A 115343-nucleotide genomic window follows, 5' to 3' on the forward strand; every position below is an offset into this window, starting at 1 on the left:
CACGATCGGCGACCTCGTGGCGGACGGCCTCGGGTCGGTCCTCGCGGGCGTCGTGCTCGTGCGCCGCGGGGCGGCGTCCTCGGCCTCCGCCACGAGCGAGCGGCCCAGCAGGTCGCCCGCGCGGTCGCCAGGCACGGCCCGGTCGAACAGGAACCCCTGACCGCTCGCGCAGCCCACCTCGCGCAGCGCCGCGAGCTGACCGAGGGTCTCGATGCCCTCCGCGATGACCTCGAGCCCGAGCGCGCTGCCCATCGCGATGATCGCCTTGACGAGCTCGCGGCTCTGGGTGCCCTCGAGGATCTCGCTCACGAAGGACCGGTCGATCTTGAGCGCGTCGACCGGGTACCGGTGCACCGTCTGCAGCGACGAGTGCCCGGCGCCGAAGTCGTCGATGTGCAGCCGCAGGCCGGCCTCGTGCATCTGCGCCATGAGCTGGTGGGCGAGCTCGGGGCGCCGCATGATCACGCCCTCGGTGACCTCGAGCGTCAGGCACGTCGCGTCGAGCCGGTGGCGGCGCAGGCACGCCAGGACGTGCTCGACGAGGCCCGCGTGCCAGAACTCGCGGTCGGAGATGTTCACGCTGACGTTGACGGGCCCGTCGTACTGCTCGCGCCACTGCGCGACCTGGCGGCACACGTCCTCGAGGATCCAGCGCCCGAGCCGGACGACGAGCCCGGTCTCCTCCATGAGCGGCAGGAACTCGCCCGGCCCGAGCAGCCCGCGGGTCGGGTGCGCCCACCGCACGAGCGCCTCGAAGCGGTGCACGTGGCCCGCCGCGAGGTCGACGATCGGCTGGTAGTGCACCGCGAACTGCTGCTCGTCGAGGGCCGCCTGGACCTCGGCCTGGAGCCGGACGTGGTGGACGGCCTCGTCGTGCATCGCGGCGTCGAAGTAGGAGAGCGTCCCCGGCTCGTGCGACTTGGCGTGGTACATCGCGGTGTCCGCGTCGCGCAGCACGTCCTCGGCCCGCTCGTAGCTCACCGCTGACGACGCGATGCCGAGGCTCGCGGTGACCCACAGCGCGTGCCCGTCGATCTCGACCGGCCGCGCGAGGCTGTTCTGGATCCGGCGCGCGACGCGGGGGACCTGCTCGGGGTCGATGGCGTCGAGCAGCACCGCGAACTCGTCGCCGCCGAACCGGGCCGCGGTGTCCTGCGGGCGCAGCACCGAGCGGATCCGGTCGCTGACCGCGCGCAGCAGCCGGTCGCCGACCTGGTGGCCGAGCGAGTCGTTGACGACCTTGAACCGGTCGAGGTCGAGGAAGACGACCGCGAACGGCACCTCGTTCCGGACCCACCGGTCCACGCTCGCCGTGAGCCGCTCGAGGAACATGCGCCGGTTCGGCAGGCCCGTCGCGGCGTCGTACAGCGCGTTGCGGCGCAGCTCCTCCTCGAGGCGCTTGCGGTCGTCGATGTCGGTGAGCGAGCCGAGGATCGTGCGGGCCCGCGCGTCCCCGTCGCCGCGCGTGACCGGCATCGCCCGCGCGAGCATCCAGCGGTGCTCGGTGTGGCTCGGGCCGCGGAAGCGGTACTCGATCTCGGCGTGCGGGAGCGTCCCGTCGACGACGAGGAGCAGCTCGGTGCGGAAGCGCTCGGCGTCCTCGGGGTGCACGCCCTGGAACCACAGCCGCTGCATCTCCGCGGAGTCGGGGTGCCCCTGCGCGCGGTCGAGCCCGAGCAGGTCGGCGCAGCGGTCCGAGAACGACATCGCGCCGTCGTGCGGGTCCCACTCCCACAGGCCCTCGTTCATGGCCCGCGCGAGCATCGCGTACCGCTCCTCGGAGGTGCGCAGCGTCTCGGTGAGCTGCTCCTGCTCGAACGCCGCGCACAGCAGCGCCGCCCAGTGGTTGTAGGTGTCGCGCCCCGCGGACGTGTCGATCGGGCCGACGACGGCGAGCGTGCCCCAGTCGGTGCCGTTGGCCCGGACCGGCATGAGGTAGGTGACCTCGCCGCGGCTCGCGTCCGCGGCCTCGACGAGCTCGACGGGCGGGAACTGCTCGGGGCGCACCGCGTCGCCGACCCGCGCCGAGCGCACGAGGCCGTCGGGGTCGTGGACGCCCTCGACGACGAGCCGCCCGTCGCGCCAGCGCGCGAGCACCCCGACGCGGACGTGCGAGCGCGCGAGCCAGCGCAGCCGGCCCGGATCGTCCGTCCCGTGCCCGAGCAGGCCCATCCCGATCTCGTACTGCTCCTGGTTCGCGTTGCGCAGCTCGTCGGCGCGGCCCACGTAGAGGCCGGCCTGGATGCGCCAGAGCACCGCGGACGCGCGGCTGCCGATGCCCTCGACCAGGCCGCGGACCGTGCCGGGCCCCTCGAGCGCCGCGAGCCGGTCCTGCACGTAGCGGGTGAGCGCGTCGTCGACCCGCTGGAGCACCTCGGGCCGGTGCACGTGCGCGGACAGCGGGCCGAGCACCGCGGTGACGCGGTCGTGGTCGGGGCGCTCCCCGGTCGCGACGACGCGGTCGACCGCCGCCGCGAGCGCGTCGAGCGTCGCCTGCACCGCGTGGCGTGCGTCGACGAGCGGCGACCCGGCGACGAGCACCGCGTTGAGCCGTGACTCGAGGGCCTCGAGCGCCTCGGCGGGGCTGACCCGCGCCGACGCGGGCCGCTCGTCGGACGCCGCGCACCCGCACGACGCCCGGGCGACGACCTGCGAGGGCGGTGCGTGGCCGGCGGGATCGGGGCTGCTGCCGCGGAGCTCGTCGAGCAGCAGGCGCCCGGCGAGCGCGCCGATGCTGTCGAAGCGCTGGTTGACGGTCGTGAGCGTCGGGCTCGTGAACGCGCCGGCCTCGACGTTGTCGAACCCGACGACGGCGAGGTCGTGCGGGACGGCCACGCCGGCCGCGGCGACGGCCGGGACGAAGCCGAGCGCGTTGCGGTCGGTCGCGAACATCACGCCGGTCGGCCGGTCGTCCGAGGCGAGGAACGCGGCGGCGGCCTGCGCCCCGCCGTGCTCGACGTTGTTCGCGACGGGGTAGAAGTGCGCGGGGTCGGCGACGAGGCCGAGCTCCTCGAGCGCGGCGACGTACGCGACGTGGCGCTCGACCATGTCGGGCTGGGCGAGGCAGCCGACGAACCCGATGCGCGTGTGCCCGTGCTCGGCGAGGTGGCGCACCGCGTCGCGCGTGCCCTGCGCGTTGTCGGGCATCGCGACGGGCGCGTCGAACCCGGGGATGCGGTTGCTCGTGAGCGTCACGGCCTTGCCCGCGGCGCGCACCGCCTCGAGGTACGCGCGCGGGACGGCGGCGGAGACGGAGACGACGGAGTCGACGTGGTCCCACGCGTACCGGCCCGTGAACGGCGGGGGCTCGACGGCGTCGTCGTTCATCAGCCCGGCGTCGAGGGTCTGCGCGACGACGACCCGCCGCCCGCTCCGGCCGAGCTCGCGCGTGACGCCGGCGAGCACCTCGCCGAAGTAGTCGCCCGTGGCCCACTGGCTGAGGACCAGGACGGCGTTCGGGGTGGTCACGGGTCTCCTGGGGGTGGTGGGCTCGGCCGCGTGGCGCCGCGGTGCACGCCTCCCCATCGGCCGGCGCGCACAGGTCCTGACGATTCGGACGCCGCGGACCTGCCCGGACCTGGACGCTCGTCCGGTTTTCACCCGGTCGCGGGGGCGCCGGGAGGGTCTCGTGGGCGTGCCAGACGGCCCCCGGAAGACCCGTGTGGCGCACGTGACGCGACAGACACGCACGTAAACGGCCCGCATGAGGCACACTGGGTGGTGCGATGCGCGCAACCAGCGCGTCCGACGTCGTGGAGCACCGGCGGGTCTCGAGCAGTCGAAACCCCGCAGAGCCGCCGCGAGCCCCGACCTCCTCCACCGCCGGAAAGGCGCCCCCTCATGACCTTCTCTGCTCTCGGCGTGCCCGAGTCCCTCGTCCAGACCCTCACCGCGCAGGGCATCACCGCCCCGTTCCCGATCCAGACCGCGACGCTCCCGGACACCCTCCAGGGCCGCGACGTCCTGGGCCGCGGCCGCACCGGCTCGGGCAAGACCCTCGCGTTCGCCCTGCCGATGGTCGCGCGCCTCGCGGCGTCGACCGGCGCACGCCGCGCCGCCCGACCCCGGGGCCTGATCCTGGCCCCGACGCGGGAGCTCGCGACGCAGATCACCGCGACGCTCGAGCCGCTGGCCCGCGCCGAGCGCCTCAGCATCACGACGATCTTCGGCGGCGTCTCGCAGGGCCGTCAGGTCAGCGCGCTCAACGGCGGCATCGACATCCTCGTCGCGTGCCCCGGCCGCCTCGAGGACCTGCTCAAGCAGCGCTGCCTCACGCTCGACGGCGTCGAGATCACCGTGCTCGACGAGGCCGACCACATGGCCGACCTCGGGTTCCTCCCGGGCGTCAAGCGGATCATGGACCAGACGCCCAAGCGCGGTCAGCGGATGCTCTTCTCCGCGACGCTGGACAACGGCGTCGACCAGCTCGTCAAGCGCTACCTGAGCAACCCGCTCACGCACTCGGTCGACTCCGCGGAGTCCCCGGTCGCGAAGATGACGCACCACGTGCTCGCGGTCCCGGACGCCGAGGCCAAGCGCCTCGTCGTGCAGGAGCTCGCCTCGGGCACCGGTCGCCGCGTGCTGTTCATGCGCACCAAGCACCAGGCCAAGAAGCTCGCCAAGCAGCTCACGAGCGCGGGCATCCCGGCGGTCGACCTGCACGGCAACCTCAGCCAGCCGGCCCGCGAGCGCAACCTCGAGGCGTTCTCCAACGGCTCGGTGCGCGTGCTCGTCGCGACCGACATCGCGGCGCGCGGCATCCACGTCGACGACGTCGAGCTCGTCGTGCACGTCGACCCGCCGGCCGAGCACAAGGCGTACCTGCACCGCTCGGGCCGCACCGCCCGCGCCGGGTCCGAGGGCGTCGTCGTCACCGTCATGCTCCCCGAGCAGGCCGGCGACGTCCGCACGCTGACCCGCCAGGCCAAGATCAACGTCCAGCCGCAGCAGACCCGCCCGGGTTCGCGTGCGGTCGCCGAGCTCGTCGGCGAGGTCGCCGCACTCGTCACGCCGACGGCGGCGTCGCTCGGGATCACCCCGCCGCAGGGCCAGCCGCGTCGCGGTGACAGCCGTCCCGCCGGTGGCGGCAGCGGTCGTCGTCGCGGAGCCGGTGGCGGCGGCGGCGCGGCCGGCGGTCGCGGCCGTGGCGCCGGTGCCTCGGCGGCCGGTCAGGGCGGCGCCCCGGCGTCGGCCGGCGGCCGCAGCCAGGGTGGCGGCTCGTCGCGCGGCGGTCAGCCGGCGCGTCCGGCCCGTGCCGGCGGCGGCGCGCGTCGCGGCGGCGGCAGTACCTCGGTGTACTCGACCTCGACCGGCGGCGCGACGAGCGGCGCGGTCGCGATGTCGATGGCCGGGAACCGCCGCTCGCGCTGAGCCCCTCGCGTCTCCCCGACGCCCCTGGCACCGTTGGTGCCGGGGGCGTCGGCGTGTCCGGGGCAGGCGGCCGCCCGCGCGCCGGGCGAGGCGCGTCCGGGGTCAGGCAGCCGGGCTCGCCCGCCGCGCGAGACGACGTCGCGTCGGCCGGCGGGCGCCGGTCAGCCCGCGCGTCTGCTCCGGACGAGGCGTTCGCGGGCGAGGCCGCGGACTCGGCGCGTCCGGCCGTGGGCCTCGAGGAGCACGAGGACCGCCGCGCTGTGCGACTCGGCGGCGAGCCGGCGCTGCAGCCAGTCCGACCACGCCGCGACCTCGGGCTCCGCCGCCCCCGCGTCGACGGGTGTCCGTCCGCGTAGGACGGCGAGGTCGCCGGCCCTGGCGCGGACCTTCTCCCGCTCGGGCTCGGGCACCGCCCGGACCCACGGCTCGGCCTCGACGGCGGGGAGCCGCTCGAGCATCGCGAACGCGACGCCGACGGCGAGCGCGGGCTCCGGCTCGGCGACCGTCGCGGCCAGGAGCGGCCCGGCGACGTCCGCGCGGGCCAGCGCCGCCTGGTAGACGGCCCAGCGGTCGTGCTCGTCGCGCGGGTCGATCTCGCCGTCCCGGCGGACCAGGCGCAGGAGCTCCGCGAGGGCCGGGCCGTCGGCGGTGCCCTGGTGCTCCTCCACGGGGCCACTGTGCCGCACGCGCAGCACGCCTGAGTCGCGGGCGCGGTGCCGAGCGCCGGATGGCGGCTGCGCGAGCCCGCAGCTACTTCCGGCTCTTCCGCGTGACGCCCAGGACGAGCAGCACCACCACGACGGCGGTGGCGCCCGCCCAGAGCCATCCCTCGAGTCCGAGCGAACCTGCCGACGTCATCCGAGGTCTTCTCCTTCCGTGGCCGCGGGGCTTGCGCTCGCATCTTCGCCGGGATGCCCCGGAGGTGGCGGGTCATCCGTCCACGCACCTTCCAGGACGACGCGGCAGACTGCCCCGATGGTGTCCCCGCCGCTCCCGGAGGAGTCGCCCCGTGCGGTCGCGCGTCTGTCCGCGCTGTGCGAGCGGCTGCTCACGGACCTCGGACCGGAGGTGTTCGAGCGGGACGACGACGGCGTCGGCTTCGTCCTGACCCCGCCGGAGGGTGCCTGCCCCGTCTATCTGCTGGCCTGGGGCGACGCCCTGATCCTCGGGTTCGGCGCGGGCGGGTGCCGGTGGGAGCTGGAGCGGAGCGACGCCGACCTGGACCTCGTCGAGGAGGTCGTCGGGGCCGCGGTCCAGGGCCGCGTGCGCGAGGTGTTCGGTCCCTCGCGCTCCGAGGTGACCCTGTGGTTCGCCGACGGGACGGAGCACCGCACGGCGCAGGCGGACGCGCTGAGCGGGTGCCTGCCGGTGCCGCGCTGGCGCTCGCGCCCGGACCGCCTCCGGGAGTACGCGCCCTACTGACGGCGGGCGCGGGTCCCGGGCCGACGCGGTGGTCGTTGAGGACGAGCGCGGTGGGGGCCGGGTCGAGCGCCGGCCCGCAGGCCGTCGGTGCGCGCGGCACCGCATCGACGACCCGCCCGCCTCGGGCGTCAGAACGCGATGCGTCCGTCCCGGTCGTGCAGCTCGCCCGTCGGGCCGTCGGGGCCCAGCAGCGCGAGCCGGACGGCGGCGTCGGTGCCCTCGGTGACCGTCTGGTGGCCGTTGTGGCCGTTGAGGTCGGTCGCGGTGTAGCCGGGGTCGCACGCGTTCACCCGCATCCCGGGCAGGTTCTTCGCGTACTGCACGGTCAGGGTGATGACGCCCGCCTTCGCGGCGGTGTAGGGGACGGCAAGCACGTGGGACTCGATGCGCGCCGGGTCCTGGAGGAACCGCGGGACGCCGAGGCCGGACGCGACGTTGACGACGACGGGGTTCGCGGAACGGCGCAGCAGGGGCAGCGCGGCCTGGGTGACGCGGACGACGCCGACGAGGTTCGTCTGCAGCACGCTCTCCATCGCCGCGACGTCGAGGTCGTCGACGCCCGACGAGGTCCCGGCGATCCCCGCGTTGTTGACGAGGACGTCGAGCCCGGGGAGCGCGGCGAGGGCGGCGGCGACGGACGCGTCGTCGGTCACGTCGAGCTCGACCGGGATCGCGCCGAGGCCCTTCGCGGCGTCGCCGCTGCCCAGGTCGCGCATCCCGGCGTAGACGGTGTGGCCGGCCTCGAGGAGGCGGCGGGCGGTCTCGAGGCCGAGGCCCTTGTTGGCCCCGGTGATCAGTGTGGTGGTCATGCCGCCACCCTGCGGCGTAGAGCGGGCCCGTTCCAGGCACGGTCCGACGGTAGGACTGCCGGTACCACCCGGCCGTGGCGCCCGCGGGGGACGATGGCTCGGTGACGGGTCCCGAGGTGCGGTCGGGTGCGACGGTGTCGCCGATGCGCGGTGCGGAGCGGCGGCACGGCGAGCCACGTGGGGGCGGTGTCGAGCCGGGCGGCGAGGCGCGGCGGTCCGGTGACTCGTCCGACGAGCTCGCGCGCGTGCTGCGGGCGTGGCGCGACCGGGTCCAGCCGGTCGAGGTCGGGCTGCCCGCGGCGGTCACCCGGCGCACGCCCGGGCTGCGGCGCGAGGAGCTCGCGATGCTCGCCGGGGTGAGCGTCGACTACGTCGTCCGCCTCGAGCAGGGCCGCGCACGCAACCCCTCGCCGCAGCTGCTCGGTGCGCTCGCACGGGCACTGCGGCTGCACGACGGCGAGCGCGACCACCTCTTCCGCGTCGCGGGCGTCGCCGTCCCGTCGCGCCGGACGGTCCCGCGGCACCTCACTCCCGGCGTCCAGCGGATGGTCGACCGGCTCGGCGACCTCCCGCTCAGCGTGTGCACCGCCGACTGGACGCTCGTGCGCTGGAACCCCCTGTGGGCGGCCCTGCACGGCGACCCGTCGGCGCTGGCGCCCCTGGACCGCAACGTGGCGTGGCGGACCTTCGCCACCGGGATCCCGGGGGTGCTGCACTCGCCGGAGGACGCCGAGGCGTTCCGCGCGGACCTCGTCGGCGACCTGCGGGCCGCGGTCGGGCGGTACCCGGACGACCGGGGGCTCGCGTCGCTCGTCGCGCGGCTGCAGCGGGAGTCGCCGGACTTCGCCGCGCGCTGGGCGACCGCGCACGTCGCGGAGCACCGGTCGAGCCGCAAGACCGTGAGCACGCCGGTGGGCCCGATCGCGGTCGACTGCGACGTGCTGACGGCGCCCGGGATCGACGTGCGGATCGTCGTCTACACCGTGGCGCCGGGCTCGGAGGACGCCGAGCGGCTCGACCTGCTGCGGGTCACGGGGCTGCAGGATCTGGGTCCCCGGGGATAGGCGGCAGGTCGGGACGGAATCGGCGACACCCCGCCGATCTCTCCACACGGAGCTACCGGACCGCGCGGTTGCGCTCGGCTCCGGGACGCCGCCGTCAGCGGAACGCCGACGGCGGCGCACCGACCTCCGCGAGCGGGCGGTGCGAGCGGGCCCGGCGGCGGGCGCCGACCACGAGCGCGACGACGAGGCTCACGGCCGCGACGGCGAGCGCGACCTGCGTGCGCGTGGTGCTCCCCGGCGTCTCGCCGTCGACCCACAGCCACGCGACGCCGAGCGGCAGCATCCCGGCGACCGCCCACACGAGCCGCTCCCCGACGCCGGGCGGGCGCAGGGGCACCGTCGGGTCGGCGGTGCGCCGGCGGCGGGCGCCGAGGTCGACGAGCCCCGGGGTGGGGGAGCGGTCGACCGGGACGCGGGCGAGCGCCTCGCGCAGCAGCACGGAGTCGGGCTGGCGCAGCGCGATCTCGACCCGCCGGCCGTCCGGGTCGCGCGTCAGCAGCACGTGCGCGTCGCCCACGCGGTCGCGGAGCTTCGAGGGGCGGTCGCCCTCGACGTGCAGGCGGCCCGGGGACTGCGCGAACCCGCCGCGGCCGGTCAGGTGGGGGACGCCGTCGCTCACGACGACGTGAACGCGGCGGAACCGCTGCGGGTAGGGGTCGTCGCCGCGCACGTGCCCGTCGAAGCGCCTCCACTCCCCGGCGTCGAGCCGCCGGCGGACGTACCGCCGGTGCAGCGCGAGCACCGCGAGCCCGAGCGCGAGGCCGACGAGCTGCCAGCCGAGGTCCGCGAGGGAGTAGTCCATGCGTCAGGCGGTCTTCGGGCGGGTCACGACGAGCAGCGCCCGGGCGAGGGCGAGGCGGGGGACGTCGCGCTCGTCGGCTGTCGTGCCGCCGAGGACCGCGCTCTGCTCGGCGTCGACCTGGACCGCGCACAGCAGCCGGACGGCGGCGCGGGGGTCCAGCACGAACTCGCGCCCGGCGCTGTCGATCGCGCGCTGCACGATCGGGACGAGCGCGGCCTCGAAGCGCTCCTGGTAGGCGAGGTAGTCGGCGGCGACGGCGGGGTCGCGCATCGCGAGCAGCAGGAACTCGCTCGAGACCAGGGTCCACGTGCGGTTGTCGAACGGGCCGACGAGGAACTCCAGGACGAGGTCGCCGATGACGTGCTCGTCGAGCTCGCCCGAGAGGTCGAGCGTCGGGAGGAGCGTGTCGACCCGCTCGTCGAGCGCCGTGAGCCGGAGGCCGTGCTCACGCTCCATGAGCGCGAAGAACAGCTCCTCCTTCGACGTGAAGTTGGAGTAGAACGCGCCGCGCGTGAAGCCGGCGCGCTCGCAGACCTGCTCGACGCTCGCGGCGTGCACGCCCTGCTCGGCGAAGACCTCGTAGGCCGCGTCGAGCAGGCGTTCGCGGGTCCGGCCGCGGCGCGGGGTCCCGGAGGCGGCGACGACGGGTCGCTCCGGCGTGCTGGTGGCCACGGCACCTCCTTCTGGGCTGGACCCTAGCGAACCGGACGGGGTGGGTCGGACGGGACGGCGGGTGATCCCGGTTGCCGATGCATCACTGTATCGGATACGTTTCCGTATTGGATACATCGGCGTATCGCGCTGCTCCGCACCACGTCGCTCATCACGCTGACCCAGCCGACTGGCTGCCTTCCCCGGAGGCCCTGTGTCCTCGTACCTGTACCGGCTCGGGCGCGACGTCTACCGCGCCCGCCGCCGGGTCGCCGCCCTGTGGCTCGTGGTCGTCCTGCTCGCCGGCGCCGGCGCCGCGCTGTTCAACCAGGGCACCGACAACACCTTCTCGATCCCGGGGACCGAGGCCGGCGAGGCGCTCGACCAGCTCAGCCGCACGTTCCCGCAGGTGAGCGGCACCTCGGCGCGCTACGTCGTCGTCGCGCCGGAGGGCTCGGACGTCGACGACCCCGCCGTCGCGCAGGCCGTCGGTGACGCGGTCGAGGTGCTCGGCGACGTCGACGGGGTCGCCGCCGTCACCGACCCCTACGGCACGGACGTGACCGGCTCGGTGTCCGACGATCGCCGCGCGCTCGTGCTCGTCGTGCAGATGGACGGGTCGAGCGAGTCCGTCGGCGAGAGCGCGCTGACCGCGCTCGAGGACGTCGAGGTCGACCTGGCCGAGGCGCTGCCCGCCGGGTCCGAGGCCGCGCTCGGCGGCGAGCTGTTCGCCAACGAGGTGCCGGTCGCGTCGGTCACCGAGGCGCTCGGCGTCGTCGTCGCGCTCGTCGTGCTCGTGATCACCTTCGGGTCGTTCCTCGCCGCGGGGCTGCCGCTGCTCACCGCGCTGCTCGGCGTCGCGCTCTCGATGGCCGGCATCTACCTCGCGACGATCGTCGCGCCCATCTCCTCGACGACCCCGCTGCTCGCGCTCATGCTCGGGCTCGCCGTCGGGATCGACTACGCGCTGTTCATCATCTCGCGGCACCAGGGCCAGCTGAAGGCCGGCATGGACCCCGAGGAGTCCGCGGCGCGCGCGCTCGCGACCGCCGGGTCCGCCGTCGTCTTCGCGGGGCTGACCGTGATGATCGCGCTCGTCGGGCTCGCCGTCGCGCGCATCCCGTTCCTCACCACGATGGGCGTCGCCGCGGCGTGCGCCGTCGGGGTCGCGGTCGTCATCGCGTTGACCCTGACCCCCGCGCTGCTCGGGTTCGCGGGGGAGCGGCTGCGGCCGGGGTACCGCGCGCAGCGGCGGGCGGCGCGGCGCGCGACGCGGGCGCAGGTGCAGGCGCCGCAGGGCGAGCGTGGAGGCGTGGGTGGCGAGTCGGCTCGCGGGGCGGACGACGCCGGCGCGGCGCGGGGAGCGCACGCCGGCGGCACCCCGGTGGCCGGCGCACCGAGCGGCACGCACGCCGCGGGAGCGCACGCCGCGGGCACGCACGCCGCGGGAGCGCACGCGCACGACGCGGTCGTCGCCCCCGTGGCCGAGAACCGCTTCTTCGCCGGGTGGGTGCGTGCCGTCACGCGTGTCCCGGCGCTGACCGTCGTGCTCGTCGTGCTCGGGCTCGGCGCGCTCTCGGTGCCGGCGCTCGACCTGCGGCTCGCGCTGCCCGATGCCGGGTCGCAGCCGGAGGGCACCCCGGCGCGCGAGACGTACGACCTGCTCACCGAGCACTTCGGGCCCGGGTACAACGGCCCGCTCATCGTGACCGGGACGATCGTCGGCTCGACCGACCCGCTCGGGCTGATGGCGGACCTCCAGGCCGAGATCGAGCAGCTCGACGGCGTCGCCGCGGTCCCCCTCGCGACCCCCAACCAGAACGCCGACACCGGCATCATCCAGGTGATCCCCGAGGGCGGCCCCGACTCCGACGCGACCAAGGCGCTCGTGCAGGAGATCCGCGACGCGCACGACGACCTCCAGGAGCGCTACGGCGTCGACCTCGCCGTCACGGGCGTCACGGCCGTCGGCATCGACATCTCCGCGCGGCTCGGCGCGGCGCTGGTGCCGTTCGGGCTGCTCGTCGTCGGGCTCTCGTTCGTGCTGCTCACGATGGTGTTCCGGTCGCTGTGGGTCCCGCTCAAGGCGACCCTCGGGTACCTGCTCTCGGTCGGGGCGTCGTTCGGCGTCGTCGCGCTCGTGTTCGAGCACGGCGTCGCGGCGGACCTGCTCGGGGTCGGGCGGCTCGGGCCCGTCATCAGCTTCATGCCGATCGTGCTCATGGGCGTGCTGTTCGGGCTCGCGATGGACTACGAGGTGTTCCTCGTCTCGCGGATGCGCGAGGACTACGTGCACGGCGGCGACGCGCGCGAGGCCGTGCGGACCGGGTTCGTCGCGTCGGCCGTGGTCGTCACTGCTGCCGCGGTCATCATGTTCTCGGTCTTCGCGGCGTTCGTGCCCGAGGGTGACGTCAACATCAAGCCCATCGCGCTCGGCCTCGCCGTCGGGGTGTTCGTCGACGCGTTCGTCGTCCGCATGACGCTCGTGCCCGCGGTGCTGCACCTGCTCGGCGACCGCGCGTGGCACATGCCGCGCTGGCTCGACCGCGTCCTGCCGTCGTTCGACGTCGAGGGCGAGGGCCTGACGCGGGAGATCGCGCTCGCGGACTGGCCCGAGCCGGGCGCGACCGACGCCGTGGCCGCGCAGGGCCTGCGCCTCGACGCCCCCGACGGCACCCCGATCTACTCAGGCGTCGACCTGCGCGTCCCGCAGGACGGCCTGCTCGTCGTGCACGGGCCCCACCGCAGCGGCCGGACCGCGCTGCTGCTCACGCTCGCCGGCCGGGCCCACGCCGACGCCGGCGTGCTCAAGGTCGACGGGCTCGTCGCCCCCGAGCGGGCCTCCACCATCCGGGGCCGGGTCGCCGTGGCGTCGCTGGCCCGGGCCGTCGACCCCGTCGGCGAGCTGCGCGAGGCGTTCGCGTCCCGCGCGGTCGTCGTCGTGGTCGACGACCTCGACGCCGTCGGTGACCCCGTGCTGCGCCGCGACGTGCGGGCGTGCGTCGAGGAGGCGCTGCGCCAGGCGCGCGTCGACGGCCGCCGCCTCACGCTCGTCGCCAGCTGCCTCGACCCCGCCGACCTCGACGGCCTGCTCCCCGAGACGCCCGGCGGCCGCGTCGCCGTGCGCGTCGCCGCTGCTCCCGACCTCGTGAAGGTGCGTTGATCGCATGGCACTCACTTCTCCCTCGCTGCTGCGCCCCGAGCGCGCCCGGACGTCGGGACGCGCCACGTGGGTCACCGTGCTCGGGCTCGTCCTCGTGCCCCTCGTCGTCGGCGGCCTGCTCACCTGGGCGCTGTGGAAGCCCACCGAGCGGCTGGACCGCATGCATGCCGCGATCGTCAACCTCGACAAGGCCGTCGAGGTCGACGGGCAGACGGTCCCGCTCGGGCGGCAGCTCGCGTCGGCGCTCGTCACGTCCGACGGGGCGTCCGCAGATGCGGAGGGCGACGGCGCCGCTGCCGACGGCACCGCTGCAGACGGGGGCGCCGCGGGCGTCGCGAACGCGGTCGACGACGGCACCGACACGACCGGCGTCGCGAACGTCTCCGGCTCCGACTCGTCGGGCAACTTCACGTGGGTCCTCACCGACACCGACGACGCCGAGCAGGGGCTCGCCGACGGCACCTACGCGACCGTCGTCACGATCCCCGAGGACTTCTCCGCCGCGGCCACGTCGTTCGGCGGCGAGGCCGGCGACGCCGTGCAGGCGCGCATCGACATCGCGACGAGCGAGCGCTCGCGGCTCGTCGACGCCGCCGTCGCGCAGGCCGTCACCACGACAGCCGTCGGGCTGCTCAACGACCAGCTCACCACGACCTACCTCGACAACGTGCTCGTCGGCTTCACGACGCTGCACGACTCGCTCGGCGAGGCCGCGTCCGGCGCCGACCAGCTCGCGTCGGGTGCCGGGCAGCTCGGCACGGGCGCGACGCAGGTCGCCGACGGGACGACCGCGCTCGCCGACGGCGTCGGGCAGCTCGGCGACGGCGCGGACGCGCTCGCGGGCGGGATCGGGCAGCTCGGTACCGGTGCGGGGCAGCTCGCCGGGGGCGTCGGGCAGCTCGCCACGGGCGCGGGGGAGCTGTCGAGCGGGCTCTCGCGGCTCGCGCAGGAGACGCGGGCGTCGGCGCAGGCTGCGGCGGGGTCGGCACCGCAGGTCGCGCAGCTGACGCAGGGGGCGGACGCGCTCGCAGGAGGGGTCGGCCGTGTCGGTGCCGGTGCTGCCTCGCTCGCCGACGCCGCGGCCGGGAACCAGAGCCTGGTCGACGGCGCGCTTCAGCAGATCGGTGTGCTCGCCTCCGCGTGCGCGGGAAGCAGGGCGACGCCCGACGAGGCCGCGGCGGCTGACGCCGCGTGCCAGGCGGTCGTCGGCTACACGACGGCGCAGCGGGCGCCGGACGAGAGCGGCCCCGGCGGCTTCCCGACGCTCGCCTTCTCGGCGAAGGGTCTCGCGACCGGGTCCGTAGGCCTCCGGGACGGCGTCACTGGTGGCGACCAGTCGCTCGTTGCTGGGGCTACCCAGCTCGCCGCCGGCGTCCGCGGCCTCGCCGGCGGCGTCACGGCGTCCGCGTCGGGCCTCGGCACACTCGCCGACTACCTCGACCAGTCCGCCCAGGGCGCCGCGCAGCTCGCGTCGGGCGCCCGCACGGCGGCGGGCGGCGCACGCGACCTCGCGAGCGGCGCCCGGACCGCCGCGGGCGGCGCGCGCGAGCTCGCCTCCGGCGCGGACGACGCCGCCGCGGGTGCCGGCGAGCTCGCCTCGGGCGCGGGCCAGGTCGCGTCGGGCGCGGCCGAGCTGTCGTCCGGTGCGGGTGAGCTCGCGTCGGGTCTCGGCGAGGCGGGCGAGCAGGTGCCGTCCTACACCGACGAGGAGGCCGCGACGCTCGCGGACGTCGTCGCGACGCCGGTCGCCGCGCGGGCCGCCGACGACGGCGCGCTGTTCGGCGACACGAGCGTGCCGTGGCTCGCGGCGCTCGCGCTGTGGCTCGGGGGGCTCGCGACGTTCGTCGTGCTCGCCGCCGTGCCGCACCGCTCGCTCGGCTCGACGCGCTCGTCGGTCCGGCTCGCGCTCGGCGCGTTCGCGCCGGGCGCGCTCGTCGGCGCCGTCCAGGGCCTCGCCGTCGGCGGGATCATGGCGTTCGCGCTCGACCTGTCGCCGGCCGGCTGGACGGCGTTCTTCGCGGTCGCGGTCCTCGCCGGGGTCGCGTTCGCGGCGGTCAACCAGGGCCTCGTCGCGGTGCTCGGCGGGGTCGGCCGGTTCGCGTCGGTCGTGATCGCGGTCGTCGGGCTCGCCGGTGCCGTCGTCTCGACCGTCCCGGCGCTCGTCGAGCACGTGTTCGCCGCGCTGCCGCTCTCCGCGGCGCTCGACGGGCTGCAGGGCGTCGTGACCGGCCAGGGCGGCGCGGGCGGTGCGATCGCGGCGCTGCTCGTGTGGGCGCTCGCGGGGCTCGCGGCGTCGACCGCCGCGGTGGCCCGGCGCCGTGTGGTGCCGGCTGGGCAGCTCGCACGGTGGGTACGTGCGGCGTGACGTCACGGGTGCCCGCCGCGCCCGCCTGAGCACGCACGCCGTGGCCCGCCGGGCGGGTCGGCCGCTGGTCACGTGACGCCAACCACACCGCTAATCCGCTCATGTCGGCGTCTTGTTAGCATGTTTAGCGGAAGGTGGCGGGATCCGTGGAGTCGTTCGCCGACCTCGACCGGCTCATCGGTGCGGTCCCGTTCGCGATCGTCAACGACCTTCGCACCATCGACACCGGGCGCGGCAGCGAAGCCCTCTACCGCGACAAGCTTCCCCAGCTCCTGACGAGCTTGGCGCACCGTGCGCGCGTCGCCAGCATCGAGGCGTCGTCCGCCATCGAAGGCGTCGTCGTTGACGATCGTGCGCGCGCCGCGGAGATCGTCTCCGGTCGCGCCACCACGCTCCACACCCGCAGCGAGCAAGAGCTCGCGGGGTACCGTGCGGCCCTGGACTACCTGTACCAGGAACAGTGGCAGCCCATGAACACCGGACTCGTCCTCCACCTGCACCGGTTGCTGTTCGGTTACACCGCGGTGTCCGGGGGCGCGTTCAAGGACACGGACAACATCGTCGTGGACCGCCTGCCGGACGGTACGCGAGTCAAACGGTTCACCCCGGTCTCGGCACGGCAGACCCCCCACCACGTGGACGAGCTCGTGCAGCGCTACCGGACCGCCACGGCCGCGAACCGGCACCACCCTGCCCTGCTCGTCGGCCTGTTCGCGCTGGACCTGCTGACGATCCACCCGTTCCCCGACGGCAACGGACGCATCGCCCGTGCGCTGACCAACGCTCTCCTGCAGGACGTCGGCTACGAGGTCACGCGTTACGTCTCCCTCGAGACGTCCGTGGCGCGATCGGCGGACGCGTACTACGCCGCACTCCTCGCCTCGACGCACGGCTGGCACGACGGTGCACACGACCCCTGGCCCTGGCTGCGCGACTTCACGCGCACGCTCGCGAGCTCGTACGAGGAGCTGGCGACTCTGACGTCGTCCGCGCGCAGCGGAGGGTCCAAGCAGGACCGGGTCCGGACCCACGTCCTCGAGCACGCAGCGAGCACGTTCAAGATCTCCGACGTCCGTGCTGCTCTGCCCGGGGTCTCCGACCCGACGATCCGGCTCGCGCTCGCCCAGCTACGGGCAGAGGGTCTTGTCGAGGTCGACGGTGCGGGGCGCAGTGCCACGTGGAAGCGGCTCTCTCGCAGCTGACGAGGCCGCGCGCGGCGGTCGGGTCGGCGTGCGAGGCTGGCGGGGACCGAGCCGCAGGACGCACGAGGAGGAGCTGTGCTGGGCCCGCCACCGCCCGGAGCGCCTTCGACGGGCCGCCCGCTCATGACCTTCGGCCATGGGACCACCGGGCAGGACGAGATCCTGACCGTGCTGCACGGCGCGGACGTCAGTCTGCTCGTCGACGTCCGGCGCTTCCCCGGCAGCCGCCGGAACCCGCACGTCGCCCGCGACGAGCTCGCGCGCTGGCTGCCTGAGGCGGGGATCGACTACCGCTGGGAGCCTCGGCTCGGTGGCCGGCGGACCGTCGCTGCTGCGTCGCGCGCGGCCGCCGCCGAGGGCGGGGGAGCAGAGGCCGCGGACGGTCCGCACGGACCGGCCGGCGCCGACGACGACCCCGGCGACCCGTGGTGGCGCGTCGAGGCGTTCCGCGCCTACGCCGCGCACACCCGCACCGACGAGTTCCGCGGCGGCATGGCGGACCTGCTCGACGACGTCGCCCGCGGCCCCCGCGCGACCGTGGTGATGTGCAGCGAGACGGTGTGGTGGCGCTGCCACCGGCGGCTGGTCAGCGACGTCGCGGTGCTCCTGCACGGCGTGCCCGTCGAGCACCTCGGCCACGACGGCCGGCGCACCCCGCACCGGCCGCCGGAGGGTGCCCGGGTGACGGAGGCCGGGCTGCGGTACGACGGGCCCGCGGGGGACGACACGGGGTCCGACGGCCGTCCCGCGTAACCTGTCGACCGACAGGAACAGGCGAACCGAGGAGTGGGCGTGGACAGCGCGCTGGAACCGATCTACGCGCAGGTGCTGCGCCGCAACCCCGGGGAGGCGGAGTTCCACCAGGCCGTCCGCGAGGTCTTCGACACCCTCGGCCCCGTGGTCCGCGCGCACCCGCAGTACACCGAGGGCGCGGTGCTGGAGCGCCTGTGCGAGCCCGAGCGGCAGATCATCTTCCGGGTGCCGTGGGTCGACGACGCCGGGCGCGTGCAGATCAACCGCGGCTTCCGCGTGGAGTACAGCTCCGCGCTCGGCCCGTACAAGGGTGGCCTGCGGTTCCACCCGTCGGTGTACCTGGGCATCGTCAAGTTCCTGGGCTTCGAGCAGATCATCAAGAACGCGCTCAGCGGGATGCCGATCGGCGGCGGCAAGGGCGGCGCCGACTTCGACCCGCGCGGCCGCTCCGACGGCGAGGTCATGCGGTTCTGCCAGTCGTTCATGACGGAGCTGTACCGCCACATCGGCGAGCACACCGACGTCCCCGCGGGCGACATCGGCGTCGGCGCCCGCGAGATCGGCTACCTGTTCGGCCAGTACAAGCGGATCACCAACCGCTACGAGTCGGGGGTGCTGACCGGCAAGGGCCTCACCTGGGGCGGCTCGCTCGTGCGCACCGAGGCCACCGGCTACGGGACCGTGCTGTTCGCCGAGCAGATGCTCGCGACGCGCGGCGCGGCGTTCGACGGCCTGCGGGTGGCGGTGTCGGGCGCCGGCAACGTCGCTACCTACGCGATCCAGAAGGCCCAGTCGCTCGGCGCCCGCGTCGTGACGTTCTCCGACTCCTCGGGCTACGTGGTCGACGAGGCCGGCATCGACCTGGAGCTGCTCCGCCAGGTCAAGGAGGTCGAGCGCGGCCGCGCCGCCGACTACGTGGCCCGCCGCCCGGGGGCCCGGCTCGTCGAGGGCGGGAGCGTGTGGGACGTGCCCGTCGACGTCGCGCTGCCGTGCGCGACGCAGAACGAGCTCACGGTCGACGACGCCCGCACGCTGCTGACGAACGGCGTCCGGGCCGTCGCCGAGGGCGCGAACATGCCGACGACGCCCGACGCCGTGCAGCTCCTCCAGGAGGGCGGCGTGCTGTTCGGCCCCGGCAAGGCCGCGAACGCCGGGGGCGTCGCGACGTCCGCGCTCGAGATGCAGCAGAACGCGTCGCGCGACTCGTGGACGTTCCCGCACACCGAGGAGCGGCTCGCCGAGATCATGGTCGCGATCCACGACCGCTGCGCCGCGACGGCCGAGGAGTTCGGGGCGCCCGGCAACTACGTGCTCGGCGCGAACATCGCCGGGTTCCGCCGGGTCGCGGACGCGATGCTCGCGCTCGGCGTCATCTGAGCGAGCGGGCCGCGGGTGGTCCCGGGCCGGACGCGCGTCGTGCTGTGCGGCCGCCGCGGACGTGCGAGTCTCGTGACATGACTGGGGGGGTCACCGCAGGGTCGACGGCCGCCGCGCCCGGGGCAGAGGGCCGACCGGGCGACGCGTCCGGGGAGGGCGTGCCCGCAGGCGCTGCGCCCCAGGCGCCTCCGGCGGCCGACGCGTACGCCGCCCTGCTCGAGGACGGCACCGACGCCGTCATCCGCACCGACGCGACCGGCGCGATCGTCGCGGCCAACGCCGCCGCCCGCCGGCTGCTCGGGCGGGACCAGGCCGAGCTTCGGCGCGCGGGTCTCGGCGGGGTGCTCGACCCCGCGGACGAGCGTTGGGGGCCGGCCCTCGTCGAGCGCGCCGCGACGGGCTGGTTCCGCGGCGAGCTCCGCGCGCGGCGCCCCGACGGGTCGACGGTCACCGTCGACCTCACCTCGACGCTGACCGGGGACGGCGGTGCGGTCGCGCTCCTGCGCACCGCGTCCGACGGCGCCCCGGCGCTCCAGAGCGCCGATGACCTGCGGCGCGCGGCCGAGGCCGTCATCGACACGCTCGAGTCGGTCAGCGACGCCTACTTCGCGGTCGACGAGGACTGGACCATCACCTACATGAACCGCAACGCCGAGCTCGTCGCGCGCGTCGACCGGTTCGAGCTCGTCGGACGCGGGTTCTGGGACGTGTTCCCCTCGACCCGAGGGACGGTCTTCGAGGAGCGGTACCGGCGCGTGATGAGCACCGGGGAGCCCGAGGAGTTCGAGGGACGTCACGAGGCGTCGGACCTGTGGGTCGAGGTCCGCGCGTACCCGCTCCCGGGTGGGGGCCTCGCCTCGTACTCGCGGGACGTCACCGAGCGGCACGTCGCGCAGCGGGAGCGCGAGGAGCTGCTCGCGCGGGAACGTGCCGCCCGCGCGGCGGCCGAGGCGGCGCAGCGGGAGCTCACCGCGCAGGCGACGCACGACAACGTGACGGGCCTGCTCAACCGGTGGGGGCTGCTGCGCGAGCTGCGGGCCACGACCCCGGGCAGCGGCGGCGTCGTGCTCATGTTCCTCGACCTCGACCGGTTCAAGCTCATCAACGACACGTTCGGGCACGTCGCCGGGGACCAGGTGCTCGCGGCGGTCGCCGAGCGGCTGCGGCGGCTCGTGGGACCCGACGACCTCCTCGCGAGGTTCGGCGGCGACGAGTTCGTCGTCGTCCTGCGCAGCGCGTCGGTCCGGCGTGCCGAGGACCTCGCCCGGCGCCTCGTCGCGGCGGCGGAGGACCCGATCCCCGTCGGGCACACGCTCCTGCCGCTCACGACGAGCATCGGCCTCGCGGCCGCCGACGACGCCTCGGCGGTCGACACGCTGCTGCGCGAGGCGGACGCGGCGCTGCACCGGGTCAAGGCCGAGGGGCGCGACGGCTTCGCCTGGTTCGACGAGGCGCTGCACCGGCGGGACGTCGTGCGCGTCGAGACCGAGCGCGACCTGCGGCGCTCGCTGCGCACCGGGGACGCGCTGACGCTGCACTTCCAGCCGGCGTTCGCGCTCGACAGCACCGAGATCACGCACATCGAGGCGCTGGCCCGGTGGGACAGCCCGGGTCGCGGGCCCGTGCCGCCCGCCGAGTTCATCCCGGTCGCCGAGGAGTCGGGGCTCATCCTCGCGGTCGGGGAGCGCGTCCTCGCGTGCGCCGTCCGGCAGGTCGCGCTGTGGCCGGACGCGGCGTCGGCACGCGTGTGGGTCAACGTCTCCCCGCGCCAGCTGGCCGTGCCCGGCCTGGCGGACACCCTCCTGCGCCACCTGGACGCGTGGCACGTGGCACCCGGACGCCTCGGCATCGAGGTCACCGAGTCCACGATGGACGACGGGCGGCTCGTCGCCCAGCTCGAGGAGGTCCGGCGCCTGGGGGTCGCGGTCGCGATCGACGACTTCGGCACCGGGTACAGCTCGCTGTCCCGGCTCGCCGGCGCGCCCGTGGACGTCATCAAGATCGACCGCTCCTTCGTCGCCGCGGGGTGCACGCCCAAGGGGCGGGCGCTCCTCGAGGGGATCGTCACGCTCGCGCACGCGATCGGCGCGTACGTGATCGCCGAGGGCATCGAGACGCCGCAGCAGCTCGACGCGATCGCCGCGGTCGGTGCGGACGCCGCAGCCGGCTTCCTCCTCGCGCGACCGCAGCCCGCGACCGCGGTCTCGTGGCGCAGCGCCTACCCCCTCCCGCGGAGCGGCGGTGCGACGGTCGCCCCGGCCGGGCCGCGCTGACGGCACGTCCGCCGTGACCGCGGCCTGCGTCGGTCGCTATGGTCGAGCGGTCACGACAGTGACCACGTCGTTGGGGGGCGGTCGTGCGAGGAGCTCGACGGACGGGTGCGTCCGGTGCCTGAGGCCGGTGCCGCGCGCACGACGGAGGACCTGCTGAGCTTCTGCGTCGCGGCCGCGGACGCGCCCATCACCATCGCGGACGCCCGCGAGGCGGACCACCCCCTCGTCTACGTCAACCGGGCGTTCGAGGTCATGACCGGCTTCGCGGCGCGGGACGTGCTCGGGCGCAACGCACGGTTCCTGCAGGGGGCCGCGACCGACCGCGCCGCCGTGCACGCGATGGGTGCCGGCCTGCGCTCCGGGCAGTTCACGCGCGTCCGGCTGCTCAACTACCGCGCGGACGGCACCTCGTTCTGGAACGACGTCCACATCTCGGCCGCGCGCGACGGCACCGGCACGGTCACGCACTTCATGGGCGTCCAGCACGACGTGACCCCCGAGGTCGAGGCCCAGACGCGCGCCGTCCAGGCGATGACCCGCGACCCGCTCACGGGCCTGCTCAACCGCGCGGGGTTCGACGACGCGATGCACCGGGCGCTCGAGCGTGCGACCAGGACCGGCGCGGCGGCCGCGGTGCTGTTCCTCGACATCGACGCGTTCAAGGCCGTCAACGACGTGCACGGCCACCTCGTCGGCGACGTCTACCTCACGCACGCGGCCCACTGCCTGCAGAACCGGCTCCGCGAGCACGACGTCGTCGGGCGGCGCGGGGGCGACGAGTTCGTCGCGCTCCTCGTCGACGTCCCGGGCGACCCGGCGCACGCCGTCGACCGGGTCGTCGCCGACCTCGACGCGGCGCTGCGCGAGCCGTTCACCGTCGACGACGTCGTGCACCGGATGACCGTGAGCATCGGCGCGGCCGTCTGCCCGCGCGACGGGACGACGGCGCGCGACCTCGTCCGACACGCCGACGCGGCGATGTACCAGCGCAAGCGGGAGCGGGCCGCCGGGCGGGCCTGACGCCAGGGCGCCGTCCGGGCGGGTCTCGTGCGGCGCGGGCACAGATCGCGGCGGCGCAGCGTTGTGCAGGTCGACGGGTGAACCCCGCGACGACGAGGAGGGCGCATGACGAGCACGCCGACCGACGGCACGAGCCGCTACGAGGTCAGCAGGAGCGACGACGAGTGGCAGCTGCTGCTCCAGCCGCAGGAGTTCGCGGTGCTGCGCCGCGCCGGGACCGAGCGCCCCTGGACGGGTGAGCTGCTCGACGAGAAGCGCGAGGGCGTCTACCGCTGTCGCGCGTGCAGCCAGGAGCTGTTCCGCTCCGACACCAAGTTCGACTCGCACTGCGGGTGGCCGAGCTTCTTCTCGCCGCTCGCGGGGGACCGGGTCGAGCTGATCACCGACCGCACGCTCGGGATGGTGCGCACCGAGGTCCGCTGCTCGCGGTGCGGCTCGCACCTCGGGCACGTGTTCGACGACGCGCCGCAGACCCCGACGGGCGACCGGTTCTGCATGAACTCGGTGAGCCTGACGTTCGAGCCCGCCGCCCCGGAGCAGCAGGCCTGACGACCGCCGCTGACGGCCCCCTGCGCCGAGCAGGGGGCCGTCGCTGCGCCCCGGGGACGACGCGAGGCCCGCCCCTGCGCACACGCGCTCCCGGAGCCGCACCGCCGCCCGATCGGGCACGGTCCGCTGCACGTCCGGGGGACCGTCCGGTCGTGGTCGCGCCGGCGGCTCGGAGCGATGCTGGACGGCGGTCGGCCGCGGCGCGTCGACCGGCAGAGCCCGCGCGTGGCCGGTCCGCGGGCCGGGCGAGCCCGAGGAGGCGACGTGGCGCACGTCCGCGAGGCACGCCCCGAGCGGGCCCCCGGCGCGCGCGACGTGCCGGAGCGGGTCCGGCCCGCCGACCGGACCGAGGCCCGCGCCGACGACCGGGCGACCGGCCCGCTGCCGCCCCCGGTCGTGCTGCGCCTGCAGCAGCGCGCGGGCAACTCGGCGGTCACCGCGCTCCTGGCCGCCGGGCGTGCGGGCGGCGCCGCGGTGGACACGCTCGACGCCGAGCGGCGCGACGCGGACGACCGGGCGCAGGAGGTCGACGGGACCGCGGACGGTGCGGCCCGGGGCGCGCGCGACGGCCGCGCCGAGCGAGCAGGGGACCGAGCGGGCGACGACCGCGCGACGAGCACCGCCGCCGGCGCGGAGGCTGCTGCGACTCCGGCCGCGTCGACGGCGACCTCTGCACCGCAGCAGCTCGAGACCCCGGCCGGGCCGCCCTCCCCGGGTGCGGAGGCGTCACCCGCGCGCGCCGCCGGCACCGGCGCCGCCGCGGCCACACCGGGGACCGCACTGCCGTCGACGGCGCCGGGCACCGCCCCGGAAGGCGCCGCCGACACCGCGGAGGCGTCCCGCCCGCCCGGGGCCACCCCGGTCGCGGCCGGTCTGCTCGCCCCTGCCGCGGGTCCCGCCGCACCCGGCGGCGGCGCCGACCCTGCCGCGCCGGGGATCGCCGCCGACACCGCGGACGCGTCCCGCCCGCCCGGGGCCACCCCCGCCACGGCCGGTCTGCTCGCCCCTGCCGGGGGTCCCGCCGCACCCGGCGGCGCCGGCCCTGCCGCCGCGCCGGGGACCGCAGCACGCACGGCACCCGCTCCCCGACCTGCCCCCGCACCGGCGCGCGGTGCCTCGCCGCCCGCGGCTCGGGGTCTCACCGGAGGGCCCGCGACCGCGCCGTCCGCCGGGGCGGCGTCGGGCCCGGGCGTGGCCCCCGCGGCGGCGAGCGGCCCTGCACCGGCGGCGGCGAGCGGCCCCGCGCTCGACTCCGGCGGTGACGCCGAGTCCGCGCCCGCGCCGGAGGCGCCGGCCGCGGGGCTGAGCGACGCGGAGCTCGCGACGGTCGACCAGGAGGCCGAGGCGTCGGGCAGCACCACGGCGGAGCCGGACGTGGACGAGTCGCCGGCTGCGGCGGGCGCGGGGTCGAGCGCGCCGCAGGGTGGCACAGCGGACTCGGACGCGGGAGCGGGTGGCCCGGGGTCGACCTCCGCCGAGGATGCGGTCGCGCACGACGGGCCGGCGGCCGAGGCTGAGCCCGAGTCGGCCACCCCCGCCCCGGCGGAGGCGGACGCGCTGGCCGGCGAGGGTGCCGCACCCGGCGCCGACGACCCGGGGCCGCTGCTCGACGAGGATGCCGGACCCGCGCCGGAGACCGCCGGACCGTCGTCGCACGCCGGTGCGGAGCCGACCGAGGGCGGACCGGCTGTGGGCGGACCGGCGGAGGGACCGGGTGCCGAGGCGGCCGGAGGCCCCGGCGGCGGCCCGGCAGCCGACGACCTGGCCGCCGAGCCCTCCGGCGTGGACGCCGAACCCGCCGACGCCGCGCAGGCCGACGCCGGAGTGGACGGCTCCGGGGAGGCGGCCGCCGCCGAGCCCGCGTCCGACCCGGCCACGGAGCGCGCCGAAGTCGCGAGCGCCGCGCAGGCCGAGGTCGACGAGGAGTCCGCCGAGACGCCCGAGCCCGAGGTGGCCGGGGGCGGCGGGGGAGGGGGCGGTGCGGTCGAGGCGCCGCCGGCCGCACCCGCGCCGGACGTGTCGGGCGCACCCCCGGAGTCCGCGATGGCGACGCTCGCGTCGCTGCGGCCGACGCAGATGGAGGGGACGCTCGCGGGCGTCGCCGCAGCCGCTTCCGGGGCTGCCGCACGCGAGCGCAGCCGGGTCGCCGCGGCGCCGCCGCAGGCCACGCCGCTCGCGGGCGCCACCGTGGCGACCCCGGCGTCGGCGCTCGTGCCCTCGACCGGTGCCCCGACGGCCGCGGCGGTCCGTCGCGCCGAGGCCGGCGCCGCGCGCCCCGTCCCGCCACCGCCCCCGCTGCCCCCGGCGCGCGCCGCCGTCCCGACCGCGGGCGTCGCCGCGCCGCCCCTCCCGAGCGCCCGCGAGGGCGGGCTCACCGCCGAGGCGGCGGGTGACCTGGCGTCGACCCTGCGCCGGCTGCCGACCCGTGACCCGGGCGCCCAGGCGACGGCGGGTGCGCCGCCCGCGGTCCCGCTCGTCGGCGACGCGGACCCGGGGCAGGTCGGGGCGCAGCAGGCGCACCTGCTCGAGGGCGTCGGCCAGGCGCAGGCCGAGGGGGCGCGCGACGCCGCCGAGCCGCTCGGCGAGGACGCCGTGCACCCGACGGTCCCCGTCGAGACCCTCCAGGCCGAGGTCCCGGGCGCGTCGGCGGGGACCCCGGGCGCCGCGCCGGGCCCGGCGGCCGCGGGCGGTGGCGGCGGCGCGGGGGGCTCCGGGGGCGCGAGCGAGGACGACGCCGCAGTCGACGCGGTCGCCGAGGAGCAGCAGGGACCCGCGCTGCGGGCGGCCGCCGCGGGGGCGTCGGGCGAGATGGCGCAGGCCCGCGGCCGGCACGCCCAGCAGGAGCAGGCGCAGCGACAGGAGTCCGCGCAGCAGGTCGCCGCGCTCGAGCAGGAGCACGCGCAGGCGCAGGCCGACGAGCGCGCGGGCGTGCGTGCCGAGGCGACCGAGCAGCGCGCGCAGTGGCGGACCGAGCACGCGACGCTCGTGGGAGGCGCCCGCGCCGAGGCGCAGCAGGTCGGCACGGCGGCGTCGGCGACGGTCGCGTCCGAGGCGCAGCAGGCCCGCACCGAGGCGGCCGCCGCGCACGCCGAGGGCGACCAGCGGGCCGCCGAGGCGCGGCGCGAGGGCGAGCAGGAGGCGCAGCGCGCGCAGGCCGAGGGGCAGAAGGAGAGCAGCGGAGGCTTCCTCGGGTGGCTGTCGTCGAAGGCGAGCGCGCTGTTCGACCGGGTCAAGCAGGGCATCAGCGCGGCCTTCGAGAAGGCCCGCCAGGCGGTCAAGGGCGCGATCGAGGCCGCGCAGAAGCTCGCGACCGCCGTGATCGAGAAGGCCCGGCAGGCCGTCGTCGCGGCGATCCGGCTCGCGGGCTCCGCGCTCACCGCGATCGGCGACCGGGTGCTCGCCGCGTTCCCGGCGGCGCGCGAGCGCTTCCGGAACGCGATCCGGGGTGCGGTCCAGCGCGCGGAGGCCGCCGTGAACCGGCTCGCCGAGGGCCTCAAGGCGGGCGTCCGCGCCGCGCTGGGACTCCTCGGGCGGGCGCTCACGGCGCTGCTCGACGGGCTCGAGGCCGGGCTCAAGGCTGCGGTCGACGCGGTCGCGGCCACCGTCAAGGGAGCCATCGCGGCGGCGCGGGCCGCGCTCGAGGCGCTCGGGGCGTTCCTGGCGATCGCGAAGGACGTGGCGGCGAACCCGGGCGCGTGGCTGCGCAACCTCGGCGCCGCGGTGCTCGACGGCCTGCGCAACCACCTGTGGGTCGCGCTCAAGACCGCGGTGAAGCAGTGGTTCGACCAGAAGGTCGAGCAGGTCGTCGGCGTCGGTCAGGCCGTCTGGAACCTGCTCACCAAGGGCGGCATCTCGGTCGCGAAGATCGGGGCGATGGCGTGGGAGGGCCTCAAGGCGGCCATCCCGCCGGCGCTCATCGCGCTCCTCGTCGAGAAGCTCGTCGCGATGATCGTGCCCGCGGCCGGCGCGGTGCTGGCGATCATCCAGGGGCTGCAGGCGGCGTGGGGTGCCGTGAGCCGCATCCTGCAGGCGATCGATCGCTTCGTGACGTTCCTCAAGGCCGTCCGCAGCGGCACCGCCGGCCCCGCGTTCGCGAGCGCCGTCGCGGCCGCGGGCATCGCGGTGCTGGACTTCGTCGCGAACTTCCTCCTCGCGCGGCTGGCCAAGGGCGCGAGCAAGGTCGCCGGGAAGATCCGTGCGCTCGCCCAGAAGATCGGGGCGGCGCTCAAGAAGGTCGGCAAGCGGGTCGGCGGCGGGCTGAAGAAGGTCGGGAAGAAGATCGCGGCGAAGGTGAAGGGCGCCCGCGACCGCTTCCGGGCGTGGCGCGAGCGGCGTGCGCAGAAGAAGGCGAAGAAGAAGGGCGAGAAGCCCGAGGACCGCACCGCGAAGCTTGAGGAGCGGCTGCGCAGGGCCGTCGCGGCGATCCAGCCGCAGGCGGAGAGTCTCCTTGCCCGCGGTGTCTCGGGCCTCGGGCTGCGCGCCCGGATGCTGTTCTGGCGCGCCCGGTACCGGCTGACGTCGGTCGAGCTCCGGGGAAGCGGCGGAGCGGGTGAGATCTGGGCGACGATCAACCCGAGCAGCAAGGTCAAGAGCACCGCCGTGCTGACGGCCGCGCAGATCCGGCAGGCCGTCAACCAAGCGGTCCGGGACGCGCTGCGCGACCCGGAGGTGCGCCGTCGGCGCCGGGACCTCGCCGCCCAGGTGCGCGAGGACCCGAGCCGGATGGACGTCTCGGGTGGCGAGGGCTGGGGGGCCGCGACCCAGCACCTGCGCAACGAGGAGAACCGAGCATGGCCCCGCTCGCAGCAGACGGGCACGCACGGGACCGACGCGGGCCCTGCCCTGACGACCAGCGAGCGGCGCTCGCCGCCGTGGTTCGGGCCGGGGCCGACGAGCGGGTTCGTGGGGGGCGTCGGCACCTATCCGGAGATCGCGGAGCAGCTGCGCGCGTCCGGGGTGCCGGACGCCGTGATGGCGCAGCACATGCACGAGCTCGTCCGCACGGGCGTCGCGCCGAAGTCCCTCACGTCGGGTCAGGCGGCACTGCTCGGCAACCTGTCGTGGCTGATGTTCGGGCGGGAGGCGCACCGCAACCGCCGCACGACGGCGTACGCGCCGATGACGATCGACCTGGTCAGCACCGGTGACATGACCTGGCACGAGGCCTTCGCGCAGTTCGAGCCGGGCGGCGGCCAGCCGCGGACGGGCGGGCGCGGCGCCTTCCCGATGTCGATGAAGGGAGCGGAGCGCGCCGCCGCGGAGCTGAACCCGCAGGACCCGCGCACTGCTCGAGAGCCGTCGGCCGCGACCCCGTCGAAGGACACGCTCGAGAACCGACGCCGGAACCGCGAAGAGCTCGAACGGCGTGAGACGGAGCTGTGCGAGAGGTGGGTCACGGCCCGGCTGCGCGCGGGGCAGGGCATGGTGGGGCTCAGCGCGCAGGCGCTCGGGGACGCGGTGCGCCGGATGGTGCGTGAGTTCTTCGGCCGGGCATGAGCCCCGGTCCGACCGACGACGACGGGGAGGGTGAGATGGAGGGACCGCCGCTGCGTGTCCTGCTGCGACCGCTCAGCGGGGCCGACGACGTGGACGACGCCGCGCTCGACCTGGGCTGGCGGCTCGACCGGCACTGGGACGCCTCGGACGAGCGTCCGTACGAGGACCTGTACGTCGACGAGCAGCACGACGACGCAGCGCTCACCACGACGATCTCCTACGTCGACGACACGTACATCGGGGCGCGGTACCTCGTGGTCCGGGGACCACGCGCCCGGGAGGTCGCCGACGACGCCCGCGCGCTGCTGCCGACCGTCGGGTTCGACGAGGCGGTCGCCGTGCTCGATGCCGCGGCGGACGCGACTGCGCGGGCGGCTGCGGTGCCGCCGGTCGCGCTCGCGGCGGTGGAGGGCGAGGGTGCACGGGCGACCGCTGCGCTCCGGGAGGCGGCACGGCGCGGCGACGACGCTGTGCGCCGTGCGATCGTCCGCGCAGCGACCTACACCGGCTGGCCGGAGCTGCGCACGCTGCTCGTGGAGCTGCAGGAGGGCGCCGAGGACTCGGACGTGCGACGGCTCGCTGCTGCGGCGCTCGAGGGTCTGCGGCTGCAGGACGCGCAGGAAGGCCGCTGACGTAGCCCGGTGCGCGTGCTCAGCGCAGCGCCGCCACCGCCGAGGCCTCGATGACGCGGGGGCGCGCGGCGTCGGTCGTGTCGATGACCACGCGGGCCCGGTCCCACGGCGACGCCGCCGCGAAGTACAGCCGCTGCGCCTCCGTGTACCGCCGCAGCGGCCCCTGCTCGGCACCGGGGTCGACGCCGTCGCGCAGGCCGAGACGGCGGCTGCCCTCCGCGAGCGCCACGTCGAGGTAGACCGAGAAGTCCCAGAACCCGACCAGCTCGTCGCGGTGCAGGAACGTGCCCTCGACGAGCACGAGCGCGTCGTCGGGCGCGCGGACCGGGTCGGGACGGACGGTGCGGTCGGCCGCGTGGTCGAGCGCGTGCGTGCGGTAGAGCCCGTCGCCGCCGCGCCGCAGGGGCTCGAGCGCGCCGGCGGTCAGCGCGGCGTAGTCGTACGCGTCGAGCCAGAAGCCCTCCGGCGAGAGCCGCCCGCGCGCGTGCCGCGTGGCGGACGGGTGGAGGAAGTCGTCGGCGTGCAGCACGACGACGGGGCGGTCGTCGACCCGCCGGGCGAGGTCCGCCGCGAACGTGCTCTTGCCGCTGCCGCCGATGCCGTCGATCGCGACGAGCGCCCGACCCCGGGCGGGGACGGCGGCACGCAGGCGCCCGAGCACCGCGCGGAGGGCGTCGGCCGGCTCGCCGTCCGCCGGCGCGTCACCCACGCCGCGCCGTTCCCGCCGTCGTCGACGCGGGGTCGGGGGAGCCCGACGCCGCAGTCACCGGGGCCGGTTCGCCCGCAGGGCCGTCGTGCGCCGGGTCGTCGAGCAGCTCGCCGCCGAGCGCCTCCGCGTGCCACCGCTCGAGCAGCCACCGCGACGGCGTCCCGGTGAGCAGGACGGCGCCCGTGTTCGACAGCGGGTTGTCGGCCGCGAGCTCGACCGTGACGTCCTCGCACCGCGCGCCGGCCCAGGCGCGGATCATCGCCCCGTGGCTGACGAGGACCGCGACGTCGGACGACGCGACGGCCTCCTCGACGACGTCGTCGAACCGGCGGAGCGTCGCGGCGCCGGACTCCCCGCCCGGCAGCCGCGCGTCGAGGTCACCGCCGGCCCACCGCAGCATCGTCTCGACGTAGAGCCGGACCGACGGCAGGTCGTCGGCCATCTCGAGCTCCCCCGCCGAGATCTCCCGCAGGCCGGGGCGGACGTGCGGCGTGAGGCCGAGCGCGCGGGCGAGCGGCGCCGCGGTCTGCTGCGTCCGGACGAGGTTCGAGACGTAGACCGCGTCGATCCCCTGGCCCGCGAGCGCGGCCGGCAGCGCGCGGGCCTGCCGCTCGCCGAGCGGGGTCAGGTCCGCCCCGGGCTCCGCGGTGTCGAGGTTCCGGCCGAGGTTGGAGTACGTCTGCCCGTGGCGGACGAGGAGGAGGCGCATGCCCCCATCTTCCTCGCGGCGCGCGGGGCGGTCCGCCTGTGGCTCGGGACGGCGTCGGCGCGCCGGGCCGGTCGCGACACGTCCGCCCGGGGGACGACACGCCGCCGCGTGCGGGACGACACGTCACGCGTTCGGGAAGCGGGTTCAGAGCGGGCCCGCAGGTGCCGATAATGGTTCACGTGGACGAGGCCCTGATCGTGCGACGGTGGCGCCGGTACGGCGCCGACCGCCTGTACGTCACGGGCGAGTCCGGGGCGCGGCTCGGCTGCGTCGACCTGCAGTCCGGCGAGGTCATCGTCGACCAGCCCGCCGCCGAGGCGGGGGTGCGCCGCGCCGCGCAGGCGTACCTGCGGGCGGACGTCACCGAGCTCGTCCTCCCGCTCACGCTCGACAAGCAGCTCGGGTCGCTCGACGCCCTCGACGGGCCGCCGGCAGGGGAGCCCTCGGGCTCCGCGCAGTCGGCGCGCCGCGAGCGGGGCGGGTCCGTGCGCACGCGCCTCGACCGGCTCACGCAGGAGGGCTGGCAGGTCGTCCACGGCGTGCCCCTCGGGCGCCAGGGCACGGTCGTCGACCACCTGCTGCTCGGTCCCGGCGGGATCTTCACGGTGACCGAGCGTGCGCACCCCGGCCGGCGCGTGCGCGTCGAGGGTCGCTCCATCGAGGTCGACGGGCGCCCGGTGCCGTACCTGCGGGACGTCCGGCTCGAGGCCGCGCGCGTCCAGGGGCTGCTGCGCTCGGCGGTCGGGTCGCAGCTGCGCGTGCGCGGCGTGCTCGTGCTCCAGGGCGTGCTCGACCTGCTCCCCGACGAGCAGCCCGACGAGCCGCTCGTCGTCGCCCGGCACGACGTGCCCGGCATCTTCCGGGGCCTGCCCGAGCGCCTCGAGGCCCCCCGCGTCGACGCGGTCGCGGCCATCGCCCGCCAGCGCACGACCTGGCAGCGCTGACACCACCGACGCGTCTGCGGCTCCGCGCGAACGGGCCCGGTGTCAGTCCGTGCGGCGGCGGGATGCGGTCTCGAGGTCGGCGTTGAGCCGCGCGAGCTGGTCGGCGAGGTGGCCGATCTCGTCGTCGGTCCACGCCCCGAGCGCGGCGCCGAGGAACCGGCGCCGGGCGACCTTCGCGCCCTCGACGCGCCGCAGCCCCTCGGGGGTGAGCCGGATGAGCTGGCCGCGGGAGTCCTCGGGGTCGGGTCGGCGCTCGACGAGGGCGAGCTCCTCGAGCCGGGCGAGCTGGCGCGACATCGTGCCCTTGCCGACGCCGATGTGGGCGGCGATCTCGCGGGCCCGGACGTCGGGGTTCTGCGCGATGTGCGCGAGCAGCGGGTAGGCGGCCGGCTCCAGGTCGGGGTGCACCCGCGCCGCCATGCGGGCGGAGTTCGCGCGGGCCCGCCGCAGCAGCAGGCCGAGCTCGTGCTCGACGTGCTGCAGCGCGTCGTCGCTGCTCCCGCCGGGGGTCGGTGCCGAGGTGCTCACGGGACCATCCTGACGGACGGCGGCCCACGCGGCGCGGCTCGTCCGCCCGGGGACGACGAGGGCCGGCCGCGGGCACCTGCCCACGACCGGCCCCGGGACCGTCACGCGCGCGAGCGCGCCGTCTCCCGCAGGTCGCCGGCGTCCACGGCGTCGTCCGCACCGGGCGCACCCGCCGCGTCCGCCGCACGAGCCGCTCGGCCGGTGCCGCCGGCAGGACCGCCCGCGTCCACCGCCGTCGTCCGCGCCGCGAGCGTCTGCCCCGGCTCGGTCGACGCGGTCCCGGCGGCGTCCTCGGCCCCCGCCTGCTGCGCCGCGAGCTGCTCGAGGCCCGACCGCCGGCCCAGCGGGACCTCCTTCAGCAGCAGCACGGCGACGAGCGCGACGACCGCGAGCGGGACGCAGTAGAGGAACAGGTCCGCGACCGAGTCGCCGTAGGAGGACTCGACGACCGTGCGGACCGGCCCGGGCAGCGTCCCGACGTCGGGCACGGCGCTCGTGCCGCCGGCGAGCGCGCTCGTGTCGATGCCGAGCTCGGCGAGACCGTCGGAGATGCGGGTCGTGACGTGGTTCGCGAGGACGGCGCCGAGCGCGGAGACCCCGACGGTGCCGCCGAGCGTCCGGAAGAACGCGACGGTCGACGTGCCGGAGCCGACCTCGCGGACGTCGAGGGTGTTCTGCGCGGCGAGCACGAGGTTCTGCATGAGCAGGCCGACGCCCGCGCCGAGCAGGAACATCCAGGCGCTCACGGCGACGAAGCTCGTGTCGTAGTGGATGGTGCCCATGAGGGCCAGGCCCGCGCCGAGCACGACCGCGCCGACGGTCATGAGCGTCTTGTACCGGCCGGTGCGGGTCACGAGGCGCCCGCCGATCGTCGAGGTGAGGAGCTGGCCGACGATCATCGGGATGGTCAGCAGGCCCGACTCGGTGGGCGTGCGGCCGCGGGCGACCTGCATGTACTGGCTGAGGAACACCGAGGTGCCGAACAGCGCGACGCCGACGGCGACGCTCGCGACGACCGCGAGGACGAGCGTGCGGTTGCGGAAGAGGTGCAGCGGGATGATCGGCTCGGCGGCGCGCTTCTCCACGAGCACCGCGGCGACGAGCGCGGCGACCGAGCCGCCGACCATCGCGCCGGTCTGCCAGGACAGCCAGTCGAAGTCCTGGCCCGCGAACGTGACCCACAGGAGCAGCCCGGCGACGCCCGCGGAGATGAGCGCGGCGCCCGCGTAGTCGATCCGCACGACGCGGCGCGGCCGCCTCGGCAGGTGCAGCGTGCGCTGCAGCACGACGATCGCGGCCACGGCGAACGGGAGCCCGACGAAGAAGTTCCAGCGCCAGCCGACCGAGTCGGTCAGCGCGCCGCCCAGCAGCGGGCCGCCGATCATCGCGACGCCCATGACTGCGCCCATCAGGCCCATGTACTTGCCGCGCTCGCGCGGGGACAGGATGTCGGCGATCAGGACGGTGCCGAGCGCCATCAGGCCACCGGCGCCGACGCCCTGCAGGGCGCGCATCGAGATGAGCATCTCGACGTTCGGCGACAGACCGGCGAGCGCCGAGGCGACGACGGAGACGACGAGCGCGACCTGCACGAGGAGCTTGCGGTCGACGAGGTCCGCGAGCTTGCCCCAGATGGGCGTCGAGATCGTCGTGGTCAGGAGCGTCGCGACGACTACCCAGGTGAACGACGACTGGGTGCCGGACAGGTCGCTGATGATCCGGGGGAGCGAGGACGACACGACGCTCGTCGCGAGGATCGAGACGAACATGCCGAGGAGGATCCCGGACAGCGACTCGAGGATCTCGCGGCGGCTCATGGCGGCGGGCGCGGAGGCGCCGGTCGGCGCGGCGGGCTCAGGCGCGGCCGTCGCAGCCGCGCCGGCGGCCGTGCGGGGGGTCGGGACGACGGCGGGCGCGGTCCCGGGTGCGCCGGGCTCGTCGGGCAGGGCGGGTCGGGGGGTCTGCGGCGGTGTGCTCACGCGTGGATCTGCTCTCGGGTGGGGGGTGCGGGGACGGGTGCGGTGTCAGTGCGGGCCGTGTGCAGCGACTGCACGGCGGCGGTGATCTTCTGGACCTGGACGGCGGCGGCGGTGATCTCGTCGGCCGTCCAGCCGGCGAACGCCTCGGCGGCGCGCTCCTCGAGGTGCGTGCGGCTGCGCGCCGCGAGCTCGGTGCCGCGCGTGGTGAGCGCGACGGTGCGGACCCGCCGGTCGGCCCCCGGGCCGTCGGGCGCGGTCCGGTGGACGAGCCCGGCGTCCACGAGCGCGCTGACCTGACGGCTCGCGACCGAGATGTCGATGCGCAGGCGCTCGGCGAGGTCGCCGACGGGCAGCGGGCCGAGCCGGCTGAGGAGCCGGACGACCGTGAGCCCCGACCGCGGGCAGTCGAGCTCGCGGGAGAGCAGCGCGCCGGTCTCGCGCTGGGCGCGCGCGAGGTCCTCGATCGCGGTGAGGAGCGTGCGGGACGAGCGGGCTGTCATGGCGGACGGCCTCCTTAGTTGCCGCAAGCAACTTATCATGAAGGTTGTGCGAAGCAACCATCTGACGTCGGTGGGCTCGGTCACAACGGGGCGTCGGGCTCCCGCGCGAGGCGCTCGGCCGGCCCGAGCGGGTCGCCGCGTCGAGGTCGAGACCGAGGTGGGAGGCGTTTTCCGCATCGCGCCTCGATCCGAAAGTTTCGGCTCCACGTCCGGGTGACTCATGTGAACGCACACACCCGGACGGGCGAACGGCGGAACCGCTTCGATGCGTGTTGCCGGGGCGTGACCCGTGTCTTGACCGGCCCCCACCGGTCGCCTAGGGTCCACGTATCGACACCGATGTCGATAGTTTCGATGCTCGGACAGCGGTGTCCGGGCGGGAGGGGGCCGTGCGTGACCGTCCACGACCCTGTCGTCACCGGCTCCGCGGGCGGCTCGAGCGGCCCCACCGGCGGACCGGGCAGCGCCGCCGCCGCGACGTCGCTCGGCACCGTCCTCGGCCCGCCGACCCGCACCGGGCGAGGCTCGGGCCGGGGTGCGGCCCGCGGCTGGCGCCGGGCCCTGCGCCGCGACTGGCAGCTCTACTCGCTCGTCGTGCTCCCGCTGCTGTTCTTCCTCGTGTTCCGGTACGTGCCGATGCTCGGCAACGTCATCGCGTTCCGCCGGTTCCGGCCCGGGAGCAGCATCTTCGGCGACGAGTGGGTCGGCCTGCGGTACGTCGAGCTCTTCATCAACGACCCGACGTTCTGGAAGGTCTTCCAGAACACCCTCGTCCTCGGTGCGCTCAGCCTTGCGATCGCCTTCCCGCTGCCGATCGTGCTCGCGCTCCTGCTCAACGAGCTGCGCTCGGCGAGGTTCAAGCGGCTCGTGCAGACCGTCTCCTACCTGCCGCACTTCATGTCGGTCGTCATCGTCGTCGGCATGGTGTTCCAGCTGCTCTCGCTGCGCGGAACCGTCAACCAGCTCATCGACCTCGTGGGCGGCTCGCCGATCAACTTCGTCCAGGAGGCTGACTGGTTCCGGACCGTCTACATCGGCTCGGAGGTCTGGCAGACCGTCGGCTGGGGCACGATCCTCTACCTCGCGGCGCTCACGACCGTCGACCAGAACCTCTACGAGGCCGCGCGCATCGACGGCGCCAACCGCTGGAAGCAGACGTGGCACGTCACGCTGCCCGGGATCCGCCCCACGATGGTCACGCTGCTGATCCTCAACATCGGCACGTTCATGGCGGTCGGCTTCGAGAAGATCCTGCTGCTCTACAACCCCCTCGTGTACTCGACGGCCGACGTCATCTCGACGTACCTGTTCCGCGTCGGCATCTCGTCGAGCAACTTCAGCTACGCCACGGCGATCGGCCTGTTCGAGTCGATCATCGGGCTCACGCTCATCCTGTCCGCCAACGCGATCTCGCGCCGCACCGTGGGGACGAGCCTGTGGTGACCACCGAACCGGCCGCCCTCGCGCGGCGCCTGCAGTCGACCCCGCACCCGACCGGGCTCAAGGACAGCCGCGGCTACCGCGCGTTCCGCGTCGCCAACGCGACGCTGCTCGTGCTCGTCATGGTCGTGATGCTGTACCCGTTCGTGAACATCCTCGCGCAGTCGTTCAGCGGCGAGGCGTTCATCAACGCCGGCCAGGTGAACCTCGTGCCGCGCGGGTTCAACCTCGAGACGTACCAGCTCGTGATGTCCGACCGGATGTTCTGGACCAACTACCGGAACACCGTCGTCTACACCGTCGTCGCGACCGCGATCTCGATCGTGCTGACCACGACGTTCGCGTACGCGATCTCCAAGCGCGGGCTGCGCGGGCGGAACGTGTTCATCGCGATCGCCGTCTTCACGATGTTCTTCAACGGCGGCCTCATCCCGAACTACGTGCTCATCAACGCGCTCGGGTTCACGAACACGATCTGGGCGATCGTCGTACCCAACGCGATCAGCGTGTTCAACCTGCTCGTCATGAAGTCGTTCTTCGAGAACCTCCCGACGGAGCTCGAGGAGGCCGCCGCGATCGACGGGCTCAGCACCTACGGCACGCTCCTGCGCATCGTGCTCCCGCTCAGCAAGGCCGTCATCGCCACGATGGTGCTGTTCTACGCGGTGTTCTTCTGGAACTCGTGGTTCTCCGCGTTCCTCTACCTCGACCGCGCCGAGCTGTTCCCCGTGACCATGTACCTCCGGAACCTCATCGCCGGTGCGACGACCGCGACGTCCGTGGGCGGCGGCTCGTCGGAGAACGTCACGCAGATCGCCTCCAACATCCAGTCCGTGACGATGGTGCTCACCGTGCTGCCCATCGTCCTGCTCTACCCGTTCGTCCAGAAGTACTTCGTGTCGGGCGTGATGCTCGGCGCGGTCAAGCAATAGCCCTCCCCGAACGGGAACCCACCCCGCACCGGCCAACGGCGGCCGACGACGGAAGGAACGACGATGACCACGAGGCGCACGCGCCTGATCACCGGGCTGACCGTGGGCGTGCTCGCCCTCGGCCTCGGTGCCTGCTCGAGCGGCGGGGAGGGCGAGGGTGACGAGGGCACGACGGCCGACGCGACCGCGCTCGACGGCAAGCGGGTCGGCGCGATGGAGGAGTTCGGCGTCGGCGACACGTTCGTCGCGACCGAGCCCATCGAGCTGTCGCTGATGTACCGCGACCACCCGAACTACCCGATCAAGGAGGACTGGCTCTTCTTCACGGCCCTCGAGGAGAAGAACAAGGTCTCGTTCGAGACGGTCCTCGCGCCGCTGAGCGACTGGGAGCAGCGCCGCAGCCTGCTCATCGGGGCGGGCGACGCGCCGTCGATCATCCCCGTGACCTACCCCGGCCAGGAGGCGCCGTTCGTCGCCTCGGGCGCGATCCTCCCGGTCAGCGACTACGTCGACCTCATGCCGAACTTCCAGGCGAAGGTCGAGGAGTGGGAGCTCGAGCCGTACCTCGACCAGCTCCGCCAGGAGGACGGCAAGTACTACCTGCTGCCCGGCCTGCTCGAGGCCCCGCGCCCGGACTACACCATCGGGATCCGCACCGACGTGTTCGAGGCCGCGGGCGCCGAGACCGAGCCCGAGACGTGGGAGGACCTCGCGGAGTCGTTCGCGGACGTCAAGGCGGCCAACCCGTCGCAGTACCCGTTCTCGGACCGCTGGAGCAACCCGACGTCGCTCGGCGCGCTGCTCAACGTCGCCGCGCCGAGCTTCGGCACCATCGGCGGCTGGGGCTACAGCTCGGGCGTGCAGTGGGACGCCGATGCCGAGGAGTTCGTCTACGCCGGCGCGACCGACGAGTACCGCGACATGGTCGAGTACTTCCACGGGCTCGTCGAGGACGGCCTGATGGACCCGGAGAGCCTCACGCAGGAGGACGCGGCCGCCGAGCAGAAGCTCATCTCGGGCCAGTCCTCGGCGATCAGCACGAACCGCCAGGAGATGCTGCGCCACCGCAAGACGCTCGAGGAGCAGGGCGTCACCGGGGCCCGGTTCGAGAAGATCCGCGTCCCCTCCGGCCCGGCCGGCGACCTCACCGCGGGCACCCGCCTCGAGAGCGGCATCATGCTCTCGTCGAGCGTGGCCGAGGAGGAGACGTTCGTCGCGACCCTCCAGCTCATCGACTGGCTGTACTACTCCGACGAGGGCCTCGAGTTCGCGAAGTGGGGCGTCGAGGGCGAGACGTTCGAGAAGGCCGACGACGGGACCCGCACCCTCGCGAGCGACATCACCTACCTGGGCCTCAACCCGGGTGCGCCCAAGCAGCTCAACGTCGACTACGGGTTCAACAACGGCGTGTTCCTGCTCGCGCAGGGCTCCACGACCGACCTCGTCTACTCGATGCTCGACGAGGAGGAGCTCGCCTGGCAGGAGGAGATGGCCACCAAGGAGCCCGTCGCGGTGGCCCCGCCGTACCCGCTCGACGAGATCGAGCGCGAGCAGGTCAGCCTCTACCAGACGGCCCTGACCGACTTCGTCGAGGCGAACACGCTCCAGTTCATCCTCGGTGACCGCCCGCTGAGCGAGTGGGACGCGTACGTCACCGAGCTCGAGGGCATGAACCTCACGCCGTTCATGGACGCGGTCAACGGCGCCCACCAGCGCTACGCGGAGGAGAACGGCTGAGCAGCACCACCCCCGCCGCGCCCAGCACCCGCTGAGCCGGCGGGAACCCCCGATCGCCGCCGTCCGGTCGCGCGCCCCCCTCGCCCGCGACCGGACGGTGGCATGTCCGCCCCGGAGGAGCCCCTGTGAGCACCGCGCGCGTCACCGTCCCCCACGAGCCCGTCGGTCCGCTCGGCGACGCCTGGCGCGCGTGCGTCGGCACCGGCCGGCTCAATCTGGCCCTGCGCCAGGACCACCAGGAGTCCCTCGCGCTCGTGCAGCGCGAGATCGGGTTCCGGCACGTGCGCGGCCACGGGCTGCTGAGCGACGACCTCGGGGTGCACCGGCCCTACGAGGTCGACGGCGCCCGGCACGTGCGGCACGCGTTCACCTACCTCGACCAGGTCGCCGACGCGTGGCTGCGGCTCGGCATCCGCCCGTTCCTCGAGCTCGGGTTCATGCCGTCGGGCCTCGCGTCGGGCGAGCAGACGGTGTTCTGGTGGAAGGGCAACGTCACGCCGCCGCGGTCCTACGACGAGTGGGCCGCGCTCGTGCGCGCGACGCTGCGGCACCTCGTGGACCGCTACGGGATCGAGGAGGTCCGCACCTGGCCCGTCGAGGTGTGGAACGAGCCGAACCTCACCGTCTTCTGGCAGGGCGCCGACCAGGCCGAGTACCTCCGGCTGTACGAGGTCACGGCCCGCGCGGTGAAGGACGTCGACGCGTCGCTCCCCGTCGGCGGCCCGGCGATCTCCCCGGGGTCCGACGAGTGGTGGGCGCCGTTCGCCGACTTCGTGACCGCGCGCGACGTGCCCGTCGACTTCGTGAGCCGGCACGCCTACAGCTCCGGGCCCGCGCAGCACGTGCCCTTCGGGACGTACCAGACGCTCACCGAGCCGCAGGCGCTGCTCGACCAGTTCGCGGCCCCCCGCCGGCACCTCGCGGGCACCGCGCTCGCGGACCTCCCGGTGCACATCACCGAGTTCAACACGTCCTACCGGCCCGACAACCCGGTCCACGACACCGCGTACAACGCCGCCTACCTCGCTCCGGTGCTCGCGGGTGGTGGCGAGCACGCCGACTCCTTCTCCTACTGGACGTTCAGCGACGTCTTCGAGGAGGAGAACATCCCGACGGCGCTGTTCCACGGCGGCTTCGGGCTGCTGACCCACCGGCAGGTCCGCAAGCCGACGTTCCACCTGTACGCGTTCCTCGCCCGCATGGGCGCGCACGTGCTCGCGCGCGGCGACGACCACCTCGTGTGCCGCGACGACGACGGCCGGGTCACCGTGCTCGCGTGGCAGCCGGTGGGCGGCACCGACGCCGACGACGCGGGGGACGGGCCCGGGCACGCCGTGCGGCTGTCGGTCCCGGTCGGGGGAGCGCCCGACGGTGCGACGGCGTTCGTCGTCCAGCGCTCGGTCGACGTGGAGCGCGGCAACGCCTGGGCGGCGTGGCGGGAGCTCGGGCGACCGGCGAACCCGACCGAGCGCCAGCTCGCGCTGCTGCACGACTGCGCGGAGCCCGCCGTCGACCACCGGTCCGCGACCGTCCGTGCCGGGCGGGTCGACCTCGACGTTCCGCTCGGCCGGCACGGCATCGCGCTCGTCGAGGTGCTGCCGGTGCGCGACGAGACCCCGGCGTGGGTCGACGACCGGCGCCTGCTGGGCGAGGTGCCGGGGGCGCCGGGGGGCTCGTCGGGCCCGGCCCCCGACGCCACGCCCGGCGGCGCGGCCGCGCAGGAGCGAGGATGAGCGGGGTGACGGCCCGTGAGCAGCCTGGCGAGATCGGCACCGGCGTGCTCGCGCGGGCGTCCGCGACGGCGTACTGGTACCTCGTCGTCGAGGCCCTGCTCGTGCTGACCGCCGCACCGGGCCTGCTGGCCCTTCCGCTCCTGGCCCGCGACGCCAGCAACGTGCCGCTCGTCGCGCTCGCGCTCGTCCCGCTCGGCCCGGCGCTGTCCGCAGGGCTCTTCGCGCTGCGCGCCTACCGCCGCGACCCGGACCTGCGCCCGGCGGGGCACTTCTGGCGCGGGTACCGGCTCAACTGGCTCGACGTGCTGCGGTTCTGGGTCCCGTTCCTCGTGGTCATGGCGGTGCTCGCGACGAACCTCACGCACCTGGGCTCCGTCCCCGGCGGCCCGGTGCTCGCGCCGCTGCTGGGGTTGCTCACGCTCGGGCTCGCCCTGTGGTGCGCGCACATGCTCGTGCTCGTCTCGCTGTTCTCGTTCCGCACGCGCGACGCCGCCCGCCTCGCTGCGTTCTTCCTCGCGCGGCGGCCCGGCGTGACGCTCGGTGCGGCGTCGCTCGGGGTGCTCGCGACGGGCACGGTCCTGTTCGCGTCGGACTGGGTGCTCGCGCTGCTCGCGTCGGTCATGCTCGGCCTGCTCCTGCGCAACGCGGGCCCCATGGTCGCCGACGTCGAGGAGCGGTTCGTCGCGCAGGCGTGAGTGCTCCGGGGCGGGCTCAGGCCGAGAGGCTCTCGACCCGGTCGTGCACCACGACCGCGCCCGGGCCGTGCGCCTTCGCCTCGTACATCGCGGAGTCGGCGGCGTGCAGCAGCGTGTCGGGTGACGACTCCGCGTCGGGCCGGGTCACGACCACCCCGATGCTCGCCGTCACGGGCAGCGACGTCCCGCCGACGTGCACCGGCTCGCCGAGGGCCCGGCCGAGCCGCTCGGTGAGGGCCCGGACCGCACGCGCACGCGGCTCGGGCTCGGAGGGGATGTCCTCGCACAGCAGGACGAACTCGTCGCCCGCGAGCCGGGCGAGGGTGTCGGCCGTGCGTGCGGTGGACAGGAGCCGCCGGGAGACCTCGACGAGGACGACGTCACCACCCGCGTGGCCGAGCGAGTCGTTGACGCCCTTGAAGCCGTCGAGGTCGAGGAACGCGACCGCGACCGCCTTGCCGGTCCGGGCGGTGGCGGCGACGGCGTGGGCCATGCGGTCGAACAGCAGGCTCCGGTTCGGCAGACCCGTGAGCTGGTCGTGCAGCGCGCGGTGCTCGACCTCGCGGCGCGCCGCGCGGGCCTCGTCGCGGTCGTGCGCCATCACGAGGTAGGACACGGCGACGTCCGCGAGCAGCCGGGCCGCCTCGAGGTCGTGCTCGTCCCACGGCCCGGCCGCGCGCCGGTACATGTCGAGCGTGCCCCAGACCACCGCGCGGCTGAGGAGCGGAACCGCGACGACGGCATGGACCTCGACCGCGAGGGCGGTCGTCACGAACGGGCCCCACACGTCGTGCATGCGGCCGAGGTCGTCGACCACGACGACCTCTTGCGTCGCGACCGCGTCGTGGCACGGGCCGAGCTGCAGCGCCTCCTGGACCGCCTCGGCCGGCGCGACACGCCCCTCGACGGCGACGAACCGGACGGTGTCCCGGCGCCCGTCGCGCAGCTCGACCTCCATGACGCCGACGCTGTCGACGGGGATCGCGCGTGCGGCGGCGACGCACAGCTCACGCAGCATCTCGCCGGCGTCCGCGTCGCGGGTCGCGGCCGCGGACAGCCGCGCCACGGCCTGCACGAGCCGTCGGTCCTGAGGCATGGTCCCTCGCACGCCGTGCGCCCTCATGGGCTCTGCGCACGGGTGCGTCTCACCCGTGCGCACGACCACCGTACGACCCCGCGGGGGGACTGACGAGGCGGGGCACGCACGGCGTGGCCGGGCCGTCGTCAGTAGATCCGGCGGCCCCGGGCGTCCGGCACGCCGCACTTCCGGAAGACGTACGTCGTGAGCTGGTCGCGCCACTCGCGGGCGCTGCGGAGCTGCTCGTCGAGCCGCTCGGAGACGCGCGCGTGCACGTCCTCGGGCACCCGTCCCGCGAGCGCCGCCCACGTCCCGACCATCTCCTCGACGCGCTCGACACCGGCGAAGTGCGTGTCGTAGACGTGCTGGACCACGGTGCTCCCGCTGTGCAGCACGTGGCCCCACGGGACGTGGTGGAAGAACAGCAGCAGCTCGTCGGGGCAGGTCGCGAGGTCCTCGTACACGTCCCGCCACGGCGCCGGGTACTGCCCCGTGTACCCGGTCCCGGTCGCGCGCGTGCGGTCGACGCCGATCCCGTCGCGGTCCGCGAAGTGGTACGTGCCCCACGGGGAGTACTCGTAGCCGTCCACCGAGGGTCCGTAGTGGCTCCCCGGCGTGACCATGAACCCGACGCCGAGCGGGGCCGTGTAGCTCTCGTAGGTGCGCCACGAGTCGTCGAGGATCGCGTGCACGCCCGCGCGCACATCGGGGTCGGCGCCGAACGTCAGCCCGACCCACTCGTCGAGGACCGCCTCGGGCGCGAGCGTCGGGTCCCACGCGAGCCGCCCGAACGCGTACAGGTTGGCCTGCGCGAGCGGGTGCCCGGTCCAGAACGGGTCGTCGCCGACGTTCGACACCGCGACGAGCGCACCCGGTCGCCCGCCCGGACCGTCGCCGATCGCGACGTCGGCCACCGTCGGGCCCTCGCCCCACGGCCGGAGGTCGAGGATCTCCCGCCACCACGGCGCGAGGTAGCACGCGTGCCGCTGCTGGCCCGTGTACTCCTGCGTCACCTGCAGCTCGACCGCGAGCCGGGTCCGCGGCATCGCGGCGATCACCGGTGAGACGGCCTCGCGCGTCTGGAAGTCGAGCGGCCCGTGCTTGACCTGCAGCACGACGTTCTCGTCGAACCGGCCGTCGAGCGGCGCGAAGTGGTCGTGCGCCGCGCGGGCCCGGTCGGTCGAGCGGTCGCGCCAGTCCTGGTGGTGGTCGTAGACGAACGCGCGCCAGAACACCGTCCCGCCGAACGGGGCGAGCGCCCGGGCCAGGAGGTTCGCGCCGTCGGCGTGGTCGCGCCCGTACGCGAACGGCCCGGGCTGCCCCTCGGAGTCGGCCTTGACGACGTACCCGCCGAAGTCGGGGACCGCGCGGTACACGTGCGCGGTGACGTCGGCCCACCAGCGCTGCACGCCGGGGTCGAGCGGGTCGGCCGTCGGGAGCCCGCCCACGGTCATCGGCGCCGCGAACGAGACCGACAGGTGCACGCGTATGCCGTGCGGCCGGAACACCGCGGCGAGCCGCACGACGTCGGGCAGCCCCTCGGTGAGCAGGCGCGCCTCGCGGGCGTGCACGTTGACGTTGTTGAGCCCGACGCGGTTGATCCCGATCGACCCGAGCAGCCGCGCGTACTCCTCGGCGCGGCCCAGGTCGTCGCGCAGCGCGCCGTCCGCGAAGAAGAGCGAGCCGCCCGCGTAGCCGCGCTCGACCTGGCCCATGACGTCGTGCACGTCGACGTTGTCCCAGTGGTCGAGCATCCGGACGGCCTGCGCGGGGGAGCGGACCTCGTCCGTCACGGCCGTGTCCTCGGCGGCGCGGCCGGGACGGGCGGCGGCGTCGCGCGCGACGTGGTGCAGCCCGTGGAGCAGCCCGGTGCCCGACGACGCGGCGACCACGGTCACACCGGCGTCGCGCACGAGGCGGAACGACTCGGGGGGCAGGGTGCCCGGGTCGGCGAGCACGCGGCGGACGAGTGCGTGCCACGCGTGCTCGGTGGCGGCGGCGTCGCCCGGCAGCGGCTGGGGGTGGACGGCGGTCGTCGCAAGCACGAGCCGGACGTCGGGGCCGGGCTCGCCGTCCGTCCGCGTCGACAGCCGTCCGCCGTGCGCCCGTGCCGCGCGGCGCAGCTCGGTCTCGACGGTCGCGAGCACGGGGTCGGCGGCGGTCTCGTCGCGGGCGGTGAGGAGCAGCGCGTGGCCGGTGCCGAGCGGCGCGATCGTGGCGTCCGGGAGCCAGGCGGGGTGCACCGGGGTGGGCGTGGGGTGGGGGCTCGTCGTGGGGCCGCTCACCGGTCGTGCACCGTCCGTGCCTGCCGCGGGCGGAAACCGATATCGCACGGGCTGCGGCGCGGGTCCGGGCCGCGCACCTCCGTCGCGCAGGTCAGGGAACCGACGGTCATGGGTGCCTCTCCGATCCGGCCCGGCGCCGTCGCCGGGCCCTGCCCGCACCGACCCTAGGCACGTGGTGGGCACCGGGCAACGCGGCGGCGTCGACGACCGTCCTGCCGACGCGGGTCGCCGACGTGGGGCACCGGCAGGCGTCGCCGACCCGGCCGGGGCGGCGCATCGCCCGGGTCGGCCGGCGCAGCTGCCGCCGCTCGGTTCACCGCCCGACGGCGTACCCCTGCATCCCGCGCGGGTTCGCCGCGGCGCGGAGCAGCCCGTCCGCCCGCACGCCCGTCGCGCTGAGCCGGCCGAGCGTCCACGGCCCGGCGTCCTGCACGGCGTGGCCGCGCCGGGCGAGGTCGGCGAGCGCGTCGGCGCCGAGCCGCGACTCGACGACGAGCCCGCGCGGGACCTGCTCGCGCGGGTAGAACGACGACGGCACGTGCGTCGAGTGCCACGTCGGCGCGTCGATCGCCTCCTGGAGGTTGCGGCCGTGCAGCAGGTGGCGGACGAGGAACGGCACCGGCCACTGGTCCTGCTGGTCGCCGCCGGGCGTGCCGAACGCGAGGTACGGCGCGCCGTCGCGCAGCACGAGGCCGGGGCTCAGGGTCGTGCGGGGGCGGCGGCCCGGCACCAGGGAGTTCGGCAGGCCCGGCTCGAGCCAGAACATCTGGGCGCGCGTCGGCAGGCCGAACCCGAGACCGGGGACGACCGGCGAGCTCTGCAGCCAGCCGCCGCTCGGGGTCGCCGAGACGAGGTTGCCCCAGCGGTCCACGACGTCGACGTGGCACGTGTCGCCGCGGGTGAGCCCGTCGGGGCGGACGGTCGGCTCGCCGACGCCGGCGACGGGCTCGGTGCCCAGCGCGTCGGTGCCCGCGGAGCCCTCGTGGGTCCGCCCGGCGCCCGGTGCGGTGAGGAAGGCGGGCAGCCGCGGGGTGCGACCGCCGGGGGAGCCGGGCTGCAGGCCGTCGGCGGCGTCGGGGCCGACCAGCGCCGCGCGCTCGGCGGCGTACGCGGGGGAGAGCAGCACGTCGAGCGGCACGTCCGCGTCGGGGGCGTCGCCGTACCAGGCCTCCCGGTCCGCGAACGCGAGCTTCGCGACCTCCGTGACCGCGTGCGCGAGCTCGGGGCCGTCGGGCAGCTCGGCGACGCCGAGGGCCTCGAGCATCGTGAGCTGCTGCAGCAGCACCGGCCCCTGGCCCCACGCACCGGTCTTGTGCACCTCGTAGCCGCCGAACGGCACCGCGACGCTTCTCTCCTCGGTGGCCCGCCAGCCGGCAAGGTCCTCGCCGCTGAGCAGCCCGGTGTGCGTGCGGCCCGAGGAGTCGCGCACGGCGGTGCCCTGCGTGTACGTCACCATCCGCTCCGCGACGAACCCCTCGTAGAACGCACGCCGGGCGGCCTCGATCTGCGCCTCGCGGTCGGGCCCCGCGGCGGCGGCCTCGGCGAGCAGCCGCTCGAAGGTGTCGGCCAGGTCGGGGTTCGTGAACCGGGCACCCGGCTCGGGCGGTGCACCGTGCGGCAGGTACACCGCGGCCGACGTCGGCCAGTGCTCCGCGAACATCCCGGCCACGCTCATGATCGTCGCGACCGCCTGCGGGATCAGCGGGTAGCCGTGGCGCGCGTACCCGATCGCGGGGCCGAGGACGTCCGCGAGCGGGAGGGTCCCGTAGCGCGCGAGCAGGTCGAGCCACGCCCCGAACGCCCCCGGGACGACGGCCGCGAGGTGCCCGGTGCCCGGCACGAGGTCGAGCCCCAGGTCGGCGTAGCGGTCGGTCGTCGCGGCCGCCGGCGCGGTGCCCTGCCCGCAGATCACGAACGTGTGGCCGTCCGCCGCCCGGTGGCCCATCAGCGGCGCGTCGCCGCCCGGGCCGTTGAGGTGCGGCTCGACGACGCTCAGCGTGAAGCCGGCGGCGACCGCGGCGTCGAACGCGTTGCCGCCCGCCTCGAGGACCGACATCCCGACGGCGCTCGCGAGCCAGTGCGTCGAGGCGACCATGCCGTGCGTGCCGAGCAGCTCCGGGCGGGTGGTGAAGGTGCTGGTGGCCATGACCAGCATCGTGCCCGACGCGCGGGCCGGCCGCCGGGTGTCCGTCCGGGGGCCGGCCGGGTGCCGGAGTGCCGGGCGTCTGCGCGACGACGCCGGCCGGCGCACGGGGGGTGCGCGCCGGCCGGCGTCCGAGTCGTGCAGGTCGTGCGGGTCGTGCTGGTCGTGCGGGTGCGGGACGGGTCAGCGACCCAGCCCGGCCCGGTCGACCTTGCGGTGGTACCGCATCCCGGCGAGCCCGCCGAGCACGGCACCCGCGAGGCTCGCGACGGCCACGACGAGGACGGCGACGAGGCCGCCCGTCGTCAGGTCGCCCTCGCCGAGCGGGATGCGCGGGAAGCTGTCCAGGCGCGCCAGCACGTTGAACTGGTCACCCGCGACGGCGGCGAGCACCGCGACCGCGATCGCGATGACGACCGCCCACAGCCACACCGCGAGCCCCTGCTTGGCGCCGTCGAACCGCGCCATGCGGCCCGCGACGTACCCGCCGCAATAGTAGGACACGAGCAGGACCACGAGCAGCGCGATGCCGCCCGCGAGCCCGACGGTGCCCGGGTCGGACGCCGCCTGGTCTGCGGCCTCCGCGACGTCCGTGTCGTTCGCGACGCCGACCGCCGTGCCGGCCGCCGCGACGAGCGAGGTCAGCAGCACCGCGGTGCCGGTGGCGGTGAGCCACCCGAAGAAGGCAGACCCGAACTTGATGCCGCCGAACTCCTCCTTCTCGCGCGCGACCACGCTGTGCCGGTCGACGCCGAGGCCGCGGGCGGAGACCGCACCGCCGGACCGCCCGGCGTCGTCGTCCCCCGGGGCCGGGCGGTCCGTGTCGTTCGTGCTCATCGGTGCCTTCTCTCGTCAGGCCGGGGAGCGGGTCAGCGCCGCGTGGTGCCGTCGTCGTCGGTCTCGAGCTCGACCTCTTCACGCCGCGTCGACTCGGTGACCTGCTGCTGCTCGGTCACGGTGTCCGTGTCGAGGCGCACGCGCTCGACCGGCACCGTCTCCTTGGTCACGACCGGGCGCTCCTCGGTGAGCGTGACCTCGTGGACGCTCTCGGTGAGCTCGGGGCCGGACAGCGCGTCGTCGACGTTGCCCTCGGTGATCGGCTCGCGCTCGAGGCGGATCTCCTCGCGCTGGACCGGCACGGTGACGGTCTCCTGCTCGGTGACGATGTACTTGCGCAGGCGCGCGCGGCCGGTGGCGACGCGCTCGGTGCCGACCTCGAGCCGCTCCTCGGAGAGGGTCATGGCGTCGTCCGTCGTGCCCGCGGAGGCGGTGCTCGTGCCGGTGGTCCCCGCGGTCAGGTCCGTGTCGGCGGCCGTGTAGGTCGTGTCGGTGTCCTCGTACGTGTCGGTGCCCGTGGTGCCGAGGCCCGCCGTGGTCGTGCTCTCGTACGTGTCCGTGCCGCCGTAGGTCCGGCCGTAGTACGCGTACAGCTCCGACTCCTCGGCCTCCGAGAGGTGGCCGTCCTCGTCGTCCACGCGCGGCGCGCCCTTGATCTTGTCCTTGTCGAACGGCACGTGGATCTCGTCGCCCTGCACGGTCGCGTCGCTGAGCGGCACGAACGACTGCGACGTGCCGAAGAAGCCGGTCGAGACCGTGAGCCACTCGGGCTGACCCGACTGCTCGTCGAGGAAGATCTGGCCGAGCTTGCCGATCTTCTGGCCGTCGGGGCCGACGACGGTGCCGCCGGAGACGAGCAGGGTCTGGATCTGGTCGGTGGTGATCATGTGCGAGGTCCTCACAGGGGTCGTCGGAGCGCCGACCGGCATGACGGATCCGGGCGGTGCGGGACAGGGGTGTGACGCGTCTGGCCTGCGCGTCTGTCGTCTCCAGGGACCGGGACCGGTGAGCGGTCCGGCACCAGGAGCGTCGGGCGATCCTTCTGCTGCGTGGGCAGCTGCACATCGCTGCGTGCGTTCATCACGCTATGTCCGGCCCGGGGACCCAGCAACACGAGTCGGACCATGAACACGATCAGGTGGTCGGGATTGCGGGCGGCGTCGGGCCGTGGATGATCGCGCGCGCCGGCGGGCCCGGACGCGCCGGGCACGATGACGCCGGCCGGTGCACGGGGTGCGTGCGCCGGCCGGCGTCGGGTCGTGCGGGGGCGGGCGCCCCGCGTCAGGCCGCGGGCCTCAGCGGCCGAGCCCCGCGCGGTCGACGCGGCGGTGGAACCGCATCCCGGCGAGGCCGCCGACGACCGCCCCGACGAGGCTCGCGACCGCGACGAGCAGGATCACGACGATGCCGCCGGTGGTGAGGTCGCCCTCGCCCAGCGGGATGCGGGGGAAGCTGTCGAGCCGCGCGAGCACGTTGAACCGCTCGCCCGCGATCGCCGTGAGGATCGCGACGACGACCGCGATGACGACCGCCCACAGCCACACCGCGAGGCCCTGCTTGGCGCCGTTGAACCGCGCCATGCGGCCCGCGACGTACCCGCCGCAGTAGTACGCGAGGAACAGGACCACCAGGAGCGCGATGCTCCCGGCGGCGCCGACCGTGCCGATCTCGCCGGCCGCCTGGTCCGCGGCCTCGCCCACGTCGGTGCTGGTCGCGACGCCCACGGCGGTCCCGGCGCCCGCCACGAGCGCGGTCAGCAGCACCGCGGTCCCCGTCGCGGTGAGCCAGCCGAAGAACGCCGAGCCGATCTTGACCCCGCCGAACTCCTCCTTCTCGCGCGCGACGACGCTCTGACGGTCGACGCCCAGGTCGCGCGCGGAGACGGCGAGCGGCTCGGGCTCAGGGACGTCAGCCGGGTCGGCCGGCGACGTGCGGTGGCGGTCGGCCGGGTCGAGCACCGCGGTGCGGTCGTCGTCGGTGCGGTCGTGGAGGGTCCGGTCGTCGACGTGGGCGGCGTGGTCCGTCGACCCGGGCACCCCGTTCGCGGGCGTGCGGTCGGGGTCGGCGTGGAGGGGGTGCGTGGGGTCGGTCTCGCGCGGCGTGCTCATCGGGCTCTCCTTCGAGGGGTCGAACCTGGGCGTGCGTCCGCTGCCGCCCGGCCGTGCGGCGCCGGCTCAGGGGGTGAGCGCGTCGGCGAGCTCGCCGTGACCGGCCCGACGCGCTGCGTCGGCGGCAGTGAGGCCATCGAAGCCGATCCAGGCCGGGTCCGCCCCCCGAGCGAGCAGCAGGTCGACGCAGGCGCGCCGCCCGCCGTGCGCGGCGCACCACAGCGCCGTGGTCAGGTCGTCCGCGTCCGGGGCGGGCTCGGCGTCGAGCAGCGCCTCGACCCGGTCGACGAGCCCGAGGCCGGCGGCCTGCCACAGGTTCGGCGTCGCGCCCGCGTGGAACAGGTGCTCGGCCGCGCGCCACTGCCCGAAGGCCACGGCGTCCGCGAGCGGGGTGCCCGACCCGTCGCCGATGACCGCGCCGGGCGCCTCGAGGTCCGCCCCGGCGCGGATGAGCGCCTCGACGGCCTCGACGTCGTCGTTGCTCGCGGCCCAGTGCAGCGCGGTCTCCGCGTGCGGGCCGGTGAAGGGGGCGTCCGGGTCGGCCCCGGACGCGACGAGCACCTCGATCGTGCGCCCCACCGCGAGGAGGTGCCCGGGGTGGTCGGTCGCGACGTGCAGCAGCGTGCACGTCGGCAGGTCCTCGACCGTCGCGTCCGGCTGGGCGTCGTCGCGCGTGATCCGGGCCGCCGCGAGACCGGGGTTGGCGTCGAGCAGCCCGCGCAGCCGCTCCACGTCGCCGGTGCGGATGGCGTCGGCGGCCTCGCGCGCGAGCGGGTCGTCGGCGGCCAGCGTCAGGGATGCGTCCACGGGGGGCTCCTTCGCGAGACCTCCACCGTGCACCCGGCGGGGCGGCCTGTCCAGGCCGGCGAGATGCAGTGCAGATCGACCGGGGCTGAACGCCTGAGTCCCTCGAGCCCTCGGAGTTCTTCTCCCACTAGCGGTCGTCGTGACCGTGGGCCATGATCCGGGGGCTTCCGGATCACCGGAAGCACCAGACCCTCCGGCAGGCTCGCCGGAGGCCTTTCCTTGGAGTGCTCATGCTCGCGATCGTCGCTGCTGCGATCTTCGCCCTCGCCCTGCTCCTCGACCTCGTCGAGGCGAACGTCGGGGACGCTCTGACCCCACAGACGCTGATGTTCGCCGGTCTGTTCTGCCTCGCGCTGCACCTGGGCGGCGTCGGCGGCGCGTCGCCGGTGAACGGCGGCTGGCGCGGGCGTGGGGGGCGTGGGGGAAGCTCCCGCCGGCGATAGGGGCTCGTCCCACCCGCTCCCGTCATCACGCCGGGATGCACCACGAGGTCACGACGCGCTCCGCGCGTTCGTGGCCTCGTGGTCCATCCCGGGAGGAGCCGCACGGGCAGCCTCCGCTCGGGCCGACCTACGCCGGCGCAGGTCGCTAGCGTGAGCCCATGACCGAACGGATCAGCCCGCGGCAGCTCGCGGAGGCCCCCGGCCTCGGGGACTGGCGCGTCCTGTGGGGCGGGGCGTGGGCGTGCGCGCTCTTCCGGACGTCGTCGTTCTCGGTCGCTGCCGCGCTGGTCCAGGCGGTCAGCGAGGCCGCGACGACCGCGAACCGCCACCCCGACGTCGACCTGCGCCCCGAGGGCGTGACGGTCCGGCTGCGTGGCGACGGGCCCGAGGGCTTCCGCACCCGGGACCTCGACCTCGCGCGGACGATCTCCGCGGCCGCCCGCGCCCTCGACGCGCGCGCGGACCCGTCGGCCGTGCAGCACGTGCAGGTCGCGGTCGACGCGCTCGGCACCGCGGCGGTGCGGCCCTTCTGGCGCGCGGTGCTCGGCTACGACGAGGTCGGCGACGCGGACCTCGTCGACCCGCTGCGGCGCGGGCCGACGCTGTGGTTCCAGCCCATGGACGCCCCGCGGACGGGACGCAACCGGCTGCACGTCGACGTGCACCTGCCGCGTGACCAGGTCGAGGCGCGCATCGCGGCGGCCGTCGCCGCGGGCGGCCGCGTCGTGAGCGACGCCCGTGCGCCGGAGTGGTGGACCCTCGCCGACCCCGAGGGCAACGAGGTCGACCTCGCCGTCTGGGTCCCGTAGGCCTTCGCCGGGAGGGGCGCACGTGCACGAGCTCAGCCGCGCCGACGCCCGCCGCATCGCGGTCCGGGCCCAGCTGCTGAGCGCGGACCGGCCGACAGACGTGCCGGGCGTGCTCCGGCACCTGACCGTCCTCCAGCCCGACCCCACGAGCGCCGTCGCACCGAGCGCTGACGTGGTGCTCTGGAGTCGGCTCGGGTCCGCGTACGACCCGGGAGAGCTGCGGGACCTCGTGGACCAGCAGCGGGTCGTCGAGCTGCGCGGCTTCCTGCGGCCCGCCGAGGACGTCGCGCTGTTCCGTGCCGACATGGACGCGTGGCCCGGCGCCGGGGAGGTGCCGGCCTGGCGCGAGGAGGTGCGCGCGTGGGTGCGGGCGAACGCGGCGTGCCACCGGGACGTGCTGGAGCGGCTGCGCGCCGACGGTCCGCTGCCCGCGAGCGAGCTCCCCGACACCTGCGTGCGGCCGTGGCGGTCGAGCGGGTGGAACGACCACCGCAACGTGCGGATGCTGCTCGACGTCCTGGCGGCGCGGGGGGAGGTCGCGGTCGCCGGGACCGCCGGGCGGGAGAAGCTGTGGGACCTCGCGTCCCGCGTCTACCCGGACGTGCCGGCGCTCCCGTCGCAGGAGGCGCGGCGCGTGCGCGACGAGCGCCGGCTGCGGGCGCTCGGCATCGCCCGGTCACGCGCGACCGCCCGGCCCGACGAGCCCGACGACGTGCGCGACGCGGGGGAGCCGGCCGTCGTCGAGGGCGTCCGCGGCACGTGGCGGGTCGACCCCGCGGCGCTGGGCCGGCCGTTCGAGGGCAGGGCGGCGCTGCTGTCGCCGCTCGACCGCCTCGTCCTCGACCGCCGCCGGATGACGGAGCTCTTCGAGTTCGACTACCAGCTCGAGATGTACAAACCCGCGTCGCAGCGGCGCTGGGGGTACTGGGCGATGCCGGTGCTGCACGGCGACCGGCTCGTCGGGAAGCTCGACGCGAGGGCCGACCCGCGTGCGGGGGTGCTGCGCGTCGCTGCTCTGCATCGCGACGTCCCGTTCACCGCGGCGATGGCGGCCGCGGTGGACCGCGAGGTCGCGGACCTCGCGCGGTGGCTCGAGCTCGACCTCGTGCTGCCGGACTGAGCCGTGCTGCGGGCCGGGGTCCGCGCCTACGACTCGGACCAGGCACCGAGCTCGTTGCCGGACGGGTCGAGGAAGTGGAACCGCCGGCCGCCCGGGAACGCGTAGGGCCCCTCCACGACCGTGCCTCCGGCGCGCGTGACCGCGTCGAGCGTCGCGTCGAGGTCCGCCGTGTACAGGAGCACGAAGGGGCCGCCGCGCGTGATGGCCGAGGACTCGGCGAGCGTGAGCCCGCCCGCCTCGTCGGAGCCGTCCTCGGCGGTCGTGCGGATGCCCGCGTACCCGTCGCCGTACGCGGTGAACTGCCAGCCGAACGCCGCGCCGTAGAACTCGCGCGCCGCCGCGAGGTCGGTCGTCGGCAGCTCGATGTAATCGATCGAGTGGTGGATCCGGTGCGTGTGCGTGGCCATCCGGTCATCGTCGCGCCGACCACCGACACGGCAGCGCCCACTGTGGACGCAGGTACACAAGGATGCGTACGCTCGTCCACATGACCGCCACGACACCCGGCACCGACGACACCCGCTCGATGCGCGAGCGCATGCTCGCCGGCGACCCGTACCTCGCCGACGACCCCGAGCTGGCCGAGGCGAACGCCGCCGCGCTCGACCTCATGGCCGCGTACAACGCGACGACCCCGCGGCAGGGACCGCTGCGCCGCGCTCTCCTCGAGCAGCTCCTCGGCGCGGTCGGGGAGGGCACCGAGATCCGGCCGCCGTTCTTCGTCGACTACGGGACGCAGATCCGCGTCGGTGCCCGCTGCTTCGCCAACTACGGCCTCGTCGCGCTCGACGTCGCGACCGTCACGATCGGCGACGACGTGCAGATGGGCCCGAACGTGCAGCTCCTGACGCCCACCCACCCCGTCGAGCCCGGCCCCCGCCGCGACAAGTGGGAGGCCGCGAAGCCCATCGTGATCGGCGACAACGTCTGGCTCGGTGGCGGCGTCGTCGTGCTGCCCGGCGTGACGATCGGCGCGAACACGGTCGTCGGCGCGGGCTCGGTCGTGACGCGCGACCTGCCGGCGAACGTCGTCGCGGTGGGCAACCCGGCGCGCGTGGTCCGGACGATCGACGACGACGCGGACACCCGCGTCACGACGACGGGCGGCCGGGCCGGGGCGAGCAGCAAGGCCGGGGCGAGCGCCGCTGCCGGAACGAGCGGCCGGTGAGGAGCGCGGCGCCGGAGCCGTCCGCACCGCAGCTCTCCGCGCCGGAGCCGTCCGTGCCGGAGTCCTCCGCGCCGGACCCGTCGGAGCCGTCCGTGCCGGAGTCCGCCACGCCCGGGTCCTCCGCACCGGAGTCCTCCACCCCCGAGCCGCCGTCCGCGCCCGCTCGCCCGTCCCCCCGCCGCGCGCGTCGGCACGACCCCGGCCGCCGCGACCGGCTCGTCGCCGTGGCGCTCGACGTCCTCGCCGAGCACGGCGTCGCCGGGACGACGCACCGGACGATCGCGCAGGCCGCCGACGTCCCGCTCGGCTCGACGACCTATCACTTCGCGTCGATCGACGAGCTCCTCGCGGCGGCGTTCCGACGGCACGCGGACGACGTCGCCGGGGCGCTCGAGCGGCGCCTGGAGGCGGCATCGGACGCCGGTGCGGCGCTCGACGCGCTCGCGGACCACCTGGCGCAGGACCTGCTCGCGCCGGGCCGGGGGCTCGTGCTCTCGATCGAGCTCTACGGTGTCGCGGCCCGCCGCCCGGTGCTGCGGTCGGTGACCCAGGAGTGGATGCTGCGCAGCCGCCGGGCGCTCGAGCGGCACTTCGACCCGGTCACCGCACGCGAGCTCGACGCCCTCGTCGAGGGCCTCGTGCTGCACAGCGCGCTGTCGACCGACCCGACGACCCCCCACGAGCTCTGCCACGCGCTCCACCGGATGGCCCGCCCCGAGGCCTGAGGCGCGCCGAGCGAGCCGCCGCCCGGCGGGGGGCGCGGCGCGACGGCACGTGGTCCGGCGCCAGGTGCGTGCGAGTGCGGTCGTCGTCACCCCGCGGGTCTGGGTGCGGACGACGCGAAAAGCGTGCGGAGGTCCTGCGGGTCCGCAGCGATGCTGCCCGGGTGACCCCGCACGGTGCGAACGGCTTCTCGGCCTCCGACGGCACGCGGCTCGTGTTCCACCGGCTCGGGTCGGGTGGTGACCCGGTGGTGTGCGTGCCCGGCGGGCCGCTCCAGGCGTCGGCCTCCCTGGGCGACCTGGGCGGGCTGTCCGCCGCGCGGCCGCTCGTGCTGCTCGACCTGCGCGGGACGGGGGAGTCGGCGGTCCCGGCGGACCCGTCGAGCTACCGGTGCGATCGGCTCGTCGACGACGTCGAGGCGCTCCGGGCGTACCTCGGGCTGGCCCGGGTCGACCTGCTCGGGCACTCGGCCGGCTGCTCGGTCGCCGTCATGTACGCGGCGCGCCACCCGGGCCGGGTCCGACGGCTCGCGCTGCTGACCCCCAGCCCGCGCGTGGTCGGGATCGACGTGACCGACGACGACCGCCGGGAGGTCGCCGAGCGACGTCGCGGCGAGCCGTGGTTCGCCGACGCGTTCGCTGCGTTCGCGCGCATCTGGTCCGGCACCGCGACGGACGCGGACTGGGAGGCGATCACCCCGTTCACGCAGGGCCGGTGGGACGCCGCCCGCGCGGCGCGCCTGACGCAGGACGCCGTCGGGCAGGACCCCGCCGCCGTCGCCGCGTACTACGCGCCGGGCATCCCCGACCCGCAGGTGACCCGGGCGGCGCTGGCGTCCCTGGGCGCGCGCGTCCTCGTGACAGCGGGTGAGCACGACGTCGCTCTGCCGCCCACGCGTGCTGCCGAGTACGCGCGGCTGTTTCCCCACGGCGAGCTGGCCGTGCAGCCCGGGGGTGGGCATCACCCCTGGCTCGACGACCCCGCGTGGCTCGCGCGGACCCTCACGGCGTTCCTGCGCTGACGGCGCGCGGCGGCCGGTAGGCACGGCCGGCCCAGCGGTCAGGCCACGACCCACCGCTCGACGAGCGCGACGACGTCCGCCTCGCGCGCCGCGGCCGTCACGCTGTCCCGCAGGTCGACGAGACCGCGGTCGGGCGAGAGCCACGTCAGGAGGCCGGACGGGTCGTCGAACACGAACGCGTCGGTGCGGACCTGGACGCCCCGGTGGAGCACGAGCTGCAGCTTCGCGCCGGGGTGCAGGCGGAACGTCACGCGGTCGACGCCGTCGAGGCAGAAGCTCGGCGCGTTCCACTTCACGTGCTCCGTGATCGGCAGCGGGCTCGCCAGGATCGCCGCCCGGAGCCGGACGACCCCGTCCGTGTGCGGGTGCTCGAGGTCGGCCAGGTACCGCTCGACCTCGGGTGATGCGGTTCCCATGCCGACCTCCGTGCCCTGCGGGCGACCCCGCTGCCGAGGAGCCGCGCGCCGGACCGGCGGGGTGCGGTCCGGGGCCAGTCGAGCACGCGCCGCCCACACGGACGCCGCTGCTCGGGTCCGTACGTGGGCGTGCTGACGGGAGGCGATGTGCTCCGGGCGGCGGCGAGGTCACCGGCTACGACGGCGGCGTCCGGTACGTGTTCGTGCGGCGGGGCGACGTCGAGTGGCCGGCGCGGGGTGTCGCGTGCTCGCCCCGGCGCCCGCGCGTCGCTTCGGCACCCTCAGCCGCAGGCTCCGCCGCACCCGCAGGAACCGGCCGCCGACCGTGCCCCGCGCGTGCGGCGGACGAGGAGCGCGGCGCCTGCGGCCACGAGCAGGACGACGACCGTGAGCGCCGGGACGCCGGTGAGGAGCGCACCGACCGACGCGAGGACGCCGGCCCCGGCCAGGAGCGGCAGCGAGCAGGCGAGCCCGCACGCCGCCGCGACGCCGAGACCGCCGAGCACCCGACGGCGGGACGCGCGGCCGGGGTCGCCGGTCGTGGAGGCGGGGGAGAGCGGCGCGGACGTGGGCAGGGTCATGGGGACTCCTCGGTGGTGGTGAGCGGGTGACGAGAGCGACGCGGAGGGGGACGGTCCGCGGGTCTGCCGCGCGGGTGCAGTGCGCGGCCCGCGTCAGGCGGTCGGGCCGAACATCGCAGCCACGACGTCGGCGGCCTCGTCCGGGGCGCGGACCTCGAGCCGGACCTGACCCCGGGCGAGGCGGACCGTGAAGTCGAAGAACCCGCAGCACGCCTGCTCGGCGGTGGCGAGCCGCGCCACCTCGGCCGCGAGCCCGGGGTCCGCCGGAAAGACGAGGGCGGTGCCGCCGTCGACGGGCTCGCGGTGGGTGGCCTGCGCGACGAGCGCCCGCCAGCGGCTCACGCGCTCGGGCACGGCGCCCGCGTCGAGCGAGCACGCGATCGCCGGTGCCGCGGCGGACGCCAGCGGGAGGACCGCCTCGGGCGCCCGCGTGAGCGGGAGGGCCGGTGGGGGCGTACCGGTCGCCGGGAGGACCGCCTCCGCCACCCGCGTCGCCGGGAGGACCGCCTCGGGCGCCCGCGTGAGCGGGACGAGCGTCCTGCCGTCGGGCAGCGGCTCGGGCGCCGCCGTCGCGCAGGGGCAGCCCTCCCCGCAGGGTGAGCCGGCCGGGGCGTCGGCGAGCCGGGCGGCGACCCCCTGGAGCTGCGCGGCCAGGGCGACGAGCTCGCCGATGCGCTCCTGCGTCTCGCCCAGCCGGGCCGCGACCATCTCGACGACGTGGTGCGCGACGCCCGCGCAGTCCTCGACGTCGTACGCCTCGACGAGCGCGCGGACGTCGGTGAGCGGCAGCCCGAGGTTCTTGACGGCGGCGACGAAGCGGAGCCGGGCCACGTCGCGGTCGTCGTAGACGCGGTAGCCGTTGGAGCCGCGCGACGGCGTCGCGAGCAGCCCGATGTCCTCGTAGTAGCGCAGCGTCGTGGGGGCGACCCCCACGAGCGCCGCCGCCTCCGCGATGCGGTAGCCCATGCCCCGGACGGTAGACCTTCGACCCGGCTCGAAGGTCAAGCCCCGGGCGGCGTCCCGGCTCCGCCCGCCGGCCCGCACACCGAGCAGCGGTCAGGGAGCGGACGCCCGCTCGAACGCGGCCCGCACGAGCGGTGCGTCGTCCCCGGGCGCCGCGAGACGCGCCATCGTGGCGCACCGGCTGCCGGCGTGGAACCCGGCCGCCCGTCGTCGCGGCGTCAGACCCCGCCGGCGAAGCCCAGCTGGCGCCACGCCTCGTACGACGCGACGGCCGCGGACGTCGAGAGATTGAGCGACCGGCGCCCCGCGAGCATCGGGATGCGCAGGCGGTCGGTCACGCGGGGGTGCGCCACGACCTCGTCGGGCAGCCCGGTCGGCTCGGGGCCGAACAGCAGGACGTCGTCCTCGCAGTACTCGACGGTCGTGTAGCCCGTCGTCGCCTGGGTCGTGAACGCGAAGACCCGCAAGCCCGGGAGCGCGTCGAGGCACGCGTCGATCGTCGGGTGCACGACGACGTGCGCGAGGTCGTGGTAGTCGAGCCCCGCGCGGCGCAGCTTCGGCTCGCTCAGGTCGAAGCCGAGCGGCTCGACGAGGTGCAGCGTCGCGCCGGTCGCGGAGACCAACCGGATCGTGCTGCCGGTGTTGCCGGGGATGCGGGGCTCGAAGAACACGACGTGCAGCACCCGGCGATCCTCCCATCCCGGCAGCGGTGCTCAGCCGCGCGGGCAGGAGTCCGCGGGGGTGCTCAGCCGCGCGGGCAGGCCTCGAACACGTACGCGCGCGACGCGGGGGACGTGAGGTCGTGGTCGCGCAGGACCGTCGAGAAGGGGGTCTGCGGGTCGGCGCACACCTCGGCGAACGTGCCGCGCAGGTCGTCGGCGTACTCCACGTCGATGACCTGGTCGCCGTAGACGTCGGTGTAGGCCGCGCACTCGTCCCAGCGGTGGCACTCCTCCGCGACGGCGAAGTCGAAGCCGACCTCGTCGTGCCCGCGCCGGGTGAGGTCGGCGGCGTTCTTCTGCCCGACGGCCAGCCCGAGCCCGTGCGCGACGGCGACGTACCGGGCGGCGGTCGCGAGCGCGTCGTCGGCGGTGAGCAGCCCGCCCGAGCGCGTGTAGGAGTCGAGGTTGTCGAGCTCGACGGCGTCGAAGCCCGCGTCGGCGCACCGCTGCAGGCTCACCCCGATCACGGCGGCGATGCGGGCGCGCTTGTCGTCGGTCGACGTGTCGAGCAGCACCTCGTCGGGCCAGCCCGGGTCGGCGACGACGCGGCCCTCGGCGTCGCGCAGCACGAGGTCGGGGTGCTCGCGCAGCCAGGTGGTGCGCTCGTCGGGCTGGGTCTGGAAGCCGTTGACGTAGCAGATCGAGTACGCGCCGGGCGCAGGCTCGGAGGTGCTGTCCCGCACGACGCCGCCGACGCCCGCGGGCAGCGCGTAGGCGCCGCCGAGCTGGTAGTCGACGACGATCCGGCCGAGACCGGTGGGGGCCGCGACGGGCGGGGCCGCCGTGGGCGTGGGGGCCGGCGGGGCCGTGGGGGCCGCGGACGTCGGGACGGCGGTCGGCGAGGGGGTCGCGGTCGGCGTCGCGGACGCGCTCGGCGCGGGGTCGGTCGTGGCGGTCGAGCCCGGCGCGGGCGCGGTGGACGCGGCCGGCGAGGGGGCCACGGTGGCCGGCGGCGTGCCCGTCGGGCGTGCCTCCACGGGGCCGGCCTTGCACCCGGCGCACAGCGCCGCGACGGTGACGAGGGTGATCGTGAGGGCCCGGCGGCGGGTCGTCGTCATGCTGCGTGTCTCCTGGCGTCGTCCGCCCCCCGACGAAGCCGTGACCATACCGTGACCTCGGCCGAGCGGGTCAAGCCCCGAGCCGGGCGACGCCGAACGGCACCTAGGCTGGTCGCGACCGACCCTGCGAGAGGACGCCACCGATGCCGACCGAGCCCCACCGCCCCTTCACGGCCGCCGAGAACCGCTACGAGGCGATGACGTACCGCCGGGCGGGGCGCAGCGGGCTCGCGCTCCCGGCGCTGTCGCTCGGCCTGTGGCACAACTTCGGCGGGACGACGTCGGGGGACACCCAGCGCGCGATCCTGCGCCGCGCGTTCGACCTCGGCATCACGCACTTCGACCTCGCCAACAACTACGGCCCGCCGTACGGCTCGGCCGAGGAGAACTTCGGGCGCGTGCTCAGCAGCGACCTGCGCCCGTACCGCGACGAGCTCGTCATCTCCTCCAAGGCCGGCTACGACATGTGGCGCGGCCCCTACGGCGACGGCGGCTCGCGCAAGTACCTGCTCGCGTCGCTCGACCAGTCGCTGCAGCGGATCGGGGTCGACTACGTCGACGTCTTCTACTCGCACCGGCCCGACCCGAGCGTCCCGATCGAGGAGACGATGGGCGCGCTGCACACCGCCGTCACCAGCGGCAGGGCGCTGTACGCGGGCATCTCGAACTACTCCCCGGCGCAGACCCGCGAGGCCCAGCGCGTGCTCGCCGAGCTCGGCACGCCGCTGCTCATCCACCAGCCGATCTACTCGATGTTCAACCGGCACGTCGAGCAGGTCGGCGACGGGCAGGACGAGACGCTGCTCGACGCGGTCGGCGACCTCGGGATCGGCATGATCGTGTTCTCGCCGCTCGCGCAGGGACTGCTGACCGACCGCTACCTCTCCGGTGAGGTGCCCGGCGACTCGCGCGCGGCGCAGAGCAAGTTCCTCCAGCCCGAGCGGATCAGCGAGACGTACCTCGCCCGGGCGCGGGCGCTGAACGAGATCGCGTCCGCGCGCGGCCAGAGCCTCGCGCAGCTCGCGCTCGCGTGGGTCCTGCGCGACGAGCGGGTCACCTCGGCGCTCATCGGGGCGTCGAGCGTCGCGCAGCTCGAGAACAACGTCGCCGCGCTCGACGCGCCCGCGCTGACCGGTGACGAGCTCGCCGCGATCGAGGAGCACGCGGTCGACGGGACCGCGCGATGACCACGGACGCCGGCGTCGGGAGCGCCACGGGCGGTGCGGTCGTGCACGGCGACGCCGGTGCGCCCGGTGGCGCCGGGGACGCGGGCGACGCGGTCGTCGTGCACCGCAGCGAGCGCACGCTCGGCGTCGACGGGCGTCCCGTGGGCTACACGGTCTGGGGGCGGCCCGGGGACGCGCTCCCGGTGCTCCTGCTGCACGGCGTGACCGACTCCGCGGAGACCTGGGACCCGGTCGCGCGCCTGCTCGCGGCCGACCGGCTCGTCGTCGGGGTCGACGCGCGCGGCCACGGCCGGACCCCGCTCGGCGAGGGCCCGTTCACCATCGCGTCGCTCGCGGTCGACGCCGCCGCCGTCCTGCGGCACGTCGCCGACGGGCCCGTGCTCGTCGTCGGGCACTCGATGGGCGGCCTCGTCGCGACCGAGCTCACGCTCACCGAGCCCGGTCTCGTCGCGGGGCTCGTGCTCGAGGACCCCGCCTGGGACACCGGCGGCGTCGCGACGCCCGACGGGGTGCCGCCGTTCCTCGCGCCGTTCCTGCTGTCCTTCGCGGGCGTCGACGCCGAGACGCTCGAGGCCCGCTCGCGCGCGACGCAGCAGGACTTTGCCGACGACGAGCACGGCCCGTGGGCCCGGTCGAAGGCGCAGCTCGACCAGCGGCTCGTGCACGTCCCGCACGACTGGAGCGGGCGTGCGTGGGTCGAGGCGCTCGCGGACGTCCGCGTGCCGGTGACGCTCGTGACCGGCGACGTCGGGCGCGGCGCCCTCGTCGGGGCTGCGCACGTCGAGCGCGTGCGCGCGCTCCTCGGCGACCGGTTCACGCACGTGGCGGTCCCGGGCGTCGGGCACAGCGTGCGGCGCGAGGGCCGGGAGGCGTTCCTCGCGGCGCTCGACGGCGCACTCGGGCGGGTCTGAGCGGCTCGTTTCAGGGCGGCGGGTCGGTCGGCGGGCTCGAGCCGCGGGCCGGTCGGCGGGCTCGGCCGTCGGGCCGGCGGTCGGCGGGCGTGCCCGGACCCGACCGCCGGTCGTCGCGTCAGGCGAACGTGAACCAGTTGACGTCGACGAACTCCCGGCCCGACCCGGTCGCGAACGTCAGGTAGACGTCGTGCGTGCCCGTCGTGGTCGCGATCGCCGCCGGGACGGTCCGCCACGACTGCCACCCGCCGGTGCGCCCGACGGCGAAGCTGCCGATCGGGGTGCTCGTCCGGCTGTCGAGCCGCACCTCGACGACGCCGCTGACCGACGTCGCCGCGCCCGACGCGACGCGCGCGCGCAGCGTGCTCAGCCCGTTGCGCCCGAAGTTCACGTCCTCGAACCGCAGCCAGTCGCCGTCACCGACGTGGCCGACGTGCTTCCCGCCGCCGGAGTCGGAGGTCGGGGAGAGCGTCGTGCCGCGCTGCGCGGTGCGGGCCTCGGCCTGGATCGCGCCCACCGGGGCCTCCCCGCCCGGGCTCGGCGCCGACGGGGGCGCAGGCTCCGCGCCCGCCACGGGTCCGGTCGCGACCGACGAGCCGAAGGGCTGCAGCGTCATCGTGACCGAGGTCGGGGTGGGCTCGTCGATGCTCGGGTTGAACTCGGCGACGTCGTCGAACGCGAAGCCGTACGCGCGGCCGTTCGTCGAGTGGTCGTGCATGACCTTGGAGTACAGGTCGGACGACTCGTGCCGGTAGAACGCCGTCGCGTCGAACGTGGCCTGGCGGTCGGAGCCCGCGCGGTCCGGCGTCGAGAGGGTCCCGCGGTGGAAGCCGGCGCAGATCCGGGCGCCGACCGCGAGGATCGCGTCCTGGTCGGGCTGCCCGGTGGGCTGCAGCGCGCCGTGGCAGCCGAAGATCTCCGGCGTCGTCGGCCGGCCGATGGTGCCGATCGTCCGGCCGCCCTCGCCGCGGAAGGTGAACGCGCCGTTCGCGACCTTGCCCGTGAAGACGCCGAGCGCGGTGTCGACCGTGAGCGCGTGGCTCGCGTAGTAGTCGTACACGCCCTCGACGTAGGAGTCGAAGAACGCGGCGTCGAAGACGGGCGCCGCGCTGTCGATGCCGTGGATCGGCGCGAGCACCCGCAGCGGGAGCCCATCGGACTCGCGCACGTCGACGAGCGCGGCCCAGTCGCCGCCGAGCGCCGTGACCGCGTCGAACACCTTGCGGCGGCCGTCCTTCGCGAGCGTGCCCTCGGTGCGGGTGACCGGGAAAGGCGTGGTGTCCGGCGGCGTCGCGCTCGGGTCGACCGGGACGGAGTTGTCGACGGGCGCCGGGGGCGGCGGCGGGGCCAGCGCCTTGACCGTGATCGCGATCGGCACGCTGAACATGTCGACCATCGTCGTGTTGATGTTGATCGCGGTGCCGTTGCGGGCGAACTCCGCCCAGTCGAACAGCACGTCGTGGTTCGGGTCGTCGCTGTTCCACGCGGCGGGCTCGACGAGGCCGCCGGGGGAGAGCTGGAACGTCAGGTGCTCGCCGAACGCGACGTAGATCCGGCCGCCCGTGAGGTTCGCGGGGAGCGACAGCTTCACGCTCGACCCGTCGGCCGGGCCGGAGATCGACACGTCGGGTGCCGTCGGGTTCCCGGTGCCGTTCGCCACGGACGCCGGCAGGTCGAACGCGTGCCAGTCGCCCGACCCGTCGACGTAGCCCTGCTCGCCCGTGGTCTGGCTGCGGGCCATGACGTACAGGAACGTGTCCTCGGGGCGGCCCGAGCTGTTCGTCACGGTGAACGGCAGGTCCGACGAGGCGGCGCGCGCGGGCATCATCGCCGCGAGGCCGGTGAGCCCGGCGAGCGCCAGGACGGCCGCGGCGGTCACCGCCGCGACGATCTTCCGGGTGCGTGGCGAGACGCGGAGCATGGCTTCCCCCTGCTGTGGTGCGTGCTTCCGGCGCCCGTGCACCCGGGGTCCACGCGGTCGGCTCGGCCGACGACCCGCGGGACGGCTCGGGGAGCTGCACCCGGGAAGCCGTCATCCAGGACGAGAGCGACCGTACCCAGTCACCGGTGGTCCGGGGTCGTGGTGGCCGGCGTGCGGACCGCCACGACCGTCTCGGCGGCTGCCGCGCTCACCGCAGGTCACGCCGGAGCGGGATCGCGATCGCCACCACGCACGCGAGCGCCGCGTACGCGAGGAGGACGAGCGCGCCGAGTGCCGCCGGGATCGGGGGTGCGGTCGCTGTCGGCAGCTGCTCCGCGACGGCGTCCCGGAGGGAGGTGAAGCCGGTCAGGGCTGCGGTCGCGCCACCCGTTCATCGCCGGACGCCCTTGCCGAGGGCGTCGACGATGCCCCCGGCTCCGGCGTCGCTCACGAGGAGCTCGTCGAACTCCTCGCCGGCGAGCGTGAGCCGGAGCAGCGGAAGGCCTCGGCGCATCGCCACGAGCCTGCGGACACCGGACGGGTGGCGGAAGGTGCCCACCTTGATGCGGCCCGAGACGACGAGGCCGGAGCGTGTGCCGAGGACCTCGGAGCTCCAGCCAGGGAGCAGCTCGGCTCGGGTGATCGCGTCGCGATCGACGGTGTACCAGGAGCGCCCGACCATCAGCGCCTCCCAGCCGGGGAAGTGCAGGTTCAGGGTCGATGCGTCGAGACGGATGGCGGTCATAGGAGGTCCCCTCGCTCGTCGTACTCTGGATCGCGTGCTGAGAACATTATCACTATGAGAATGGTTGTCCACCGTGCCGAGGTCCTCGCCGATCGCCGCCGTCGTCATGCACCCCGTCCGCCTGCGGATCATCCAGATCGTCGGGACGCGCCGCGCGACGACCACGGAGCTCCGGACCGCCCTGCCCGACGTCCCCCAGGCGACGCTCTACCGCCACGTCGCGGCGCTCGTGGAGGCCGACGTTCTCGCAGTCGTCGGCGAGCGCCGCGTGCGCGGTGCGGTCGAGCGCACGTTGGCCCTCGGCGGGCAGATGGCGCACGTCGACCACGCGGAGCTCCGGGAGATGGACGAGCAGGACCTGCGCCTGTCCTTCCTGACCTTCCTCGCCAACCTCGGCGAGACGTTCGACCGCGCGAGCGCCGATGGGGTCGACGGTGCGATCCGGGACTTCCTCGGCTTCGGACAGGTGCAGCTGCACGTCACGTCGGAGGACCTGGGCGAGATCCAGGCCCGCCTCGGCGAGCTGCTGGCGCCCTACCTCACGAACGAGGCCGCCGGCACCCGCACCGTGACGCTCGCGACGGTTCTCCTCCCCGAGCCGCAGCGCCCCACCTGAGCCCCGGACCGCGCGGGCGGGCCGGTGACGATCCTCCGTGGTGCACGGCCGGCGTGGGGCTGCGGGGGTCAGCCCAGGACGGCGGTGATGCCGAGCAGGACGGGCACCGCGAGGACCGTCGTGACGAGGCCGGCGTCGCGCGCGAGCGGCTGCTGCCGGCCGTACTGGATCGCGTACACGAGCACGTTCTGCGCGGTCGGCAGCGCCGCCATCGCGGTGACCCCGAGCAGCGCCGCGCCCTCGAGCCCGAGCGCCGCGCCGATGCCGCCCGCGAGCAGCGGGTGCACGAGCGAGCGCAGCGCCACCACGAGCACGAGCTCGCGCCGCACCGGCCGGGCGTCGACCGTGCGGGGGACCGCGAGCGACATCCCGAACGTGAGCAGCGCGAGCGGTGCGGCGGCCGCACCGACGATCGCGAACGGCCCGAGCAGCACCTCGGGCGGGCTCCACGGCAGCGCCGCGAGCAGCAGCCCCGCGAGCGCGCCGACGATGATCGGGTTGCGCAGGGTCCGGAGCAGGACGGCGCGCAGCACGAGCGCGCCGCGGCGCGGTCTCCGCCCCGGCACGGGAGAGACGGTCGGCGGGGCGTCGGGCGGGACGCCCGGGGCGGTCGGTGGTCGCTGCGGGCCGTCGGGCGCCGCGGGCGGCTCGGCGGTCGGGGCCGGACCGGGTTCGCGCGGCGCACGGGCGTCGAGCACCGCGAACGCGACCGGGGCGAGCACGAGCAGCTGGTAGAGCAGCGACGGGACCACGGCGACCGCGTCCCCGAGCAGGTACACCGCGAGCGGCAGCCCGAGGTTGCCCGCGTTGACGTAGGACGACGCGAGGGTCGCGACCGTGACGTCGGCGGCGGGCCGGTGCCAGAGCCCGCGCAGAACGGCGACCGCGACCAGGACCACCGTCGTGGTGCTCAGCGCCGTGACGAGCGCGGCGCGCGAGAGCAGGAGGTGCAGGTCCGCGTGCGCGACGGTGACGAGCAGGAGGCACGGCGTCGCCACGGCGAACACCACGCGCGCGAGCACCGCCGGGGCGGCCGGCCCGAGGGTCCCGCGGCGGCCGAGCACCCAGCCGAGCGCGACGATCGCGCCCATCGTGCTGAGCGCCGTGAGGATCGCCCCCACGGGCTCAGCCGTGCAGCGCGGCGAGCAGCCCCGGGCCGTACTTGTCGCGCTTGGTCACGCCGACGCCGCTGACGGTCCCGAGCGCGTCGAGGTCACCCGGCACGCTCGTCGCGATCTCCCGCAGCGTCGCGTCGTGGAAGACGACGTACGCCGGGACGCCCTGCTCCTTGGCGGTCGCGGCGCGCCACGCCCGCAGCTTCTCGAAGACGGCGGCCGCGCTCTGGTCGAGCTCGGCGACCGCGGCGGTCGAGGCGGTGCGCCGCGAGGACCGGGCGGCGCGCGCGGTCCGCGGTGCCTCCCGCCGCAGCCGCACCGGGCGGGCCCCCGTGAGCACCTCGGCGCTCGCGGGGGTGAGCCGCAGGGTGCCGTACCCGTCGGAGTCGACGCCGAGCAGCCCCTGGGCGAGGAGTTGGCGGACGACGCCGCGCCACTCGGTGTCCGAGAGGTCGGTGCCGAGGCCGAACGTGCTGAGCGACGCGTGCCCGAGCTGCGTCACGCGCGGCGTCGCCTTGCCGAGCAGGATGTCGACGAGGTGCCCGGCGCCGTACCGCTGACCGCGCTCGCGCTCGAGGCGCACGACCGTCGAGAGCAGCTTCTGCGCGGGCACGGTGCCGTCCCACGACTCCGGCGGCGTCAGGCACGTGTCGCAGTTGCCGCACGCGGTGCTGGCCTGGCCGAAGTACGCGAGGAGCTGCACGCGCCGGCACTCGACGGTCTCGCACAGCGCGAGCATCGCGTCGAGGTGCGCCCCGAGCCGGCGCCGGTGCGCGGCGTCGCCCTCGGAGGTGTCGATCATGCGGCGCTGCTGCACGACGTCCTGCAGCCCGTACGCGAGCCACGCGGTCGACGGCAGCCCGTCGCGCCCGGCCCGCCCGGTCTCCTGGTAGTACCCCTCGACGGACTTGGGCAGGTCGAGGTGCGCGACGAAGCGCACGTCGGGCTTGTCGATGCCCATCCCGAACGCGATGGTCGCGACCATGACGAGGCCGTCCTCGCGCAGGAACCGCGCCTGGTTGGCGGCGCGCACCCGGGAGTCGAGCCCCGCGTGGTACGGCAGCGCGGGAATGCCGTTGTCGACGAGGTGTTGCGCGGTCTGCTCGACCGACGCGCGCGAGAGGCAGTAGACGATGCCCGCGTCGCCGGGGTGCTCGGTGCGCAGCAGGTCGAGGAGCTGGGCGCGGGGGTTGTCCTTGGGGACGATCCGGTACTGGATGTTGGGCCGGTCGAAGCTCGCCACGAAGTGCCGGGCCTCGGTGAGCTGGAGGCGCTGGGCGATCTCCGCGTGCGTGGTCTCGGTCGCCGTCGCGGTCAGCGCGATGCGGGGGACGTCGGGCCAGCGCTCGTGCAGCACGGAGAGCTGGAGGTAGTCGGGCCGGAAGTCGTGGCCCCACTGGGACACGCAGTGCGCCTCGTCGATCGCGAACAGCGCGAGGTCGGCGCGGCCGAGCAGCTCGAGCGTGTCCGGGACGCGCAGGCGCTCGGGGGCGAGGTAGAGCAGGTCGAGCTCGCCGTCGAGCAGCTCGCGCTCGACGCGGCGGCGGGCGGCCACGTCCTGCGTCGAGTTGAGGAAGTCGGCGCGGACCCCGGCGGCGGCGAGCGCGTCGACCTGGTCCTGCATGAGCGCGATGAGCGGGGAGATCACGACGCCGGTGCCCGGGCGCACGAGCGCGGGCACCTGGTAGCACAGCGACTTGCCGCCGCCGGTCGGCATGAGGACGAGCGCGTCGCCGCCGGAGACCACGGTGTCGATGATCTCGGCCTGGTCGCCACGGAAGCTGTCGTACCCGAACACGGTGCGCAGCACCTTGCCGGGCGTCGGCGCGGGGCCGTCGGCACGGGCCGGGCGCGGCGGCGGGGCGGTGGCCGCGGCCGGGGGCCGGGCGGGCGGCGCGGAGGGCGCGGCGGGGGGGCTCGTCGGTGCCGTCGAGCGGGCGGACGACGTGCGGCGGCCCGGGGCGGACGAGCGCGGACCGGCCGGCGGCGCGGCGAGGTGCGCGTCGTCGGGCGGCCCGTCGTCGTAGGCGGGGTCGTACGGGGGCGCGTCGTCGTACGCCGGGTCGTACGGCGGGACGTCGTCGTACGTGGCGGGGCCCGGGTTCACGGGGACCACCCTACGAGCCGTGGGCGACACTGCGGCCCGCGTCCACACCCGCGCCGCGGCGTCGTCCACGGCCCCGTACCGCCCACGGCCCGGCGCCGCCCGCGCCCCGGTCGCGGCACCCACGAGCCCGTCACACCTCGCGCACGGGGAACAGGCCCTCCTCGCGGATCCGCTCGTTGAGCAGGTCGAGGTACTGCCGCTCGTCGAGGTCGAGCGCGACCTCCTGGTCGAGCCAGCTCGACAGGTGGATCGCGTTGGCGAGCCGGACCCCGTGGATGCCGTCCGCCCCCGGCGCGACGAGCGGGGTGCCGTCGAGGACGTTCCGCGCGAAGTTCTCGAGCACGTCGGCGTGCTGCTGGCCGAACGGGGACTCGAGCTCGATGGTCTCCTGCGTGTACAGGGTGTCGAGGTCGACCTCGCCGGTGAACAGCCGCATGACGTCGGCCATGTCCATGCCCGCGCTGAGCTCGGCCTCGGGCTTGCGCAGGCGGGTCACGACGGCCCGCTTGCTGTCCTCGACGACGATCTTCCCCTGGTCGCCGAGGATCTCGAACCGGTCGGTGCCCGCGATGTCGTACGTGCAGGTCACGAACGTGCCGGTCACGCCGTCGCCGTAGTCGACGAGCGCGGTGACCTCGTTCTCGACCGCGATGTCGCGGTTCACGCCGTAGCCGAGCTTCGAGTAGACCCTCTGCGGGACGCCGCAGATCCACTGCCCGTCGAGGTCGAAGAACAGCACCGCGAACCCGGCGGCCTCCGCCCGGTCCTGGTGGCGCAGCGCGGCGTCGAGCCGGTCGACGAAGAGCCGGCGGTTCGGCAGCCCGGTGACGTTGTCGTAGAGAGCCTCCTGGCGGAGCTGGTCCTCGAGGTCCTTGCGGGTCTGGATGTCCGACACCGAGCCGACGACGCGCTGCACCACACCCTCGGACGCGACCGCGAGGCAGCGCGTGAGCACCCAGCGCGTCGCGCCGTCCGCCCCCGTGACGCGGTACTCGACCTCGACCGGGACCCCCGGCTCGTCGACCGCGCGCCCGAGCTCGGCGGCCACCCGGTCGGTGTCCAGGGGATGCGCGAGGGCGACCCACGTGTCGAGCGTGACCGCGGCGTCGTCCGCGACGCCGAGCAGCTCCCGGCACCGCTCCGACACGTAGACGTGCCCGAGGCCGGCCTCCCACTCCCACAGGCCGTCCTTCGCGGCGCTCGCGGCGAGCGAGTACCGCTCCTCGCTGCGTCCGAGGTGCCCGAGGAGCGCCTTCTGCTTGAGCGCGACGGCGAGCACCGCGGCCCAGTGGTTGTGGGTCGTCGCCCAGTGCGCGTACGTCGCCGGGTCGGAGCGCGAGCCCCGCTCGCACGCACCGAGCACGCACAGGAAGCCGTGGTCGCCGTTGACGCCGCGGACCGGGACGACGTAGAGCACGTCGCCGAGCCCGGCGTCGGCCTGCTCGACGAGCGCCCGCGGCGGGAAGTCCTCGATGCGCAGCGTGCCGGACGGCGCCTCGTCGAGCCGGCCCTCCGGGTCGAACACGCCCGTCACGTGCAGAACGCCGTCCGCCGGGTCGCCCTCCCACAGCGCGAGGCACGCGACCCGGGCCGACGCCTTGGTGAGCCACGCGAGCTGCTCCGGGTCGCCCGAGGACGTGCTCAGGACCTCGATGCCGACGTCGTACTGCTCGACGATCGACGACGCGAGCCGCTCGGTGCGCTCGAGCGTCACGCCGCGCTCGTGGTCGCGCAGCGCGAGCATCGTCCGGGCCCCCGCTGGCCGCAGCAGGTCCGCGGTCGGGTCGCCCCGTCCCGCGGCGTCCGCCGCGAGCACCGAGAACCGGTCGACGACCGTCTCGGAGAAGCTCAGCATCGCCTCGGGCGGCGGCGGGGACGGGTACAGGCGCGCGACCGTCGCGGCGAGGACCGCGTCGAGGCGCGCGAGGGCGTCGGGCTCGTCACCCGGGCCGGCGTGCTCCTCGAGGTGCCGCAGGACCACGGCGACGAGCTCGTCCGCGCCGGCGATCCCGAGCTCGGCCGACCCGCCCGCACCCGCGGGGCACCCGCACGTCTCCCGGGCGACGAACGTCGACCCGACGACGTGCATCCCGTGGTCCGGCTCGCCCCGCAGCTCGGCGAGCAGGAGCTCCGCCGCGCGCGTGCCGAGCGTGCCGATGGCCTGGTGCACCGTCGTCAGCGGCGGGTCGTGCCACCAGCCCTCCTCGACGTCGTCGTACCCGATCACCGCGAGGTCGTCCGGGATCCGCACGCCGCGCTCGCGCAGGGCCGCGGCGAGGCCGAGCGCGATCCGGTCGGTCCCCGTGACCACCGCGGTCACCCCGGTCGCCAGCACCGCGTCGGCCGCGAGCCGGCCCCCGGCCTCGACGTGGTCGACCGTCGTCACGAGGGTCGCCCCGCCGCCGAGCCCGTGCGCCGCGACCCCCGCGCGGAACCCCTCGTACCGCGCGTTCGTGTCCGACTGCGAGAGGTTGCCGACGAACGCGATGCGCCGGTGCCCGTGCTCCACGAGGTGCCCCACGGCGCCGCGGACGACGTCCCGGTTGTCCGCGACGACCTGCGCCGCGTCGAGGTCGATCTCGCTGCCGACGGTGACGACCGGCGTCCCCGACGCGATCGCGGAGCGCAGCGACGACGCGCTCGCGGCCTGGGCGATCGCGACGATCCCGTCGAAGGAGTCCCAGCCGATGTGCGGGACGTCCGGGGCCGGGGGCAGCTTCTGCCGCGACCGGCCCGCGTCGATCGTCTGGACGAGGGTCACGTGCCCGCCCGCTGCGGCGACGGCCTGCGTCACGTTCGCCACGACGTCGCCGTAGTAGAACCCCCCGGTGATGGGCGTCAGCACACCGACGTGGACCATGGGACCTCTGTGCGCTCGGCGGGAGCAGCCGGACGGCGTCGACCGGCAGCGCGGGACACTGCACCCACGCACATCGGCACGGCGCGTCCGCACGTGAGACGTCGGGGCGCCCCGCCCGGGCCGTCCAGCGTCGCCCTGCGGGGCCGGATGGCGTCACCTGGCCGGGGCCGCCCGGGTCGGTCGCCGGGGCCGCCCTGTGTCGCCTCGCTAGGTTGGGGCGCGTGACCGAGCCTGCCTTCCACGTGCGCCCCGCGCGCCCCGCCGACGTCCGGGCGATCCGCGAGCTCGTCGAGCCGTACGCCTCCGAGCGGATCCTGCTGGCCAAGGAGTGGGTCGGGTACTACGAGGCGGTGCAGGAGTTCCTCGTCGCGGCGGCGGTCGACGGCGCGGGCGGTGCTGACGGCGCGGACTCCGGCGAGGCGCGGGCGCCTGGGGAGGCGGCGACCGTCGTCGGGTGCGGGGCGCTGCACGTCATGTGGCAGGACCTCGCCGAGATCCGCACGCTCGCCGTCGACCGGACGTGGCGCGGGCGCGGCGTCGGGCACGGGCTGCTCGACGCGCTCGTCGAGCGGGCCCGCGAGCTCGGGCTGCGGCGGCTGTTCTGCCTGACGTTCGAGGTCGACTTCTTCACCGCGCACGGCTTCCACGTGATCGAGGGGACGCCCGTGACGCCCGACGTCTACGCCGAGCTGCTGCGCTCGCACGACGACGGCGTCGCGGAGTTCCTCGACCTCGCGCGGGTCAAGCCGAACACGCTCGGCAACACCCGGATGCTGATCGAGCTCGACTGAGCCGCGGGACCCCGGCGGCGGCGCCGGTCAGTGCGGGAGGCGGTAGGTCGGGGGCCCCGCGTCCGGGCCGCCCGGGTGCGGCACGACCGTCACCAGCCCGTCCGTCACGAGGCCGTCGACGCAGCGCGTGAGCTGCGCGCGGTCCGGCCACGCGGCCTCGACCTCGTCGAGCGGGACGGGCTCGAGCGCCGACCGCAGCAGCGCCATGACCCGCCCGCGCACCTGCCGGTCCGTCCCCGCGAACCCCTGCGTGCGGCGGCGGCTGGCGTGCACGTCGGGCGGGTAGCCGGCCGTCCGCCACACGCACAGGTCGGCGACGGGGCACGCGTCGCAGCGCGGGCTCCGCGCGGTGCACACGAGCGCGCCGAGCTCCATCGACGCGGCCGCCCAGCGTGCGGCGGTCGCGTCGTCGGCGGGCACGAGCGACTCGGCGAGGCGCACCTCGGCGACGGTCTGCGACGGGCCGGGGAGCGCGGCGCCGGCCGCGGTGCGCGCGAGCACCCGCCGGACGTTCGTGTCGAGCACGACCGACCGGCGCCCGTACGCGAACGCCCGCACCGCGGCGGCCGTGTAGCTGCCGACGCCGGGGAGCGCGAGCAGCTCGGCCTCCTCGGTCGGGACTCTGCCGCCGTGCCGCTCGACGATCGTGCGGGCGCACTCCTGGAGCCGCAGCGCCCGCCGCGGGTACCCGAGCCGGTCCCACGCGCGCAGCACGTCCGCGGTGCTCGCCGCCGCGAGGTCCGCCGGCTCGGGCCACGCGGCCATCCACGCGCGCCACGCCGGCTCGACGCGCACCACCGGGGTCTGCTGGAGCATGACCTCGCTCACGAGGACGCCCCACGCCGTCCGGTCCGGCGAACGCCACGGCAGGTCGCGCGCGTTCTCGGCGAACCAGTCGATCACCCGCGGGACCAGCGGCAGGCCGGGGTCGTGGGTCACGCGGACATCCTCTCCCGGCCGGCGACCCGCCCGGGACGCACGTCGCGCGAGCACGGGCCCGGGCTCCGGGCGCCGGCCACGCCGTCCGGAGTCGGCGTCGTGGCGGCCGGACCCGGAGGACCGGCCACGGCGGCTGCGCCCGGACGGCCGGCGACGGGGACTGCGGCCGGCCGGCCGGCCGCGGCGGCTGCGCCCGGACGCGAGCCCCGGCGCCACGCCCGCTCGCAGGGCGAGCGGCCGGCACCGTCGTGCTCCGGGTTTGTCCGGTTCGCGACCTGCCGGGTGCGCTCGGCGGCGCGCGCAGGTTCCGTCGGTACCGTGGGGGCACCGCGTCCCGACGGACTCCCACTCCGCTCGCCGGGTGCGCGCCAGACGGAGGGGTTGGCCCATGGGTGTGCTCAGGCCGGCGGGGCCGCTCCCCGCGCGCGTGTACTGGTTCCGGCGGCTCGTGGTGGTCGGCATCCCGCTCGTGCTCGTCGCGGTCGTCGTGTGGGTGCTCGTGGGGCGGGGCGGCTCGTCGCCCGACGACGGAGCCGGCGCCGGCCAGGACGCGGCGCCCGCGACCGACGCGACCGAGCCCGCGGAGGACGAGGACCCCGGCACGCGAGCGTGCGACCCGCAGACCCTCGGCCTGACCCTCACCGCCGACGGCACCAGCTACGCCGCCGGTGCGCTGCCGAACCTCACCGTCACGCTCTCGAACGAGGGCGAGGAGCCGTGCCTCATCGACGTGGGCGAGGCGCAGCGCGAGCTCGTCGTCACGTCCGGGGCGGATCGCATCTGGTCGAGCCGCGACTGCGCAGCCCCGGAGACCCAGGTCCGCGAGATCCTGATCTCGCCGGGGACCCCGGACGCCACCCAGGTCCAGTGGCCGCGCGTGCGCTCGGCGGAGGGTTGCCCGGCCGACCAGCCCGCGGCCCAGCCGGGCACCTACTCGGCGGCGCTCACGCTCGGCCCGCTCGCCCCGGCCCCCGTGGTGTTCGTGCTGGAGTGACCGCGGCGCTCACGCTGGGCCCGCCGGCTCCGGCTCCTGTGGTGCTCGGGCGGGAGTGACCGCGGCGCTCACGCCGGGCCCGCTGGCTCCGGCTCCTGTGGTGCTCGTGCTGGTGTGACCGCGGCGCTCACGCCTGGCCCGCTCGCCCCTGCGCCCGTGGTGCTCGTGCTGGAGTGGCGCGCAGGTCAGACGTAGCGCTCGAGGATGCTCGACTCGGCGAGGCGCGAGAGCCCCTCGCGCACGGCCCGGGCGCGCTGCTCGCCGACCCCGTCGACCGTCATGAGGTCGTCGATGCCGGCCGCGAGGAGCTTCTGCAGGCCGCCGAAGTGCCCGACGAGCCGGTCGACGATCGCCACGGGCAGGCGCGGGACCTTGGACAGGAGCCGGTAGCCGCGCGGGCCGACCGCGGCGTCCAGCGTGTCCCCGCCGCCCGGGAGCCCGAGCACGCGCGCGATGTGCGCGAGGTCGAGGAGCTCGGTCGAGTCGAGGTCGGCGAGCGCAGCCTGGACCCCGGCCTCGTCGCGGTCCTTGCGCAGGTCGATGTAGTCGCGCGTGACGAGCTCGCGGTCGGAGCCGATGCCGCCGGTCAGCTCGTCGAGCTGGAGGGCGAGCAGGCGGCCGTCGGTGCCGAGCTCGACGACGTAGCCCTCGATCTCCTCGGAGATGCGGCGGACCATCTCGAGGCGCTGCACGACGGCGGAGACGTCCCGCACCGTCACGAGGTCCTCGATCTCGAGCGCCGAGAGCGTGCCGCTGACCTCGTCGAGGCGCGACTTGTAGCGCTCGAGGGTCGCGAGCGCCTGGTTGGCGCGGGACAGGATCGTGTTGGAGTCCTCGAGCACGTGCCGCAGTCCGCCGACGTAGAGCGCGACGATGCGCATCGACGCCGAGACCGAGATGACGGGGAAGCCCGTCTGCTTCGCGACGCGCTCGGCGGTGCGGTGGCGGGTGCCGGACTCGGTGGTCTCGATGGTCGAGTCGGGCAGGAGCTGGACCGCGGCGCGCACGATGTGCGAGACGTCGTGGTCGACGACGATCGCGCCGTCCATCTTCGCGAGCTCGCGCAGGCGGGTCGAGGAGAACTCGACGTCCAGCACGAAGCCGCCCGAGCAGATCGACTCGACGGTCGCGTCGTGACCCAGGACGATCAGCGCGTCCGTGCGTCCGCGCAGGATGCGCTCGAGCCCGTCGCGCAGCTCCCCTCCGGGCGCGACCGCGGCGAGCGTGGTCCGCAGGAGGTCGTCCGGCGCGGGAGTGGTGGGCACGCGCGCGATCCTACGCGGCCTGGGTGGTGACGAGGTGAAGGCCACGCGTGGGCCGGGTGCGTCCGGACGGGTGACGGCGGGCGTCGCCGCCCCGGTGCGCGGGCCCACGGGCGCCGGGTGGTGGACCTCCTGCAGGCTCACGTGCGGCGGTCGCCGGCGACGCCGGTCGCGCGGACGGCCTCCGCGAGGTCCGCGACCTCGAGCAGCTCGATGCCCGCGGGCGCGGTCCCGGGCTCGATGGACCCGGCCGGGACGACCGCGCGCGCGAAGCCGAGCCGGGCCGCCTCGGACAGCCGGCGCAGCACCCCGGTGACCGGGCGCAGCTCGCCCGCGAGGCCCACCTCGCCGAGCGCGACGAGCCCCCGCGGCAGCGCGACGTTCTCCCGGGAGCTCGCGGTCGCGAGGGCCAGCGCGAGGTCCGCGGACGGTTCGACGACCCGCGCACCCCCGACGGTCGAGACGTACACGTCCTGGTCGGCGAGCCGCGCGCCGACGCGCCGCTGGAGCACCGCGAGGACCATCGCGAGCCGGCTCGCGTCGACGCCGCTCGTGGTCCGGCGCGGGTTGGCGAGCATGCTCGGGGCGACGAGCGCCTGGATCTCGGTCGCGAGCGGCCGGCGGCCCTCGAGCGTCACGGTCACGCACGTGCCCGGCACGTGGTGGCGCTCGTGCGAGACGAACAACCCGCTCGGGTCGGCGAGCCCGACGATGCCCGACTCCGACAGGTCGAAGCAGCCGACCTCGTCCGTCGGGCCGAAGCGGTTCTTGGTCGCGCGCAGCAGGCGCAGGCGTGAGTGGCGGTCGCCCTCGAACTGGCACACCACGTCGACGAGGTGCTCGAGCGTGCGCGGGCCGGCGACCGAGCCGTCCTTGGTCACGTGGCCGACGAGCACGACCGGCAGGTCCCGCTCCTTCGCGGCCGCGATGAGCGCCGCCGCGACCTCCCGGACCTGGCTCACGCCGCCCGCGGTGCCCTCGACCGCCGCGGAGGCGATTGTCTGCACCGAGTCGAGCACGAGCAGGTCGGGCGCGACGTGCTCGATGTGCCCGAGGACCGTGCCGAGGTCCGTCTCCGCAGCGAGCAGCAGGCCGGGGTCGAGCGCGCCGATCCGCTCGGCACGCAGCCGCACCTGCCCGGCGGACTCCTCGCCCGTCACGTAGAGGACCCGGCGCCCCGCGGGCCCGCCGCCGGCGGCCGGTCCCTCGGTGCCGCGCGCGACGCGGGAGGCGACGTCGAGCAGCAGGGTCGACTTGCCCACGCCCGGCTCCCCGGCGAGCAGCACGACGGCGCCAGGGACGAGCCCGCCGCCGAGCACGCGGTCGAGCTCGTCGACCCCGGTCGGCCGCGCGCGGCTCGCCTCGACGTCGATCTCCGCGATGGGCCGCGCGGGGTTGCGCGTCGGGGCGACGACCGACGTGCGCGGCGCGCCCCCGCCCGGTCCGGCGTCCTCGGTGACGCTGCCCCACGCCTGGCACTCCCCGCAGCGCCCGGCCCACTTCGCGGTGGTCCAGCCGCACTCCGCGCAGCGGTACCCGGGCCGCGTCGCGCGTGCGGAGCGTCCGGTGGTCGACGTGCCGGCGGAGCCGGACGCGGTGCGCCGGACGGTCGAGGAGGTCATGCGGGCACGCTAGACGCCGCCGCCCACACGCCCGCCCGACGCGCCGCCGGCCCTCCGCCGGACCGCCACCCCGGCGGAGCAGCGGTGCGCTGGGCGTGCCGGCCCCGCCAGTAGGCTGCCGTGCGAACCGACCTGCGCGACGCCGCGGGGCCGATCGCGCAGCAGGGGAGACGCCCATGAGCACCACCGGACCCAGCGGCGAGCAGCGGCGCAACCTGCCGCAGCCCCCGCCGTCGTCCACCGGCTCGGCCTCGCCCACCCCGGGCCGCGCCGAGGCCGGCACCCCGGGCGCACCGCTGCCGCAGGCGGAGGGTCGCCTGGGCCCGAACGACCCCGCGCCGGACGCCCCGGCCGACGCCGACGCGCGCCGCCGGAAGCTGCTCCTGATCGGCGGCGCCGTCGTGGCGGTGCTCGTCCTCGTGGGAGTCCTGATCGCGGTCCTCACCGGCGGCGACGACGAGGCGGCGCCCGCGCCCGCCGCGGAGACCGTGACGCTCGCGTCGCCCACGCCGACCGCGCAGCCCGTGGCCCGCACCTCGACGACGGCGTTCGCCGTGGCGCTCCCGCTCTCGGTGCTCCAGTACGCGCTCGCGGCGTCGGGCCCCGAGGACGCGTGGCTCGCGGCCGGCGCGCTCGAGGCCTACACCGAGACCTACACGGACGGCGGGTCGGCCCAGGTCGTCGTGCAGTCCGGCCAGTGGGAGACGCCCCAGGAGGCCGCGGCGCAGGTCGCGACGCTCGCCGCCGCGCTGCCCGCCGGCATCCCCGCGGACGCGTCCGCGAGCCCGACGCCCGGCGCGACGACGGCGCCCGCGCCCCTCCCGCAGACCGGCGAGGTCGTCGTGGACGGCCAGCCGGTCGGCACGTTCACGATCGTCGACGCGGGCGACGGCACGGGCGTCGCGCTCTGGTCGAACGGCACGACGGTCTTCCGGGCGACCGCTCCCGTCGCGCAGGTCCGGGACGTGTACGCGGCGTTCCCGCTCTGACGGAACGGGCACCGGCCGGTCTGTCCCGCCGCGCGGGCGCCGCGTCCCCGCGCACGGCCGGGGCGCCGGTCCTGTGCGGACCGACGCCCCGGCGGACGTGCGGAGCGCGCCCTCGCGGGCGTACGGGGCGACGAGGGTCAGCGGGCCTCGACGGTGTCGAGGACGTGCCCGCCCTCGTTGAGGTAGACGTTGAAGCCGCGCACGTCGTCGAGCATCGCCGCGCACTCGGCGGTGAGCGTCGTCAGGTCGAAGACGAGCGCGTCCTCGCCGGTCCGCGGCTCCGAGGTCCACCCGGCCTCGGCCGTCTCGCACCACTGCCAGCTCCCGCCGAGCTTGAGCGCGAGCTTCGGGTTGACGCCGGCGGTCTCGACGACGTCCATCCGGATCTCGGTGCGCCCGGTGAGGTCGGGGAGCGCCGCGTCGACCCCGAACCAGCCGCCGCCGGCCGGGCTCGTGACGGCGATCCGCCCCGCGTCCGCCGCGACGGGTCCGGCGCCGGTCCAGCCCTGGGCGCCGTCCTCGAAGTCGAACAGCGGGACCGACTCCACGGGCGGCTCGGGCAGGCGGGCGTAGCGGTGGAGGAACGCCGCGAGCTCGCCCCGGTTCACGTTCCCGGTCGGCTTGAACGTGCCGTACGGGTACCCGGGCATGATCCCGGTGCTCGCCGCCCACTCGATCGCCGCCCACTCCGCGCGCGTCGGCCGGACGTCCTTGAACGTCTGGGTGCCGGGCTCGGGGACCTCGCCGGTGCCGCGCAGCGCGTAGAGCACGGCCGCGACGGTCTGGCGGGCGACGGTGCTGCCGGGACGGAACTTGGTGTACCCGTCGCCGCGCAGGTACCCGGTCGACGCGAGCCACTCGATCGCCTCGTACGCCGGGTGCGTCGCCGGGACGTCCGCGAAGGTGGGCGTCTCCGGGGCGGTGAACTCCGGGTCGACGAGCGCGTGCAGGAACGTCGCGAGCGTCTCGCGCGTCACCTTGGCCGAGGGCCGGTAGGTGCCGTCGGGCCAGCCCGTCGCGATCCCGGCCCGCTCGGCCCAGGCGATCTCCGCGAAGTACGGGTGGTTCGCATCGACGTCCGTGAAGCCGGACGACGCCACGCCGGTCGCGCGGATCTCGTCGAACACGATGCTGCCGGACCTCACGCCGGCGGCCGGCTCCTCGTTGACGTACACGTTGAACTGCGTGATCTTCGCGAGCTCGTCGTGCGTGAGCCGCCGGTCCGCGTTGGACGTGTCCCACGGGGCCGGGCGCCAGTCCTCGAACGGGATCGTGACGACCTGCGCGTCCGTCCCGGCGAGCGACGGGTAGGCCTCGAACGACACGCCGTCGGCGACGAGCTGGAGGACCATCCGGTTGTCGGAGCCGTCGGGGCGGACCCAGATCGACAGCTCGGAGAACCGCGTCCAGTCGCCCGAGAACTTCTTGATGATCCCGGTGTACGTCTGCGACGTGAAGTCGTAGTCGAGCCGGAGCGCCTTCTCGCCGCCGCCGACCTCACCGGTCTCGAGCGAGATCGTGTTGACGCCCGCGGTCGAGAACTCGGCGCGCAGGGCCTCGTCGTCGCCGTAGCCCTCGAAGTCGTCGACCACGCCGGGCGCGAGCACCGGGCGCGCGCCGAGGATGACCGTCGAGCTCGCGGTCAGCGGCTCGGAGCCCGCGACCTCGACCGTCACGTGCACGGTGTGCGTGCTGTTGTCGAGCTGCTCGGGCGTGAGCGTCCACGCCGCCGAGAGGTAGCCGTCGTCGTCGAGCGCGAGCGCGTGGCGCGTGGCGTCGTCGTCGACCGTGAACCACGCGGCGGTCGCCTCGCCGCCCACGAGCTTCGCCCGCACGACGGCGGGGGAGGCGGTGATCCGCTGGCCGGCCGCCGGGGTCACGACGTGCGCGAACGGCGCGTGCTCGGTGGTCTCGACGGTCCGCCCGTAGACGTCCGCGAGGTCGAGGTCGTCCGCGAAGAAGCTGAACGGGTCGGCCTCGAACGCCTGGAAGTCCGGCAGCATCTCGTGCGGGGGCAGGTCGCCCGTCGCGGGGTAGGGGATCGCGGGGCGCAGCGGGTCGAAGTTCGCCCACGTCGGCATGTACGCGCTGCGCGACGCCTTCGGGTCCGCCTCGATCGCGTCGAGCAGGTCCGTGAACCAGGTCAGGTTGACGCCCTCGCCGTTGGCGCGCAGCTTGCCGCCCGTCGGGCCGAACTCCGTGAACGCCGAGATCTTGCCCTTGGCGTCGGCGATGTCCGCGATCATCGCGAGGTCCTGGACGACGCCGTTGAGCCACGCGCTGCTGTCGGCCGTGGTGCTGCCGTCGTAGTTGTCGTAGCCGAGGATGTCGACGTACGCGTCGCCGGGGTACGTGCGCATGTACACGTCGTCGACGCCGCCGAAGCTGCCGCCTGGGGAGTAGGCGTAGAGGAAGTTGCTCACGCCCTTGGTGTCGCGCAGGTACTCGACGGTGTACCGCCAGAGCTCGACGAACTCGCCGGGGGTCGCGTGCGCCGCGCCCCACCAGAACCACGAGCCGGCGTTCTCGTGCCACGGCCGGAAGATGATCGGGATGAGGTCGCCCTCGGCGTCGCGCGTCTGGTCCGCGACCGCGGCGATGTTGTCGAGGTACGCGTTGAGCTCCGCGTGCTTCGGGCCGCCCGGCAGGATCGCCGTGACCGTGTTGCCCTCGGTGTCGTAGAAGTCGTTGCCGGTGACGAAGTTGTTCATGTGCGCGCTGATGGTGTTGATGCCGCCGAACGCGTGCGCCTTCTCCATGTAGTCGGCGAACACCGCGATGTTCTGCTCGACGGGGGCGCCGAGGACGCCGGGCTTCTCGCGGCCCTCGAGGATGAGCGTGTCCCACCCGAAGACGGCCGGGAAGTCGCCGACGGCGGCCTCGACGTCGGAGCGCGTGCCGTCGGGCGGGTCGCCGACCGTGACGCCGAACGACGTCGTGTGCTGGTGGCCGAACAGGATGCCCTCGCCGCGCACGTCACGCAGGAACGAGAAGAGCGACCGGGTCTCGGGGGTGGCCCCGGGGTCGACGATGGTCGCGGTCTCCGCGACGGGGGCGGTCGGCGCGACGGGTGCGGCCTGGGCCGGGAGCGTCGCCGTCAGACCTCCGACGGCTGCGGCGGCGACCGCTGCCGTCAGGGCGCGCCCGCGGCGCGCCAGGGTCGGGTTCCTCATTGAACCTCCAGGTGGTCACCGCACCGCGCGCACGCACGGTGCGGCCTCGCGAACGAGGCTTTGTGAAGTTACCGAAGAAAGTCCGCGATAGCGAGGTCCCGGTCGGGACGAATCGGTTCAGGCGTCCGGCGTCCGGCGGCGGCAGTCCGTCAACGGCCCCCGGGTCAGGCGTCGACGAACGCCCGGAGGGCCTCGCGCGACAGCGGACGGTCGGCGTACACGAGCCGCACCGCCGCGGGGTCGGGGTTCCCGGCGTCCGGGCCGCGCCAGGCCAGCGTGAGCCCGGCGCGCTCCGCGGTGCGGCGCGACGCCTCGTTGTGCTCGAGCAGGTACGCGACCACGGGGAGCTCCGGGCGCACGTGCTCCGCGGCCTCGAGCGCCGCCCCGACGAGCTCCCGGGCGTAGCCCCGCCCCCACGCCGTCGGCGCGAGACGGTAGTAGAGGTTCCACGCGAGGCCGGCGCGCAGGCTGCACCCGCCGATCCCGACGATCCCTGCGGCCGCGTCGTCGCGGCGCCGGGCGGTCCAGTAGTCGAGCCCGTGCTCCTGCCACGCCGAGGCGATCCGGTGCACGAGCGCCTCCGTCGTGGCGAGCTCGACGTACCGGCCCGAGGGGAAGTGGGTCCAGACCGCCGGGTCCGCGTGCAGCGCGTGCAGCTCCGCGAGCTCCGACGTGGTCGTCGCGGTCAGCCGGAGCCGGTCGGTCGTCACCTCGGTGGGTCCGTGCACGGGCGAGAGGTTACCCACGTCCTCTGCGGGCCCGGAGCGGGGGTTCGAGACCCGGGCTCAGCCCCGTCACGGGGCCGGCTTGAGCACGTACCCGGCGCCGCGCAGCGTGTGGATCATCGGCTCGTGCCCGGCGTCGATCTTGCGCCGCAGGTAGGAGACGTAGAGCTCGACGATGTTGGCCTGGCCGCCGAAGTCGTACTGCCACACGCGGTCGAGGATCTGCGCCTTGGACAGCACGCGCCGCGGGTTGCGCATGAAGTAGCGGAGCAGCTCGAACTCCGTCGCGGTGAGCCGGACGTCACGGCCCGCCCGAGAGACCTCGTGGCTGTCCTCGTCGAGGAGCAGGTCGCCGACGACGAGCACGGCCTCCTCGCGCTGGTCGACCGCCCCCGCGCGGCGCAGGAGCGCGCGCAGCCGGGCCACGACCTCCTCGAGGCTGAACGGCTTCGTCACGTAGTCGTCGCCGCCCGCGGTCAGCCCGGCGACACGGTCCTCGACGGCGTCCTTCGCGGTGAGGAACAGCACGGGCACGTACGGGTGCGACGTGCGGATGCGGCGTAGCACCTCGAGGCCCGAGACGTCGGGCAGCATGATGTCGAGCACGATCACGTCGGGCTCGAGCCGGCGCGCGTCCGCGACCGCCGCCTGCCCCGTCAGCGCGGACTCGACCTGCCAGCCCTCGTAGCGCAGCGCCGTCGAGAGCAGCTCCGCGAGCAGGGGCTCGTCGTCGACGACGAGCGCGCGCACGGCGGTCCCGTCGGCACGGGTCAGGGGGTCGCGCCGGGGCGTCGTGAGCGTCATGGGCCCCAGCGTGCGCGGGCTGCCTGTGCCCTCTCTGACGGGAGCCTGTGAACGTGCTGTGGGCTCGGGCCGCCCGGGCGCTCCCCGGCGCACGAGGGCGCCGGACGTCGCCTACCGTGGGGCCGTGCCCAGTGCGAGCCCACCCCGAGAGCGGCCCCTCGGCCGCGCCCCGAGCGACGTGCCCCGCGGTCCCCGCCGCTCGAGCAGCCTGCCCGGCGTCCTCGTCGCGGTCGTCGCGCTGCTCGGCGTCGTCGCGACGTGGCGCGTCTTCGTCGACACCTGGGCCGGCCAGTGGACCGAGGAGGCCGTGCTGCGCGGCGCCGAGTACGGGCAGGGCGCGCTGTGGACCGTCGCCGAGCCGGTGCTCGACGTGGTCTCCGTCAGCTACATCGCGCTCGTGCTCGTCACGGCGATGCTCATCGCGGTGTTCCGCCGGCGGTGGGCGCTCGCCATCCAGGTCGTCGTGCTCGTCGCCGGCTCGAACATCACGACCCAGCTCATCAAGCGGGTCGTCACCGACCGCCCCGACCTCGGGGTCCCCGGGCCGGGGATGAACGCGCTGCCGAGCGGGCACACGACCGCCGCCGCCTCCGTCTCGGCGGTCCTCGTGCTCGTCGTCCCGCCCCGGGTCCGGCCGTGGGCCGCGGCGCTCGGCGCGGGGTACACCGCGGCGACGGGCGTCTCGACGCTCGTCGGGCAGTGGCACCGGCCGAGCGACGTCATGGCGGCGGTGCTCGTCGTGCTGTTCTGGAGCTGCGTCACCTGCGTGCTCGTCGCGCGCCACCCCGGCGTCCCCGGCGACTCCCCGCGGACCGCGACCGGCGAGATCGCGATCGCGCGGAGCCCGCGATCGTCGGTCGCCGGCTCCCGGACCGGGGCGCTGCTGCTCGGGATCGCGGGGATCGCGGCCGCCGTCCCGTCCGCGCTGTCGCTGCGGCGCACCTGGGTCCGGGCAGGCGAGCTCGAGGCGCGCGCCGACCTGCTGACCGCGTACGCGGGCGCGGTGCTCGGGGTGGTCGCCGTGAGCGCGCTCGCGTTCGCGGTCCTCCTGGTCGTGCGGCACGCCGCTACCTCGCGCGTCGAGGCTCCTTGACGCAAGGTCGTAGAGTGCCGGGGCGACGGTGTCGACGCACGCGCCGGCCCGGCGCGGGGCGACGACCGTCCGCCACCGGGGGCACGGCCTGCGAACCGTCCCCCACCCCACGAGGAAGCAGGAACGCATGTCCGCAGGTCGCAAGCTCGTCATCGTGGAGTCGCCCGCCAAGGCGCGCACGATCGCGGGGTACCTCGGCGAGGGGTACGACGTCGAGGCGAGCGTCGGCCACATCCGCGACCTGCCGCAGCCCAGCGAGCTGCCCGCGGACATGAAGAAGGGCCCCTTCGGGAAGTTCGCCGTCGACGTGGACAACGGCTTCGCGCCGTACTACGTGGTCGACGCGGACAAGAAGAAGAAGGTCTCCGAGCTCAAGCGCCTGCTCAAGGACTCCGACGAGCTCTTCCTCGCGACCGACGAGGACCGCGAGGGCGAGGCCATCGCGTGGCACCTGCTCCAGGAGCTCAAGCCCAAGGTCCCCGTCAAGCGCATGGTGTTCCACGAGATCACCCGCGAGGCGATCCAGCGTGCGCTCGCGAACACCCGCGAGCTCGACGACCGCCTCGTCGACGCCCAGGAGACCCGCCGCATCCTCGACCGCCTCTACGGCTACGAGGTGTCGCCGGTCCTGTGGCGCAAGGTCCGCCAAGGCCTGTCCGCCGGGCGCGTGCAGTCCGTCGCGACCCGGCTCGTCGTCGAGCGCGAGCGCGAGCGCATGGCGTTCCGCACCGCCGAGTACTGGGACGTCACGGGCACGTTCGGCCAGGTCGACACCCGGGGCGACGAGACCCGTGCGGGGTCGTTCGGTGCGCGGCTCGTGCAGGTCGACGGGCAGCGCGTCGCGTCCGGGCGGGACTTCGACGACCGCGGCGTGCTGCGCGGGTCCGCCGCGGACGTGCGCCACCTCGACGAGCCCGCCGCGCGCGCGCTCGTCGCCGGGCTCGTGGAGTCGTCGTTCGAGGTCCGCAGCCTCGAGACCAAGCCGTACACGCGCAAGCCGGCCGCGCCGTTCACGACGTCGACCCTGCAGCAGGAGGCCAGCCGCAAGCTGCGGATGGGCTCGCGCCAGACGATGCGCACCGCGCAGGGCCTGTACGAGAACGGCTACATCACCTACATGCGTACGGACTCCCCGGCGCTGTCGTCGCAGGCGATCGACGCCGCGCGCCGCCAGGCCGGCGAGCTGTACGGCGCGGAGTACGTGCCCGACAAGGCGCGCGTCTACACGAGCAAGGCCAAGGGCGCGCAGGAGGCGCACGAGGCCATCCGGCCCGCCGGCGACCAGTTCCGCACGCCGGCGCAGGTCGCGCGCGAGCTCTCGGGCGACCAGTTCCGGCTCTACGAGCTGATCTGGAAGCGCACGGTCGCCTCGCAGATGGCCGACGCGCGCGGCTCGACGGCCTCGGTGCGGATCGGCGCGACGGCGCGGCTGAGCGCCCCGGGCGCCGCCGGCTCCCCGCTCGGGGACGCCGACGTCGACGCGGTGTTCGCCGCGTCCGGCACGGTCATCACGTTCCGCGGCTTCATGGCCGCGTACGAGGAGGGCCGCGACGCCGACCGCTACGAGGACGACGCGCCCACGGCCGTCGCGGGCGCCGACGGGGCCGACGGTGCGGCGGACGGCGCCGACGAGCCGACCGGGAAGGCCAAGGGCAAGGGCAAGGCCGCCGAGGAGCGCGAGGCCCGGCTGCCGAACATGGTGGAGGGTGACGAGCTCACGGGCACGGACCTGACCGCCGACGGGCACCGCACGTCGCCGCCGCCGCGCTACACCGAGGCGAGCCTGGTCAAGGCGCTCGAGGAGCGCGGCATCGGCCGCCCGTCGACGTACGCCGCCACCATCTCGGTGATCCAGGACCGCGGGTACGTCACCGGCCGCGGGCAGGCGCTCGTGCCGAGCTGGCTCGCGTTCGCCGTCACGCGGCTGCTCGAGGAGAACTTCGACAAGCTCGTCGACTACGACTTCACGGCCGCGATGGAGGCCGACCTCGACGAGATCGCGGCCGGCAGCCGCGAGCGCAGCGCGTGGCTCAGCCAGTTCTACTTCGGGGAGAACCCGGGGTCGGTCGACGGCGGCGGGCTGCGCGACCTCGTCGCGAACCTCGGCGACATCGACGCGCGCGAGGTCAACTCGATCGACATCGGCGACGGCATCACGCTGCGCGTCGGCCGCTACGGCCCCTACCTCGAGGACACCCGCGACCTCAGCGGGCCCGACGGTGCGCCGCGGCGCGCGTCGGTCCCCGAGGAGCTCGCCCCCGACGAGCTCACGGTCGCCAAGGCCCGCGAGCTGTTCGAGACGCAGCCCGAGGGCGACCTCGTGCTCGGCGAGGACCCGGTGACCGGCACGACGATCGTCGCGAAGAGCGGCCGCTACGGCCCGTACGTCACCGAGCTGCTGCCCGAGCCCGAGATCGACCCGGGCCTGAGCGCCGCGGCGAAGAAGCGGGCCCTGGCGGCCGCGCCCAAGCCGCGCACCGCGTCGCTGCTCAAGTCGATGGACCTGCAGACCGTCACGCTGGAGGACGCGCTGCGCCTGCTCTCGCTGCCGCGCGTCGTGGGCGTCGACCCCGAGACCGGGACGGAGATCACCGCGCAGAACGGCCGCTACGGCCCGTACCTCAAGCGCGGCACCGACTCGCGCACCCTCCCGTCCGAGGAGGCCATGTTCACGGTCACCCTCGAGGAGGCCCTCGCGATCTACGCCCAGCCCAAGCGCGGCCGGGGTGCCACCGCGGCGCCGCCGCTGCGCGAGCTCGGCGAGGACCCGGTCTCGAACAAGCCGATCGTCGTCAAGGAGGGCCGCTTCGGCGCCTACGTGACCGACGGCGAGACGAACGCGACCCTGCGCAAGGAGGACGCGGTCGACTCGATCACGCCCGAGCGCGCGCAGGAGCTCCTCGCGGAGAAGCGGGCGCGCGGCCCGGTCAAGAAGAAGGCACCCGCGCGCAAGGCCGCGGCCCCGCGCAAGAAGGCCGCCGCGAAGTCCTGACCGGTCCGGCACCCGTCCGGCACAGGCCCGTCACGCGGCGGTCGCGGCGGGGCCCGCCCGGTCGCGGGGGCTGCCGCCCGGACGTGCCGAGCGTCACCCGGACCCGCAGGACCCGCGCGCCGTGCCGTACTAGGTTGGCCGCATGGCTCGCACCGAGGACCCGTCGACCGCTCCGTCCATCCGCTGGGGAATCCTGGGGGCCGGCAACATCGCCGGCGCCTTCGCCGACGCGGTGAACGCGCACACCCGCGCGCAGCTCGTCGCCGTCGGCTCCCGCAACCGGGACCGCTGCGAGCGCTTCGCGACCGCGCACGGCGTCCCGACGACCCACATCGGCTACCGCGACCTCGTCGAGGACCGTCAGGTCGACGCCGTGTACGTCGCGACCCCGCACTCCGAGCACCTCGAGCACGCGCTGCTCGCGATCGCCGCGGGCAAGCACGTGCTCGTCGAGAAGGCGTTCACGCGCAACGCCGCCGAGGCCGAGCAGGTGTTCGCCGCCGCGAAGGCCGCCGGGGTCTTCGTCATGGAGGCCATGTGGACGCGGTTCCTGCCGCACGTGGCCGCGCTGCACCAGGTCATCGACGCCGGCGAGATCGGCGAGATCATCAACCTCACCGCCGACCACGGCCAGTACTTCCCGTTCAACGCGACCTCCCGGCTGTTCGACCCGCAGCTCGCGGGCGGCGCGCTGCTCGACCTCGGGGTCTACCCGGTGTCGTTCGCGCACGACTTCCTCGGTGTCCCGGACTCCGTGCACGCGACGGGCACGCTCACCGAGACCGGCGTCGACGGGCAGGCCTCGATCGTCCTGAGCTACGGCGAGCGCACCCAGGCGACCCTGTCGACGACGCTGTGGGCCAAGACGCCGACGACCGCCGCGATCTCGGGCACCGAGGGCTTCATCCACGTCGCGGGCAACTTCTACGGCCCGTCGTCGTTCCGCGTGCAGCGCCGGGACGGCCGCGTGTGGACGTTCGAGCAGCCCGGCAAGAAGGGCCTGCAGTACGAGGCCGCCGAGGTCGCGCGCCGCATCGCCGCGGGCGACACGCAGAGCCCGCTGATGACGTGGGACCACACCGTCGAGGTCATGCGCACGCTCGACGCCGTGCGCGCCCAGGTGGGGGTCGTTTACCCGGGCGAGTGACCAGGTGACGGCCGGGACGACGCGTCCCGGCCGCCACCTCGGCCCGCCGCCACGCGGGCGCCGCCGTCCGTCTTCCTCGGCGCGCCCCCAGGTGGGCGGCGTCGTCCGGCACCCCGGGGCTGCCCGGGGCCGCGCTCAGCGCCGGCCGACGACCTGGGCGGCGAGCAGCACGACGTCGTCCGCGGGCTGACCCGCGACCAGGCCGTGCGCGAGCGCGGTGACGAGCGCCGCCGGCTCGAGGTGCGCGAGCCGGCCCGCGGCGTCGACGAGCGCGCTCGCCTCGTCCCGGAGCGACGTCCCGCGGCGCTCGATGAGCCCGTCGGTGTGCAGCAGGAGCGTGTCGCCGCGCTCGAGGGTGTGCGTGTGGTCGTGCCGGGTCGTGCGGGGGTCGACGCCCAGCAGCAGGTCGTTCTGCGGCGCCCGGAGCGCGACGCTCTGCAGCCCCGGCCGCACCAGCACCGGGGCCGGGTGCCCCGCGCTCGACCACGTGAACCGGTGCGCGCCCGTCGCCGGGTCGGGGTCGACGCGTCCGACGAGCGCGGTCGCGATGGTCCCGAGCCCCAGGCCCTCGATGGCCCGGTCGAGGCGCGTGAGCCAGGACGACGGCGTGTCGGGGTGGTCCCACGCGAACGCGCGCAGCGTCGAGCGGAGCTGTCCCATGCGCGCGGCGGCGTCCATGTCGTGGCCGGTGACGTCGCCGACCATGAGCGCGACGCCGCCGTCGGGCAGCTCGATCGCGTCGTACCAGTCCCCGCCAACGCGGTCCGCCCGGCCCGCGGGCAGGTAGTGCGCGCCGAGGCGCAGGTGCGGCGGGTCGGGCAGGGCGGTGAGCATCGCGTCCTGGAGCGTGCGCGCGACGTCGCGGCGCTGCTCGAGGAGCTGCGCGCGCTGCAGCGCCTGGGCGGTGTACGCCGCGAGCGCGTTCTTGATCGTGCGGTTGCCCTCGTCGAACTCGCGCGGCAGGCGCCAGCCGAGCGTGAGCACGCCCAGCAGCTCCTGGCCCGAGACCAGCGGGAGCACAGCGCTCGCCCCGGCCTCCCGGGTCCCGGGGCGCGCCATCGACGGGAACTGCGCGACGAGGTCGGCGTTGTCCCGGAAGAACAGCGGCTCGTGCGTGCGGGCCACGTGCGCGATGGGCCGGTCCTCGTCGATGCGGGCGTGCTGCCAGCGCGGGTCGAAGTCGTCGGTGAAGCGCTCGATCGTCGTGTACGTCAGGCCGCGGCCGTCCGCGTCGAGCAGCGCGATGCCGGACATCGTGGCGCCCAGGCCCGTGTCCGCGACGCGCGCCGAGGTCGCCGCGACGTCGTCGACCGTGAGGACGTCCTGGAACGCGTCGCTCACGAGCAGCAGCAGCCCCGCCTGCCGGTAGGCGAGCGTCGCCTGCTGCTGCGAGCGGCGCGCCCGCTCACGCTCGCCCCGCAGCCGCAGCTCCGAGCTGCACGCCGCCGCGAGGTCCTCGAGCAGCGCGAGCTCGTCGGCCGTCCAGCGGCGCGGCACGTGGTCGATCACGCACATCGAGCCGACGACCGCGTTCGTGTCGTCGAGCAGCGGGTAGCCCGCGTACGCGATGACGTCGAGCTCGGGGATCGCGGGGTTGTCCCGGAGCAGCGCGACGCGGCGCGCGTCGTCCACGATGAGCGGCGACCGGTCGGCCACGACGTACTTGCAGAACGAGTGCGTCAGCGGCGTGTGCCGGGACTCGTCGATGTCCGGCGGCAGGCCCGCCGCACCGGGGTAGACCTGGCCCTCCTGCGACACGAGCGAGATGAGCGCCACGGGCACGCCGAGGTGGCGCTGCGCGACGCGCGCGAACCGCTCGAACGACTCGTCGCGCCGGGCCGGCAGGAGCGCAGAGCCCGGGAGCAGCGAGGCGGGGTAGAGCTGGGTCATGCCGACCTCCGGCGTCCTCGTCTCGGCTCTCCGGGACGACCTCGTCCCCGCTCCAGTGTGACAGCACGCGCCGCGCGGACGCAGGGCGCGGACGGGTGGATGCAGGCTGCGGACGGGTGGACCGGTGCGGTGCTGCTCCTCAGACCGTGGCGGACCCGGCGCGCGTGCCGACCGTGCCACGGGCGACCTCGGCGAGCAGCCACGTCAGCACGTCCTCGCCCGCGAGGATCCCGGCGCGCGGCGTGACGGCCACGTGCGGGCGCGTCCAGCCGCTCTCGGCGAGCTCGCCGTGCGCGGGCCGGACGCCGGCGTGCGCGGCCTCGAGGAGGTCGGCGTCGAGCAGCGAGTCGCCCGCGGCGAGCACGCGCGCGGCGCCCACCCGGCCCGCGAGCGCCGTCACCGCGGCGCCCTTGGTCAGCGCCGACGGGACGACGTAGAGCTTGCGGCCCTGCAGCGAGACGGTCCAGCCGCGCTCGGCGGCCCACCCCGACAGGTCCGCGACGAAGCCCGCGGGCAGCGCCGCGCGCTCGACGACCGCGTAGCAGAACAGCTCCTCGGCCTCGCGCCGCGAGAGCGTCCACGCGTCGTCGAACGCGGTGCGCATGTGCTCGCGGACGTCCGCGAGGGGCACGCTCGTCGCCGCGAGGAGCTCCCGGACCGCGGCGGTCCAGGCCGCGTCGGGCTCGCCGTCGACCAGCAGGATGCCGCCGTTGGCCGCGATCGCGTAGCGCGACGGCGGACCCGGGATGCGGATGCGGGCGAGCTGCGCGCGCGTCCGCGTGGTCGTGGGGACGACGACGGCGGACGCCGCGAGCTCGACGAGGAGGCGCTCGGCGCGCTCGGTCACGTAGGACAGCGGGGCGCCGTCGTAGTGCTCGACGCACACCAGCCCCGGCTCCGGGCCGTCGGGGAGCGCCATCGCGGCGCGCGAGTAGATGAGCGTGCGGTCGAGGTCGCACGCGACGACGGTCGGGCCCGCGGCCGGTCCTGCCGAGCGGGCGGGGGCCGTGTGGGGGGTGGGCGTCGGGTGGCTGGTCATGCGCGGACCTCCGCAGCGAGGACGTCGTCGGCCGCGCGTGCGCCACGGGTGAAGCCGGGGTGGACGAGGCCGACGCAGCGGTAGGAGAGGTCGGGCACCTCGACGACCTCGACGCCGCGCTGCTCCGCGAGCAGCAGGACGTGCGCGAGCTCCGGGTCGTCGCGGCGCCGGACGAGGACCTTCCACGGGACGCGGCGCAGCAGCACGCGCGTCGTCTCGCCGACCCCGGGCTTGACCAGGTTGACGCTGTGGATGCCGTGCTCGGCGCTCAGCCGCTCGGCGGTCGCCCAGCCGCTCCACGTCGGCGTGCGGTCGCTCGCGGCCAGCACCGGCCAGTCGCGCGCGACGTCGTCGGCCACCTCGGCGAAGCGCTCCGAGACCGCGTCGAGGAAGCGGTTCGAGACGTCCGCGGCGGCGAGCTCGGCGTAGAACTTGGCGCCGTGGAAGTCGCCGGGCCCGATCAGGTCGTCGTTGAGCACCGTGCGGGAGACGAGGCCCGAGACCGTCGAGTTCAGGCACGCCGACGGGATGAGGTAGTCCTCGCGCGTGCCGTAGAGCTCGACGCAGCCCGCCGGGTCGGCCAGCACCGCGAGGTCCGCGCGAAAGCCCTCGCCCGCGCCGAGCCCGAGCGCGACGTTCGCCTCCGCGACCGCGGCGGTGAGCTCGCGCACGATCGCGCCCTTGCCGGTCCAGCCGTCGACGAACATCACGTCCTGCGGGCGGTGGTGCTCGGCGAGGTACCGCAGCGCGACGGTGTCGATGCCGCGGCCCCGCACGATGCTGACCGCGTAGTGCGGCAGGTCCAGGCCGTGCACCTCGCGCGCCCAGCGGCGCATGAGGATCCCGACGGGGGTCCCGGCGCGCGCGAGCGACACGAGCACCGCGCCGCGCCCCCGCTCCGCGAGCGTGAGCTCGGTGACGACGCCGACCGCGTGCGCGAGCTTCGTCGCGGACTCCGCGAGCGACGCGTGGAACAGCTCCTGGTACGCGGCGCTCGGCTGGTACTCGACCGGCAGCGACTCCGCGTAGTGCGCCTGACCGGCCTGGATCGCCTCCTCGCGCTCCTCGAGCGGCGCCTCGAGCGCGACGTGCGTCAGGTCGGTGAGCAGCCAGGCGACCTCGTCGGCGGCGTAGCTCCCGAACTCCGGGCCGCGCAGCGGCGGGGGGAGCGGGGTGGGCGTGGTCGCGGTCACGGGGAGGTCTCCTGCGGGTGGGGTGCTCCGGCGGCGGGCCGGTACGAGGGGAGGACGACGAGGTGCACGCGGTCGGTGTGCGCGGCGACGCTCGCCGCCAGGCCGCCGGGGGCGTGCAGCGCGGGGGTGTCGCCGGCCGAGTCGACGACCACGACGACGTCCGTGAACCGGCGGCGCGGGTCGGCGCCGGGGGCGACGTTGTAGGCGAACCGGTCGCCGGCGCCGTCGCCGCTGCCGGCTGTGCCATCGACCGGTGTGCTGGCGACGGGAGTGCTGGTGGCGGGAGTGCTGGTGGCGGTTGTGCTGGTGGCGGTCGTGCCGTCGGCGGGGCCCCCTGTGCCGTCGTCGGCCGGGTCGTCGTGGCTCGGGAACACCAGGCGCGTGCGGATCGCGTAGTCCTCGGCGTCGAGCGCGAGGACGGGGGAGCGGGTGGTCGACGAGAACGCGACCGTGCCGCCGTGCTCGTCGAGCAGGTCGGCGAGGTGCGCGGCGAGCAGCAACGGCGCATGCATGAGCTCCTCGGTGCCGAGCACGAGCACCCGCCGAGCCGCAGCGGCCGGCGCGGGTGCCGCCGCCGAGCCCTCGGAGGTTGCGCCCGCAGCCGGGGTGCCGTCGGAGGTCGCGCCTGCGGGCGACCCGCCGTCGCGAACCGCAGCCGCCGGCGCAGGAGCCCCGCCCCCGAGCTGGGCCGCCAGGGTCGACGCCGCGTCGCGCGCGGCGGCGCCGAGCCGGTCGAGCTGCTCCGGGGTGAGGCCGTGCCGGGCGCCGTCGGGCACGTCGGTGGGCCACCCGAGCGCGCCGAGCCGGACGACCTCGCCGACGCCGCCGGCCCCGGGCGCGGCGGGGGAGACGGTGTCGGACGCGGAGTGCTCCTCGACGAGCCGGCGGCCCGCCGCGAGCACGTCGTCCCCGAGCGTGATGGTCCCCGCGACGAGCGCGACCGCGTCGATCTGGACGCCGAGCCGGTCCGCGAGGTCGGCGACGCGCGCGCGGTCGTCGTCGGAGCGGACGTCGACGAGCGCGGCGACGACGTAGCGGCCGCGCGGGTAGCGCTCGTGCAGCGCGGTGATGGTGTTGAGGATCGTCTGACCCGTGGAGAGCTCGTCGTCGACGAGCACGAGCGGCCCGGGGCCGGCGAGGAACGCCGGGTCCTCGGGCAGCAGCAGGTGCGACGTCGCGTGCGAGTGCTGCTCCTCGAAGCCGCCCGCGAGCGCGACCCCGGGGACGGCGCGGCGCGTCGAGTGCAGGTAGCGGGCCCCGAGCGCCTCCGCGACGCCGTGGCCGAGCGCGGTGGCCGTCTCCGCGTAGCCGAGCACGACCGCGCCGGTGAGCGCCGACGCGTGCCGCGCCCGGAGGTCGGTCACGAGCGCGTCGGTGCGGGCGCGCAGCGTCGCCGCGGCGCCCGGCACCCCGGCGACCGCGGGGGCGAGCGCGTCGACCGCGGCGGTCCACGCGGGGGTCGTCGCGTCGTCGTCCCCCGACCCCGCGATGCGTGCGGCCGCGAGCGCGCCGAGCAGCTCGGCGGACGCGTGCACGACGCGCGGGTCGGTCGGCACGTGCTTGCCCAGCACCGTCGACACGAGCAGGTGCGCGCGCCGGGGGTTGCGGCGCAGCGCGAGCCCGACGAGCTCGGGCAGCGTCACGCCGACGGGCGAGCCCGTGGTGGCGAGCCCGACGCCGAGCCGCTCCGCGACCCAGCCGCCGCTCCAGCGACCGGTCGAGGCGGCGCTCCGGGTGCCCCCGGACGACGGACGATCGCCCGGCTGCGCACCCTCCGGCGCGCCCGCCGCGTGCCGTCCCGTCACGTGGGGTCGCCCGCGCCGAGGAGGTCCACGAACGACACGTCGGCGCCCGAGACGCCGAAGACGCGGGCGCGGAGCATCGTCCGCTCGGCCCACGCGCGGTGCGGCTTCGCCTCGTTCATCTTGTTGCGGTACCCCGACGCCGCGACGCCGCCGTCCGACATCTCGACCCCGAGGACGTGCGCCGCGTCGACGTACTCCTCGTGCGTCACGACCGACAGCGCGTGCACCGCGGGCACGTGCGAGGGGTGGATGACGGTCTTGCCGGTGATCCCGTTGGCCTTGTCGAGCACGATCTCGCGGATCAGGCCGTCGAGCGCCTTGCGGATGAGGCGGGCCCGCAGCGCGCGCTCGTCGTGCTCGATGAACGGGGACTCGCGCAGCAGGGGCTTGAGCAGCCGCTCCTGACCCTCGAAGTACTCCCAGACCGACCCGGTGACGACGAAGCCGGTGTCGTCGGCGCGCCCGAGGACGTTGACGACGTCGGCGATGACCTGCGCGACCGGCAGGACGTCGTAGATCGTCAGGTCCCGGCTGCGCCGGATGCCGTACGCCGAGCTGAGGTCGGTCGCCCCGATCCGCACCGCCAGGACCCGGTCGCGGTGCTTGTCGAGCGCCCGCCGGATCCCGACGAGGGCGTCGGTGCGCGTCTCGCGGTGGATGACCTCGGCGGACTCGAGGATCGGCATCGCGAAGTACCGGTGGCCGGTGACGTCCGAGGCCTCCGCGACGGTGTCGAGGAAGTCGCTGCCGCGGTCCTCGGTGAACTTCGGGACGACGAACCCCGACAGCGCGCCGGCGTGCTCGCCGAGGCCCGCGACGATCCGGCCGATCTGCTCGGGCGTGCGGACCCGCACGAACACGAGCGGGCCCGCCTCGCCCGACTCGGCGAGGCTGCGCACCTGCGCGACGAGGTTCGCCTCCGCCGCCGGGACGTCCCGGTCGGCGATGGCGTCCTCGAGGCACACGACCGCGCTCGTGACGCCCTGCGCCGCCCGCCGGACGAGGTCGGCCGCGATGGCCGGCCTCGTCCCGGGCAGGTACAGGGTCGCCCCGAGCGCCACCGCGAGCACCTCGCGGTCGTCGTGCGCCGTGAACTCCTGCGGCTCCACGTGGAAGAGCCGCTCGCGCTCGTCGGGCGCGAGGTGCGCGAAGTGGCGCATCGTCGGGGTCGGCGTCGTCAGTCGGCGTGCACGATGACGGGTTCCGGCTCGATGCCGGCCGCCTTGAGGCGACGGTTGCGCAGGATCGAGGACGTGAACGCCGCACCGATGAACGCGACCCCGACGAGGCCGGTGATGATCTCGTCGATGTGGAAGCCGATGCTCACGAGCAGGATCGCGGCGAGCGCGCCGATCGCCCAGTGGGCGCCGTGCTCGAGGTACACGTAGTCGGCGAGCGTGCCCTTGCGGACCAGGAACACCGTGATCGACCGGACGAACATCGCGCCGATGAAGCCGAGGCCCAGGGCGATGATGATCGGGTCGGACGTGATCGCGAACGCGCCGATGACGCCGTCGAACGAGAACGACGCGTCGAGGACCTCGAGGTAGAGGAACAGGAAGAAGCCGGCCTTGCCGGTGGCCTTCGCGAGCTGCGTCGGGCCGGTGCGGTCCTTGGCGCCCGCGCCGGTCTCGGCGGCGCCGTCCTCGATGATCGTGCCCTCGGCCTCGTCGATGCCCTGGCCCTCGAACAGCGAGCCGAGGCCGTTGACCGCGATGTAGGTGATCATGCCGAGCAGGCCCGAGAGCAGGACGACCGCCGGGTCCTTCGCGAGCAGCTGGGCGGCGAGGATCAGCGAGATGCTCGCGACGATGACGGCGAGCTGGTCGAGCTTGCCGATGCGGGCGAGCGGGCGCTCGAGCCACGTCAGCCACTTGATGTCGCGGTCCTCGAAGATGAAGTCGAGGAACAGCATGAGCAGGAACATCCCGCCGAACGCCGCGATCTGCGGGTGCGCCTCGTTCAGGAGGTAGGCGTAGCTGCCCGGGGTCTCCGGGTCACCCTTCTCCATGGCGAGGGAGATCGCGTCGATCGGGCCGAGGTCGGCGGTGATGCCGACGATGAGCAGCGGGAAGACCAGGCGCATGCCGAACACCGCGATCGCGATGCCGACGGTGAGGAAGATCTTCTGCCAGAACTCGCTCATGCGCTCGAGGATCTTGGCGTTGACCACGGCGTTGTCGAACGACAGCGAGACCTCGAGGATGCCGAGGATCGTGCACAGGAACAGCGCGTTCCATCCTCCGTAGAGGAAGGCCACGACGAGGGACACGGCGGTCACACCGAACGACCAGCCGAAGGTACGCATGACCACGGGGGGTCCTCGTTCTCTCAGGGGGATGAGCGCCGGGAGGCGCAGCAGGTGGGGGTGGTGCACCGGGGCGGACGGCCCCGGGTGAGGGTCAGGCGACGTCGACCCCGAAGTCCTTGGCGATGCCGTGCAGGCCGGACGCGTAGCCCTGGCCGATGGCCCGGAACTTCCACTCGCCGAGGTGCCGGTAGATCTCACCGAAGATCATCGCGGTCTCGCTCGACGCGTCCTCGCTCAGATCGTACCGAGCCAGCTCCTGCTCGTCGGCCTGGTTGACGATCCGGATGAACGCGTTGCGGACCTGGCCGAAGCTCTGGCCGCGCTCGTCGGCCTGGTAGATCGACACCGGGAAGACGATCCGGGTCACCTGCTCGGGGACGCGCGCGAGGTCGACCTTGATCGACTCGTCGTCGCCCTCGCCCTCGCCGGTCGTGTTGTCGCCGGTGTGCTCGACCGAGCCGTCGGGGCTCACGAGGTTGTTGAAGAAGACGAAGTGCTGGTCGGAGAGGACGCGCTCGCCGGGGCCGCCGAGGAGCGCGCTCGCATCGAGGTCGAACGCGGCGCCGCTCGTCGTGCGGGCGTCCCAGCCGAGACCGACGACGACGGCCGTCAGGTTCGGGGCCTGCTTCGTCAGCGAGACGTTCCCGCCCTTGTTCAGGCTGACGCCCATGGTCGGTCTCCTCCGGGTCCGGACGGTCGGTGCAGGTGCAGGTGCAGGTGCAGGTGCAGGTGCAGGTGCAGGTGCGGGTCGTGCCGTGCGGGTCGTGCCGTGCGGTCGCGACCGTGTGCCGGCCGCCGACGCGCGGTCGGGCGCACCCCGAGGGGCACGCCCGACCGTCGGTCGCGCTGGGTCAGACGTTGACGCCGAAGTCCTTCGCGATGCCCGTGAGGCCCGCCGCGTAGCCCTGGCCGACGGCGCGGAACTTCCACTCGGCACCGTTGCGGTACAGCTCGCCGAAGACCATCGCGGTCTCGGTCGAGGCGTCCTCGGAGAGGTCGTAGCGCGTGAGCTCGGCGTTGTCCGCCTGGTTCACGATGCGGATGAACGCGTTGCGGACCTGGCCGAAGCTCTGGCCGCGGTTGTTGCCGTCGTAGATCGAGACGGGGAAGACGATCTTGTCGACCTCCGGCGGGACGGTCGAGAGCTGGACCTTGACCTGCTCGTCGTCGCCCTCGCCCTCGCCCGTGAGGTTGTCGCCGAGGTGCTCGACCGAGCCCTCGGGGCTCTTCAGGTTGTTGAAGAACACGAAGTGGGCGTCCGAGACGACCTTGCCGTTGGCGTCGACCAGGATCGCCGAGGCGTCGAGGTCGAAGTCCGTGCCCGTCGTCGTGCGGACGTCCCACCCGAGGCCGACGACCACGGCGGTGAGGCCGGGTGCGGCCTTGGTGAGGCTGACGTTGCCGCCCTTGCTGAGGCTGACTCCCACGGATCCTCCAGAGGCTTCCTGACGGAGGCGTGCCCCCCGTCGTGCTCACGCGCGCCGTCAGGCAAGACGGCGCACCGATGCTAACAACGTGGCTGCACGGGCCGGAGTTCCTTCGGTGAAGGATCAGGGTCCTTTCAGGGTCACGTCAGGGGTCGCACGGACCCCCGCGGGGCGCCGAGACTTTAGAGTCGACACGGACCGGCCACGCGCGCGACCGTGCGCCGGCGCACACGACGACAGGGAGACACGCCGATGTCCGAGCTCGACCTGGGTTCCACCGCGACGCCCGGCCCGGTGCCCGCCGCCCCCACGTCCGGTGCGCTCGTGCTCACGCCCCCCGCGCCGGTCGTCGTCGTCGAGAAGGAGCAGGCCGCGGGCGCCGTCCCGGTCGACTCCGCGAAGCAGGTCGAGCTGCGCCAGAAGGCCGACGCCTTCGTGGCCGAGCTCGTCGCGCTCGACACGCGGTCGCCCGAGTTCACGCAGAAGGTCGCGTCGATCACGTCGATGGGCGAGCAGGACATGCGCGCCGCGGCCGCGGTGTCGAGCCGCATGCTCGACCGGCCCGCCGCGGCGATGGGCAAGGCGAAGGGCGGCTCCACGGCGGGCAGCGGCGACGCGCAGGTCCGCGTCGCCACGACCATCGCCCAGCTCCGGCAGACCGTGACCGAGCTCGACCCGCACCGCGCCGACCTCACGGGCGTCAAGAAGGCCCTGCGCTGGCTCCCGGGCGGCTCGAAGATCGACAGCTACTTCCAGCGGTACCAGTCCGCGCAGCAGCACCTCGACGCGATCATCAAGTCGCTCAACTCGGGCCAGGACGACCTCCGCAAGGACAACGCGGCGATCGAGACCGAGAAGGCCAACATGTGGGCCACGATGGGCCGGCTCGCCGAGTACAACGAGCTCGCGGGGGCGCTCGACGCCGCGCTCGTCGACAAGATCGCGCAGCTCGAGGCCGCCGGGCGCCAGCAGGACGCCGACACCGTGCGGGCCGACGCGCTGTTCCCGGTGCGCCAGCGCCGCCAGGACCTCATGACGCAGATGGCCGTCAACGTCCAGGGCTACATGGCGCTCGACCTCGTCCGGAAGAACAACATCGAGCTCATCAAGGGCGTCGACCGCGCGCAGACCACGACCATCGCGGCGCTGCGCACGGCCGTCATCGTGTCCCAGGCGCTCTCGCGGCAGAAGCTCGTGCTCGACCAGATCACCGCGCTCAACACCGTGACGTCGAACCTCATCGAGCAGACCTCCGAGCAGCTGCGCACGCAGGGCGCCCAGATCACCCAGCAGGCCGCGGAGTCGACGATCGACGTGCAGAAGCTGCAGGTGGCGTTCGACAACGTGTTCGCGACGATGGACGCGCTCGACACGTTCCGCGCGCAGGCCGTCGACAGCATGGCGCAGACCGTCACCGCCCTCGAGGGGCAGATCCAGCGCGCCCAGCCGTACCTCGCGCGGACCCGGCAGGGCGAGATCACGTCCTGACGTCCGGACCCGAGGAGGAGCCCGACCGTGAGGTGGTTCAGGCGGTTCACGGACGCCCGTGAGGACGCCGTCGTCCCGCCGCTGCCGCTGCCGCCCGCCGACGACCCCGCGGACAGCGCCGAGCAGCTCCTCGCGGGCGTCGCCGGGCTCGAGCGGCTCGTCAACCGCAGCGCCGGACGGCTGCCGGCCGCGGCCGTCGCGAACGCCCGGCGGATCACCGACGTGCTGCGGGCCGTCGTCGGGCAGGCGCAGACCCGGCCGCTCGACGTCTACGCCACGATGTCGGTCCGCGGCACGGTCGAGGACTACCTGCCGACGACGATCCGGACCTACCTCGCCGTCGACGCGCGGCTCCTCGACACCCCGCGCGGCGCTGGCCACACGCCCACGCAGTCGCTCATGATGCAGCTCGACGCGCTCCTGCAGTCGGCGACCGCGACCCTGCACGCGACCCAGAACCAGGACGCAGACGCACTGATGACGCAAGGCAACTTCCTCCGCACGCGGTTCTCCGGCTCGGACCTGGACCTGTGATGGCGGCACGGCCCATGGCGCGGGGCTCGAACGTCGAGCTGACCCGCGAGATCCCGTCGCTGACCGGGGTGGTGCTCGGCGTGCGGTTCGCGTCCTCCGAATCCGTGCTGATGGACAACCTCGTCGTCGCGACCCTGCTGTGCGACGCGCGCAGCCGCGTGCTCTCGGACCGGCACGTCGTGTTCTTCAACCAGCTCGTCGAGCCGGACCTGTCGGTCGCGCAGCTCGAGCGGGTCGTCGGGACCGACACCGAGCAGGTCGAGGTCGACCTCGCGGGCGTCCCCGCCGACGTCGCGCGCATCGTCGTGGTCGCCTACATCAACGAGGCGCTCGGGCAGCGGCGCACCCTCGGGCAGCTGCGGGAGGCGTCCGTGCGCGTGCTCGACCTGCGCGACAGCTCCGAGCTCGTGCGCTCCGAGAACCTCGCGCCGTCGCTGCGCGCCGAGACCGGCCTCGTGCTCGGCGAGCTCTACCGGCACACGACCGGCTGGAAGTTCAAGGTCGTCGGGCAGGGGTACGCGAACGGCTTCGAGGGCATGGCGGCCGACTACGGCGTGCCGCTGTGACGTCGCCCCGGTCGGCCCAGTCGCGCTACCCGAGCACGGAGGTGCGGGAGGACCTGCCGTGGCTGCGGCGGCGGACGCTGCGGACGCGGGTCGAGGCCGCGGCGGCGGCCGGGGGCGCGTCGGGGGGATTGACTGGGTCGACCGCCGGGGCGGGCTCGGGCGGCGCGCCGCCGCAACCGGCCACAGCCCCCCAGCCGAGCCCGACGGCGCCCGTGACGTCGTCCCTCGACCTCGGCTCTCCGGCGGCTGGGTCGGCGTCGCTCGACCTGGGCTCTCCGGCGGCGGGGTCGACGTCGCTCGATCTCGGCTCCCCGGCGGCGGGGTCGTCGTCCCTCGACCTCGGCACTCCGGCGGCGGGGTCGACGTCACTCGATCTCGGCTCCCCGGCGGCCGGGTCGACGTCCCTCGACCTGACACCCGCGCGGGCGCCCACCGCGCCCACCGCGCCTCCCGCATCCGTCCGGTCCGCCGCGTCGGCCCCGGCGCGGACATCGCTCCGCCCGCCGCCCGCTCCGGCCGTCCCGCCCGCACCGTCCCCGACCCGGGGCCCGAGCACGACGACGTCGCTCGACCTCGCCGCGTCGCCCGCCCCGGCCGCGCCGGGGCGCCGCGCCCGGTCGGCGCCCCCGTCCGCCGCCGCCGGGGACCTCGTGCTCGCGTTCACGCCGCCGCGCGTCCACGCCGGGTCGCCCGTCGTGCTCGGACCGACGGAGCCCGTCGTCGCGCTCACGGCGCTGCAGTCGGGCGTCGGCGGCCTGACCGTCGAGGCGGCGTGCTCGGACGCGGTCGGCGACCTGCGGCTCGCGTGCGCGTACCGGCTCGTCGGCGCCCGGCCCTCGCTCGTCGCGCACAGCCGAGAGATCCCCGTCGCGGGGCTGCACGCCCGCCGGCCCGTGATCGTGTCGTCGCGCGAGCGGTTCGAGCAGCTCGTCGTGGACCTGCGGCAGGTCCGGTCGCTCGAGCGGCTCGTCGTGCTCGCGTACTCCGAGTCCGGCGCGGCGCTCGACTGGGGTGGCACGCTCGTCGTGCACGGGTTCGGCGGGCTGCGCGTCGAGGCACCGCTGCGGCACGGGCGGTCGGCGGGCGTGCTCGTCGCGCTGTCGGTGCTGCGCGTCGGCGGGGAGCTCGTGCTGCGCGCCGAGGACGAGCTCGTCGAGGGCACGCTGCGCGACGCGTGCACGGCGCACGGGTTCGACGAGATCACCTGGGTCGACACCCGGACCCCGCTCGTGTGAGCGGGCCGGTGCCGAGGACCTGAGCGACACCCGATCAGCAGGACCGAGCAGCACGACCAGCCGGCGGTCCGCCGGCACACCGAGGAGGTCAGCATGGGAATCGACTACAACAAGCGTCCGGGGCAGCCCGAGCCCGCACCCGAGAGCGCCGGGCAGCCGGGCGCCACGCCGTCGGACGCCGCGCCGTCTCGCTGAGCAAGGTCACGCTGACGAAGGCGGCGCCGTCGGTGTCGCTGACCAAGCGCGGCGGCGCGAGCGGGATCCTGCGCGTCAACCTCAACTGGAACGCGCGCCCCGCGGGTGCGCCGCAGGGCGGCGGCGGGTTCCTCAAGCGCCTCACGGGCGGTGGCGGCGGCGGGTCGATCGACCTGGACCTCGCGGCGCTGTACGAGTACACGGACGGGTCCAAGGGCGTCGTCCAGGCGCTCGGCAACGCGTTCCGCGACACCCGCCGCGGCGAGGCGATCACGTGGCTCGACGGCGACGACCGCAGCGGCACGAACTCGGGCGGCGAGAACCTGTTCGTGAACCTGGCGCACGTGAGCGAGATCCGCCGGATCCTCGTCTTCGCGTTCATCTACCAGGGGGTGCCGAACTGGGCGGCCGCCGACGGCGTCGTCACGCTCTACCCCGCGTCCGGCCCGGAGATCGAGGTCCGGCTCGACGAGCACGACCCGCGCTCGCCCATGTGCGCGATCGCGATGATCGAGAACACGGGCGGCGAGCTGTCCGTGAACCGCGAGGTCCGCTACATCCAGGGCAGCCAGGCCGAGCTCGACCGGCAGTACGGCTGGGGCATGAACTGGACGGCTGGGCGGAAGTAGTCGGTCCACGGGGACGACGACGACCCCCGCCACGGAGCACGTGCTCCGTGGCGGGGGCCCTCGTCCTGAGGGGCTGTCAGGCGGGCGTCCCGGGGTCGCTCATCGGGGTGTCTGCGCGCTCGAGCACGACGCCGGGAACGGCCGCCTCGATCGCGCGGCGCGCGTCGTCGCTGAAGGCGGGGAAGCCGTCGCCGACCCGGTAGTGCACGACGGCGGCATCGCGTGCGCGCGCACCTTCGACACGTCCGTCGCTCAGCTCGACGTCGGCGACTCGGCACGACAGGACCCAGTAGCGGTGCTCTGCGTCGTCGGTCTCGACGACCACCGGTAGCCAGTCGTGGTGGGACGCCGGGGCCTCGACGCCCTCGACCGCCGTGCGCACGGCGTCGGCGTAGACGAGCACCTCCGCCTCCTCGACGTACAGAACGGCGGGAGGGGGCGACTGCTCCGCGCGCACGCGCAGCGGTGTCCAGTCGGCGACCTCCTCGCTCGTGTGCGCGGCGGCCCACGCCGCCTCGAGCAGGTCCGCGTCCTCCGCCTCGTCAGGGTCGGCCATCGAGGCGCCGCCGATGCTGCCGAGCGCCACCTCCCAGAGCGTGACGTCGTCGTCTCGGGTGCTGTCCATGGGTCTCCTTCGCCGGGTCGCCCACGGGATCGGCAGGCGCTCACGCCACCTTGAGCCCCGACGGGGTGCCGCTCGCGGAGCTTCGGCTCGCCGTTCCCACCCCCCATTGATGGCCGAGGCTGCCGGCGCTGTCGTGGGAGGCGGAGCGGCTCGACGTCGTCGTCGTGGCGTCGGTCCTGCGGGCTACCCTGACGCCGTGACTGCGAGCGACGCCCAGCCCCAGAGCCGAGCCGCTCAGCGCACCCCGGCCGACGGTCCGCGCGGTGACGCCACGGCGCCGGTTGCGAACGGGGCCACGGGAGCCAGCGAGGCGACGGCATCCGCCTCGTCCGTCGCGCACGCAGGCGACCCGGCGGCCACACGGTCCGCTCCCGGCCTCTTCGTGTCGTTCGAGGGCGGCGACGGCGCGGGCAAGTCGACCCAGGCGCGCGCGCTCGCGGACCGGCTGCGTGCGCTCGGGCGGGAGGTCGTGCTCACCCGCGAGCCGGGCGGGACCCCGCTCGGTGTCGAGCTGCGCCAGGCGCTGCTGCACGGCGACCACGTCGACCCGCGCGCCGAGGTGCTGCTCTACGCCGCCGACCGCGCGCACCACGTCGCCTCGCTGGTCCGCCCGGCGCTCGAGCGCGGTGCCGTCGTCATCACGGACCGCTACCTCGACTCGTCGGTCGCGTACCAGGGCTCGGGCCGCGACCTGGGGGCCGACGAGGTCGAACGCATCTCGTTGTGGGCCACCGGCGGGCTGCTGCCGGCCGTGACGGTGCTGCTCGACCTCGACCCCGACGTCGGCCGCACCCGGCTGACCGGGGACCCGGACCGGCTCGAGCGGGCCGGCGATGACTTCCACCGCCGCACGCGCGCCGCGTTCCTGGCGCGCGCCGAGCAGGACCCGGGGCGGTGGCTCGTGCTCGACGCGACGCTGCCGGTCGACGAGCTCGCGGCGCACGTGTTCGCGCGGGTCGCCGCGGCGGGCGGGTTCGCCGACGCCGTCCCGAGTGCTTCCTCCGGGGCGGGCGCGGCATGAGCGTCTGGGACGACGTCGTCGGGCAGGAGCCCGCCGTCGCCGAGCTGCGGGGCGCGGCGCTCGACCCGAGCCGCATGACGCACGCGTGGCTGCTCACCGGGCCGCCGGGCTCGGGCCGGTCCAACGCGGCCCGCGCGTTCGCGGCGGCGCTGCAGTGCCTCGAGGGCGGCTGCGGCCACTGCCACGCGTGCACGACCGTCCTGCACGGCACCCACCCGGACGTGACGCTCGTCGCGACCGAGGGCGTCTTCATCCGCGTCGACACCGCCCGGCCGCTCGTCGAGCTCGCGCAGCGGTCCCCCTCGGAGGGCCGCTGGCGCGTCATCGTCGTCGAGGACGCGGACCGGCTCAACGAGACGAGCGGCAACGTGCTGCTCAAGGCCATCGAGGAGCCGCCGCCGCGCACGGTGTGGCTGCTGTGCGCGCCGAGCCCGCAGGACGTCCTCGTGACGCTGCGCTCGCGCAGCCGCTCGGTCCCGCTGCGCGTCCCGCCCGTCGAGGCCGTCGCCGAGCTGCTCGTGCGGCGCGACGGCGTCGACCCGCACGTCGCCGCGGTCGCCGCCCGGGCCGCCCAGAGCCACATCGGCATCGCCCGCCGGCTCGCGCGCGACCCCGAGGCGCGGGCGCGCCGGGCCAAGGTGCTCTCGCTCGCGCCGCGCGTGCGCGGGGTCGGCGACGCGGTGCTGGCCGCGGGGGAGCTCGTCGAGACCGCGCAGGCCGACGCCAAGGCCGCGACCGAGGAGCGCGACGCGAGCGAGCGCACGGCGCTGCTGCGCTCGCTCGGCGCGGAGGGCGCGGCGACGATCCCGCCGGCGCTGCGCGCCCAGGTCCGCCAGCTCGAGGAGGACCAGAAGCGCCGCGCGACCCGAGCCCAGCGCGACGTGCTGGACCGCGCGATGGTCGACCTGCTGTCCCTGTACCGGGACGTGCTCGTGATCCAGCTCGGCGCGGCCGTCGAGCTCGTCAACGTCGAGCACGAGGAGACCGTGCGGACGCTCGCGGAGAGCAGCACGCCCGAGCAGACGCTGCGCCGGATGGACGCCGTCGGGGTCGCCCGGACGCGGCTCGCGGGCAACGTCGCACCGCTGCTCGCGGTCGAGGCGATGGCGATCGCGCTCCGGCCGCAGGGCTGAGCCCCCGCGCGCCTGAGGGCGGCCCGTTGCGCCGACCGGGCGACGAGCCGGCCCCCGCATCCCGCTTAGGCTGGGGTGGTGCCCCTCGCCCCACGTGACGTCCGCCGTGCCGCCGAGCAGCCCCTGGCCGCGGTGACGCCCGCCCCGCTGCGCCCCGTCTCCCGCGCCGGCCGCCCGCTGATGCGTGCCGCCGGACTGCTCGCCGTGGGCGCGCTCGTGCTCGCCGGGTGCTCGAGCCCCAAGAACCAGGTCACCGTCGACCCGAGCGCCCCGGCGTCGGCCGGCGAGGGCGTCGCCCCCGAGCTGGCCGAGTTCTACGAGCAGCAGCCCGAGTGGACCGCGTGCGGCGACCTCGAGTGCACGACCGTCGTCGTGCCCATCGACTGGGAGGAGCCGGGCGGCGGCTCGATCGAGCTCGCCGTGAACCGGTCGCGCGCGACCGGGGGCGACCGGATCGGCTCGCTGCTGACGAACCCGGGCGGCCCGGGGGCGTCGGGCACCGAGGCGCTCGAGACCGTCGTCATCCAGCGCATGGGGGCCGGGGTCAAGGAGCGCTACGACCTCGTCGGCTTCGACCCGCGCGGCGTCGGGAAGTCCCACCCGGTCGAGTGCGTCGACGGCGCCGAGATGGACGAGCTCGTCGCGTTCGACGCGGACTACTCGACGCCCGAGGGCCTCGAGGACGTCGAGGCCCGCTACGGCGAGTTCGCGGCCGGCTGCCTCGAGCGCACCGGCGAGGTGCTCGAGCACATCGACACGGTGAGCGCGGCCCGCGACCTCGACGTGCTGCGCGCGGTGCTCGGCGACGAGCAGCTCCACTACCTCGGCTTCTCCTACGGCACGGCGCTCGGCGCGACGTACGCCTCGCTATTCCCGGAGCGCGTCGGACGGCTCGTGCTCGACGGCGCGCTCGACCCGACCCTCGACTCCGACGCGATCGCCGCGGGCCAGGCGGCCGGCTTCGAGTCGGCCCTGCGCGCGTACGTGACCGACTGCCAGGCCGGCAAGAGCTGCCCGCTCGAGGGCACGGTCGACGAGGGGCTGGCCGCCGTCGCGGACCTGCTCGAGGACGCGCGCCGCAACCCGCTCGAGACGACCGACCCCGAGCGGCCGCTCACGGCCAGCCTCGCGTTCGCGGGCATCGCCCAGACGCTCTACGCCAACACGCTGTGGCCCTACCTGACCGAGGGCCTGACCGGCGCGATCCAGCAGCGCGACGGCTCACGGCTCCTGCAGTTCGCGGACCTGTACTACGACCGCGACCCCGACGGCACGTACGGGAGCAACACGACCGAGGCGTTCTGGGCGATCGGCTGCGCGGACGACCGGGCGACGACCGACCCCGACGAGATGCGGGCCTCCGCGGAGCGCATGGTCGAGGCCGCGCCGACGATCGGGCGGTTCTTCGGGTACGGCGGCGTCGTCTGCGCCCGCTGGCCGGTCCCGGAGGCCGGCGGGCTCGACTCGTACACCGCCGAGGGCGCCGCGCCGATCGTTGTGATCGGGACGACGAACGACCCCGCGACGCCCTACGTGTGGGCGGAGTCGCTGTCCGACGTCCTCTCCTCGGCGGTGCTCCTCACGTTCGAGGGGGAGGGGCACACCGCGTACGGGCGATCCAACGAGTGCATCACGGGCGCGGTCGACGCGTACCTGCTCGAGGGCACCGTGCCCGAGGACGGGACGCGCTGCTGACCGTGCCGGCAGGCCTGCGCATCGCGCTGGCCTGCGACGACGGGTCCGGCGGGCGCTCGTTTTGAAACCCGGGCCGCACGCCAGGTAGAGTGGCGCAGCCCGCTCGGCTCGTCCGCGCGGTGCGTGCACGACAGCAGGACCAGCAGTGCCGCCTTAGCTCAGTCGGTAGAGCGTCTCACTCGTAATGAGAAGGTCAACAGTTCGATTCTGTTAGGCGGCTCCACACCGGACGGCCCTCGACCCGCACTCGCGGGGCGGGGGCCGTTCGCATGCTCCCGCTGCCGTCGAGCCGGGTCAAGACGCGGCCTGCCGCTCGGCGTGCTGCCGGTGGAGGTCGCGCAGCTTGTCGGCGAGCTCGGTTGCCGGTCCGGCGACGGGCACGCCGGGGGCCACGGTGGTGATAGGCAGCGCCGCGACCGGGGACGGCGGTAGCCCCCAGCCCTGCCGCCACTCGGTGAGCTGGCCAATCGAGCCCGCGTACACGATGCGCCCGAGCCCGACCCAGGCATGGCCGGCCGCGCACATCGGGCAGTGCTCTCCCGAGGTGTAGACCGTGCACGTTGGCCGCAACTCGGCCGGGACATGCGCCGCCGCCCACTGCGCGAGCGCGAGCTCCGGGTGGCGGGTCTGGTCGCCGCCCGCGGTGCGGTTGCGGTCCTCGTGCAGCACGGCGCCCGCAGCGTCGACCAGGACCGACCCGAAGGGCTCGTCGCCGTCGGCCAGCGCCTCGCGGGCGAGCTCGACGCAGCGACGCAGGTGCGCGAGGTCCTGGGGACTCAGCGCCGTCGACGTGTCCATGCCTGCACCCTAGGTCGCCGGGGCGCTTTGGGCAGGTGCCGTCAGGACCAGCCCGAGATCGCGACCCTTGTCGGGCGGCGGTCGATCTACATGAAGCGCCCGCCCGCATCGAGCACCCCGAACTCAGGTTCTCAACGCTGCTGCTCATGAGCCGAGTGCGAGCTAGGGTGACGGAGAGGCAGGGCCGTGGCGTCGGCGCCCACCGCTGTGCTTCGACCGCCGCGACGTGTTTGCGCGGACTGGGCAGCGGTCAACGTCTGACAATTGACCAGAAGCCAATCACGGCGTCGCACGGCGACCAGGCCGCCTTGATTGCGCCAGCGTACGCCGATCGAAGGTGCGCTGAATCAGGTGTCGCCGGAGTCCTCCGTAGTGGGCCCGATAAGGGCTTCCGCCCGTCCGAGCCACACTCTTACTCGGTCATGGCGTGACAGCTTAGTGCAGTACTCGGCGGCGACCTTCGCTAGATCCACACGAACGTCAAGGGTGTCGCATACTTCCCACGACCCGCTCGCGTCACGCCGCCAGATCACCGCTGGCTGAGGTCCACCCTCGAGTCCGGAAGCCCAGTGCCGTTCCGTGGCAAAGAGCAAGTGTGCCATGTCGGCGGAGCCGTCGCCGCAACACATACGGTTATACAGGAGGAGCGATCGGACCGAAAACGACTGCTCATCGGCCTGGAGGAAGTAGCGGTCTGCACGGGCAGGGTCAACCGGAAGCAGGCAGAAACCGAGATTGTTGAGAGCGCGCGCATCCGTCGGGCGCCTCGTCAGTAAGAACTCGAACAGAGCTGCGGCCTCCGCGTGCCGGCCATCGCCGAGGTATCGCCGCGCCTGCCTGTGCACGCCTGTCAGCAGGCGGTACCAGTCCTCGTCGTCTCCCGGCCGGGCGGTATGCCGAACTGCCCGGTCGGCTACCTCCCTCGCTATAGTGTCGACTTCGTGCAGCCGTGCATCGAGCAGGGCGGCTGGCATGGCAGCAGCCTCGCCGTGTGCGACGTACTGGTACTCCTTGTGCAGCGCCTCAGTCGACCAGCCGGAGAGGTCCTTTTCGGTATTCCGCTGCACCAGCCACTGGTAGGTGGCGAAGAGGGCACTCGCCTGCTCGGCCTGCCCGACAACGGCCGCCATCTCCTCGGGGCGAGGTGGGACCAGGCTGACAAGTTCCTCAAAGGGTGCGGTAGCGATCCACGAGTGGAGCATCGTCGGTGCAGCGCGGAGCGACGCCGCAACGTGCGGGTACTGGCGCGAGTCGAAGCCGCTACCGCGCTCCGCCACGGCAGGACGAGATCGCTCCGTCACGCCAAGTGCGGCGCGCCAGCCGTCGACCTCTAGGGCAAGTCTCGCGGGCGAGGCGTTGCCTCGAGCCTCAAGCATCAACGCCACGGCGACTGTGCCCAGTACTGGGCCGGCGAACTGTTCGGCGAGGCCGTATCGGATCAGCGCCTGCCCATCCACCCCCATCCCTTCGAACACTCTGACCGCGGAGCGGGTCGACCGTAGTCTCGCCTCCCGCTCGTCAGGCGTGAACGTGGGTCGTCCAAGCAGGTCAACGAGGAGAGTCAGTAGTCGTTGTGCTGTCGGAGGCTCTCCAGATGCCTGCATGCCTCGATGGTACGTGCGGGTGACGACGTGCAAGCTGGTCTAGACGCTGTGGTGGTAGTCACCTACGATCTTGCCTACGATCGTGCATACGATCCTATCCAAGGGTGGACCGGTGAACCTCATCTTCCAAGCCAGCGATCTCGCAGGCACCAAGCGCCGCGAGTTCTTAGACGCCGCTCGAGAAGGGCGTGCTCACATCAGAGACACCGACGGTACTGACCTCGTAACTCTGCGCGCCCATGAACTCGGCGTACTTGACGACCTTGCGTACTGGTCCAACCAGCAGCGGAGACTCGCGCTCCTGCTCGGGCGCGCCGAGATTCCCTCCGTAGTCGACCTTGGCGACCTCGCATGGCTGCGCGTATTTGACGCGGAAGACATGCGCGCATTCGTTGATGAACTGCAGAACTGCCTTATTGCTGCCTTCGCGGACAATGACTCGGCGCTCATCCATGAGGCAGTCAAAGCCTGGCGCGTAACTGCGCAGCAAGCAGAGGATCCTCTTCGTCGCGCAGTTCTTACGGGCAGGCACGACCCATCGGACTTTCGCGAAGGTGGCGAAAGTTTGTTGCATCAAGAGGACGGTAGCTGAGGTTGCCGGCAGGAGGGGCCTATCATCCGCTGTGGCCCGGGAAGCGGCCGGGCGGCCGGCCGGCCGTTGCCCCGGTCTACCGTGTTCTGGTGCATCGCCAGTACTTTGATCGATGGCTCGAGATGCCCGAGCGTGTCTCGGTGGAAAAGGCGCAGCAGTTATGGGATCATCTCGCTCACAACCCAGGCGGCCCTCCGCCAATCGGCTCGACATGCATTCTCCGAGGGAAGCTAGGGAACCCGCAGGGTGAGGGGTGGTCTAGAACCATCCATTACGAGGTGTCTGGAGCCGGGCGAGTGAACTATCAATACGCCGATGCTTACCGGGCATCTCGAGATGGAGACCTTCACCGCGTAGTTGCGATCTTGACCATCGACTACTCAAGTCACTGAGCACGTCAGTATCCGGCTCTTCCATGGCCGCAGGATTCGAGCGCCTTCGATCGTAAGACGGCTTTACTTCTAACTCGTTTGGACGCAGGCCCGTCAAAAAATAGCTCAAGAGGTTGTCGCTAGACCGTCGCGCGAGAAGCGCATAGATGTCCTTCGCGTCTCGAGGCTGTCGCCAGGTGGCGCGGCTGATGGTGTCGTCAGGACAACCCGAGGATCGCCGCGCGCGTCGGGCGGCGGTCGATCTCCATGAAGCGTCCGCCCGCGTCGAGCACCGTGAACCCGGAGCGCGCGTAGACGTCCTGGGCGTCGCGCGTGGCGAGCAGGATCCGGGGCACGCCAGCCTCGGTCAGGTCCTCGACGATGCTGTCGACGAGCCACGTCCCGAGCCCGCGGCCGCGGTGCGCCTCGTCGACGAACACGTCGCAGACCCAGGCGAACGTCGCCCCGTCGGTCACGGCCCGGGCGAAGGCGACCTGCGTCCGGTCGAGGTGGACGGCGTACGGCCGTGAGCCGGCGATCGAGCGCTCGATCGCGTCGCGTTCGCGCCCCGTCGCCCAGTACGACTCGACCGAGAGCCAGCGGTGCACGCGGTCCAGGTCGAGACGCTCCGCGTCCTGCGTCAGCACGAAGCCGTCACGCTGCCTGTCGCCCATGGGTCCTCCTCGGTGTCGAGCGCCACATGGTGTCAGAGGGTGCCGGGGGCCTGGCCAGCGGTTTCACACACCGTGCGGGCAGCGCGCGCGAGTGGCGGCGCAGCCTCGCGTGGCGGGGAGAGGCAGTGACGGCGTCGACGCGTGGCTCCTCGACTCGGCACCGCGTCGGCGCCCCGGCACCCACTCAGCGGTTCAGCAGCTCCGCGCAGCAGTCCTGCCAGGCGGTCACCGCTGCCCGCGTCCGCCGCGCGAGCCTCACCTCGTCGCCGATCACGGCGCCCGGCCACGCGAGGGCCCGGTCGTACGGCAGCCGCAGCACCGGCGCCCCGGGCGGCGCGGCGAGCGTCCGCGCCCGCCCGTGCACCTCCGCGAGCACAACCGTCACCCGGTCGAGTCCGCGGGGGTCGGTCGCGGCGACCTCGTCGAGCACCCGGCGGGCGTCCGCCGCACCGAGCGGCGTCGCGGGCGCGACGACCACGAGCGGGTCCTGCGGCCCCAGCACCGCGAGCACCTCGCGCACCGGGCGGGCGCCGGCGTCCCACACCGCCCGGTCCGGGTCGACGGTGTCCGCCTCGGCGCCGCCGGCCCGCTCGAGCATCCCGCCACGCTCCGCGCCGAGGAGCCGGGGGGCGCAGCGCGGTTCGTCCCGCAGGCCCGCGAACGCGAGCGCCGCGAGAGTCGTCGCACCGGCGCCGGAGGACACGGCGACGAGCGCGAGCGTCCTCACGAGACCTCGCCCTCGGGCGTCGCCGCGACCTGGACGACGTAGGGCGCGACGCCGCGGCGCACGAACCGGCCGCGCCCGGGCGGGAAGCGCTCGGGGTAGAGCCGGCCGACGACCTGGCCCTCGCTGCGCTCGCCCGACATCAGCAGCACCGAGCCGCCGGTGTCGCGGGTCGTCTGGATGACCTGCGTGTACATCGCGCGGCTCGCGCCGGCGACGGGCCGGGTCAGCACGACGTGCAGGCCCAGGTCGCGCGCGCTCGGCATGTACGGCAGCAGCGGCGCGAGCGGGTCGTCGCCGCCCGCCGCGACGATGTCGTGGTCGTCGACGAGCACGACGATGCGGGGCTCCTTGGCGCGCTGCTCGGCGTCCCGCGTCGGGCGCTTCTCGAGCTCGGCGGCGATCGACGCCGCGAGCCCGCGGGCCTGCGCGGCGTTGCGGGCGTGCGCCGCGAGGTAGTCGTCCTCGACGACCCCCGGCACGTGTCCGCGCACGTCGACCACCGCGATCGCGAGCTCGTCGCTCGCGAACCGGGCCTGCAGCCCGCGCGCGATCGTGCGCAGCAGCGTCGACTTGCCGGAGCGGGCGTCGCCGAGCACGAGCAGGTGCTGGTCGTCGCCCGCGAAGTCCCAGAGCGCGGCCTCCATGGTGTCCTGGCGCAGGCCGATCGGGACGACGTCGGGCTCGTCGAACGCGTCGGGCAGCTCGGCCGGGTCGACGTGCAGCGGCAGGAGCCGGATCGGGGCAGCCGCCGGGCCGCTCCACGACTGCGCCGTGCGCCGGGCGAGGGCCTCGAGCTCGTCGCCGACCGCCTCGTCCGGCACGACGTCGAGCACCGGTAGGGCCACGTGCGCGAAGTTCTTGCTGTCGAGCAGCACCCGGCCGGGGGTGTCGACGGAGATCGTCGAGGAGAGCTTGCGGTCGATGCTCGACTCGGTCGGGTCGTTGAGGCGGAGCTCGACGCGCGTCCCGACGAGCGCCTGGTGCCCCATCCGCAGCTCGCTCCACCGGGTCATGCCGAGCACGAGGTGGATCCCGAAGCCGGCGGCCCGGAGCATGATGTCGACGAACGCGCCCTCGAGCTCCTCGAAGTCCTGGCGGATCTGGCCGTAGCCGTCGACGAGCAGCACGACGTCGGCGGCGTCGAGCTCGGGCACCCGGCCCGCGGCGTGCTGGACGCGCAGCTGCGCCATCGAGTCGATCGACCGGGCCTTGAACACCTGCTCGCGCAGCGCGAGCATCCCGCCGAGCTCCTCGACGAGGCGCGCGAGCCGGTCCCGGTGCGCGCGGGTCGCGACGCCGCCGACGTGCGGGAACTGCTCGATCCGCTGGAGCCCGCCGCCCGTGAGGTCCATGCCGTAGACCGCGACGTCGCGCGGCGTGTGGGTCAGCGCGAGCGACGCCGCGATCGTGCGCAGCAGCGTGCTGCGGCCCGCCTGGGGTGCGCCGATCACGGCGACGTGCCCGCCGGCGCGCGCGAGGTCGAGGCGCCACGGGTCCTGGCGCTGCTGCGTCGGGTCGTCCTCGAGCCCCATCACGGTGCTCAGCCCGGGGCCGCGGTCGCCCGCACGGTCGACGACGAGGCCGAGCGCGAGCCGGTCGGGGAGCGGCGGCAGCCACACGGGCCGGACGGCGCGCTCGTCGTCGCGCACGCGCTGGACCGACTCGTCGATGAACGTCCGGCCGGTCCCCGGGCGAGACAGGACCGGTGCCCCGCCATCGTCCGCGCGGTCCCGGCGGATGCCGTTGTACCGGGGGAGCAGCAGCGGCCGGGGCTCGACGCCCTCGTCGCGCGGCGCCCGGATGCGCTCGACCGGACCCGACACGTAGCCCGCCCGGAAGCGGGTGTACACGCTCGTGTCGACCTTGAGGTAGCCGTAACCCGGCAGCGCGGGCAGGTGGTAGGCGTCGGCCGTGCTCAGCACCATCTGCGACTCGGGCTCGCTGAACGTGCGCAGGCCGAGCCGGTACGACAGGTAGGTGTCGAGCCCGCGGAGCTTGCCGCCCTCGATGCGCTGGCTCGACAGCAGCAGGTGCACGCCGATCGAGCGGCCGATGCGCCCGATCTGCAGGAACAGGTCGATGAACTCGGGCTCGGCGGTGAGCAGCTCGCCGAACTCGTCGATCACCACGAACAGGTGCGGCATCGGAAGGAGGTCGGGGCGCTCGCGGCGCAGCTCGCGGTAGTGCGTGATCGACGGCGACGACCCCGCGTCCTTGAGCATCCGCTGGCGCCGCACGACCTCGCCCTGGATCGAGGCCCGGGCCCGCGTCGTGAGCTGCGGGTCGTCGGCGAGGTTGTCGATGAGCCCGGCCAGGTGCGGGAGCCCGACGAACGGCGCGAACGCCGCGCCGCCCTTGTAGTCGACGAGGATCATCGACAGGTCCTCGGGCGGGTGCGTGAGCGCGAGCGACAGGATGAGCGTGCGCAGCATCTCGGACTTGCCCGAACCGGTCGCGCCGATGCAGATGCCGTGCGGGCCCATCCCGAGCTGCGCGCTCTCCTTGAGGTCGAGGTGCACGGGGCTGCCGAGGTCGTCGGTCGCGAACGGCACGCGCAGGAACTCCGACGCGGCGCGCGGGCGCCACAGCAGCTCCGGGTCGAGGTCGTCGACCCTCTCGACGCCGAGGAGCTCGGCGACGTCGAGGGTCCGGTTGCCCTGCTCGTCCTGCGCGGCCGCCGCCGACACGCGCAGCGCCGCCATCGCGCGGGCGGTCGACGCGAACAGCGTCGGGCTGGTGACGTCCGGGACGAGTGCGACGTCGACGGCTGCGGGGGTGCCCGCGTCGATGGTCAGCACGCTCTGCTCGTCGGCCGGCCCACCGGCCCCGGCGACCGGGCCGCCCGCAGCCGCGGTGGCCGACCGGTGCGCGCGCTCGCGGGCGGTCGTCCCCGCCGGCCCGCCGGCGGACGGACCCGAGGAGCCGTTGCCGCGCAGCGTGACGCGCACGTCGACGTCGTTCGGCTCGTCGAGCCGGTCGGCCAGCACGTGCACCACGGTGACGCCGAGCGCGCGCAGCGACGCCCCGCCGCCCACGGGCAGCCGGGACGCGCGCCGGCCGTGGTCGTCGACGACGACGACGAGCCGCGACGGCTGCGTGCGCGTGGCCCCGGTGCGCCGGGCGGAGTGGGCGTGCTGGAGCCGGTCGGTCAGCGTCGCGCCGAGCACGTGCGCCAGCGCGTCGACGTCCGGGGCGATCCGGCGCGCGGGGACGGGGCCGTCGAACAGGTCGGGGTCCTGTACGTGCGGGAGGAGGTCGAGCCCGTGCCAGTCGGCCGCCCGGTCCGCGTCGAACGCCGCGGCGACGGCCACGTCGTCGGGCCCGTGGTGCGCCGCCAGCTGCAGCAGCAGGCTGCGGACGACGCCGACCGCCTGCTCGCGCTCGCCGATCACCGCGACGACCCCGGCGCCGCGCAGGTCGACCGTCACGGGCATCGCCTCGACGCTCTCGGCCTGCTCGGCGATGAGCCGCGCCTCCGAGAGCAGGATCGGGTCGTGCGGCTGCATCGGGGACTCGGGCGGTGGCACCGACAGGCCGAACCACGGCACCGAGCCGGACCCGAGCCGCACGGACAGGAAGTCGGCGTCGCGCCGCCGCCGCTCCCACAGCCGTGCGGGGTCGCGCACGAGCGGGACCAGCGCGGCGGGCTCGGGGTGCAGCACGGCGGCGTCGAGCCTCGCGTCCTCCGTCCGGCGCGTGAGGTCGCGGCGCAGCTGCTCGAGGTAGTCGAGGTAGAGCTCGCGCTGCGCACGGTGCTGCTTGCGCTGCGCCCCGCGGGAGGAGATCGCGAAGCCGACGCCCGCGATGACCGCCACCACGAAGACGAGCGCGGCGATGACGAGGAACAGCGGCTGGCCGTTGCGCAGCACGACCATCATCACGACGGACGACATCGCCCCGACGATCGGCAGCAGGAACTGCAGCGGCGTGCGGCCGCCCGGGTCGTCGCCGAGCGGGGGCGGCGGCGCGATCTGCTCGGGCTCGGGCCGGGTCAGCGGGATCGTGCTGCGGGTCGGCCGGTGGACCAGGGTCAGCGTCATGCGGCGCGCTCCCGGCGTGCCCGGGCGGGCGGCTGCGCACCGGCCGGCGGCTGCGGGGTCGGCGTGGGATCGGGCGGGGGGCCGACCGGCGCCGACACCTCGACGCCGGCGGAGCGCCCCCGGGGTGCGGCCCCGCGCACGGGCAGCCCGCCCGCACGCGGCGTGGCCGCCCCGACGAGCGCCGCCGCGAGGCGCAGCGCCGCGAGGTTGGTCGACGCCCGCAGCCGCGCGCCGGGCACGGGTCGCGCGGCGCCGTGCGCCCGGTCCCGCGGGAGCTCGACCGCGGGCACGGGCAGCAGCCGGACGAGGTCGCCGGTCGCGGGCCGCCGCGTACCGGACGCGTCGACCACCGCGAGCAGCACGCGGACGGCCGGGTCGTCGACGGCGTGCGCGAGGTCGACCCCGGCCTGCACGGACGCGCGGTCGGCGGCGGTGACGACGCACACGACCGTGCTCGCCGAGACGACGCTGCCGACCGTCGCCGGGTCCCGCACGCCCCAGTCGGTCACGACGAAGTCGAAGAACCGGCCCGCGGGCGCGACGGCCTCCCACCAGCGCGCGTCGCGCACCGGCGTCCCGTCGGCGTGCAGGTCGAGGCAGTGCAGCCCGCCGGGGGTGAGCG

General features: G+C 75.0%; 92 protein-coding genes, 1 tRNA gene and 1 pseudogene (2 of these 94 running past the window's edge). 45 read left to right on the plus strand and 49 right to left on the minus strand.

Annotated features, from left to right (window positions below):
• A protein-coding gene (locus CCE01nite_RS22635) for a DUF2238 domain-containing protein (protein WP_487042763.1) crosses the window boundary here: on the plus strand, positions 1 to 160 show its final stretch. 494 nt of this gene lie to the left of the window's left edge; the window shows 160 of its 654 coding nt (coding positions 495–654); the start codon falls outside the window, past its left edge; the stop codon is at positions 158 to 160.
• Positions 161 to 198: 38 nt separating this feature from the next.
• On the opposite strand, the pseudogene CCE01nite_RS09375 reads toward CCE01nite_RS22635, so the two are convergent.
• Positions 199 to 3705, minus strand: a pseudogene (locus CCE01nite_RS09375) (EAL domain-containing protein); the annotation flags it as partial.
• Between the two features lie 135 nt (positions 3706 to 3840).
• On the opposite strand from CCE01nite_RS09375, the gene CCE01nite_RS09380 reads away from it, so the two are divergent.
• Positions 3841 to 5370 carry a DEAD/DEAH box helicase gene (locus tag CCE01nite_RS09380; protein WP_141372238.1) on the plus strand — a complete coding sequence of 510 codons (1530 nt, stop codon included), beginning with the start codon at positions 3841 to 3843 and terminating at the stop codon, positions 5368 to 5370.
• Positions 5371 to 5531: 161 nt separating this feature from the next.
• Here CCE01nite_RS09380 and CCE01nite_RS09385 read toward each other — a convergent pair whose 3' ends face one another.
• Positions 5532 to 6038, minus strand: a complete 507-nt coding sequence (locus tag CCE01nite_RS09385) for a hypothetical protein (protein ID WP_141372239.1) — start codon at positions 6036 to 6038, stop codon at positions 5532 to 5534.
• 307 nt (positions 6039 to 6345) lie between these two features.
• Here CCE01nite_RS09385 and CCE01nite_RS09390 point away from each other — a divergent pair, with 307 nt between their 5' ends.
• Positions 6346 to 6792: a hypothetical protein gene (locus CCE01nite_RS09390; protein WP_141372240.1), complete on the plus strand. Its 447-nt coding sequence runs from the start codon at positions 6346 to 6348 to the stop codon at positions 6790 to 6792.
• Positions 6793 to 6920: 128 nt separating this feature from the next.
• Here CCE01nite_RS09390 and CCE01nite_RS09395 read toward each other — a convergent pair whose 3' ends face one another.
• Complete coding sequence (locus CCE01nite_RS09395) at positions 6921 to 7601, minus strand: SDR family NAD(P)-dependent oxidoreductase (RefSeq protein WP_141372241.1); 681 nt, start codon at positions 7599 to 7601, stop codon at positions 6921 to 6923.
• Positions 7602 to 7702: 101 nt separating this feature from the next.
• Between CCE01nite_RS09395 and CCE01nite_RS09400 the strand changes: the two genes are divergently transcribed.
• Positions 7703 to 8665, plus strand: a complete 963-nt coding sequence (locus tag CCE01nite_RS09400) for a helix-turn-helix domain-containing protein (protein WP_246056391.1) — start codon at positions 7703 to 7705, stop codon at positions 8663 to 8665.
• A 94-nt stretch (positions 8666 to 8759) separates the two neighbouring features.
• Here the strand turns inward: CCE01nite_RS09400 and CCE01nite_RS09405 are convergent, their stop codons facing one another.
• Positions 8760 to 9467, minus strand: a complete 708-nt coding sequence (locus tag CCE01nite_RS09405) for a hypothetical protein (RefSeq protein WP_141372242.1) — start codon at positions 9465 to 9467, stop codon at positions 8760 to 8762.
• A 3-nt stretch (positions 9468 to 9470) separates the two neighbouring features.
• Positions 9471 to 10139: a TetR/AcrR family transcriptional regulator gene (locus tag CCE01nite_RS09410; RefSeq protein WP_170223961.1), complete on the minus strand. Its 669-nt coding sequence runs from the start codon at positions 10137 to 10139 to the stop codon at positions 9471 to 9473.
• Between the two features lie 193 nt (positions 10140 to 10332).
• On the opposite strand from CCE01nite_RS09410, the gene CCE01nite_RS09420 reads away from it, so the two are divergent.
• The 10 genes from CCE01nite_RS09420 to CCE01nite_RS09465 all read left to right on the plus strand — a co-directional run bounded on the left by CCE01nite_RS09420 (position 10333) and on the right by CCE01nite_RS09465 (position 28948).
• Positions 10333 to 13281 carry an MMPL family transporter gene (locus tag CCE01nite_RS09420; protein WP_174774686.1) on the plus strand — a complete coding sequence of 983 codons (2949 nt, stop codon included), beginning with the start codon at positions 10333 to 10335 and terminating at the stop codon, positions 13279 to 13281.
• Positions 13282 to 13285: 4 nt separating this feature from the next.
• Entirely contained in the window at positions 13286 to 15646 is a 2361-nt protein-coding gene (locus CCE01nite_RS09425) for a YhgE/Pip domain-containing protein (RefSeq protein WP_141372244.1), read from the plus strand.
• Positions 15647 to 15792: 146 nt separating this feature from the next.
• On the plus strand, positions 15793 to 16848 hold the full coding sequence (locus CCE01nite_RS09430) for a Fic family protein (protein ID WP_052104522.1): 1056 nt from the start codon (positions 15793 to 15795) through the stop codon (positions 16846 to 16848).
• A gap of 123 nt (positions 16849 to 16971) precedes the next feature.
• On the plus strand, positions 16972 to 17601 hold the full coding sequence (locus CCE01nite_RS09435; protein WP_034635422.1) for a DUF488 domain-containing protein: 630 nt from the start codon (positions 16972 to 16974) through the stop codon (positions 17599 to 17601).
• A gap of 39 nt (positions 17602 to 17640) precedes the next feature.
• Positions 17641 to 18978, plus strand: coding sequence for an NADP-specific glutamate dehydrogenase (gene gdhA, locus CCE01nite_RS09440; protein WP_034635425.1), 1338 nt, complete (start codon positions 17641 to 17643; stop codon positions 18976 to 18978).
• 77 nt (positions 18979 to 19055) lie between these two features.
• Positions 19056 to 21251, plus strand: coding sequence for a putative bifunctional diguanylate cyclase/phosphodiesterase (locus tag CCE01nite_RS09445; protein ID WP_084143002.1), 2196 nt, complete (start codon positions 19056 to 19058; stop codon positions 21249 to 21251).
• Positions 21252 to 21365: 114 nt separating this feature from the next.
• Positions 21366 to 22271, plus strand: a complete 906-nt coding sequence (locus CCE01nite_RS09450) for a diguanylate cyclase domain-containing protein (RefSeq protein WP_141372245.1) — start codon at positions 21366 to 21368, stop codon at positions 22269 to 22271.
• A 105-nt stretch (positions 22272 to 22376) separates the two neighbouring features.
• Positions 22377 to 22820, plus strand: coding sequence for a peptide-methionine (R)-S-oxide reductase MsrB (msrB, locus tag CCE01nite_RS09455; protein ID WP_034635428.1), 444 nt, complete (start codon positions 22377 to 22379; stop codon positions 22818 to 22820).
• A 264-nt stretch (positions 22821 to 23084) separates the two neighbouring features.
• A complete protein-coding gene (locus CCE01nite_RS09460; RefSeq protein WP_141372246.1) occupies positions 23085 to 28316 on the plus strand; it encodes a hypothetical protein in 5232 nt (1743 codons plus the stop codon).
• Between the two features lie 35 nt (positions 28317 to 28351).
• Positions 28352 to 28948 carry a HEAT repeat domain-containing protein gene (locus CCE01nite_RS09465; protein WP_141372247.1) on the plus strand — a complete coding sequence of 199 codons (597 nt, stop codon included), beginning with the start codon at positions 28352 to 28354 and terminating at the stop codon, positions 28946 to 28948.
• 19 nt (positions 28949 to 28967) lie between these two features.
• On the opposite strand, the gene CCE01nite_RS09470 is transcribed toward CCE01nite_RS09465, so the two are convergent.
• Positions 28968 to 29657, minus strand: coding sequence for a nucleoside/nucleotide kinase family protein (locus tag CCE01nite_RS09470; RefSeq protein WP_218026462.1), 690 nt, complete (start codon positions 29655 to 29657; stop codon positions 28968 to 28970).
• A complete protein-coding gene (locus CCE01nite_RS09475; protein WP_141372248.1) occupies positions 29650 to 30366 on the minus strand; it encodes a histidine phosphatase family protein in 717 nt (238 codons plus the stop codon). Before CCE01nite_RS09475 ends, CCE01nite_RS09470 begins: the two co-directional genes overlap by 8 nt.
• 170 nt (positions 30367 to 30536) lie before the next feature.
• Between CCE01nite_RS09475 and CCE01nite_RS09480 the strand changes: the two genes are divergently transcribed.
• A complete protein-coding gene (locus CCE01nite_RS09480; RefSeq protein ID WP_246056393.1) occupies positions 30537 to 31310 on the plus strand; it encodes a nuclease-related domain-containing protein in 774 nt (257 codons plus the stop codon).
• A 42-nt stretch (positions 31311 to 31352) separates the two neighbouring features.
• Here the strand turns inward: CCE01nite_RS09480 and CCE01nite_RS09485 are convergent, their stop codons facing one another.
• The 3 genes from CCE01nite_RS09485 to CCE01nite_RS09495 all read right to left on the minus strand — a co-directional run bounded on the left by CCE01nite_RS09485 (position 31353) and on the right by CCE01nite_RS09495 (position 34317).
• Positions 31353 to 31838, minus strand: coding sequence for a MarR family winged helix-turn-helix transcriptional regulator (locus CCE01nite_RS09485; RefSeq protein ID WP_246056395.1), 486 nt, complete (start codon positions 31836 to 31838; stop codon positions 31353 to 31355).
• A 101-nt stretch (positions 31839 to 31939) separates the two neighbouring features.
• Positions 31940 to 33655, minus strand: a complete 1716-nt coding sequence (locus CCE01nite_RS09490) for an MDR family MFS transporter (protein ID WP_141372292.1) — start codon at positions 33653 to 33655, stop codon at positions 31940 to 31942.
• 158 nt (positions 33656 to 33813) lie between these two features.
• On the minus strand, positions 33814 to 34317 hold the full coding sequence (locus CCE01nite_RS09495) for a MarR family winged helix-turn-helix transcriptional regulator (RefSeq protein WP_052104325.1): 504 nt from the start codon (positions 34315 to 34317) through the stop codon (positions 33814 to 33816).
• A gap of 393 nt (positions 34318 to 34710) precedes the next feature.
• On the opposite strand from CCE01nite_RS09495, the gene CCE01nite_RS09500 reads away from it, so the two are divergent.
• The 5 genes from CCE01nite_RS09500 to CCE01nite_RS09520 all read left to right on the plus strand — a co-directional run bounded on the left by CCE01nite_RS09500 (position 34711) and on the right by CCE01nite_RS09520 (position 40854).
• On the plus strand, positions 34711 to 35760 hold the full coding sequence (locus CCE01nite_RS09500) for an ABC transporter permease (protein WP_141372250.1): 1050 nt from the start codon (positions 34711 to 34713) through the stop codon (positions 35758 to 35760).
• On the plus strand, positions 35757 to 36689 hold the full coding sequence (locus CCE01nite_RS09505; protein WP_052104324.1) for a carbohydrate ABC transporter permease: 933 nt from the start codon (positions 35757 to 35759) through the stop codon (positions 36687 to 36689). Before CCE01nite_RS09500 ends, CCE01nite_RS09505 begins: the two co-directional genes overlap by 4 nt.
• A gap of 63 nt (positions 36690 to 36752) precedes the next feature.
• The gene (locus tag CCE01nite_RS09510) at positions 36753 to 38426 is read left to right on the plus strand and encodes an ABC transporter substrate-binding protein (RefSeq protein WP_034632982.1); all 1674 of its coding nucleotides are present in this window, start codon (positions 36753 to 36755) and stop codon (positions 38424 to 38426) included.
• A 125-nt stretch (positions 38427 to 38551) separates the two neighbouring features.
• Complete coding sequence (locus CCE01nite_RS09515; protein WP_084142852.1) at positions 38552 to 40159, plus strand: GH39 family glycosyl hydrolase; 1608 nt, start codon at positions 38552 to 38554, stop codon at positions 40157 to 40159.
• Positions 40156 to 40854: a DUF624 domain-containing protein gene (locus CCE01nite_RS09520; RefSeq protein WP_034632980.1), complete on the plus strand. Its 699-nt coding sequence runs from the start codon at positions 40156 to 40158 to the stop codon at positions 40852 to 40854. The genes CCE01nite_RS09515 and CCE01nite_RS09520 overlap by 4 nt, the downstream gene beginning before the upstream one ends.
• Before the next feature lie 16 nt (positions 40855 to 40870).
• On the opposite strand, the gene CCE01nite_RS09525 is transcribed toward CCE01nite_RS09520, so the two are convergent.
• The 7 genes from CCE01nite_RS09525 to CCE01nite_RS09555 all read right to left on the minus strand — a co-directional run bounded on the left by CCE01nite_RS09525 (position 40871) and on the right by CCE01nite_RS09555 (position 50112).
• A complete protein-coding gene (locus CCE01nite_RS09525; protein ID WP_169744043.1) occupies positions 40871 to 41950 on the minus strand; it encodes a sensor domain-containing diguanylate cyclase in 1080 nt (359 codons plus the stop codon).
• Between the two features lie 128 nt (positions 41951 to 42078).
• On the minus strand, positions 42079 to 44217 hold the full coding sequence (locus CCE01nite_RS09530) for an alpha-glucuronidase (RefSeq protein WP_052104322.1): 2139 nt from the start codon (positions 44215 to 44217) through the stop codon (positions 42079 to 42081).
• 313 nt (positions 44218 to 44530) lie between these two features.
• Positions 44531 to 46372: a gamma-glutamyltransferase family protein gene (locus tag CCE01nite_RS09535; RefSeq protein ID WP_218026463.1), complete on the minus strand. Its 1842-nt coding sequence runs from the start codon at positions 46370 to 46372 to the stop codon at positions 44531 to 44533.
• Positions 46373 to 46543: 171 nt separating this feature from the next.
• A complete protein-coding gene (locus CCE01nite_RS09540) occupies positions 46544 to 47197 on the minus strand; it encodes a hypothetical protein (RefSeq protein ID WP_246056397.1) in 654 nt (217 codons plus the stop codon).
• 32 nt (positions 47198 to 47229) lie between these two features.
• Positions 47230 to 48084 (minus strand): DUF2382 domain-containing protein, encoded by an 855-nt coding sequence (locus CCE01nite_RS09545; protein WP_034632976.1) that lies wholly within the window; start codon positions 48082 to 48084, stop codon positions 47230 to 47232.
• A 408-nt stretch (positions 48085 to 48492) separates the two neighbouring features.
• A complete protein-coding gene (locus tag CCE01nite_RS09550) occupies positions 48493 to 49305 on the minus strand; it encodes a hypothetical protein (protein WP_246056399.1) in 813 nt (270 codons plus the stop codon).
• A gap of 66 nt (positions 49306 to 49371) precedes the next feature.
• Positions 49372 to 50112, minus strand: coding sequence for an ankyrin repeat domain-containing protein (locus CCE01nite_RS09555; RefSeq protein WP_211254573.1), 741 nt, complete (start codon positions 50110 to 50112; stop codon positions 49372 to 49374).
• Positions 50113 to 50342: 230 nt separating this feature from the next.
• Between CCE01nite_RS09555 and CCE01nite_RS09560 the strand changes: the two genes are divergently transcribed.
• The 3 genes from CCE01nite_RS09560 to CCE01nite_RS09570 all read left to right on the plus strand — a co-directional run bounded on the left by CCE01nite_RS09560 (position 50343) and on the right by CCE01nite_RS09570 (position 52484).
• Positions 50343 to 50555, plus strand: coding sequence for a hypothetical protein (locus tag CCE01nite_RS09560; protein ID WP_034631630.1), 213 nt, complete (start codon positions 50343 to 50345; stop codon positions 50553 to 50555).
• A gap of 158 nt (positions 50556 to 50713) precedes the next feature.
• A complete protein-coding gene (locus tag CCE01nite_RS09565) occupies positions 50714 to 51364 on the plus strand; it encodes a 4a-hydroxytetrahydrobiopterin dehydratase (protein WP_034631618.1) in 651 nt (216 codons plus the stop codon).
• Between the two features lie 22 nt (positions 51365 to 51386).
• Positions 51387 to 52484 (plus strand): DNA glycosylase AlkZ-like family protein, encoded by a 1098-nt coding sequence (locus CCE01nite_RS09570; protein ID WP_034631616.1) that lies wholly within the window; start codon positions 51387 to 51389, stop codon positions 52482 to 52484.
• Positions 52485 to 52510: 26 nt separating this feature from the next.
• On the opposite strand, the gene CCE01nite_RS09575 is transcribed toward CCE01nite_RS09570, so the two are convergent.
• Positions 52511 to 52891, minus strand: a complete 381-nt coding sequence (locus tag CCE01nite_RS09575; RefSeq protein ID WP_034631613.1) for a VOC family protein — start codon at positions 52889 to 52891, stop codon at positions 52511 to 52513.
• A gap of 80 nt (positions 52892 to 52971) precedes the next feature.
• Here CCE01nite_RS09575 and CCE01nite_RS09580 point away from each other — a divergent pair, with 80 nt between their 5' ends.
• The 3 genes from CCE01nite_RS09580 to CCE01nite_RS09590 all read left to right on the plus strand — a co-directional run bounded on the left by CCE01nite_RS09580 (position 52972) and on the right by CCE01nite_RS09590 (position 55396).
• On the plus strand, positions 52972 to 53652 hold the full coding sequence (locus CCE01nite_RS09580) for a sugar O-acetyltransferase (protein ID WP_211254572.1): 681 nt from the start codon (positions 52972 to 52974) through the stop codon (positions 53650 to 53652).
• A gap of 224 nt (positions 53653 to 53876) precedes the next feature.
• On the plus strand, positions 53877 to 54377 hold the full coding sequence (locus CCE01nite_RS09585) for a TetR/AcrR family transcriptional regulator (protein ID WP_246056400.1): 501 nt from the start codon (positions 53877 to 53879) through the stop codon (positions 54375 to 54377).
• A 161-nt stretch (positions 54378 to 54538) separates the two neighbouring features.
• A complete protein-coding gene (locus tag CCE01nite_RS09590) occupies positions 54539 to 55396 on the plus strand; it encodes an alpha/beta fold hydrolase (protein WP_034631608.1) in 858 nt (285 codons plus the stop codon).
• Between the two features lie 38 nt (positions 55397 to 55434).
• On the opposite strand, the gene CCE01nite_RS09595 is transcribed toward CCE01nite_RS09590, so the two are convergent.
• From CCE01nite_RS09595 to CCE01nite_RS09615, 5 genes are all read right to left on the minus strand, one after another.
• Entirely contained in the window at positions 55435 to 55812 is a 378-nt protein-coding gene (locus CCE01nite_RS09595) for a DUF1801 domain-containing protein (protein WP_034631606.1), read from the minus strand.
• A 281-nt stretch (positions 55813 to 56093) separates the two neighbouring features.
• Positions 56094 to 56393 carry a hypothetical protein gene (locus tag CCE01nite_RS09600; RefSeq protein WP_034631603.1) on the minus strand — a complete coding sequence of 100 codons (300 nt, stop codon included), beginning with the start codon at positions 56391 to 56393 and terminating at the stop codon, positions 56094 to 56096.
• 93 nt (positions 56394 to 56486) lie between these two features.
• Complete coding sequence (locus CCE01nite_RS09605; protein ID WP_034631599.1) at positions 56487 to 57359, minus strand: MerR family transcriptional regulator; 873 nt, start codon at positions 57357 to 57359, stop codon at positions 56487 to 56489.
• A gap of 215 nt (positions 57360 to 57574) precedes the next feature.
• Entirely contained in the window at positions 57575 to 58039 is a 465-nt protein-coding gene (locus tag CCE01nite_RS09610) for a tRNA (cytidine(34)-2'-O)-methyltransferase (RefSeq protein WP_034631596.1), read from the minus strand.
• Between the two features lie 62 nt (positions 58040 to 58101).
• Positions 58102 to 59136, minus strand: coding sequence for an endo alpha-1,4 polygalactosaminidase (locus tag CCE01nite_RS09615; RefSeq protein ID WP_084142775.1), 1035 nt, complete (start codon positions 59134 to 59136; stop codon positions 58102 to 58104).
• 143 nt (positions 59137 to 59279) lie between these two features.
• On the opposite strand from CCE01nite_RS09615, the gene mgrA reads away from it, so the two are divergent.
• Together mgrA and CCE01nite_RS09625 are read left to right on the plus strand one after the other, a co-directional pair.
• Complete coding sequence (gene mgrA, locus CCE01nite_RS09620) at positions 59280 to 60323, plus strand: L-glyceraldehyde 3-phosphate reductase (RefSeq protein ID WP_034631592.1); 1044 nt, start codon at positions 59280 to 59282, stop codon at positions 60321 to 60323.
• Entirely contained in the window at positions 60320 to 61234 is a 915-nt protein-coding gene (locus CCE01nite_RS09625) for an alpha/beta fold hydrolase (RefSeq protein ID WP_052104243.1), read from the plus strand. Before mgrA ends, CCE01nite_RS09625 begins: the two co-directional genes overlap by 4 nt.
• Positions 61235 to 61352: 118 nt before the next feature.
• Here the strand turns inward: CCE01nite_RS09625 and CCE01nite_RS09630 are convergent, their stop codons facing one another.
• Together CCE01nite_RS09630 and CCE01nite_RS09635 are read right to left on the minus strand one after the other, a co-directional pair.
• Positions 61353 to 63155, minus strand: a complete 1803-nt coding sequence (locus CCE01nite_RS09630) for a glycoside hydrolase family 64 protein (RefSeq protein ID WP_034631589.1) — start codon at positions 63153 to 63155, stop codon at positions 61353 to 61355.
• 391 nt (positions 63156 to 63546) lie between these two features.
• Positions 63547 to 63900 carry a hypothetical protein gene (locus CCE01nite_RS09635; protein WP_034631585.1) on the minus strand — a complete coding sequence of 118 codons (354 nt, stop codon included), beginning with the start codon at positions 63898 to 63900 and terminating at the stop codon, positions 63547 to 63549.
• 73 nt (positions 63901 to 63973) lie between these two features.
• On the opposite strand from CCE01nite_RS09635, the gene CCE01nite_RS09640 reads away from it, so the two are divergent.
• Complete coding sequence (locus CCE01nite_RS09640) at positions 63974 to 64516, plus strand: helix-turn-helix domain-containing protein (RefSeq protein ID WP_034631581.1); 543 nt, start codon at positions 63974 to 63976, stop codon at positions 64514 to 64516.
• A 68-nt stretch (positions 64517 to 64584) separates the two neighbouring features.
• Here the strand turns inward: CCE01nite_RS09640 and CCE01nite_RS09645 are convergent, their stop codons facing one another.
• The 3 genes from CCE01nite_RS09645 to CCE01nite_RS21315 all read right to left on the minus strand — a co-directional run bounded on the left by CCE01nite_RS09645 (position 64585) and on the right by CCE01nite_RS21315 (position 70598).
• Positions 64585 to 65637 (minus strand): AEC family transporter, encoded by a 1053-nt coding sequence (locus CCE01nite_RS09645; protein ID WP_034631578.1) that lies wholly within the window; start codon positions 65635 to 65637, stop codon positions 64585 to 64587.
• Positions 65638 to 65641: 4 nt separating this feature from the next.
• Positions 65642 to 67747 (minus strand): DNA helicase RecQ, encoded by a 2106-nt coding sequence (gene recQ, locus CCE01nite_RS09650; RefSeq protein WP_371861027.1) that lies wholly within the window; start codon positions 67745 to 67747, stop codon positions 65642 to 65644.
• Between the two features lie 121 nt (positions 67748 to 67868).
• On the minus strand, positions 67869 to 70598 hold the full coding sequence (locus CCE01nite_RS21315; protein WP_170223962.1) for a substrate-binding domain-containing protein: 2730 nt from the start codon (positions 70596 to 70598) through the stop codon (positions 67869 to 67871).
• Between the two features lie 221 nt (positions 70599 to 70819).
• Between CCE01nite_RS21315 and CCE01nite_RS09670 the strand changes: the two genes are divergently transcribed.
• On the plus strand, positions 70820 to 71389 hold the full coding sequence (locus CCE01nite_RS09670) for an amino-acid N-acetyltransferase (RefSeq protein WP_141372251.1): 570 nt from the start codon (positions 70820 to 70822) through the stop codon (positions 71387 to 71389).
• A gap of 27 nt (positions 71390 to 71416) precedes the next feature.
• Here CCE01nite_RS09670 and CCE01nite_RS09675 read toward each other — a convergent pair whose 3' ends face one another.
• A complete protein-coding gene (locus CCE01nite_RS09675) occupies positions 71417 to 72328 on the minus strand; it encodes an iron-sulfur binding domain-containing protein (protein WP_174774687.1) in 912 nt (303 codons plus the stop codon).
• Between the two features lie 388 nt (positions 72329 to 72716).
• Here CCE01nite_RS09675 and CCE01nite_RS09680 point away from each other — a divergent pair, with 388 nt between their 5' ends.
• Entirely contained in the window at positions 72717 to 73322 is a 606-nt protein-coding gene (locus tag CCE01nite_RS09680) for a hypothetical protein (RefSeq protein ID WP_052104235.1), read from the plus strand.
• Between the two features lie 185 nt (positions 73323 to 73507).
• Here CCE01nite_RS09680 and disA read toward each other — a convergent pair whose 3' ends face one another.
• Together disA and radA are read right to left on the minus strand one after the other, a co-directional pair.
• Positions 73508 to 74587 carry a DNA integrity scanning diadenylate cyclase DisA gene (gene disA, locus CCE01nite_RS09685; protein ID WP_034631524.1) on the minus strand — a complete coding sequence of 360 codons (1080 nt, stop codon included), beginning with the start codon at positions 74585 to 74587 and terminating at the stop codon, positions 73508 to 73510.
• Positions 74588 to 74724: 137 nt separating this feature from the next.
• The gene (gene radA / locus CCE01nite_RS09690; RefSeq protein ID WP_034631520.1) at positions 74725 to 76206 is read right to left on the minus strand and encodes a DNA repair protein RadA; all 1482 of its coding nucleotides are present in this window, start codon (positions 76204 to 76206) and stop codon (positions 74725 to 74727) included.
• A gap of 176 nt (positions 76207 to 76382) precedes the next feature.
• Here radA and CCE01nite_RS09695 point away from each other — a divergent pair, with 176 nt between their 5' ends.
• The gene (locus CCE01nite_RS09695) at positions 76383 to 77195 is read left to right on the plus strand and encodes a hypothetical protein (protein ID WP_034631516.1); all 813 of its coding nucleotides are present in this window, start codon (positions 76383 to 76385) and stop codon (positions 77193 to 77195) included.
• A 137-nt stretch (positions 77196 to 77332) separates the two neighbouring features.
• On the opposite strand, the gene CCE01nite_RS09700 is transcribed toward CCE01nite_RS09695, so the two are convergent.
• From CCE01nite_RS09700 to CCE01nite_RS09710, 3 genes are all read right to left on the minus strand, one after another.
• Positions 77333 to 80368, minus strand: a complete 3036-nt coding sequence (locus CCE01nite_RS09700; protein WP_052104234.1) for a glycosyl hydrolase — start codon at positions 80366 to 80368, stop codon at positions 77333 to 77335.
• Between the two features lie 164 nt (positions 80369 to 80532).
• Positions 80533 to 81096 carry a GNAT family N-acetyltransferase gene (locus CCE01nite_RS09705; RefSeq protein ID WP_052104233.1) on the minus strand — a complete coding sequence of 188 codons (564 nt, stop codon included), beginning with the start codon at positions 81094 to 81096 and terminating at the stop codon, positions 80533 to 80535.
• 66 nt (positions 81097 to 81162) lie between these two features.
• On the minus strand, positions 81163 to 81897 hold the full coding sequence (locus CCE01nite_RS09710) for a response regulator transcription factor (RefSeq protein ID WP_034631513.1): 735 nt from the start codon (positions 81895 to 81897) through the stop codon (positions 81163 to 81165).
• Positions 81898 to 82021: 124 nt separating this feature from the next.
• Between CCE01nite_RS09710 and CCE01nite_RS09715 the strand changes: the two genes are divergently transcribed.
• From CCE01nite_RS09715 to CCE01nite_RS09725, 3 genes are all read left to right on the plus strand, one after another.
• Entirely contained in the window at positions 82022 to 82990 is a 969-nt protein-coding gene (locus CCE01nite_RS09715) for a phosphatase PAP2 family protein (RefSeq protein ID WP_034631509.1), read from the plus strand.
• A 127-nt stretch (positions 82991 to 83117) separates the two neighbouring features.
• Positions 83118 to 85982: a type I DNA topoisomerase gene (gene topA / locus CCE01nite_RS09720; protein WP_034631506.1), complete on the plus strand. Its 2865-nt coding sequence runs from the start codon at positions 83118 to 83120 to the stop codon at positions 85980 to 85982.
• A 142-nt stretch (positions 85983 to 86124) separates the two neighbouring features.
• Complete coding sequence (locus CCE01nite_RS09725) at positions 86125 to 87129, plus strand: Gfo/Idh/MocA family protein (RefSeq protein WP_034631503.1); 1005 nt, start codon at positions 86125 to 86127, stop codon at positions 87127 to 87129.
• Positions 87130 to 87264: 135 nt separating this feature from the next.
• On the opposite strand, the gene CCE01nite_RS09730 is transcribed toward CCE01nite_RS09725, so the two are convergent.
• From CCE01nite_RS09730 to CCE01nite_RS09765, 8 genes are all read right to left on the minus strand, one after another.
• Positions 87265 to 89019 (minus strand): GAF domain-containing SpoIIE family protein phosphatase, encoded by a 1755-nt coding sequence (locus CCE01nite_RS09730; RefSeq protein WP_052104232.1) that lies wholly within the window; start codon positions 89017 to 89019, stop codon positions 87265 to 87267.
• Between the two features lie 139 nt (positions 89020 to 89158).
• Positions 89159 to 90058 carry an HAD family hydrolase gene (locus CCE01nite_RS09735; RefSeq protein WP_052104231.1) on the minus strand — a complete coding sequence of 300 codons (900 nt, stop codon included), beginning with the start codon at positions 90056 to 90058 and terminating at the stop codon, positions 89159 to 89161.
• Positions 90055 to 91251 (minus strand): cysteine protease StiP family protein, encoded by a 1197-nt coding sequence (locus tag CCE01nite_RS09740; RefSeq protein WP_034631500.1) that lies wholly within the window; start codon positions 91249 to 91251, stop codon positions 90055 to 90057. The genes CCE01nite_RS09735 and CCE01nite_RS09740 overlap by 4 nt, the downstream gene beginning before the upstream one ends.
• Positions 91248 to 93056, minus strand: a complete 1809-nt coding sequence (locus CCE01nite_RS09745; protein WP_218026465.1) for a phosphoribosyltransferase domain-containing protein — start codon at positions 93054 to 93056, stop codon at positions 91248 to 91250. The genes CCE01nite_RS09740 and CCE01nite_RS09745 overlap by 4 nt, the downstream gene beginning before the upstream one ends.
• Positions 93053 to 94216, minus strand: coding sequence for an HpcH/HpaI aldolase/citrate lyase family protein (locus CCE01nite_RS09750; RefSeq protein ID WP_141372253.1), 1164 nt, complete (start codon positions 94214 to 94216; stop codon positions 93053 to 93055). The genes CCE01nite_RS09745 and CCE01nite_RS09750 overlap by 4 nt, the downstream gene beginning before the upstream one ends.
• 17 nt (positions 94217 to 94233) lie before the next feature.
• Positions 94234 to 95370, minus strand: coding sequence for a DUF475 domain-containing protein (locus CCE01nite_RS09755; protein ID WP_141372254.1), 1137 nt, complete (start codon positions 95368 to 95370; stop codon positions 94234 to 94236).
• 88 nt (positions 95371 to 95458) lie between these two features.
• Positions 95459 to 96037: a TerD family protein gene (locus CCE01nite_RS09760; protein ID WP_141372255.1), complete on the minus strand. Its 579-nt coding sequence runs from the start codon at positions 96035 to 96037 to the stop codon at positions 95459 to 95461.
• A gap of 181 nt (positions 96038 to 96218) precedes the next feature.
• Positions 96219 to 96794 carry a TerD family protein gene (locus CCE01nite_RS09765; protein WP_141372256.1) on the minus strand — a complete coding sequence of 192 codons (576 nt, stop codon included), beginning with the start codon at positions 96792 to 96794 and terminating at the stop codon, positions 96219 to 96221.
• A gap of 252 nt (positions 96795 to 97046) precedes the next feature.
• Here CCE01nite_RS09765 and CCE01nite_RS09770 point away from each other — a divergent pair, with 252 nt between their 5' ends.
• From CCE01nite_RS09770 to CCE01nite_RS09790, 5 genes are all read left to right on the plus strand, one after another.
• A complete protein-coding gene (locus CCE01nite_RS09770) occupies positions 97047 to 98282 on the plus strand; it encodes a toxic anion resistance protein (RefSeq protein WP_141372257.1) in 1236 nt (411 codons plus the stop codon).
• Between the two features lie 27 nt (positions 98283 to 98309).
• Entirely contained in the window at positions 98310 to 98816 is a 507-nt protein-coding gene (locus CCE01nite_RS09775) for a hypothetical protein (RefSeq protein ID WP_141372258.1), read from the plus strand.
• A complete protein-coding gene (locus CCE01nite_RS09780; protein ID WP_141372259.1) occupies positions 98816 to 99382 on the plus strand; it encodes a TerD family protein in 567 nt (188 codons plus the stop codon). Before CCE01nite_RS09775 ends, CCE01nite_RS09780 begins: the two co-directional genes overlap by 1 nt.
• 695 nt (positions 99383 to 100077) lie before the next feature.
• Positions 100078 to 100617 (plus strand): hypothetical protein, encoded by a 540-nt coding sequence (locus CCE01nite_RS09785; protein WP_141372260.1) that lies wholly within the window; start codon positions 100078 to 100080, stop codon positions 100615 to 100617.
• 227 nt (positions 100618 to 100844) lie between these two features.
• Entirely contained in the window at positions 100845 to 101441 is a 597-nt protein-coding gene (locus CCE01nite_RS09790; RefSeq protein WP_174774688.1) for a TerD family protein, read from the plus strand.
• Positions 101442 to 101517: 76 nt separating this feature from the next.
• Here CCE01nite_RS09790 and CCE01nite_RS09795 read toward each other — a convergent pair whose 3' ends face one another.
• Positions 101518 to 102066 carry a hypothetical protein gene (locus CCE01nite_RS09795; RefSeq protein ID WP_141372261.1) on the minus strand — a complete coding sequence of 183 codons (549 nt, stop codon included), beginning with the start codon at positions 102064 to 102066 and terminating at the stop codon, positions 101518 to 101520.
• A 382-nt stretch (positions 102067 to 102448) separates the two neighbouring features.
• Here CCE01nite_RS09795 and tmk point away from each other — a divergent pair, with 382 nt between their 5' ends.
• The 4 genes from tmk to CCE01nite_RS09815 all read left to right on the plus strand — a co-directional run bounded on the left by tmk (position 102449) and on the right by CCE01nite_RS09815 (position 106138).
• A complete protein-coding gene (gene tmk, locus CCE01nite_RS09800; RefSeq protein WP_246056421.1) occupies positions 102449 to 103087 on the plus strand; it encodes a dTMP kinase in 639 nt (212 codons plus the stop codon).
• Positions 103084 to 104220, plus strand: coding sequence for a DNA polymerase III subunit delta' (locus CCE01nite_RS09805; RefSeq protein WP_141372263.1), 1137 nt, complete (start codon positions 103084 to 103086; stop codon positions 104218 to 104220). Before tmk ends, CCE01nite_RS09805 begins: the two co-directional genes overlap by 4 nt.
• A 78-nt stretch (positions 104221 to 104298) precedes the next feature.
• Positions 104299 to 105915, plus strand: coding sequence for an alpha/beta hydrolase (locus tag CCE01nite_RS09810; protein ID WP_307722737.1), 1617 nt, complete (start codon positions 104299 to 104301; stop codon positions 105913 to 105915).
• Positions 105916 to 106062: 147 nt separating this feature from the next.
• Positions 106063 to 106138, plus strand: a tRNA-Thr gene (locus CCE01nite_RS09815).
• Between the two features lie 71 nt (positions 106139 to 106209).
• Here the strand turns inward: CCE01nite_RS09815 and CCE01nite_RS09820 are convergent.
• Together CCE01nite_RS09820 and CCE01nite_RS09825 are read right to left on the minus strand one after the other, a co-directional pair.
• On the minus strand, positions 106210 to 106713 hold the full coding sequence (locus CCE01nite_RS09820) for a nucleoside deaminase (RefSeq protein WP_034634653.1): 504 nt from the start codon (positions 106711 to 106713) through the stop codon (positions 106210 to 106212).
• Between the two features lie 347 nt (positions 106714 to 107060).
• A complete protein-coding gene (locus tag CCE01nite_RS09825) occupies positions 107061 to 108317 on the minus strand; it encodes a hypothetical protein (protein WP_141372264.1) in 1257 nt (418 codons plus the stop codon).
• Between the two features lie 112 nt (positions 108318 to 108429).
• On the opposite strand from CCE01nite_RS09825, the gene CCE01nite_RS09830 reads away from it, so the two are divergent.
• Positions 108430 to 108909 (plus strand): hypothetical protein, encoded by a 480-nt coding sequence (locus CCE01nite_RS09830; RefSeq protein WP_141372265.1) that lies wholly within the window; start codon positions 108430 to 108432, stop codon positions 108907 to 108909.
• Positions 108910 to 109498: 589 nt separating this feature from the next.
• On the opposite strand, the gene CCE01nite_RS09835 is transcribed toward CCE01nite_RS09830, so the two are convergent.
• The 4 genes from CCE01nite_RS09835 to CCE01nite_RS09850 all read right to left on the minus strand — a co-directional run.
• Positions 109499 to 109954 (minus strand): GNAT family N-acetyltransferase, encoded by a 456-nt coding sequence (locus CCE01nite_RS09835; protein ID WP_034634660.1) that lies wholly within the window; start codon positions 109952 to 109954, stop codon positions 109499 to 109501.
• A 184-nt stretch (positions 109955 to 110138) separates the two neighbouring features.
• A complete protein-coding gene (locus CCE01nite_RS09840; RefSeq protein ID WP_034634663.1) occupies positions 110139 to 110681 on the minus strand; it encodes a hypothetical protein in 543 nt (180 codons plus the stop codon).
• Complete coding sequence (locus tag CCE01nite_RS09845) at positions 110678 to 114721, minus strand: type VII secretion protein EccC (protein WP_034634666.1); 4044 nt, start codon at positions 114719 to 114721, stop codon at positions 110678 to 110680. The genes CCE01nite_RS09840 and CCE01nite_RS09845 overlap by 4 nt, the downstream gene beginning before the upstream one ends.
• Positions 114718 to 115343 carry the 3' portion of a P-loop NTPase family protein gene (locus CCE01nite_RS09850; protein WP_141372266.1) on the minus strand. Its footprint extends 334 nt past the window's final position, so 626 of the gene's 960 nt are visible here — the last part of the coding sequence; its start codon lies off the right edge, out of view; the stop codon is at positions 114718 to 114720. Before CCE01nite_RS09850 ends, CCE01nite_RS09845 begins: the two co-directional genes overlap by 4 nt.

The sequence above is a fragment of the Cellulomonas cellasea genome (genome assembly GCF_006538745.1).
GTDB lineage: Bacteria > Actinomycetota > Actinomycetes > Actinomycetales > Cellulomonadaceae > Cellulomonas_A > Cellulomonas_A cellasea.

Excerpts from the sequence above, each read along its gene's own strand:
- CCE01nite_RS09380 (WP_141372238.1), top strand. The coding sequence starts at position 3,841 with ATGACCTTCTCTGCTCTCGGCGTGCCCGAGTCCCTCGTCCAGACCCTC.
- CCE01nite_RS09390 (WP_141372240.1), top strand. The coding sequence starts at position 6,346 with ATGGTGTCCCCGCCGCTCCCGGAGGAGTCGCCCCGTGCGGTCGCGCGT.
- CCE01nite_RS09395 (WP_141372241.1), bottom strand. The coding sequence starts at position 7,601 with ATGACCACCACACTGATCACCGGGGCCAACAAGGGCCTCGGCCTCGAG.
- CCE01nite_RS09405 (WP_141372242.1), bottom strand. The coding sequence starts at position 9,467 with ATGGACTACTCCCTCGCGGACCTCGGCTGGCAGCTCGTCGGCCTCGCG.
- CCE01nite_RS09425 (WP_141372244.1), top strand. The coding sequence starts at position 13,286 with ATGGCACTCACTTCTCCCTCGCTGCTGCGCCCCGAGCGCGCCCGGACG.
- CCE01nite_RS09435 (WP_034635422.1), top strand. The coding sequence starts at position 16,972 with ATGACCTTCGGCCATGGGACCACCGGGCAGGACGAGATCCTGACCGTG.
- CCE01nite_RS09445 (WP_084143002.1), top strand. The coding sequence starts at position 19,056 with ATGACTGGGGGGGTCACCGCAGGGTCGACGGCCGCCGCGCCCGGGGCA.
- msrB (WP_034635428.1), top strand. The coding sequence starts at position 22,377 with ATGACGAGCACGCCGACCGACGGCACGAGCCGCTACGAGGTCAGCAGG.
- CCE01nite_RS09465 (WP_141372247.1), top strand. The coding sequence starts at position 28,352 with ATGGAGGGACCGCCGCTGCGTGTCCTGCTGCGACCGCTCAGCGGGGCC.
- CCE01nite_RS09475 (WP_141372248.1), bottom strand. The coding sequence starts at position 30,366 with ATGCGCCTCCTCCTCGTCCGCCACGGGCAGACGTACTCCAACCTCGGC.
- CCE01nite_RS09480 (WP_246056393.1), top strand. The coding sequence starts at position 30,537 with ATGGTTCACGTGGACGAGGCCCTGATCGTGCGACGGTGGCGCCGGTAC.
- CCE01nite_RS09490 (WP_141372292.1), bottom strand. The coding sequence starts at position 33,655 with ATGAGCCGCCGCGAGATCCTCGAGTCGCTGTCCGGGATCCTCCTCGGC.
- CCE01nite_RS09495 (WP_052104325.1), bottom strand. The coding sequence starts at position 34,317 with ATGACAGCCCGCTCGTCCCGCACGCTCCTCACCGCGATCGAGGACCTC.
- CCE01nite_RS09510 (WP_034632982.1), top strand. The coding sequence starts at position 36,753 with ATGACCACGAGGCGCACGCGCCTGATCACCGGGCTGACCGTGGGCGTG.
- CCE01nite_RS09520 (WP_034632980.1), top strand. The coding sequence starts at position 40,156 with ATGAGCGGGGTGACGGCCCGTGAGCAGCCTGGCGAGATCGGCACCGGC.
- CCE01nite_RS09525 (WP_169744043.1), bottom strand. The coding sequence starts at position 41,950 with ATGCCTCAGGACCGACGGCTCGTGCAGGCCGTGGCGCGGCTGTCCGCG.
- CCE01nite_RS09535 (WP_218026463.1), bottom strand. The coding sequence starts at position 46,372 with ATGCTGGTCATGGCCACCAGCACCTTCACCACCCGCCCGGAGCTGCTC.
- CCE01nite_RS09540 (WP_246056397.1), bottom strand. The coding sequence starts at position 47,197 with ATGAGCACGAACGACACGGACCGCCCGGCCCCGGGGGACGACGACGCC.
- CCE01nite_RS09545 (WP_034632976.1), bottom strand. The coding sequence starts at position 48,084 with ATGATCACCACCGACCAGATCCAGACCCTGCTCGTCTCCGGCGGCACC.
- CCE01nite_RS09550 (WP_246056399.1), bottom strand. The coding sequence starts at position 49,305 with ATGAGCACGCCGCGCGAGACCGACCCCACGCACCCCCTCCACGCCGAC.
- CCE01nite_RS09560 (WP_034631630.1), top strand. The coding sequence starts at position 50,343 with ATGCTCGCGATCGTCGCTGCTGCGATCTTCGCCCTCGCCCTGCTCCTC.
- CCE01nite_RS09565 (WP_034631618.1), top strand. The coding sequence starts at position 50,714 with ATGACCGAACGGATCAGCCCGCGGCAGCTCGCGGAGGCCCCCGGCCTC.
- CCE01nite_RS09575 (WP_034631613.1), bottom strand. The coding sequence starts at position 52,891 with ATGGCCACGCACACGCACCGGATCCACCACTCGATCGATTACATCGAG.
- CCE01nite_RS09580 (WP_211254572.1), top strand. The coding sequence starts at position 52,972 with ATGACCGCCACGACACCCGGCACCGACGACACCCGCTCGATGCGCGAG.
- CCE01nite_RS09595 (WP_034631606.1), bottom strand. The coding sequence starts at position 55,812 with ATGGGAACCGCATCACCCGAGGTCGAGCGGTACCTGGCCGACCTCGAG.
- CCE01nite_RS09600 (WP_034631603.1), bottom strand. The coding sequence starts at position 56,393 with ATGACCCTGCCCACGTCCGCGCCGCTCTCCCCCGCCTCCACGACCGGC.
- CCE01nite_RS09605 (WP_034631599.1), bottom strand. The coding sequence starts at position 57,359 with ATGGGCTACCGCATCGCGGAGGCGGCGGCGCTCGTGGGGGTCGCCCCC.
- CCE01nite_RS09615 (WP_084142775.1), bottom strand. The coding sequence starts at position 59,136 with ATGACGACGACCCGCCGCCGGGCCCTCACGATCACCCTCGTCACCGTC.
- mgrA (WP_034631592.1), top strand. The coding sequence starts at position 59,280 with ATGCCGACCGAGCCCCACCGCCCCTTCACGGCCGCCGAGAACCGCTAC.
- CCE01nite_RS09625 (WP_052104243.1), top strand. The coding sequence starts at position 60,320 with ATGACCACGGACGCCGGCGTCGGGAGCGCCACGGGCGGTGCGGTCGTG.
- CCE01nite_RS09630 (WP_034631589.1), bottom strand. The coding sequence starts at position 63,155 with ATGCTCCGCGTCTCGCCACGCACCCGGAAGATCGTCGCGGCGGTGACC.
- CCE01nite_RS09635 (WP_034631585.1), bottom strand. The coding sequence starts at position 63,900 with ATGACCGCCATCCGTCTCGACGCATCGACCCTGAACCTGCACTTCCCC.
- CCE01nite_RS21315 (WP_170223962.1), bottom strand. The coding sequence starts at position 70,598 with ATGGTCCACGTCGGTGTGCTGACGCCCATCACCGGGGGGTTCTACTAC.
- CCE01nite_RS09680 (WP_052104235.1), top strand. The coding sequence starts at position 72,717 with ATGGGTGTGCTCAGGCCGGCGGGGCCGCTCCCCGCGCGCGTGTACTGG.
- radA (WP_034631520.1), bottom strand. The coding sequence starts at position 76,206 with ATGACCTCCTCGACCGTCCGGCGCACCGCGTCCGGCTCCGCCGGCACG.
- CCE01nite_RS09695 (WP_034631516.1), top strand. The coding sequence starts at position 76,383 with ATGAGCACCACCGGACCCAGCGGCGAGCAGCGGCGCAACCTGCCGCAG.
- CCE01nite_RS09700 (WP_052104234.1), bottom strand. The coding sequence starts at position 80,368 with ATGAGGAACCCGACCCTGGCGCGCCGCGGGCGCGCCCTGACGGCAGCG.
- CCE01nite_RS09710 (WP_034631513.1), bottom strand. The coding sequence starts at position 81,897 with ATGACGCTCACGACGCCCCGGCGCGACCCCCTGACCCGTGCCGACGGG.
- topA (WP_034631506.1), top strand. The coding sequence starts at position 83,118 with ATGTCCGCAGGTCGCAAGCTCGTCATCGTGGAGTCGCCCGCCAAGGCG.
- CCE01nite_RS09725 (WP_034631503.1), top strand. The coding sequence starts at position 86,125 with ATGGCTCGCACCGAGGACCCGTCGACCGCTCCGTCCATCCGCTGGGGA.
- CCE01nite_RS09730 (WP_052104232.1), bottom strand. The coding sequence starts at position 89,019 with ATGACCCAGCTCTACCCCGCCTCGCTGCTCCCGGGCTCTGCGCTCCTG.
- CCE01nite_RS09735 (WP_052104231.1), bottom strand. The coding sequence starts at position 90,058 with ATGACCAGCCACCCGACGCCCACCCCCCACACGGCCCCCGCCCGCTCG.
- CCE01nite_RS09750 (WP_141372253.1), bottom strand. The coding sequence starts at position 94,216 with ATGCGCCACTTCGCGCACCTCGCGCCCGACGAGCGCGAGCGGCTCTTC.
- CCE01nite_RS09760 (WP_141372255.1), bottom strand. The coding sequence starts at position 96,037 with ATGGGCGTCAGCCTGAACAAGGGCGGGAACGTCTCGCTGACGAAGCAG.
- CCE01nite_RS09770 (WP_141372257.1), top strand. The coding sequence starts at position 97,047 with ATGTCCGAGCTCGACCTGGGTTCCACCGCGACGCCCGGCCCGGTGCCC.
- CCE01nite_RS09780 (WP_141372259.1), top strand. The coding sequence starts at position 98,816 with ATGGCGGCACGGCCCATGGCGCGGGGCTCGAACGTCGAGCTGACCCGC.
- CCE01nite_RS09795 (WP_141372261.1), bottom strand. The coding sequence starts at position 102,066 with ATGGACAGCACCCGAGACGACGACGTCACGCTCTGGGAGGTGGCGCTC.
- CCE01nite_RS09805 (WP_141372263.1), top strand. The coding sequence starts at position 103,084 with ATGAGCGTCTGGGACGACGTCGTCGGGCAGGAGCCCGCCGTCGCCGAG.
- CCE01nite_RS09820 (WP_034634653.1), bottom strand. The coding sequence starts at position 106,713 with ATGGACACGTCGACGGCGCTGAGTCCCCAGGACCTCGCGCACCTGCGT.
- CCE01nite_RS09825 (WP_141372264.1), bottom strand. The coding sequence starts at position 108,317 with ATGCAGGCATCTGGAGAGCCTCCGACAGCACAACGACTACTGACTCTC.
- CCE01nite_RS09835 (WP_034634660.1), bottom strand. The coding sequence starts at position 109,954 with ATGGGCGACAGGCAGCGTGACGGCTTCGTGCTGACGCAGGACGCGGAG.
- CCE01nite_RS09845 (WP_034634666.1), bottom strand. The coding sequence starts at position 114,721 with ATGACGCTGACCCTGGTCCACCGGCCGACCCGCAGCACGATCCCGCTG.